We start from the raw sequence: 111,397 nt of genomic DNA on the forward strand, positions 1-111,397 counted from the left end.
GCAGCGTTCCAAGCGATCTGCGTCAGGCAAGACCGGCCTGATCGGCCGGAAAAGACGATGTTGCCCGCGTCGTTCAGAAACTAGATATCCGGTCCGCTGCGGCCATCTTCCGTCGACGGATCGATTTCGTTGCGCAGAGTTTCCAGAGACCGCATGCGGGCCTGGGCGCGGGTTTGGTTTTGCCGCGTTACACCTGCAATCAGAACCTCTGCGATTGCCATCAGGGCGAGTGAAGAGTCCCAGGGAGACGGGACGGCGACACGCGCAGGCAGCACGTAGCTCGCGATCCTGCCAACAGGTGACATCCAGCTGTCTGTCACAAGGGCAACAGTGGCGCCCTGTTTCGCCGCAGCTTCGGCGAACTGGATAATTTCAGCCTGATACCGGCGGATATCGAAAACCACGACAACGTCCTTGGCGCCAATTCCGATAAGCTGATCGAGCCAGTTTCCCTGCTGGCCTGCGACATGGCTGACATTCGGACGGACAATGCGCAAATGGGCCGCCATGTAACGTGCAAGACCATCGGTAAACCTGCCACCGATGAGATGAATGGTTTTGCGTTCGTCCGAGAGGAGGTTGGTCAGGCCTTCCAGTTCGCCTTTGGGCAAGTGATCAAAAGTTTCGCGAATGTTTTCCAAAAGCTGTCCGACATGCGGGTCTGCAGCTTTTTCATCGGACATGCTGGCACTGCGCGCAAGCGGTGAATTGAGCTGGCTCTCAAGCTCGCTGCGGAGTTTTTTTTGAAATTCGGCAAAGCCTGGAAACCCAAGTCTTGCAATGAATCTTAATATGGTCGGAGAACTGACGCTGGCAGCTTCTGCAAACTGCGCGACCGTACCCAGGCCCTGCATCGGATAATTGGCCAGCAATGCATGGGCCGCCTTCTTCTCCGTTGCGGTGAATTCGTCTAGCCGATCGCGAATGTCTTCCAGAAGCGGGCGTTCCATGGGCGTAACCTGTTCACCAAATTTGCCGCCGATTTTCATTTGACAGCGGCGTCAATCTGCGTATCAAATATTACAGAACTTGGCTAAGTCGGCAATCCTGTAATAAACGTTACAAATTTGTGTTGAGCCTTCCGAGGAGTTGGGAATGGGTGCAAGCCCTCAAAGCGGCGGCCTAAAAGATGGTCAGGCAGGAGGGGCAACCCGGGCTGTTGCGGTTGAAAACGCGGAAGGCGCGGGGCCGTTCGTTTTTGTCTGCGATCACGCATCCAATTTCTTCCCGCCGCCCTATGACACCAGTCTTGGCCTGTCGGAAGAGGAAAAGGCAGAACATATCGCGTGGGACCCCGGGGCTCTCGGTGTTGCAAGAAGACTGTCGAAAAGCCTGGACGCTCCTTTGGTCTATACGGCTGTCTCGAGGCTGATCATTGATTGCAATCGGGAGGAAACCCGTGCGGACCTGATCCCCTGCCTCAGCGAAACCACTCAGATTGCAGGCAATCGCGACCTCTCGGCAGATGAAAGGGCCTTCCGGCTCAATCTGGTACATCGCCCCTTTCACAAAGCGATCGACAGGATGCTGGTCCAGCGTCTTGATCGGGGCCTTCCGACCGCGCTTGTCTCCGTGCACTCCTTCACGCCGGTCTACAAAGGAAAGACCAGGCCGTGGGAAATCGGCTTGATTTCGGAAAGCGACCGCAGCCTTGCCGACCCTGTGCTGGAGGCTCTCAGGACCCGGGGTGATCTGACCGTTGGCGACAACCAGCCCTATGCGCCGTCCGACGGCGTCTATTACACCATCCGCCGTCACGGCGAGAGCCGGCAATTGCCGTGTCTGATGATTGAAATCAGAAACGATGAGGTAAAGACGCGCGAGCAGGAAGGCCATTGGGCGGAGATGCTCGGCCCGGTGCTTTCAGGCGCGCTTCAGTCGGGGACGGCGGATATCTCGGGAGGTGCTGATGCTTAAGGCGGCCCGCCTTTACGTCCGGTTTGTCGACGGGTTCAATCGGGGTCTTGGCAGAATCATCATGTGGGGCATCTTCGTGATGGCCGCCATCTTGCTCTGGTCGTCTGTCTCAAAGACTTTCTTCAGTCCCTCATTATGGACACTGGAAGTCGCGCAGTTCGCTATGGTCGCCTATTACGTTCTGGGAGGGCCCTATTCGATACAACTCGGATCGAACGTGCGCATGGACCTTTTCTACGCGGACTGGAGCTTGAAGAAAAAAGCCTGGTTCGATGCCTTCACCGTGTTGCTTCTACTTTTTTACCTCGGGGTTCTTCTCTACGGCGCGCTCAATTCCTTTGCTTATTCGCTGGGGCACTTCACTCAGGAACCATTCGTCTTTTATCGGGACCTGATCGTTGCATTCGTGACAGGTGGTCCGGAAGCTGCAAGTGAAATTCTTGGTTTTGTCGAACGCAGCCCAACGTCGTGGCGACCATATGTCTGGCCAATCAAACTGGTCATGATCATCGGATTTTTTCTTATGCTCCTTCAGGTTTTTGCCGAGTTCCTGAAAGATATTGCCCGTATCAAGGGAGAGACGATCTGATGTCATATGAGATGATCGCTCTTTTGATGTTCTCGTCGATGATGCTGATGCTGCTGACCGGTCAGCGGGTTTTTGGCGCGATTGGCGGCATTGCGTCCATTGCAGCGATAATGCTCTGGGGAACCGGTGGCGGAGACATCCCCTTTTCGGCTGCAATGAAACTGATGAAATGGTATCCGCTGCTGACGCTGCCGATGTTTATTTTCATGGGTTATGTCCTGTCGGAAACCAAGATTGCAGACGATCTTTACAAGATGTTCCATGTCTGGATGGGGCCGATCAACGGGGGGCTCGCCATTGGCACGATTCTGCTGATGGTTTTGATCTCGGCCATGAACGGACTTTCCGTCGCGGGCATGGCAATCGGCGCGACGATCGCGCTGCCGGAGCTCTTGAAACGCAAGTATGACAAACGGATGGTGACCGGCGTGATTCAGGCCGGATCTTCGCTCGGGATACTTGTGCCCCCTTCTGTCGTGCTTGTGCTTTATGCGATGATCGCCCGGGCACCGGTCGGCCAGCTATGGCTCGCCGGCGCCGTGCCGGGCCTGATGATGGCAGCAATGTTCATTGTCTATATTGCGATCAGATGCCGGATACAGCCTGAACTCGGGCCGGCGCTCTCCGAAGACGAACGGGATGTTTCCCGGGGCGAAAAATACCGTTTGCTGCTGGCAGGACTTTTGCCGCTCATCATCTTTGCGATGATGATGGTGCCTTTCGTGATGGGAAAAACCAGCCTGGTCGAGGCGTCGGCTGTCGGCGCTCTCACGGCACTGATCGCGGCGGTTCTCAAGCGCCGGATGACATTGGCCATTCTGGTTCTTTGCTTGAAGAACACCCTCGGTATCTCCTGCATGTTCATGTGGATCATCCTGGCAGCCCTCGGCTTCGGTGCGGTGTTTGATGGTCTGGGTGCCGTCAAGGCCATTGAGAGCCTGTTCACGGAACAGCTTGGCCTGTCGCCCTGGATGATCCTGATCCTGATGCAACTGTCGTTCCTGGTTATGGGAACATTCCTGGACGACACGGCGATGCTGGTGATTGTTGCGCCGCTTTATGTGCCTCTGGTCGGGTCGCTTGACCTCGGCATGCCGCGCGGTGACATTCTGATCTGGTATGGCGTGCTTTATACGATCACGACGCAGATCGCCTATATGACGCCACCCTTCGGTTACAATCTTTTCCTGATGCGGGCGATGGCGCCCAAGAGCATCACGATGCGTGACATCTACGGATCTATCACGCCTTTTGTTCTGGTGATGATCCTGGCACTCGTGATCGTAATGGTTTTCCCGCAAATCGCGCTTTGGCTACCCAACCTGATCTACGGAAAGTAGCGGCGACACGCGAGACAAAAACAATAAAGTCTGGAGGAAACGGACTATGAGCAGCGGTTAAAACCCAGAACCGGAAAACGGTGAACCGCACGGACCGTAAACTGAAAGTAGGGGAACTTGAAATGACCAATAGACGTAATTTTCTCAAGAATGCGGGACTAGGTACCGTTGCTGCCGCCGGTGCAACGACATTGGCCGCGCCCGCCGTGCTTTCCCAGGAACCCATCAAATGGCGTCTGCAGACCTATGCTGGTGGTGCGCTGGGCGAGCATGTGACGAAGCCGATGGTGGACTACGTAAACAACGCCTCGAACGGCGAGTTGCAGATCGAACTATTCTATGCCGATCAGATCGTGCCTACGGGCGAGCTGTTTCAAGCATTGCAGCGTGGCACAATTGACGCCGTACACTCCGATGACGACTCCATGGCCTCACCGACACCCTTGCGCCAGTTCGGCGGGTACTTCCCGTTTGCGACCAAGCATATTCTTGATGTGCCGGTTCTGTTCAATCAGTACGGGCTCGCCGACATCTGGCGTTCAGAATACGAAAAGGTCGGTGTAGCTTGGATTTCCGCCGCTGGTCAGGATCCGTGCAACTTCAACACCAAGAAGGAAATCAAGTCGGTTTCAGATCTTGAGGGGTTGAAGCTCTACACGTTCCCGACAGCTGGCCGCTTCCTGTCGAAATTCGGCGTTGTACCTGTGTCAATACCCTATGAAGATGCCGAAGTTGCTGTGCAAACTGGTGAACTGGACGGGATGGCATGGTCCGGCATCACGGAAGACTACACGGTCGGCTGGGCTGACGTTACGGACTACTTCCTGACAAACAATATTTCCGGTGCCTGGATCGGCTCATGGTTCGTCAACCAGAAGCGTTGGGCAGATCTGCCAGCACATCTCCAGCAACTTGTTCTGGCTGCGACCGAGGCCGGTCATACCTATCGTAACCAGTGGTATTGGGGCGGTGAAGCGCGTCTTCGTGCGAAGGGTGACAAACTACAACTGCGCACCGTTCCGGCTGCCGAATGGGCACAAGTCGAAGATGCTGCCAAGGATTTCTGGAAAGAGATCGCCGCAGAAGGTGAACTTCAAGCCAAGATCATTTCGATCTTCCAGGAATACAATGACGTTATCAACCAGGCAGGTCCTCCCTACAATTTCGGGTGAGATCAGTTCCTGCGGGCTTCGGGGAAGACTTTCTCCGGAGTCCATTCAATGAACTGCAGATAGTACAAGTCCACGAACCAGCGGAAAATAAAAATGCCTGGCAACCTGACCTTTGACACGCTGAAGTCTCTCGTTTCATCCGGGGAGATCGATACGGTACTCACCTGCATTGTCGACATGCAGGGCAGGCTGATGGGCAAGCGATTTCATGCGCAGCATTTTGTCGAAACTGCCTTTGAAGAGACCCATTGCTGCAACTATCTGCTGGCGACCGACATCGAAATGTATACCGTTGAAGGTTATGCAGCGACGAGCTGGTCGGGTGGTTATGGCGACTATGTCATGAAGCCGGATCTGGACAGTTTACGGCTGACGCCATGGCTTGAAGGTACGGTCATGGTGATGTGTGATGTGCTTGATCACCATACGCATGAAGAGGTGCCACATTCGCCGCGCGCAATGCTGAAAAAGGTTGTCGGTCTGTTTGCCGACAAGGGGCTGACGCCGATTGCTGCAACGGAGCTGGAGTTTTTTCTGTTTGAGAAAAGCTTCGACGATATGCGCAAATCCGGCTTTCGCGATCTTGAACCGATCTCCGGTTACAACGAAGACTATCATATCCTGCAGACAACCAAGGAAGAGGACGTCATGCGTCCCTTGCGGAACGGTCTTTATGGCGCAGGGATCCCGGTTGAGAACACCAAAGGTGAAGCTGAGACCGGTCAGGAAGAACTGAACATCAAATACGCTCCGGCCATGGATACGGCCGAGAACCACACAATCGCCAAGCACGCGGTAAAAGAGATTGCCTGGGCCAAGGGCCGCTCGGCGTCTTTTCTGGCAAAGTGGCGCAGCGACAAGGTGGGGTCGTCGTCACACGTACATCAGTCCCTTTTCGACAAGAAAGGCAACAATGTCTTTTGCGATGGCAAGGGCGACTACGGCATGTCCGAAACGATGTGCCACTACCTTGCGGGCCTGATCAAATACGCACCGGACTACACCTATTTTCTGGCCCCTTACATCAATAGCTACAAGCGTTTCCAGAAGGGAACCTTTGCTCCGACAAAGACCGTCTGGTCGGTCGACAACCGCACAGCCGGTTTCCGGCTGTGCGGGGAACACACCAAGGCGCTCAGGGTCGAATGCCGGATCGGTGGGTCCGATCTTAACCCCTATCTGGCACTGGCTGCCCAGCTTGCCGCCGGCCTGCGCGGCATTGAAGAAAAATTGCCGCTCGATCCTCCAACGGCGGGCGATGTCTACGAGGCGAAACGGGCGCGGGAAATCCCTCACACGCTTCGCGATGCGCGTGAGACCATGCGCAAATCAAAGTTTCTGCGCGAGACCTTTTCCGACGCCGTGGTGGATCACTACGCCAGGGCGGCCGAGTGGGAAGTCGAGGAGTTCGACCGCGCCGTGACGGATTACGAAATTGCCCGTGGTTTCGAGCGTGCGTGATGAACTGGCAGCTCTCGATATCGGCCTCCGTTAGAGGACCTGTCAGAGTTTGCGAAGTCGAAAACGCCAAAACAAAGAGCCAGTCACTTTCGAAAAAGCCGCACGGAAAGATGCGGATATGAGAGGTTCAAAATGTCAGATGTGATCAAGCTGATCTCGCCAGTTGACGGGTCGGTCTATGCGGAACGAGCTGCACTTGATGGAACAGCCGTCGAAAAGGTCATTTCGGCGGCACGGTCGGCCCAACCCGGCTGGGCGGCTACACCGATTGCCGAGCGGGTCGCTTACTGCCTGAAAGCACTGGAAGCGCTGAAGGCGATGAATGACGATGTCGTGCCTGAGCTTGCCTGGCAGATGGGGCGTCCAATCCGGTATGGCGGCGAACTGGGCGGCACGATTGAGCGGACCGAATATTGCGCCAAGATTGCCGAAGAGGCGTTGGCCGATATCGAGCGAACGGACAAGCCGGGTTTCAAGAGATATCTGAAGCGTGTGCCTCTCGGGATCGTCATGGTAATCGCACCCTGGAACTACCCGTTCATGACCGCGATCAACACGATCATGCCCGCGCTGATGGCAGGCAATGTGATTGTCCTGAAGCACGCGGCACAAACGCTGCTGGTTGGTGAACGCCTCGCAAAGGCCTTTGAAGCCGCGGGACTGCCCAATGGCGTCTTTCAGAACATTGTTCTTACCCATCAGGGAACCGAGAAACTGCTTGGTTCGGGTCTGATTGATCATGTGAATTTCACCGGATCAGTCGCCGGTGGACGGGCAATTGAAAAAGCACTGGCCGGGACATTCGCGACACTCGGTCTTGAGCTTGGCGGCAAGGACCCGGCCTATGTGCGGGCTGATGCAGATCTTTCCTACGCGGTTGAAAACCTTGTCGATGGTGCGTTCTACAATGCAGGGCAATGCTGCTGCGGTATTGAGCGTGTTTATGTCCACGAAAGCCTCTACGAAAGGTTCGTCGACGGATTTGTGGACCTGACGAGCCAATACAAGCTTGGCAACCCCTTGGACGAGGCGACAACGCTGGGTCCGATGGCACAGGCGCGGTTTGCTGCGTGGGTGCGCGAACAGACACAAGAAGCCCTGCGCAAGGGCGCGAGGTCTCATATCGATGTGTCAAAGTTTTCTGAAGACAAGGACGGTACGCCCTACCTCGCACCGCAAGTCCTGACAGACGTAAACCACCAGATGTCTGTCATGCGGGAAGAGAGCTTTGGTCCCGTCGTCGGCATCATGAAGGTGAAGGATGATGAGGAAGCGCTCCAATTCATGAATGACAGTCCCTATGGCCTGACGGCTTCGATCTGGACTGAAGACGTGCAGGCTGCAGCCAATATCGGCAACCGGATTGAAACCGGCACGGTGTTCATGAACCGCTGCGACTATCTTGACCCGGCGCTTGTCTGGACCGGCGTCAAGGAAACCGGCAAGGGCGCAGCGCTCTCGGAGATCGGTTTTCACAACCTGACCCAGCCGCGCTCCTTCCACTTCCGCGTCGAGCACTGAAGACGCGTAAATGCGAAAGTTCGCCCGGAGCCTTGGCTGGCCAAACCGCTAGCGCAGTCTGCTCCGGTCTGTCCGGAGGCCGAATTTCGGGCACCTGCAAAATGAAATCCGGTCCCTGTGAAACAGGGGCTCAGCAAAGACACAGAGTTTCAAACCAACGAGACGAACATGAGCTCACTTCCTTCCGTTAACTGGTCTTATCCGACCTCCGTACGATTTGGTGCAGGTCGCATCAAGGAGCTGCCAAAGGCGGTTATGGCCGTCGGCATGACCAATCCGTTGCTGGTCACCGATCCGGGGCTTGCCGGTTTGCCGATGGTCGCTGAAGCGATTGCCAACCTGGAAGCTGCAGGCCTCAAGGCGGCCGTCTTTTCCGACGTCAAGCCCAACCCGGTCGACAGCAATATTTCTGCTGGGGTCGCTGCCTTCAAGGCAGGTAACCACGATGGTGTCATTGCGTTTGGCGGCGGCTCCGGGCTTGATGCCGGCAAGCTGATCGCCTTCATGTCAGGTCAGTCCCGCCCGATCTGGGACTTTGAGGATATTGGCGACTGGTGGAAGCGCGCCGAACCTGATGGCATCGCGCCGATTATCGCCGTGCCGACAACCGCGGGTACCGGCTCGGAAGTCGGCCGGGCGGGTGTTGTCACCAATGAGGCAACCCATACGAAAAAGGTTATATTCCACCCGAAAATGCTGCCGGAAATCGTCATTTGTGACCCTGAGCTGACGGTTGGTATGCCGCGCTTCATAACCATTGGCACAGGCATGGATGCATTGGCGCATTGCTTGGAGGCCTATTCGGCCCCGATGTATCACCCGATGTCAGAGGGCATTGCCCTGGAAGGAATGCGGCTGGTTTTTGAATACCTGCCCAAGGTGGCCGCCGACGGATCTGATCTCGAAGCCCGCGGTCATCTGATGAGTGCCGCTGCAATGGGCGCTGTTGCATTTCAAAAAGGTCTTGGTGCGATCCACTCGCTCTCCCATCCGGTTGGCGCGCTTTACGATACGCACCACGGCATGACCAACGCTGTGTTCATGCCTTACGTTTTGCAATTCAACAAATCAGCAATCGAGCACAAGTTCGAGCGCTTGGCCGGGTTCCTCGGTATTGCCGGTGGCTATCAGGGTGTTCTGGATGCTGTCTTGAAACTGCGGGCAGACCTTGACGTGCCGCACACGCTTTCGGGGCTGAACGTCGATGCCAGCAAGCGCGATCTGATCGCGGAGATGGCTATTGTCGATCCAACGGCAGGTGGCAACCCGGTCAAGCTGACCAAAGACGGGGCCCTGGAGATCTTTGACAAGGCTCAGTCGGGCACGGTTTGAGGCCCGACGTCTTCTCAAACCGATTGGCGCGCTTCAAGGCGCGCCTTTTTTGTGTTTATGCCAAGACACGCTAACGAAGAACATCATCTCGTACCTCAAGTCCCCTCCGACTTGCGCCAGGCGTCCGGCGTCGTGCCGGTTGTGCGCAGGAACTCGCGATTGAAGTTCGACTTGGTCGAAAACCCTGACCTGAACATCGCCTCGGTCACAGTGACGTTGTCCTGACGCAGCAAGCGGCAGGCCTCGTCGATGCGGAAGTCGTTGACATAGCGCGAGACGTTCTTGTCGCGAACCTTGTTGATCGCTTGTGAAACCTGACGGGGAGGCAGGCCCGCGGCGCGGGCAAGCCGGGACAGATTCAGGTTTTCATCACGGTATAGGTTCTTTTCACTCATCAGTGTGTCGACGCGGGAAACAATGTCCGTATCAGCGCTTGTGGGGGCAGGCGGTAATTTTTCAACATCTCCTGTCGAAAGTACCTGCGTTTTGCCTGCAGCAAGGGCGGCCAAACCAATAATCAGCAAGCTTAGGATATTGGCATTGCTGACGAGCATGGCGGCATTCGAACCGCCGGAACGCTCGAAATCCAACAGGATGAGCCAGTCAAAGCCTGCGGATGCCAAGAGGCAGGCCGCCGCCCACCAGATCGCCCGATTGGCAAGAGAAGCGCTGTCAAGTCGGGCCAGTTCCAGACTGTCCGGACCGGATCTGGCCAAAATTGCCAAGGCAAGTGCATAGGCAAGAACAAGAACGAGCAGAAAGCTGTCGATGAATTGCGGTGCAAGCAACAAAAGGCAGACTGCGCTGAAGGCCGCCAGCGGCACAGCTGCAAGACGCATTGCATCTGGTTTCATTCGATCGCGAAGACCGCGAAAGCTCTCGTAGGTGAGTGGTGGCAGCATTGCGGCAAGAACAGGCTGGACGAAACGAAGTGCGTCCAGCTGGTAACCCCAGCGCAATCCTAGAACGATCGATTGCAGGCAGCACAAGGCGATAAGCATCAGAAATGCGCGTGTCGTTGAGTGAGTGTCACTCCGGCGGAGCAATACAAACACCAATGCAAGCAGTATCGCATTCACAAAGGGCAGGGGAACGAACAGCACAGCGGATCACCGAAGAAGCGGTAGCGTGAGTCCTATTTCACGATTTGGGAATGACTGAATCGCGAACCAGGACGATTTTGTGATCCTGTTTAGCAAGTGTGAAGCCAATGATCCAATGAACAGTGAGACCGAAAATGCGACTTCTTTCACTTGTCTTTTCCCTGGCTTTGACGACCACCCTGAACACTGGTGCAGCTGCATCCGAAGTTGCTGGCTTCAAGGAAATTCGAATTCATTCCGAGGCCCGAAACAAAGATCTGTCGGTTTTCGTCTGGTATCCTGCAAACGCCGGAGGAGAGGCCGTTCTGGTTGGCGAAGACAGGATTTTCGAAGGTACTCCGGCCTTTGCCGATGCGCCGGTCGCCAATGGGAACCACCCGTTGATCCTTCTTTCTCACGGCTCTGGTGCGACAGCTCAAAAAATGGCCTGGATCGCGACCGCACTGGCAGAGGCAGGCTTTGTTGTTGCAGGTCCAAATCATCCGAGAACGACCAGTGGCGATTCCACCCCGGAAGATACGCCGAAGCTTTGGGAGCGCACCGACGATCTCTCCACGGTCCTGAGTGCGTTGCTTGACGATCCGAAACTTCGAACTGCCATCGATCCTGACAAGGTGGGCGCGCTCGGATTTTCCCTTGGCGGTGCCGCGGTTCTGCAGCTTGCTGGTGCAAGAGCGTTGCTTGATGACTATATCCGCTATTGCGACACCTATCCTGACATGCCGGATTGTCGCTGGTTCGCCGGAGGACGGGCATACGTGGACCAGAAAGAGTATCAGGTCGAGCCTTATGACCTTGGAAATGTCGATCGGGCGCATTTTGAACAGTCAAATCATGACGTCAGGCTTCAAGCGGTGGTCGCCGTTGACCCTGCTCTGGCCACTGCATTTGACCTGGAAAGCCTCCAAGCGGTTAAGCCACCGCTTCACTTTGTCAATCTCGGCACACACGGAACCGTTCCGATTGCCGTCAGATCCGACACATTGGCTTCAAGTGTGTCCCATGGCTCGCTCACACATATAGAGGGGGCAGTCCATTTCAGTTTTCTTCCGGTCTGCAAACGGGATGCCAAAGCTTTCATGAAGGCGATTGGTGAAACCGACGCATTGTGTTCGGACGAAGGGAGCCGTTCACGCTCTGCACTTCACAAGGAGCTTGAGCAAACGATCGTGGACCTCTTTCGCGACAGCTTTTTGACAGCTGAGTGAAACCGGCCATCGCACTTTACCGTCGATTTCAGGCCCGTAAGTCGGAGAGCTTCGCAGGGCCTGCTATTTCGGTGACAAGACCTGACTTGACATCGTAAAGCAGTGCCGACACCACAAGCGTTCCAGGAATTTCAGGCGCATCTCGCAGGCGGGCAATGTCGGTCCGCAAGTCCGTTGGCTGGTCGGTGATGGCATAGCTCGAGACTTCGATGCCGAGTTTCTTTTTCAAAGCGTCCTGAAAGTCGGGGTTGGCAAAGTTCTGTGCCCCGCAATGCGTATGCTGCATCAAAACGACATTGAAAGCCGGGGCATCGTCTTGTGTGAGTTTGGCCACCATCATGGACAGCGCGGCGATCTCTTCGATTACGGATCGCGTGACCCGTCCGCCATTGTTCCGCAGGACGACGGCATCACCGAGTTCCAGGCCGAGCACATGAGCCGGATCGACGCGGGCGTCGATACAGGTCAGGACCAGAGTGTTGAGTTTCGGAAGAACGGGCAATTCCGAAGCTGCGAAGTCCTCGGCGAACAGACGATTGCGTTCATAAAGAACGGAATTCTCGGACATGGTAATTCCCTATTAAACCTGGTGGTTAGACAACACGAGCGAGTTTGGAAGTCGTGTGGTGGACAGTGTGGGTCTGCAGCCACTCGGGCGTGTCCTGGCTGAAACTGGGTGTTGCGATCTGCACATAGTCGCGGGCTGACTGGACACGGCTGAGGTCAAGAGCCGGGGTCAACGCAATTTTCAGAAAACCCGCCATCGCACGTGCGGTGCCGGTCATGCTTTGCCGCAGCTTCGGACGGGAGGCGACCAGCCGCCGGACGATGCTTTCAAAACGTTCCGGGTCGCGCCCGCCAACCAGACGCACATCATCGGTCGGTGCGTTCACAGCGAAACTGCCGCGCCTATATTCCTCAGCATAAATTGCCAGTTGGGAGACCGCAGCTTCCGAATAGTTGGAAGGCGGCAGGGCGCGGAGCGCCTTGGTCATCATCCTTTCGGAAATGTTCTTGTATGTGACCCGACGCTTGAGGGCTTTGCCCATAGCTGCCGCAATCTCGTCAGGGGACAGGAGTTCCGGTCCTGTGGGCCGATAGGATCTGCTTGCGTGGGTCTCCGGATCGGCAAGGGAGCCGACAACAACGCTGGCAATGTCTTCATTCGATGGTGGTGCGTTCTTCTTCTTTCCACCTTCGCCAAGGGGCATGGTGAAGACGCCAAGGTGAGCAGCCATATCGATGACCATCAGGTAGTTGTCGGCGAACCAGCCCGGATTGACGGATGTTACGCTGGTACTGCCAAGCAGACGCACCAGCGCATCTGACAGGTAGACCTCCCTTGTGAAGAGCGATGGATGATCGACTGAGGTCAGCCACTGGCCAAGGGTAACGACGTGTTCGAGCTTCGCTTCATTGGCGGCCACCGTGAAGACAGCATTGAAGTGCAGTCCGTTAGGCGCTGTCGGTGCGCATTGATAGGCGCGTTGGATGCCGTCCATGGCGACGCGCATGTCCGACAGGGCATACTGGTTGCCGACCATTATTTCTGCGCCCGCGCGTTCCAGCATTTCAGCACGCCCGTCGCGCCTTCTCAAAAAGGCACGGACCGGAAACCCTTTTTCAAGCAGCTGCATAGTGACAGGCAGTCCGGTTTTTCCTCCTGCGCTCGTGACGAGGATCTTTGGTTTGAGGGACATGGGCATCCTTTTAGATGATAGTTGTAATCTATATTTATAGATGATAATCGAAATCTAAATTGTCAAGCCCAAGAAAGAACGCAGTCATGCCGAGAATGACAGAAGCCGAAAAGCGCAAATCACACAAAAGGATACTGGATGCAGCGGCGCGTTTGTTTCGGGAACGAGGAACGGAAACCACCAGTGTCGCCGATGTGATGAAGGCCGCTGGTCTCACGCATGGCGGTTTCTACAGGCATTTCAATTCAAAGGATGAACTTGTCGCAGAAGCCTTTAAAAATGCGGTCGACAATGTGCTTGCGGAGATGGAAAGCGCGCTGTCAAAGGCTCAGCTCCAGGCGGCGCGGGACAGCTACATCGAAACTTACCTGTCGCAACGCCACGTCAAGAACCGCGGTGAAGGGTGCCCGCTGGCGGCGCTGGCAGGGGATCTGTCGCGGGGAGCGAGCGATGCGCGGCACGAAGGATTTGACGGGGTGGAACGCGTTTCAGCTTTGTTGAAGGAAGGTGAGGATCAGTCTCAGGGCATTGCCATGCTTGCCCTCATGCTTGGAACAGTGACCCTTGCACGTCTTGCCGACACCGATGCTTCCGCTGACGCGATCCTGGATGCCGGTTCAAAGGGTGTCGAAATATTTCGGTCAAGCTGGTCGGCAAGATAAGGCCGTTCGGCAATAGCAGCTCTTAAAAAAAGAAGCAGGCGTGCCCGAAGGCACGCCCGATGCTTCTGGAGATTTCTGGTGTTTTTCTTTGTCAGCTGTTCTGTTGACGTTCAACCAGTTTGAGCATGGCAACCATGACGATGCCGTAAAGTACGTGGCCGATCAGGGCGACCCAGACGATGCCGCTGAAGTTCAGGAAAAATGGCAGTCCCGCAAGCGATGTGATGCCTCCAATCGCAAACACCCAAAGGCCGAAACCGTAAATCGCGGACGGAATGAACCAGTGTGTATCACCGACAACACGCTGCCACAGCGGTGCGAAAATGAACATCCAGCCAATCGGGTAGCCAATCAGGCCGACAATGTAGAAGTGCACAAAGTAACCGGCGAAAGCGGTATTGGGCAGGCCAAGGCTACCAAGAAGGCTTTGCGCCAGGCCGTGGGGTGACAGCTTTGCAAACCCGAGGGCGGGGCTGATCACCTGTCCCCACAGATCAAAGGCTACAGTTGCAAAAAAGCCAGTGATGAACATCAGGCCAAGTGTGTTGAAGTTGATTGCCGGCAGGGATGCTGACAGGTTCCTTTCTGAAGTGATGGTCGTCATGTTGCGTTCTCTTTCCAGACTGTGAATTTCGGTGCACTCGTTACTTGGGAACGCTGCCGGTAACATTGAAATAAATTCGAACGCCTGTTCCGTGACGAGTTTGTGAGCGGAAGTTTACCTGCGGATATCTGCTTCAATCTCATCAGGGCTGTTGACCGGATTGGGGTTTCGCACCAACGCTGTCGATGCACACCTTTGCAAAGCCAACCCTTTCACCTGGATCTCTTGGTTCATGGACAAGCTGCCCGTCCGTCTCTATGCCGCCTTCGCCGCCGATGAGCGGGGAGGAAATATCGGGGCAGTGGTTTTTGAGGACGAGCCGCTTTGGCCTGACGCCCGCCAAAGAATCGCAAGTGACCTCGGTGCTCCGACGACCGGCTTCGTACGCAAGGTTTCAGACAAAGAGTTTCAGACCAGGTTTCATTCCACACGGTCGGAAATGGACATGTGCGGGCATGTGACACTCGCGGCTTTTGCAGCGTTGCGTGACGATCAGAGGATAGAGCCCGGCACGTTCATTCAGCAGACTTCTGCAGGCAGCATTGTTGTTGATGTCGCCCCAGACGGTTTCGTCACCTTGCGCCAGCCATTGCCGAAATTTGACCTGTGCGAAGTCAGCTTGCAGGACGTCGCGGCATATCTGGGTCTGGAAACTGGCTCTCTCAAACGTGTTTCCACCGCGTCGACCGCACTTCGTCATGTCTTTGTGCAAATCGAAGACCTGGAAACCCTTGCATCCATTCGCCCCGACGAAGCTGCTTTGCGTGCCTATTGCCGAGACTTTGCCATCGACACCATCGGAGTCTGGTGCTCCACCTATAAGGGACTTGGCAAGGTCAAACTTCGTTTGAGAGACCTTTGTCATGGGGTTGGGGATCCGGAGGAAGCTGCCAGTGGCACAACAAACAGTGCGCTTGCGTGCGAATTGGTCCGGTCCAGATACCTGACGCCGGGCGCGTCCGGTCAAGCGGTTGTCGTTGCAGAGCAAGGTGTTGAAATGGGGAGACCGAGCATTGTTCGCACAGTGCTGAACACCTCAAGCGGCGATATTACCGATGTCAGCGTCGGAGGTTATGCAGCGCTGCGAATGCGCGGCGACGTCGTTCTTTGACGAAGGTGCTTTTCGAAGCAAATCGAAAAGAACCGCGAAGCCATATTTCCACTTCGCGGGTCTTTCAAAAAGCAACTTCATGCGCATTTGTTTCAGCGCCGGTCCCCTGGTGAGGCCGTCGCTGGTCCGTGTTTACCGAACAACCTTCAGCCAACCTCAATCGGTGCTGTTACCGGCATTAAATTGCTTCATAGAGCGGTAAGGCCGGCTCCATCTGCTACACGCTTGTCCTTCAGCTCCGGGTGCAGGGTTTTGCCGAGAATATGAGTATCCTTGCCGATTACGTGCTGACCTGAGCCCACGATAAGTGGATCCGGTTCACCAACAATCCTTCTGTCCTTGTCCGGATAGGGGAGCGAATTCAGAAAGTGCTCCATACAGTTAAGCCTTGCACGTTTCTTGTCATCGGATTTGACGATGGACCATGGTGCATCAGCGGTGTCAGTGTAGAAGAACATTGCCTCCTTGGCTTCCGTGTAATCGTCCCATTTGTCGAGGGAAGCCATGTCGATCGGCGATAGTTTCCATTGTTTCAGTGGATCTGTCTTGCGCTGGTTGAACCGGCGACGCTGTTCGGTCTGGGTTACGGAGAACCAGTATTTGTAGAGAAGAATCCCGTCGCGGACGAACATGCGCTCAATTTCCGGGCATTGGCGCATGAATTCCAGATACTGAGACGGCGAGCAAAACCCCATCACCCGTTCAACGCCGGCGCGGTTGTACCAGGATCTGTCGAACAGGATCATTTGACCGGCTGTCGGCAGGTGCTCGATGTAGCGCTGGAAATACCACTGACTCATTTCACTTTCAGTTGGCTTTTGCAGCGCGACAACACTTGCACCACGCGGGTTCAGATGTTCGGTAAAGCGCTTGATCGTGCCTCCTTTGCCTGCGGCATCACGACCTTCGAACAAGATCACCACACGCTGGCCCGTTTCCTGGATCCATTTCTGCGCCTTTAGAAGCTCAGCCTGGAGTTTCGCCTTTCGCTTTTCGTAAGCGGCCCGCCGCATCTTTGTGGCGTAGGGGTATTCCCCCGTTTCAAAGACGTGAGAGATCGCCTCGGAGTTGTGACGCATTTCAGCAAGGTGATGACGAAGCTCAGGGCCAGTGGAATTGGTTCTGGAATTAGCTGCGGGTTGTTTGTTTGGTGCAGCTGGGGGCTGGCGAGGTTTGCTCTTGCTGGCTCCCTTTGTAGCGGTTGAATTGGCGGGTTGTGCAGCGCCGTTTTTGGGAGTGGTTTTCTTAGTCTGCGTTTCTGTCACGTGTGTCTCCTCGTCTGAATGACGGGTTGGTAACACGGAAGATCGTGGCAAGCATTGATGCCAATCAACTCAGAAGTGATGCAGGAATTGGTAATTCGTATTAGGTAAGCTTCTCTGTAAGTTAAGTTTTTGTTTATTGTTTACTAGAGAGATGTTTGTGGTGTTGCCCTGCAGCTAACTGCCCAGAGCGCTGTTGCCACATCCGGACTACGCTTTGAAACAGGTATTCCCGACTTGCCGCATCTGATCTGGGCTTAGTCCATGTCTCCGTGCATCGCGACCATATCGAGCTCTGCAGTGGGTGCTTCTATGGTTCGAAAACTCTCTCTCACACCGTCGTCAGTCAGCTCCCGCTGCACGGCAATCAATGTGTTCTCTGGATGCTCTTCACACAGCTCGGCCATATAGGTCAGCTCTTCTGTTGCGACGCCTCTGGCTGCCTCTACGGAAGGAGCCCCGTAAACGTCGACAAAATGCTGGGCAAGCCTGTCGGCGAGACTGGCAAACTCAGTGTCTTCAACAGGGGTTACAGCCACAAACGTAACCCGTCCGAAGGTTTCCAGTCCGAGCCAGCCATTTGAAAAGGCCTGGCGGGCTTTGCCGGAGAGGTCAGCTTCGGTCCAGTCTGAAAATTCGAATCCCCCCGACAGGCACCATTCACCGGTTCGTGCGGGCGAAAAGAAAACGTTGCGGTCACTGTCGTCGAGATGAATTGCGCGGGCAAGTTTCATGGCTCAGGTCTCCAGCCTACTTGAAAGCGGGATCAGTTTTGTGTCCCCATCGACGCGAAGCAGCAAACCGAAGTGTTCGTCGACGCCGACAAAGGTTCCGGACAGGCCATCGACGTCGATCTGCTCTCCCATATTCTGTGCAAGGGCACGCCAATCGGTGTGGACTGGCTGTGGGCCGTCTTCCAGCCAACGATTGATCCAGTAAAGCGTGTGGCGAACCCAGGCCTCGAGCAGATCCGTAGCGGTGATCTCGGCGCAGCCTTCTTCGGACAGATAGGTCCGGTCAGGCGCGTCTCCCGGGTTCCCATCAGAGCTCGCCATGTTGAGTTCAAGTCCGACAACAAGCCAATCCGGTTCTTCAGCCGGCTGTGCCGTGGACGCCTTGACCCGGAACCGTCCGCATAGGGCACCGTTCACTCTCATGCCGCCATCCCATTGCAGGTGAACGGCGACCTCTGGCGGTGCCAGAGCTCCAAGAGCTGCCTGAAGTCCAAGGCCGCAAACCGGCAGCGCTGTCATGGCCGGCTCCAGCGGCATTTCAGGCGAGAAGATCAGACTTGCCTTAAAGACATTGCCGGTGAGGTTGTAAACAACAGTTCCGGCATCCGTTCCAGCAACGGCCAGAGCAGTTGCGCGTTCAAAGGGATCGATAGCTCCAGGAACGGCTTCGCCCTGAAACAGGGGGGGCAGCTGAACTTCGCTCACGCCTTGCCTCCCTCAACCAGTGTCTTTGCAAGCTGCCGAAATACGGAAGCTTCAGGCGCGTCCGGTGTCTTGACCGCAAGCGGTGTTCCACCGTCTCCGGCAAGGCGAATGTTCAAATGCAACGGTACTTCTGCCAGAAGCGGGACGCCCAGCTTTTCTGCCTCTGCAGCCACGCCTCCATGACCGAAAACGTGTTCCTCGTGACCGCAATTCGAGCAGATATGGGTCGACATGTTTTCGATCATCCCGACAATCGGCACATTCATTTGCTGGAACATGTCGATGCCCTTACGCGCATCCAGCAGTGCCACGTCTTGAGGTGTGGAAACAATGATGGCGCCATCGACAATGAACTTCTGGCTGAGTGTCATCTGGACATCGCCGGTACCGGGCGGCAAGTCGACGATCAGGACATCCAGAGCACCCCATTGAACCTGAGACATCATTTGCTGAAGCGCGCCCATCAGCATCGGGCCGCGCCAGACGACGGCCTTATCGCCGGACGTCATCAATCCGATGGAAATCAGGGTAACCCCATGGTTGCGGAGCGGCAGGATCATCTGGCCGTCAGGCGAAGTCGGTCGTCCGGAGATCCCGAGCATCTTGGGCTGAGAGGGACCATAGACATCCGCGTCGAGCAACCCGACCTTGCGCCCTTCAGCTGCAAGAGCGCAGGCAAGATTTGCAGCGACGGTGGATTTGCCGACACCGCCCTTTCCGGATGCGATAGCAATTACCCTGTCAATTCCCGGAACCCTTTGAGGTCCCGAAGTGCCGGGTGCCTGTGGAATGGGCTTGATCGGTTGGGGTTCTTGCGGAGCCTGTTTGGGCGCTGGTTGTTCAGAATGGGACGTCATCACAATCTGAACGTCGCCACACCCTTCCAGCGCTTTCAGTGCCTGAGTGGCATGAGCCTCAAGCTCTTCCATTTCCACCAAGCGTTTCGGGTCGATCTCCAAGACAAGCCGGACCGAGGTATCACGCACCTGAAGGGAGCGTATCATGCCTGAGGCTGCGATAGCTTCGCCGCTTGCCGGGTCCTTGACGGTCCCGAGCGCGGCCAGAACGGTTTCGCGTGTCAAAGGCACGTCTCGGTTACCCCTCGATCTCACCGGTCACGACATGTTCCATGCCGAGTTCTTCTATTGTCACAACGGCCTTAACCTTGAAAGTCTTTCCGTCGGAGGAATCGGCCTCGCGCACGGCTTTTTCGATCGCCTGCTGCGAGGTCACCCCGACCTGTTTCAGGAATTTTCTCATCGACATGTTGAAATCGTCGCTCATCTTATTCTCCTTCGCAATCTTGAGTGCATTGACGGGCAGCGGATTTCGCACCTAACCTTGGAGCATTAGCCAGCGGCGTGAAGGAGGAGCGCGTGTGCTGCCGTATTTTACTTATGATGTCCTGTGTTCTGGTTCTTCTGGCGGGGACGGACCGGGGGGAGGCCCAATCCCGGTCATTCCGCATGTCGGTCCCGGATACCCTTGTTGCGAGCGGGTTTCTCAAACATCTGCTTCCGCGTTTTTCGCTGAAGAACAGTATCCGTATTGAGCTCGTTGCAGCAGATGCCGAAGCCGAATTGCAGCTGTCGGCCGTGAATATCGGCCGTCCGGTCTTTTCCGGTCTTGGCGAAACGTGGTTTTTGGAAACGCGAGACACAGGCAACGATCTTGTGGTGCGCTTTACCGATTGGCTGGCCAGTGACGTCGGTCGCCGGACCATCGAAACCTTCAAGACAGAGACCGGCGCCGTTTTTGTGGCGGCCGTTGCAGAGGCCGAAGATACCGGACCGATTGAAGTTACCGGAGACATTGTGCAAGGCGAAAAGCTGGCTGTGATCCACTGCGGGCGCTGCCACATGGTCAATGAAGCCACACGGCTGTCGACAATCGGTTCGTCGCCTTCGTTCGCGGTCATGCGCAGTTTCGCCGACTGGCAAGCCCGTTTCGAAGCGTTTTTCGCGCTGAATCCGCACCCGTCCTTCACCATAATCGATGGGGTAACCGAACCTTTTGACGAGGCCAGGCCGCCGCCAATGGTGCCGGTTGAATTGACGCTCACCGACCTGGAGGCGATCCTGGCCTTCGTGACCCAGATACCGCCGGCTGATCTCGGCGCGCCCATCCAGTACCAGTGAGTTTGACTGTCAGGACTCAATGGTCGCGCCGTTTGCTGATGTAGTCGTCCGTGGTGCGCACTGGTGTCCGCTCGCCGTGGGCAAAGGGGTTGTTTTCGGAGTGATACACCGAATTTACCCGGCAATCGTCGCACATCTGGATCAGACGGGCGGCCTTCTCGTTCTGGAACATGGAGTGCTTTCCGGCGAGCTTTTCCGTCAGCCGTTCAACCGTTGAGCGAACGCCGAAGGGCTTGCCGCATTCCACGCAATTGAACGGTTCTTCCTCCTTCAGCACAAGCGGTCTGAGGGCGTCGTCTGTCAAGTTGAGGCGCGGATCGAGCGTCAAGGCGCTCTCCGGGCAGATATTTACGCAGATGCCGCATTGCAGACAGGCATCTTCCTGAAAGCGCAACTGAGGCTGATCCGGGTTTTCCTTCAACGCACCGGAGGGACACAGCGATACGCAGGAAAGGCAGAGGGTGCAACTGTCCACATTCAGCTGGACCGCGCCGTAGGGAGCGCCTGCGGGCAGCTCTATCATCTTGTCGTCCGGATTAAGTGCCTTTGCAGACAATCGGGTGACCTGCCGTCTGGAGCCGATCGGCAGGATCGGCTGAACTTTCAAGGTCTTTGTTTCTGCCTGGCCGAGCGCTTCCTCCAACTGGTCGGGGTCCCTCGGCTCGATGACCTTGATGCTTTCAGCATCGCCGATTGTTTTCGCCAGATCGATCTGGAACGGTATGCCGTCAGTCTCTGTCGTGGGTGACAGCAATATGATGACTTCGGCGAAGCCGCTGCCAAGGGCGCTCAGGATTTCAGCATGTCCGAAACTTGCCAGCGCATCCACTTCCAGGGGCACAACATCGGCAGGAAGGCCAGAACCGTAGCGGGCACTCATTCGAATGAGATCCGCCCCGTGTCCGGCATCATGCACAAGAAGACGAGGCTCAGTCTCTTCTAGTTTGCGCCATGTCGAGGCAAGCGTCTGCACACGCTTGAATGTAAAATCAGCGGATGGGGCGTCATATGAAATTGCGCCTGACGGGCAGACCGACGAACAACTGCCGCACCCGGCGCAGATCAATGCGTCAACGGCAACATGATCGCCAGCAGGTGTGATCGCGCCGGTCGGGCACAGATCGAGGCACCGTGTGCAACCGGTCTTTTCTGCCCGTGAGTGTGCACACAGTTGTTCGTCCAGTTTAACGAATATCGGCTTCTCGAACGTTCCGATCAGCTGAGACGCTTCAAGCAGGGCCTTTGTCACTGCACCGGCACTACCGGGCTCGGCGCGCAGGTATCCTTCGCGTTTCTCTGGTGCTGCAACCATTGGCGCATTTCTGCTGAGATCCAGAACGATGTCGCACTGGGTCCGGCCTCCAGAGCGGGGTTCGCTAAACGTCATCGGACCACGTCCGCCCGGGATACGCTCCTGCAAGGCATCAAAGGACAGGTTGAATTGACCAAGCGCACCGGTAACGCTCTTGATTCGGCCGCGCACGATGTCGAAACGCCGGTCATCGGTCATGGGCGTTTCAGTTTCCGGGGACAGCAAAACGGTGACACTTAAGGTCTCGCAAAGCTGTTCAGCAGCCCTCAGTGCTGCCTCTGATTCGCCAAAAATCAGGCAAGTGCCTTCCGACGTGACGTCCATCACCTTGTCACCGCGGGATGGAATCAGTGCTTCTGCAACCAGGGCCGCCATTTTGGCTGACGCGTTCCGGCTGTCGTTGGTCCAACCGGCCCGGTCTCTTATGTCTACGAAACCGGGATCTTCAGCTTCAAGGTCAGCAGCAAGCTCCTCAAACGCTGGGCGTTCCTGCTGACAAGCGATCAGAACACCGCCCTTTTGAAGCGCGTCCTCCGCAATGGCTGCCTCTTTCCGGCAAAGTTCGGTGTAGACTTTCGAACAGGACACACCTGTCGCTTGTTCAATCCGCTCTGCGTCGACCGTCTGACTCTTCAGACAATCGCACAGCAGCAGTTTCAGTTCTGTCATTGCCTGCGCGTCCTCTCCCCAGGGATCGCCTGCTGCCATTTTTGCATGCGGCATATCAAGCGTTCCAGGTACCATAACAAGGGCGCGTTTCGGCGCACGTCAAGTTCGACTTCTGCCGGGCTTGAAATTTATTCGCATTGCTGCAGCTTAAAGAGGAAAACAAAACAGCCGGATTTAAAGCCGGGGTGTGGGAGGACCGCCGCTCGTGACCGCGGAAAAAACTCAGACAATGCCTGTCGGGGTCGTCGTCAGACGATTGCCCGGCGTTACTCGCTGGCAAAAGTGGTCCTGGCGACCTGTGTCACTCTTGCCCGGCGCTGGCCCTGCCGACTGGAAAGTGCTCAGGCAAGAAGGCGAGGCGGTCGAGTACCATGCGGCCACGCTTCCGCTGGAACTGCACCGCGCTGACACGGAAGCCTATTTGACCGCGCTGTCGGACAAAGTACCTTCCGTCTACGTGGTGCTGCGTCCTGCCGATGAAGTGGAGCGAGATGTGCCTCTTGATGTCATGCTTGTAACGGCATCTGCTTATGAAGGGCAGGACTACGCGGATTCCAGCGAAGTCATGGTTGAAAAGCTCGCGATGCCGGAAGGCCTGGTGGCCTGGATCCGCGATTTCGTCGAGATCCACCACGAGGAAGAGATCTTCATCAAACGCAAACGCGACAAAAAGCGAATCGATTTGCAGGAAAATGGCGTGGGAGACCCACGCATACGTCAGCTGAGTGACGTTTACCGTGCGCCCTTCAGAAAGCCGAAGGACACGCTGCAATGAGCCCGCAAGACGATAGTGGTTCCGACTTCTGGTCCCGGCGCAAGGCCGCAGTAAAAGCTGCAGAAGAGGCGGAGCGCGCGGGCCAGGAGGCTGCTCAGCAGGCGGAAGTACGTGCGGCACTTGAAGAAAAATCCGATGATGAGATCCTGGAGGAACTCGGCCTGCCGGACCCTGACGGTCTTGCCGAGAATGACGACTTTTCAAAATTTCTTTCAGCAGCTGTGCCAGAGCGATTGCGGCGGCGCGCCTTGCGCAGATTGTGGACGTTGAACCCGGTTCTGGCCAACATTGATGGCCTTGTCGACTATGGGGAAGATTTTACCGACGCCGCGACTGTCGTCGAAAACCTCCAAACGGTTTATCAAGTTGGTAAGGGCATGTTCGATAAGTTCGCGGAACTTGCCGAGACGGAACCAGAAGTGACGGAAGGCGCTGGTGGTGAGCAGTCTGAGTCGGTCGACGTCGGTCAGCCGGAGTTGCAGTGCGAAGAAAATATCGCGGCGCAAAACGATTATTTACATGACGGAAAAACATCTTTTCAATTGACGCAAGGTGACTCCGTCGTCCAATCTGGAGAGGAAAGCGTTGTCTCTATTGATTTGCAAGAAACTGGTGCAGGTGAGGCGCAAGAAGAACCTCGATTCACGAGGCGGAAAATGCGGTTCGACTATACCTAGTACTAAAGTCGAAGACTTGGTTATGTAGATTGATTGCGAAACGCACGAGGGAGGAACCTTGCGGATGTCCGCTGTGGTGAAGGAATATGTGATCGATCCAGAAGATCGGGCACGCGCAGAACTATACGATTTCATTGGGCTCTTGCTGGCCAAGCCTGCTGACGCCTCCCTCCTGGCCCAGGTCGCCGGCTTAAAGGGCGACAACACCCCTGTTGGTGAAACGCTCAACACTCTTGCCAAGGTTGCTGGTGTCACTTCCGCCGAGACAGCGGAGCGCGAATACAACATCCTGTTCATCGGTCTTGGCCGCGGTGAATTGTTACCTTATGCGAGCCACTATCTCACCGGTTTCCTGAACGAAAAGCCGCTTGCCAACTTGCGCGCCGACATGGCCAAGCGCGGCATCAAGCGTGCGGAAGACAAGCGAGAGCCGGAAGACAATATTGCCTCCCTGATGGAGATGATGGCCGGCATGATCATGGGCCGTTTCGGTCAGGTAACGTCTGTGTCTGAACAGAAAGAATTCTTCAACGCTCATGTCGAACCATGGGCGATCCACTTTTTCACCGATCTTGAAACATCCGTGAGCTCCGTCTTTTACGGCGCTGTCGGATCGCTCGGGCGGCAATTCATGGAGATTGAAGCCGAAGCCTTCGGTATGCTGCCCAACTAGACTTCATGTTGTCAATTTAGGCGGCAATGCCGCTGCAAGGAGAGGAGGATTGCAACAATGAAACGACCCGAACAGGTGGAGCCCAAAGAAGGGGCCGGCCGCCGGGATTTCCTGAAACTTGCTGCTATTTCAGCACCTGTAGCCGTGGCTGCGACCACTGCTGTGGGTACTGCTGAAGCAGCAGAACCTGACCTCACATCTGAAAAGATGCAGGACACGGCGCACACTCGCGCCTACTTCGACAGCGCCCGGTTCTAACTGGACCCTGTGAATACACCCGGCCGATGGTTGCGTGACGCCCGATGGCCGGTTCACTGACACACCCAGCCGTATCGATTCCGGTACAAGCAAGGTAGGGCAAAATGCTTAGGAAAAAGACCAATGGGGTTGCGCGACGCCCCCAAGGTGCAAGTATCCTCAGAGACGCTGCACATAAATCGGTAGACCGCAGAACCTTCCTCAAAGGCTCCGGTATCGCCGCAGGCGGCCTGGCCGCTATTACCGCCACTGGCGGCACCGTTACCAAAGCTCAGGCACAGTCTTCTGACGCAGCCGTAAATCTGGTGAAATCGGTTTGCACCCACTGTTCAGTCGGTTGCACCGTGATTGCCGAAGTGAAGAACGGCGTCTGGACCGGCCAAGAACCGGGTTGGGACAGCCCGTTCAATCTCGGCGCCCACTGCGCCAAAGGAGCTGCGGTTCGCGAACACGCTCACGGAGAGCGCCGTCTGAAGTATCCTATGAAAAAGGAAGGCGGAGAGTGGAAGCGCATCAGCTGGGACGAGGCGATCAACGAGATCGGCGACCAGATGATGAAAATTCGCGACGAAAGCGGACCGGACAGTGTTTATTGGCTGGGTTCAGCCAAGCACAACAACGAACAGGCTTATCTGTTCCGCAAATTCGCGGCCTACTGGGGCACGAACAATGTCGACCACCAGGCCCGTATCTGTCACTCGACCACGGTTGCCGGCGTAGCAAACACATGGGGCTACGGCGCCATGACCAACAGCTACAACGACATCCATAATTCCAAGGCGATCTTTATCATCGGCGGCAACCCTGCGGAGGCCCACCCGGTCTCGCTGTTGCACCTTCTGCGCGCCAAGGAACAGAACAATGCGCCGGTGATCGTATGTGATCCGCGCTTCACCCGAACGGCTGCTCATGCCGACGAATTTGTACGCTTCCGTCCGGGAACGGACGTTGCCCTTGTCTGGGGCATCCTGTGGCACATCTTCGACAATGGCTGGGAAGACAAAGAGTTCATCCGCACACGTGTGTGGGGTATGGACCAGATCCGTGAAGAGGTGGCCAAGTGGACGCCCGACGAGGTCGAGCGCGTCACAGGTACACCTGGCAGCCAGCTGAAACGGGTGGCCAGAACGCTCGCCAACAATCGTCCGGGCACCGTGATCTGGTGCATGGGTGGTACGCAGCACACCAACGGCAACAACAATACGCGCGCCTACTGCGTGTTGCAGCTTGCTCTTGGCAACATGGGCACAAGCGGTGGCGGAACCAACATCTTCCGCGGCCATGACAACGTTCAGGGCGCAACGGACCTGGGTGTTCTCAGCCACACGTTGCCCGGTTACTACGGACTGAGTGCAGGCGCATGGGGTCACTGGTCCCGTGTCTGGGATGAGGATCTCGATTGGCTGAAAGGTCAGTTTGCCACCACGACAGGTGCTGATGGCAAAGAAAAGAACCTCATGAATCTGACGGGTATTCCGGTCAGCCGCTGGATTGACGGTGTGCTTGAAGATCCGGCCAATACCGATCAGCCCAATGCGGTTCGGGCCATGGTGCTTTGGGGGCATGCCCCGAATTCCCAGACCCGTATGGTCGAAATGAAGAAGGCAATGGAACAGCTGGATACCCTGGTCGTGATCGACCCTTATCCGACCGTTTCTGCTGTGCTGCATGACCGCACGGATGGTGTCTATCTTCTGCCGGCCTGTACCCAATTCGAAACCCGTGGCTCCGTGACCGCGTCAAACCGCTCGCTGCAGTGGCGTGACAAGATTGTCGAGCCTCTGTTCGAAAGCCTGCCTGACGAAGTGATCATGGCAAAGTTCGCGAACAAGTTCGGCTGGGGCGACAGGCTCTTCCGCAACATCGAAATGGATGATCCGGAAACACCGAATGTCGAGAGCATTACCCGCGAGTTCAACAGCGGTTTGTGGACAATCGGCTATACCGGCCAGTCGCCAGAGCGCATCAAGTCGCATATGGCGAACCAGCATACATTCGACCGGACGACGCTTCAGGCAGTCGGCGGCCCGAATGACGGCGAATACTACGGTATGCCGTGGCCCTGCTGGGGCACAGCGGACATGAAACACCCGGGCACACCAAACCTCTACGACATGTCCAAGCCTGTCGCAGAAGGTGGACTGTGCTTCCGTGCACGCTTCGGCGTTGAGCGGGACGGCGACAATCTGCTCGCAGACGGTGTCTCCAATCCGGGTGCGGAAATCCAGGACGGCTATCCCGAGTTCACCATGCAGATGCTGATGGACCTTGGGTGGGACGGCGACCTCACCGACGAAGAACGTGCGTCGATCGAGGGTGTTGCCGGACCGAAGACCAACTGGAAAACCGACCTGTCCGGCGGAATTCAGCGGGTGGCCATCAAGCATGGCTGTGCTCCGTTCGGTAACGCCAAGGCCCGTGCGGTCGTGTGGACGTTCCCGGATCCGGTGCCGCTCCACCGCGAGCCGCTTTACACCAACCGCAGGGATCTGGTGGCAGATTATCCGACCTATGAGGACCGGAAATTCTACCGCCTGCCGACGCTTTATGCGTCCATCCAGAAGCAGGACTTCTCAAAGGACTATCCAATTGTCCTGACGTCCGGCCGACTGGTGGAGTACGAAGGCGGCGGTGACGAAACCCGTTCGAACCCGTGGCTTGCCGAGCTGCAACAGGACATGTTTGTCGAAATCAATCCGCGAGATGCCAACAATCTCGGGGTGCGTGACGGCGCTCAGGTCTGGGTTGAAGGTCCGGAGGGTGGCAAGGTCAAAGTCATGGCAATGGTAACCGAGAGGGTCGGTGAGGGCGTTGCCTTCATGCCGTTCCACTTCGGCGGCCATTTCCAGGGTGAAGATCAGCGCTCCAAGTATCCGAAGGGTGCAGACCCGTATGTCCTTGGCGAGAGCACGAACACGGCTCAGACCTATGGCTACGATTCGGTGACCCAGATGCAGGAGACCAAAGCCACACTCTGCAAGATCTCGGCAGCGTAAGGAGGATATGTAATGCCACTTGGACAAGCGAGGGCTAAGTTCCTTTGTGACGCTGAGCGTTGCATCGAGTGCAATGCCTGTGTGACTGCCTGTAAGAACGAGCATGAGGTGCCCTGGGGTATCAACCGACGCCGCGTCGTGACCATCAATGATGGTAAGCCCGGCGAAAGGTCGATCTCGGTCGCCTGCATGCACTGCTCGGACGCACCCTGCATGGCGGTGTGCCCGGTCGACTGTTTCTACCAGAATGAAGAAGGTGTGGTCCTGCACTCGAAGGACCTTTGCATTGGCTGCGGCTATTGCTTCTACGCCTGTCCGTTCGGTGCACCGCAATTCCCGCAAGCGGGTAATTTCGGATCGCGCGGCAAGATGGACAAGTGCACCTTCTGTGCCGGTGGACCGGAAGAAACACATTCAACCGCGGAATTCTCGAAATACGGCAGCAACCGTATTGCGGAAGGCAAATTGCCGCTCTGCGCGGAAATGTGTTCTACCAAAGCGCTGCTGGCTGGCGACGGCGATGTCGTTTCCGCCATCTACCGCGAGCGTGTTGTCGCACGCGGTTTTGGCTCCGGTGCCTGGGGCTGGGGCAGCGCCTACGGTCGTCAAGGCGGTTGATCGATCTGGTGTCGCCTGCCGGCTTCAATCGGCCGGACAGGCGAGCCGCTGCGATCAACATGAAAAAACTGGACTGGGGCGGCAGCTGTGCCGCCCTGTCTGTCTTCAGTGATGGAAAGTGTGTGAGGTCGGTTATGAAACGCCTGGTGCTGGCATTCGTTGTTCTTTTCGGGCTTCTTTCGCCGAGTGTTGCCCAAGACCAGCAACCGCCTGCAGACCGCAGCGCAACTGGCGGTGCGCAAACGCTGGAAGACATTCTGAAACGGCAACGCGGCGAAAAGATCGACAGCGATTTCAGACGCAACGCGACCGGAGATCCGGATACAGCGGCCGGTATCTCCTCTCAACTGGGTACCCTTGGCGGTGTGTCCGATCCGGAACTCTGGCGTGCGCTCAGGTACGGTTCTGCAGATATCAAGGTTTCGTCGGGTGGTGAGGAAGCCACTGTCCTTATGCAGGATGGTGGAATGCGTTGGCTGGCTTTCCGTGAAGGCCCACTCGCGACTTATGGCTCCTATCTTCTGGGCGCTACCGTTTCGCTTCTGGCTCTCTTTTATCTGCTCCGCGGCCGTATCCGCATCGACGGTGAAAAGACCGGTCAGACGATCACGCGTTTCAAGGCAATTGAGCGGTTTGGACATTGGCTCCTTGCCGGATCGTTCATACTGTTGGCAATCACCGGGCTGATAACGTTATTTGGGCGTTTTGTCGTAATTCCTTTGATCGGCAAGGAAGCTTACGCACCCGTCGCGCTTGCCTCGAAATGGATCCACAACAACGTCGCCTGGGCTTTCATGCTTGGCCTCGTCATGGTGTTCGTGATGTGGGTGGTACACAACATTCCCAACAAGACCGACCTGAAATGGATCGCGGTTGGTGGCGGACTGCTGAAGAAGGGTGTTCACCCACCGGCCAAGAAATTCAATTTCGGCCAGAAGATGATCTTCTGGGGAGTGATCGTCCTTGGCGCCTCTATTTCGGCTTCAGGCATCTCGCTGCTCTTCCCGTTCGAATTTCCAATGTTCGCCAAGACATTTGAGATCCTGAATGCGACTGGACTACCGCAGCTCGTCGGCCTTGGTGTTCTGCCAACGGCGCTTGCACCGCATGAGGAAATGCAGTTCGCGCAACTGTGGCACGCCATCGTCGCATTTCTGATGATGGCGATGATCCTTGCGCATATCTATATCGGATCCGTCGGCATGGAAGGCGCTTACGACGCCATGGGGTCAGGCGAAGTCGAGCTGCAATGGGCGCGCGAACACCACGGACTTTGGGTCAAGGAAGTCGAAGACGCGGAAAAGACAGCCGAGGTCAAGAACGCGGTCCCAGCGGAATAGGCCTTGGACCGGGATGTTTCGCTGTCCATCAATCGTGCGGGATGTGGGTTTTCTCCTCAAACCGACCTTTTTAAGGAGTGCATTTGGGCTGCTTTCCTTGCTGGCCGGGGTGGCGGCAAGTGCTGCCGAGTTTGAAACCCTGAAGGGTCACGGCGGACCAGTGATGGATATTGCCGTTTCGGAAGAGACGGGAACTGTTGCAACAGCAAGTTTCGATAATTCGGTTGCGGTTTGGTCCGAACGTGAACCGCGCTGGCTGGACGGACATGAAGCGGCGGTGAAAGTTGTTGCTTTTGTTGATGCCAAAACTGCGGTTTCAGCAGGTGATGACAACGACCTTCTGGTCTGGAACATTGCAGATGGATCGTCCAGACGCCTGGAAGGACATACTGCCAAGATCATGGGTCTCGCCGTTTCTCCGGACAAGAGGTTCGTGGCCAGCGCCAGCTGGGACACACGCATCGGCATCTGGCCCGTGGTTGGTGGTGAGCCGGTTTATTTGAACGGTCACGCATCGGGTGTGAACGCAGTCGCGTTTTCCGCCGATGGTAAACGGCTTTATTCAGCTTCCGTCGATGGTTCCATTAAACTCTGGGACCTTGAGAAAAGGCAGGAAGCACGGGTCATTGACCGCAACGGTTTCGGTGTCAATGTGTTTGTTGTCGGGGGTGAAAACGGCGGCCGGGAAACCTGGCTTGCCTACGGTTCTCAGGATGGGGTGACCCGGATCGTCGATATCGAAACCGGTGAACGGCTGCGTGAATTCTCGTTTGAGCGGCGGCCTATTCTGGCGATCGATCTCAGCCATGACGGTACTAAGCTCGCGACTGGCGATGGACACGGGTATATCACCGTGGTCGACACGAGATCGTGGGCGATCGAAACGGATTTCAGAGCGGCTCTGAAAGGTCCGATCTGGGCATTGGCCTTTTCCAGGAGCGGTGACGTTCTTCATGCGGGCGGCATTGAAAATATCGTTTATTCCTGGCCTTTGAAGGATCTGTCTTCTGCAGAACCGATGGCGACCAAAACGCCTGATTTCCTTAAGAAACCAGAAGAGATGTCCAACGGTGAGCGACAGTTTGCGCGCAAGTGTTCCATTTGCCATGCACTTGGCGACGAGGGCGAGCGCAAGGCGGGGCCGACCCTCCACAAAGTGTTCGGCCGCCGAGCAGGTACGTTGCCTGGATACTCTTACTCTGCAACTTTGACCGGGTCTGATATCGTCTGGTCAGAAAAGACTATTGATCAATTGTTCCTGGATGGGCCGGACCACTATATTCCAGGGTCCAAGATGCCGATGCAACGTATTGTGCGGCGGGAAGACCGGAGTGATCTGATAGACTATCTCAAAAGGGCCACCTCTGAAGGAGAAGACCAATGAAGGCAATGCTGCTGGCATTTGTTGCAACCGCAGTGATTGCAGTTGGAGCAAGCCTGACCCTGGATCGAATGGGCTATTCAAGCGCTCAACAGGCTACGGGCTCATCAGTGCGCTTGGGCAACTGAGAATTTTTCTGCCGGCTCAGCGTGGCTGAACCGGCAAGATGCGTCTTAGGTTTTCAAGACTAATCATCCCAACGCTCGGTTATGCCCGCTGAACCGGTCGGCGCAGCCGCAAATTTCCCGTCACCAGAACTGCGCCAAGAACAATCAGCCCAAATCCGATGCCTGTGGTCCAGGACAGACTTTCAGAAAGCACGAAAACACCGAGCAGGACGGACGCTACAGGCATGAAGAATGCGAGTAGCGACGCATTTGACGCACCTGCGTTTCGGATTAGCCAGAACATCAGCATGACGGGTGCGGCGGTGTTGAACAACGCAACGACGATCAGGTTGACCAGCTGCGAAGGACCTGGTGACAGTGTCCAGGGAAAATCGATGATCATGCTGAGAGGGACCAGGACAATGGCTGCGACAATCAACTGTCCGCTCGCCAGGACCACCGGCTTCAGTTGACCCGTCGCGCGGGCATAGATGTTTCCTGTTGCATAGCTTAGGGCCGCCAGGACGGTGACGCCCGCGCCTACCAACTGCGTGTCCAGATGAGAAAAGGCGTCAGGTCCGATGGCAAGAACCACACCTGCGAAACCAATTGCGACCCCGAAAAGCCGGCTGCTCGTCAGCTGTTCTTCTTGCAGAAAGACTGGAGCGATCAGAACGCTGAAGACAGGGATAGTTGCGAAGAGAATTCCACCCAGACTGCTTGCAATATGAGTCTGGCCATAGGCGATGGCGATATAGGGAATGATGGCAGTCAGGACACCCAGCACGATGATCGGTTGCCAGGATTTGCCTGGAGATGGCAAGCGTTCACCTGACAGCCGCATGAACAAATAGACGGCAAGTGCAGCAAGGGCCGCTCGCCCGGCTGCAAGCGTTACGGGCGGGATGCTTTCCACCGCGAGCTTGATGAATAAAAACGACGACCAAATAGCGCAGCCGTGAGCAGCAACACCGCCCAAAGACGCGGGGTCATTGTCTGTTTCATGGAATTGTCCTCAAATAGAGAGCTGCTTGATGTCGCACCTTGAGCTTGACCAAGCCGAAATTGTGCCCGTGCGCCTTATGTCTTCTTTGCGCCTGGCATCGGGTGATGCTGCCGCCCGATCATTTCCGTATAGGTGACAAACCGGAACGGGTCGAAGAACTGTATGGCGCTTCTCAACCGGTCACCGGCCTCTTCCTTGAGATCGGAGAGCATTTTTGTCGAGCCGAAACGCTGCTCAGCGGCGATCGCGATCTTGAGCGCAAGTTCGTTGTCACCGTTCGCTATCATCTTTCGGATTGCGGTTGCCGATTGTGCGGCCGTCAGCCCGAGATAATGCTGCAGCATTCTGCCAAATTCTGCGGGTGTGAGAGCATCGAGGCCCTGTGGATCCAGTCCGGTCCTGTCTTCCTGCCAGATACCCACCATCTGATCGACCGTGCGCGTGATCACATTGTCCCGCGCAGCCAGGTATGAGAGGTAATTTTCCGGCTGATGTTGCAGATCGTTCGGGATCAGGTTCAGGCGAATGAGGTCTTTTGCCGAATATCCGTTCTTGACATGGAGGCGCACCATTTCAACCAGCCAGCAATAGTGTTGTCGAAATGCTTTCAGTTGTTCCGGACCGTAAAGGGCCGTCAAGGGATGATGACCATGCAGAATGTGTTTCGGTTTTCTTGAAAGAACTTCATCCATGCTTCTGACAGCGTCATCTGGAAAACCTTCGTTGACCCAGGGTTCGCCGTACCACGGCATGACAATGTCTCCGACGAAGATCGTTTGTAAGTCTGGCAAATGAACGAGCATTGCGTCTTCGGTTTCACCACCAGTGACGGGAACAAGTTCAATCTTCGTCCCGGCAACCTCCACAAAGGTTATGTCGCTAACCGCGACATCCGGAGCATAGATTTCGACCCAGTGATGATCGAAATCCTGTCCGCGAAATTGTCGATAACTGTGATTGCGGGCAACACGATCCACAACGGCCTGATAGTTGTCGCGGCCGTAAAAGATCACGTTGGGGTTCAGGTCACGAAAGTAGCTGTGCCCGCCGATGTGATCCCAATGGGCGTGCGTAATAAACACATGCGTGACCGCAGGCAAGGTCGGGTGTTTCCGGAGCAGAAACTCGTGTGCGGCTTGCAAGGAATGGGGCTGCGTGCCCGCATCCACAGCAATGAGTTCGGTGCCGTCTGTGGAGAGGACAAAGTAGATATCTGAAAAGCCGAAGCCATAAAGCGCGAAGATCGAGCCCGGGATGATCTCCTCCAGAACGGGTCCTGGTGCCATCGTGGCGCCGGCAGCGTTTGTCGACGTGAACCAGCCCATGAACATTGCCTTGGGAGCATAGGTCTCATAGCCGCTGCGGCGCCAGAAGTGGGCAGCTTTTTCCTGATGACCATCCCGCTCGTAAAGCCGCGCAAGCTGCCTATATACCTCGCGATAGAACCCGAAAACCGGTTCCGTCTCCGGTCGCTCAACAAGCCATGTCAGGTCTTCATATGCCTGAGATTTCTTGCCGAAGAAAAAGGGCACTTGCGCATAGATTTGCCCTGCTGCCCATCGCACGATTGGATGCGTGCCGCTTGTGAGACGCCGGCCTTCCTCCAGGTGCTGAAATGTTTTCAAGACCCACGGTATACGCCTGACGAGTGGAATACGATCGGCATGAGTTGCGCGCAAAATGGCATAGGCTGAAAGATAAACTGCACGTACGTCGTCGGCAAACTCCTGCTCATATCTCTGAAGAAGCCTTTCAAAAAACGCGATGCCCTGCGCCTGCTGGTTGGTGTTGAGATAGGCATTGATCATCAGCATGGTGACCCGAGGATCCTGGTTTTTGCCATAGGACAAAAGGGTCTCGAAATAGTGCAGCTGTGAATGAAAACTACGGTCCGGGTCTTCGGCCGTGAGGTCTTCAAACTCCTTCGCCGGCTGCAAATGATCGATCAACGTAGGCCCATTTGCTGCAGTAACTTGACTGAAAGATCCACGCTGTTCGAAGTTTGCGTGGTCGGCGGCCAGGCTGTCGCTGTAACCGTGAGAAAAGACTGTGTCGACCGCACTTTGTTCGGACCTTTGCATGATAACTCCTCTATAAGTGTATATGCACGTATTTAGGTAATCTGGTTTACTGCACATCACTATGCGGTGCCTGCGAGCGCGTGCGGGATTATTCTGAGTAGGTCAGCTTACGACATAGTTGATGTCCGTAAGTTCCTGTTTCAAAGCATGCCAGCGGTCATCACCGAACCGTTTCAGGAACTCTGTTTGTGCCTGTCGCCAATAGGGCGTGGCCTTGGTGACAAGCGTTTCACCGCCCTCGCTGAGGGTGAGCAATCGCACTCTGGCATCATCCGCGGATTGCTCTTCAATCAATCCGTCTTTTTTCAGAATTCGGATGTTTCGGGTCAGGGTCGTTCGATCCATACCAAGCAATTCGGCGAGCCTCGTAATTGAGACCGGAGCATGCTGACGCAGAACAACCAGCAACGTAAATTGCGTGTTCTTCAGACCGGTTGGCTGAAGACGCTGGTCGAAGAACTGCGCAATCAATCTCGTGGTCATTCTGAGGTTCATGCATGCGCAAGCGCTAAAATCGTCTGCCATGGTGGTCTTTCTTAACGTGTATCTACACCCATAAATGTGTATATACACATAAATGTCAAGTAGGTTCTATACCGCGCTAGGAACTTCCGTACACAAGCAGATCAATGCGCCTGCCGTTAGGGCGCGTCTTAAGGAGTGGAAGCCGATTTGGCAGTTCCTATGGATTGACCCAGGAACTGGACAGGGTCTCACCGTTTTCATCGTAGCCGAATTGCGCTCTGATATTGCTTTCACGGCTCAATTTGAACCAGTCAAGCAATGCCACCGAAAAGACGATGACACCAAAACGATCGTGGCCCTGTTGGCTATCGGTATTGCCTAGCAAGATTTCTTTAGTGGTATGAGGTTCCGGCAACTCATCGCCAGGTGGGCCGCCCACATAGGTGTTGCGGGTATGGAAGGGTAGCGCCGACCAGGAAGACACAGCGTAATCGGAGGTTGGTTCAAAGAGAGTGACATGACCTTCGAACCGATACTGGAGACGTGTTTCAGCGCAATATCCAAGAACTGTAGCACTGGGGTTTCCGGTCAGCTCACGCCACTTCGGGCTGCGAATGTCTGTGTGGAATTCGAGAGTGCGTCTCTTGGGATCGACCTTGCGCAGGACCACGATCCGCGCTTTAGGCGTTAGCCGGTGATCTACTGAGCACAGGTCCAAATACCTGAAACTTGAGCCAGGCCGCTGAACATCCGCCTGAAGAGTTTCCCAGACACTCCTTTCAATCTGCGTCAGCGTCATTTCCACTTCTTTGGCTCCTATCACGAGCGGCCCCGATTTCAGTTGAGGTTAAGTTTGGAAACAACGGCTGAGGCAACAGCGAGATCTTGTGCACCCAGGCCTGTCAGGTCAACAATCGACAGCCGTGCGTCCGCAAAATCCAGATCCTGTGCCATGCCGGCCAAGATGTCGCCGAACGATCTATCAGCCGTTTCTTCAACGATACCTGCCCTCACAGCAACCCCAAAGTCACCATGTTGCAGGCATTGTGCATGGCTATCGGTGGCAATGATATCCGCATGGCCGAACAGGTCCGGCGCCAGTTCGGTTTTACCTGGGCTGTCAGCGCCAACGCCTATGACGTGAAGCGGGTATTTGAGATCTGCGGCGTGAAGTACAGCTGAGGTCGATGGGGTTGTCGTCACGACAATTTCGCTGTTTTCGCAAAGTGACTTGGCGTTGGCAGCCGCAGTGACGCTAAAGCCGAGCTGTTCCATATCCTTGATGTAGCCTTCGACCCTGTCTTTGTGCCTTCCCAGCACATGGAGCCGGTTCAGTCCTGTGGTTTCGCGAACAGCCAATGCCTGAAGGCGTGCCTGCGTTCCCGTGCCGACGATGCCAAGGGAACTGCTGGAATCCGCTGCCTTCAGCGATGCGGCCAGGGCACCGGCAGCCGCTGTCCGCATTTGTGTCAGCCAGCCTTCATCTTGAAGAAGTGCGACAGGGCGTCCGGTGGACGAAGACAAGACAAGCACCATGCCGTCATTTGCGGGAAGACCGCGCTCGGGATTGCGGTAAAAGCCTGTTGCGATCTTGATGGTGAAATACGGTCTGTCTTCCGCCTGTGCAGCTTTGGCATGGCAGTCGCCCACAAGAGCACCCGTTCCGTCATGAAACAGGATCTGCATGGGTTCCGGCTGTATGATCCTGCCGTTTGCGACATCGATAAAACTTTGCCTCACGGCCTCAATCGCATCGTGCATGCCGATCGTTGAGCGGATCTGGTCCAGCGTGACTACCTGCACGGCATATCCTCAAATCTGGAAGCCGGCATAGTGCACCCGGAAGTGTTCCCTCATGGCGGTAAGGCCATCTTCAAACACCTTGCCGCGCCCGAATCCGATACGGAAATGACCTTTTGGTACTTCATTGAGGTCAGAAGCATAGATGGACCCTGGCAGCAGAAGAACACCGCTTTCTTCCAGAAGACTGCGGCAGAATAGTTCGACATCTCCCGGGCCGGTATAGCGTGGAAAGGCGACACATCCTCCCTGAGGTCTCTTCCAGTCGATCAGACCAGGAAATTCATCAAGAAGCTTTTCCAGTGCGACCACGTTTTTCTTTATAAGTGCCCGGTTTCGTTCAAGGATCTCGACACGTGCTTTCAAGGCAATGATAGCAAGGACTTCGGAAGGTCCGGAGTTGCAGATAGAAAGATAGTGCTTGTAGCGTTCCACTTTTTGCAGAAGCGTAGCATCCTGTGCCGCGATCCAACCGATCCGAAGACCTGGAAGTCCATAGGCCTTGGACATGACATTGAGTGATATGCCACGCTCATATTGATCTGCGATCTGTGGCATGCGGTCCAATGGATCCAACTCGACCCCGCGATAGACTTCATCGCTCAGGATCCAGATACCATGTGCACGGCAAAGCTCGACAAGGGCCTCCAGTTCCGCAGGGGTGATCAGCATGCCGGTCGGGTTGTGAGGAAAATTCAGGGAGAGCAGCTTTGTATTCGGTCGGATGGCCTCCCGAATGCCATTGAGATCAATCCGCCATCCAGCTGCTGTGTCGCCCTTTAGCAAAGGTACACCAGTGACCTCACAAATAGAGAGCGGAATTGTCTCGGCGCTTTGATAATTCGGTGTTGGTACGATGGCGTGGTCTTCTTTTTCCAGCAGCACCTTTGACACCGCGTAAAGCCCTTCACCGGCGCCAGCAAGGCAAAGAATGTTTTCCGGCGTCATCTGCTCGTATGTTCGTGCAATTTCCGTGCGAAGCGCTGGCGCTCCCCAGGTTTCCGTATAGCCCAGCCAGAGAGTTTCGAATGCCTCGCGATCTTCGGGTGCCGCTAAGGACAAAAGGTCGGAAACCCCCATGCTTTCCAGGTCCGAGGCGGTCATGTGATGCCTTGCCTTAAATTCCCATTCAGAGAAAAAGACTTCCAAACCGAAATCGCGCATGGGTCTTGGATGTGTCATGACTTCAAACTCACCTTCGGACTTTCGTTGCTGGTGACTGTTTTGCCAGTTTGATCAATTCGTAGAGACTGGCACGGGAGATCCCCAGGACTTCGGCGACATATTCCGAAGAGCCGCGGGCTGCGAAGATGTCGGCCTGGACAAGTCGCTCAACAATGACCAGTCGATTGGGGCGGCGGAGCTGGTTGAACGAGAGTTTCAATTCCTTGAGCGTGGAGGCGACGATCGAGTTGGTGACTTCGCGCCAGTCATTTTTGAGCAAGTTGGAACCGGTGTCCAAATGAAGCGAAGTGAGCGCTTCAAGTAAATCGCGCGCGGCTTCCAGTTCTGTCAGACGCAGATTGAGGCACAAGAGAGCGCTCGGCTGTCCATCCTCGTCCCGCAACAACGCTGACACCGAGCGTAGCCTTGCTCCGTCCGAATTCGACTTCAGATAGGGTCCGATCGTATCGTCTGGAAGCAGTTCGGACTGATAGTCCGCTGTCTCGACCAGACTGTCGTCACCTTCCTCTCGCGGCGAAAATCCGTTCTCGATTGCAGAAATTCTGCCTGACTTCAGGTCATGCAAGACGACCTCGACTTGCCCTGGGAAAAGAGCAGAAATCGCCTTGCAGATCGGAGTAAGTGTGTGCAGGTCGATCATTCAATTTTCATACCTAATGTCTGAAATTAGACATTTAGTCTGATATCGAATTTCCGTCAATGCTATCTGCCGTCGGCTCTGCAGTCAGTGTTCTGACATAGGCTCGCGACAGCTTGTGAGCGGCGCGTTCCGCAAAGTGTTCCATCCGTATGTCTTCAACGATTTGAGCGTCGTCCAGCACCAAAATACGGCTCGCCAGATGCCGTAATGGCGCAAGATCATGGCTTACAATCAGCATGGCCAGGCCAGTTTCCCGATGCAGCTTCTGCAACAACTCGATTGCCTGAACCCGCGTCGAAAAATCCAGCGCGGACAGAGGCTCGTCAAGGATCAGAACTTGGGGGTCAGCAGCTATTGCGCGCGCCAGGGCGACGCGCTGGCACTGCCCGCCCGACAGCGCATGTGGCCGACGCCCCTGCATGTCCGGTGTGACGCCCAGATCATTCAGATAAGCCGATGCACTGGATTTGCGCGAATTCGGCGAGCCGATGGAAAAGCCGTTCAACGCCTCCATAACAGCGCCATGTGCGGAAAGGTAAGGGCTCAATGATTGGACCGGATCCTGCCAAAGGTACTGCAATTGTCTGCGTGCTGTTCCTTTGCCTGGGACGATCGAGGCGCCGTTCAGTCTGATGTCGCCAGTTGAAGGCTTTTCAAGACCGACCAGGCATCGAGCCAGCGTCGACTTGCCTGCGCCCGACCGGCCGATCAATCCGACAACCTCACCCTGACCGACGGTCAGACCGATGTTTCGCAATATTGTGCGTCCATAATATCGTTTGGAAAAATCGGAAATGCTTAACAAGGACTTCGCAACCTGTTTGCTGCCTCCGCCAGCAGCCGGGCTGCTGGTGCGCCCGATTGGCCGAGCGTTTTTATAGAACCGTCTTCGACAATCTCGCCCGACTGCATGACCAGAACCCGGTCGGCAACCTCCTGCACGGCATGCAGGTCATGGCTTATAAAGAGCAAGGTTGCGCCGGTCTCGGTGACCGCATCATTCAGCGCGCTCAAAATGTCCAGCTCGGTCAGGATATCCAGACCCGTTGTCGGTTCGTCTGCGATCAGCACCGCAGGACGGAGGATCAGGGCCATCGCGATCAACACTCGCTGTTTCATCCCCCCCGATAGCTGGTAGGGGAACTGCCTCACCACATTAGGAGACAGGGCCAGCTTGTCCATCACCTTTGGGATCACTTCCCTGGCGAGCGCACCGGCGATCCGCGCGGCTTCTTCCAGCTGCGGACCGATGCGCCTTGCGGGCGTCAGTGCAGATGCCGGGCTTTGAAAGATCTGGAAGACATTCCGGCCACGATGACACCGCCAATGACTGGGACGCGCGCCACGCATACTGATGCCGTTCAGGTAGAGGTCGCCCGATGTCATGGACAGCGGTGGACGTAACAGTCCGCAGAGCATGGCGGCTGTCAGAGATTTGCCCGAGCCGCTTGCCCCGATCAAGCCAACACGTTCACCCTTGGCCAGGTCGAAGTTGAGCTTGTTCAAAAGGAACTGGCCCTGCGGTGTCGCGACTGTCAGGTTGCGCAAGGAGATCGCACTCACCACTGATATGGCCTCCGCTTGTCGAGGAGGTCACGCAAACCTTCGCCGACCAGGTTGAACGCAAGAACCGCGCACACAACTGCAAGACCAGGTGCGATCAGCATATGGGGGGCATGCGCAAAAAAAGGTCGTGCCTCGTTCAGCATGGCGCCCCATTCTGGCATGGGCGGCTGCGCGCCAATGCCTAAAAAACTGAGTGAGGACAATGCAAGGAGAACCGACGCAGTCTCCAGCGAGACAATTACGGCAAGCGGCGGCAGTATCTGCGGCAATACATGTCGAAATATGACCCGGCGACGAGACGCGCCGGCGAGATACGACGCTTTTACAAAGTCCCTTTCATTCGCCGACAACACGAGTGCGCGAATAAGTCGTGCATTTGAGGGCCACCAGGCAACGGCAACGCCTATGATCGACGCTTCCAGAGATGCGCCCATGAAGCCGATCACGGCCAATGCGAGCACAAGTGTTGGAAAGGCCATGACAATATCGGCGAGCCGCATCATCACCATATCCGTGCGTCCGCCTGCAAGACCTGAGATCAAACCCCAGGGAAGCGCTATGGCAAGGATCGCTGCCATTGTTTTCAGGGCCGCACCGAGTGAAACCGGAATCGCTGCCAGCAATCGTGACAGTAGATCGCGCCCGAGATGGTCCGTGCCCAGGAGATGTCTTTCGGATGGGCCCGCGAGCCGGGAAAGAAGGTCCATTTTTTCCGGAGGCGGTAAGTTCGATGTCCCGCCTGCCAGAGCCAGAATTGCGAAACCGAACAGCAGGAAAATACCGAAGGTCAATCCGATATGCCCTGGCACGATACTGCGAGTGAAACGGAGCCTTTGATGGACGGAGTTACTCATCTGCAAGCCCGCGTCTGAGCTGGGGGTCGGCGAGTACCAACACAATGTCGGCCAAGAAGGAAGTCACGAAAAAGACCAACCCCATAAGCACGAGATATCCCTGGATGATTGGAAAATCCCGCTGACTGATGGCTTGCAGGATCAACTGGCCAAGTCCGGGCCAGCTGAAGATGCTTTCAACGATCACCGCACCGCCCAAAAGCCAGCCCAGGGTGTTGGCCCAGACAGTGGTCATTGAACCAATGATCCTCGGACCGATATGACCCAACAGGATGCCAAAAGGGCTGACGCCCTTGGCAATCGCCAGGCGAACGTAGTCCTCGCAGGCTTCTGCGCGTACACGCTCATATACGAAACGTCCCATCGCGGCACCGGCACCAATGCTGAGCGTCAATGCTGGGAGGATCAGGTCAATTGCCGAACCGTCACCAACCAGTCTGGACCAGCCGAGATTGAGGACAAAGACGTGAATGAACAGGAGCGCAAGCCAAAACGGGGGAACCGAAACCAGCACAATCGAAAGTGCCCGCACGCAGTTGGCTGTAAACCGGTCGGCCATGACGGCCAGTGTTCCAAGCGCGAGCGAAATGCCCACCGCGCCAACAAGAGAGACCAGTGAGAGCATCAAGGTCGCAGGCATATGATGGCCAATCTCAGCGATCACGCTCCGGCCGGTTGCAACGGAGGTGCCGAAATCGAATTGCAAGGCACGCGCCAGCCAATGCGCATAGCGAATGAAAAATGGTTTATCGAGACCATAAGCGGCCTTGATCGCCGCGATGTCTTCGGGTTTGGGCACAATGCCCATGGCACGCAGCTCCATTTGCACCGGGTCTCCCGGTGCAAGCGCCACGATGGCGAATGCGACAAACGACATGCCCAGCAAGGTGGGCACTGTCACTGCCAGACGCGTAAGCAGAAATCTCAGCATGTCACAAGGGGGCGGCCGACTGACCGCCCTTTCGTGTTTCAATGATTGAAGCTGACATTGCCGTAGCCGATCCAGTCAGCATATTCCGACATCGGCACTGACACGCCCGGGCGGGACAGGGTGAAATTCGGTACCAAAAGGATCGGAATGCTAGAGGTGTGTTCGTCTACGATGGACTTGTAAGCCTGCCGCACCAGTTCAATGGCTTCCTTGCGGCTTGGTGCCACGCGTGAGGCTGTGGCCAGCTCATCCACATTGCCACCAGGCGATGTGACTGCGTAGCCCCAGGGGCTCATGGTCGTGAAGACATTGTAGAGCAGATAGGTGGGGTCGGTGTTGTTGTTGGAAGCAAATTCCAGATACATGTCTGCCTGACCCGGCCCAAAATAGGTGTCGTTATATACGCCGCTGTCGGCCACTTCGACGATTTCGGTATCGACACCAATGGCGGCAAACATCTGCTCCAGCATTTCCGGCATTGGTTTTACCGTTGAAACGTTGGGATAGGCAGCAACCATGCGAAGTTTGAGCTTGCGTCCGTCTTTTTCGCGAACACCATCATCGCCCACAACCCAGCCAGCTTCGTCAAGCATCTTACCGGCCTTTGACGGGTCATATGTAAAGCCATTGGCATGATCGTCTCCGAGATCAAACATCCATCCGGGCAGGATCGTCTTCGCAGCCTGGCCGCGTCCGCCATAAAGCACCTGAGCTATTGTTTCGCGGTCGATCGCCATAGCCAAAGCCTGACGAACACTGATATCGGTCGTGATGTCGAAAGGCGCTTTGCCAAGCATGTTGAACATGAGCGCCGCATAGCGGATCGGACGGCTTTCGTTCAGAACGACAGAGCCGTCCTGCGGCATTGACAACATCATTTGAGGTGTGACTTCGCCAATGACATCCACTTCGCCATTTTGCAACGCCAGCAGGCGGGCATTGTCATCGCCGATGAAAAGATAGGTGATCTTGTCAATCTTGGGTGCTTCCCCCCAGTAGTTGAGGTTCCGGGTGACCGTGATTTGTTTCTTCGGCTCGTAACTTTCCAAAATGTAGGGGCCGGTCCCGACCGGATATTCGGCCATCGCGTCGGTCGGCAGAAACAGCGATGCTCCCCGATGCGTCATGTTCTCGATCACCAGAGCTGATTCCACTTCGGAGCGGAACGAGATCAGATAGTCATCCAGCTTTTTGAAGCTGTTCTGATCAAGTTGCAGAAAATCGGATTTGTTCTGGTCGTACAGCTTGAGAGAAGCGATTGCGCTGTCGGCGTTGAACGGTGTGCCATCTGAAAACGTAACGCCGTCTTGCAGCGTCACCGTATAAGTGCCGTCGTTGTAATCCCAAGACTTGAACAGGAGCGGAGAGGGATTGAAATTTGCGTCCGGCTTGACCGCAGTTTCGGCAATCTGGGCTGCGGGCCGCCGTGTGGTGAAAGTGAACTTATCGGGCTTGACGCTGTAGCGGTCTGCTTTGACCGCGACCGTCAAATGTGTTTCAGCAACGGCATGCGTCGTGGCAGGCAGCGCGAGCAACCCCAGCGCGGCGAAGGAGGCCAAGATCTTGGATTTGGACATTGAAGTGTTCCATCTGAGTTGATTTTCAAAGTGTGAAATCAGCTCGCCGGGGGTGGCCCCCGGATTAGATGGGATTGCTGTGTCAACCGCCTGAGGGCAATGTTGGAGACGCTGAATAACGTGGTCGGGCCTGTGTCCACCAGTCCCAATGACACTGGTGGCGCGCCGTTAAGCAAAGCGGCGATTTGCGTGGCGAAGAAATCGCAGTCGACATCCGACTGTTCAACCGGAGTGCCGTCTGCCGACAAGGTGACGGTTTTCACGCCAGTGCCGGTGCAAATCTCGATCGTGATGGTGTCGCCATCGAACGAGAGCATGGTTCCTGGCGCACGCGCGACAGATGCAAAAAGCAACGAGAACGCAATCAACGTTCCCAAAATCGCCTTTGGCATCAGTCTCATTGGCATCTGTCTCCTAAACACCCGGCGACCTTTAACATAGCAAGAATTGCGACACTATACCCATTGTCCCTTAGGTTGAAGCGGTTAAGATCGGACCATGCTGCTTGCTCTTTCAAACTCAGTCTATCGTAGTCTCCTGCTGGCGCAGGTTTTGTCTGTTCTGGGCTCCGGCCTGGCGACAATTGCTCTTGGATTGTTGGCTTACGATCTTGCGGGCGCAAATGCCGGGGCGGTGCTGGGGACGGCACTCGCGCTCAAGATGGTCGCTTATGTCGGATTGGCACCGGTCGCTGCAGCCTTGGCGGAAAAACTTCCCCGCAAGCCTTTTCTGATCTCACTGGATTGCGCGCGTGCAGCGCTTGTGTTGACGCTGCCATTTGTCACACAGATCTGGCAGGTCTACGTTCTGATTTTCGCTTTTCAGGCTATGTCGGCCGCCTTTACACCTAGTTTTCAAGCGCTGATTCCTGATGTCCTGAAAGATGAAAAGGCGTATACGCAGGCGCTTTCCCTGTCGCGGTTGACTTACGATATTGAAGCCCTGGTCAGTCCGATGCTGGCGGGCCTTCTTTTGACTGCAGTCACATTTCACAGCCTCTTTGCCGGTACTGCTCTGGGGTTTGCAGCGTCAGCGTTGCTGGTGGCCGGAGCATCCCTGCCTGCAAGAGCTGCAAGCGCCAACGCAGCGCCATTTGTCAAGCGGGTTACGCGTGGTCTTTGGATCTATCTTGCCACGCCGCGGCTTCGCGGAATGCTGGCGCTCTATATTGCGGTCGCTTCAGCGACCTCCATGGTGATCGTCAACACTGTTGTGGTGGTCAAATCCGAATTCGGCTTCGGCGACGGCATGGTTGCGATCTTCTTTGCAGCGAGTGGCACCGGTTCGATGCTTGTCGCTGTGCTGTTGCCACGGCTCCTGGAGCATCAAGCACCGCGGCCGATTATGCTCGCTGGTGCGCTCCTGCTCAGCGTCGCCTTGATGCTTTCTGCAATCGGGTCCGAACCCGTCACAGCACTCTTGTTGTGGTTCGTGCTGGGAGCAGGCGCGTCAATGATCCAGACACCGTCGGGTCTTGTCATAACCCGCTCCTGTCACGATCAGGATCGTCCGGCGGTTTTCGCTGCACAATTTGCTCTGTCGCATTCGACCTGGTTGATAGCCTATCCATTGGCCGGCTTTGTCGGCGCATGGCAGGGTCTTTCCGCAGCGTTTGCTCTTATGGCGGCATTGTCTGTTTTTTCATTCGGGCTAGCGATGGCGCTTTGGCCGGCACGCGACCCGAGCGATCTGGAGCACGAACATGACGAACTGGAGCATAGCCACGACTTGCAGGACGGCCTGCATCACGAGCCTGGCATGGCGGTTTCCGGGGCCTTGCATCGCCATCGGCGCATAAGACACAAGCACGTTTTCATAATTGACGACCATCATCCAATCTGGCCGCGAGGATAGTGCGTGGAACGAACCTATCCTGCGCCAGGGATCAAATGACACACGTGCTTGAGCCTTACTGTTCGCCATTGGCACATCCAAGCTGCAGGCCAAGGTTACAGTGAGCCTTCAACCGTTCCGTTTCGTCTGCTGACCAGCCTTCCGGTGCCGTTACCTCTACCCAGGGGGCAACATAGTCTTGTGCATAGTAAGCGTGGCCATGACCCGGAGGGGCTCCGAAGGACAGGGCCATGTCCAGTGCGAGCTGAAATTGTGTGACGATCGGAATGAAGGTCAGGTGATCCGATACATCTTCGGCCGGAGGGTCATTCATCCAGGGTGGTGCGCGCCAAAGGGAAAGCGGATCATAAAACACGATGGGATCGCTGGAATATTGCAGGAAGACGATGCGCATTCCGTTCCAGTCGGCTTCAGCTTTGGAGGCATCCGCGTAGTGGGAGGCATATCTGACAACAGACCCATCGCCGATGATTGGCAGAACCCAGGGACTGCCTGGTTGACGCGATGTCTGGACGTAGTGCCAAAGATCGGACGGAAACGGAGGACCTGCCCAAAAGGCCCCATCAATCGGATCATCGATAAGACGAAAAAGATTGGTCGCATACATGGATGACCAGGCGCCGAGGCTGAGACCGTGAGCATAGAGCCTGGGGCGCTGATCTTCGGGGAGTGTTTTCCAGTAGCTATGAACCACTTCCAGGAGTGCCGTGGCCTGATCGAGCCCGGTGCGCGTTTCGAGGATCAACGCAAGGGGTGACTGCAAATAGGAGTATTGCGCGCTGACAGTCGCTATGTCGCCATGGTGCATGTATTCCACCGGGTCATGAGACCCTGGATCCATCCAGCCTGTGCCTGTGGGGCTGGTGACGATCAGCACCTTGCGGTCAAATGCCTTGAGCCTCTTGAGTTCCGCGAGTGCAAGCTCCGCGCGCTCTTCCGGGGTTTCGCCATCGGCCCTGCCGACATAGACCCTGATGGGGTCCAGGGCAGGTTTTCCGGTAAAGGCTGAAATAGCGTCAGCATCCGGCCCGCTGGTGACGAAATCCCGGCCTGGCTGGCCCATAGCCGCCCAGTCGACCAAGGATGCAGCAGACCCTGCCTGGTTCGGTCTGTCTGGTGGGGGCGGTGCCGTATCGAAGAGGTTCTGCGCAGTTTCATAGCTTTCATCAAGCCCGCTGACGACAACATCAAGAATGCCGTCACGGGTGCCAATGAACAGGATCACGACAACAGTGACTGCACCGAGTACATTGGCGCGCCGTGGTGGCATAAAACGGTAGAAACGGCCTCTGATCCATCGAAAAAGTGTCGCAATGATTGCACCAATGACATAGGCCCCCGCAAAGGTCAGTGCGGCGGAGATCAGAATTGTCGCCACGTGCTGTGCTTCGGCCGGCTCCAGCCCCATCTTGCTCCGAAGACCGTTTTGCCATTCCAGGCTGAACGTCAAGATCCAGGCGGTGAGACCAACGGCGACAATAATCAGCACACTGTTGCGCAGACGTGCGAATTGCCGGGGCAGTCGTGGCATATCCGCTGCCCACCAGATCAGGCCAATTGTTTTTCCGAGCAGGTATCCAAGGGCGATAACAATGCCGCCGAGAATGCCCTGGACAAGGGCATCGCGGGGGATGAGCGACGGGGTCAACGAAGCGGCAAAAAACAGCAAGCCGAGCATCAGGCACGGAATTGACAATCCGGTTACCAGTGAGCGAATCCAATGCACCGCACTTATCCTCGCGCGTTCGTTGTCGGACCAGGCAAACCCGCACACCAGCCTCGCTTACCCAATGATCGCACCGGCTCTTGGCCGGTGCAGCTATCGGGATGATTGAAGCTGTCGCGTCCGTTCGCGAAGTCTAGCTCAGGTTGCGCAAAATGTAAGGGGTGTGTCGCGGTTCGGGCCTGTCAGCTCGAACCTTCGTTGGCATTGGGAAAAAACAGCTGCTGACCGTCAATCTCGAAGTCGGCGATTGATTGCTGACCCTCGCGGGACAGGAGCCAGTTGATGAAGACTTGCCCCAATTCCGCTTTCACATGAGGGTGTTTTTTTGGATTTACCAGGATGACACCATACTGATTGAACAGCCTGGCATCTCCTTCAACGGCAATCCCGTGATCGCCTTTGTTGCCAAAGGCAATCCAGGTCGCACGATCAGTCAGCACATAGGCGTTCATTCCGGTGCCGGTGTTCAGTGTTGCGCCCATTCCAGACCCGGTCTCACGATACCAGCTTCCTGAATCTTCAGAAGGATCGATCCCGGCAGCTTTCCAAAGCCTGAGTTCGGCCTTGTGGGTCCCGCTGTCATCGCCTCTTGAAGCAAAAAGTGACTTGCTTTCGGCAATCTTTGCAAGTGCGGTCACCACGTCTCGGGACCCGGCAATCCCGGCCGGATCGTCACTTGGGCCGACAATGACAAAGTCGTTGTACATCACGTCAGCGCGGGCAACACCGAAACCGTCTGCCACGAACTTTTCTTCAGAAGGTTTTGAATGCACCAGCAGGACATCACCGTCGCCATTGGCCGCGTTCTTGATGGCTTGGCCCGTGCCGACCGCGACAACCCGGACTTCAATGCCGGTCTTTTCCTGAAATTTTGGCAGAAGCTGATCGAAAAGTCCCGAGTTCTGTGTCGACGTCGTTGATTGCACGATGATGAATTTCTCGTCGCCTGCAGCCGGCAAAGTCGCAAGCATTCCAACAATCATTGTTGCCAGGACGCCCTGAAAGATCCTTCTAATCACGTTCTTCTCCCGGATTTGTCCGACATGGTTTCGATGTTGGCGCCAAGATAGATGCGCCCGTCGCGCCAGGCGCGGACGGGTTCGCTTTTCGGTGCGCTCAGGACCTGTTGAACGTCGCCGGTTTCGGCTATTTTGCCGTCCTGAAGGAAAACCAGATCTTCACCGATGCGTTTGGCCTGGCCGGCGTCATGGGTGACCATAACAATTGTCACGCCACTGGAATTGGCCTCCAAAACCAGCTGCTCGATGGCGGCAGTCGAAGCCGGATCTAGGTTCGCTGTGGGCTCATCCAGGAATAACAGGTCGGGTTCGCAGGCAAGAGCGCGCACGACTGCCAGGCGCTGCTGTTCACCACCCGACAGTACCCTGGCAGGCCGCTTTGCCAAATGGCTGAGGCCTGCAACTGCCAAAGCTTGTTCGATCTTTTCTGATCTGTTGCGGCCTCTCAGTCCTCGGACGGAGAGGGCAAACTTGAGATTGGCGAAGACAGATCTGCGCAAGAGCACAGGGCGCTGGAACACCATCGCCTGCGAGCGCCTTGCTTCCGCCGTGAGCCTGGCGCCGTTCCACAGAACGTTGCCGGTTTCTGGTCGCAGCAATCCGTGCATGAGCCGCAAGAGAAGGCTTTTTCCAGCCCCGTTAGGACCCATGATCAAAGTGCGCGAGCCCGGCCGTACCTCAAGGCTGACATCCCAGAGCAGTCGAGCCCCTCCAGCTGAAAAACTCAAGCCTTTCGTTTCCAGAAGCGGCTGTTGCAGGCAAGGGGGCGCAATGCTGCCGGCTGCGGAATGAAACTCCAGGTCACGCATAGGCAGCCCTCACGGCGGAAGCGCGCAAGGCCATAACACATGCGTTCACGGCAAAGGCAATCACAAGTAGAATGACACCAAGCGCCAAGGCGAGCTGCAGGTTGCCGCGCGATGTTTCCAGCGCAATCGTCGTCGTCATTACACGGGTGACGTGGTTGATGTTTCCGCCGACAATGATCACTGCACCCACTTCCGCCACCGCCCGGCCAAAGCCTGCCAGCGCAACCGTCATCAGGCTGTAGCGCGCATCCCAAAGCATTGCGGTCAGGCGATCGAAAGCGCCAACACCCATTGAAGCGAATTGCTCCGCATATTCGCGGTTGAGATCTTCAACGACCTGCCGGGTAAGCGCGGCAACAATCGGTGTTACCAGGATCATTTGAGCAATGATCATTGCAGTTGGTGTATAGAGCAATCTGAGGGGAGCCAGAGGTCCGGAGGCCGAAAGCATCAGGTAGACCATCAGTCCGACGACCACAGGAGGCAACCCCATGAGCGCATTGAGAAAGACGGCGATCAGCGTGCGTCCGGGGAAATTGAATGTGCCGACGGCAGCCCCGAGCGGCAGGCCGATCAGGCATGAAAAGAAGACAGCCGTAAGAGTGACCCGTATCGACAGGCCGATTATCTCCATCAGGTCCGGATCAAGTGCGAAAACAAGGCCGACTGCCCCTGCAAGCGCACCCCAGAAACTGTCCATTCTTGTGTTATTCCTCCCGGTCTATGGGAAAAAATAACGTAAAATGCATAAAAATCCAACTCAAAGTCCGCTTGAGTTGAAAAAATATGCCACTTGAGCATTGAAAATTCCCCGCTCAGAGGTTGATCGACGCCCCGGCAGGGACTTTCGGGGTGAAAATGTGCGTCGAAGACACCTGGGGGTCTGATATCGCAACAGCCGCTGCTTTTCATGTTGCGGCAGCAACACTGCCCGGCTCGATCATGATTGCGTGTGATCTGTCGAGTTAGGTCACTCTACGTCTTGACCCGGAAGCGCCAAGCCGCAACAACGGTCGACTTGCACCGGCGCAAGGACCGGGGTTCGGCGTTTGGCCAAATGCAGACGCCCTGGGTGATCCTGTTCTTTCCCTTGCCGCATAATTGAAATCTGGCCGAAGGAGGCCACACCATGAAGACCTCTATTTCTCAAAAAGACTGGACAGATCGTGCCGCCAAAGTGTTGCCGGCGGCCGGGTTCGGCAACTTCGAACCTGGCATCGTTATTCGCGAAGCCAAGGGATCGCGTGTCTGGGACGAGGACGGTGCTGAATTCATCGATTATCTGATTGGCTCAGGTCCAATGTTGCTTGGTCACGGACATCCTGAAGTGCTGGAGGCGGTCGAAGAACAACTCGCAAAGGGCCTGACCTTCTTCACCAACAACGCACGCGGCATTGAATTGGCCGAAGTGCTGGTAGACGCCGTGCCGTGTGCGGACCAGATCCGATATGTGTCGACCGGTGGAGAGGCCGATATGTACGCCATGAGGCTTGCCCGGGCTCACACGGGGCGGGACAAGATCCTGAAGTTTGAAGGCGGTTATCACGGCATGTCGGCGGAGGCGCTGATGAGCCTGTCGCCGAAAACTCTGGTCAATTTTCCGCAGGCTGTATCCGATACGGCTGGAACACCGGAAAGCGTGCGCGACGACATGCTGATCGCGCCGTTCAACGATGCGGAGTTTGCCCGGCAGTTGATTGCAGAGCATGCTGACGACATTGCCTGTGTGATCGTTGAACCTTTGCAACGGCTTATCCCGCCGGAGCCGGGCTTTCTGGAAACGCTTCGCGAAGAAACCGAAAAGCACGGTATCATTTTGGTATTCGATGAGGTTGTCACCGGATTCCGGCTTGCTTATGGCGGCGCTCAGGAAGCTTATGGGGTTGTTCCGGACCTCTGCACGCTAGGCAAGGTGATCGGCGGTGGCTTCCCCCTGGCAGCTGTTGCCGGGAAGAAGGAAATCATGGACCATTTCGACAGATCAATTGTCGGCGACAAGGCGTTCACCTTCCAGATTGGCACGCTCAGTGGCAATCCGGTTGCAAGTGTCGCCGGACTGAAGACACTGGAAATTCTTAAACGTCCAGGGGCCTATGAGATCCTCAAGCAGCATGGTGAGCGATTGATGACTGCGCTTGCCAATGCGCTGGACGGACAGGGTGTTGCGCATCAAATCGTTGGCGACCCTGTGCTGTTCGACGTAGTATTCACCGATGCGCCGGTAAAGAATTACCGTGACGTTCTGAAAGGCGATGCAATGAAGGCGAAAGTCTTCAATCAAAGCATGCGGTCAAGCGGAATTCTAAAGCCGGACAGCAAACTCTATACGCATCTGGCCTTGACGGAAGCCGATCTGGTTCAGACAGAGGCGGCGATGGAGACTGCGGCACGAGCACTGGTGGCCTAACCTGATTCAGCATAGTATCCGGCCTTGCACATCGACCGTTCGTCTCAAGCTGACTTGGCTGCGTGCGTGGCCGTATAAGTCCGGACCTGAGAAAGGCCGTCGAAAGCACGGAGCCCGGCGAGATGTCCAAACGCTGCATCAGTACCGTCTTTGGTTTTGTCCTGCTTGCAGCCTTTGGTGTTTTCTGTGTCTTGCCAACAAGTTCGACTGCGGCCACGCAGGAGGATGCTGACGCGTCAGTGGAAGATCTCGTCGAACTGAGAAACAAGATCGGCCAGATGATAATGGTCGGCTTTCTGGGAGACAGTCCAAAGGCCGACGGATTTCAGAAGGTCAGGCAGCAACTTCAATCAGGTACCATTGGCGGTGTCCTCTATCTTGGTCGAAATCTTCGAAATCAGGAAACCGTTCGTCGGATGAATGGCGAGCTTCGAGCAGCAAGTCCTTCCCGTTTGCCAGTGCTGATCGCCATTGATCAGGAAGGGGGTGTTGTCCAGCGCCTCAAACGCCACCACGGATTTCCGCACACATTGTCTGCAAAACAGATAGCGAGGCAGTCAAGTCTGGCCGATGTCGCCGAAATTTATGGTGTGCTTGCCGGTGGGCTTGCTGAATGGGGTTTCACCCTTAACCTCGGCCCCGTTGTGGATGTGGATGTCAATCCGCGCAATCCGATCATTGGTCGCCTTGGCCGTTCCTATTCCCGTGATCCGGAGCGCGTTGCTGCCTATGGCGGAGCATTTGTCGAGGCGCACCGCAAGCATGGTGTCCTGACAGCGTTGAAGCATTTTCCGGGCCACGGCTCGAGCAGACGGGACAGTCACAAGGGAGCGGTTGATGTTTCACGAAGCTGGTCGGAAAAGGAAATTGAGCCGTTTCGCAAGCTGATCGTTGAGGACCGTGCAGACATCATCATGACTGCCCATGTCATAAATCGAAAACTGCAAGGGAAGGGCGAAAGAGGTCCGGTTTCGCTTTCGAAAGGCGTCTTGTCCAGGGTCTTGCGTGAAGACCTCGGATTTGGCGGTGTCATCATGTCGGACGATTTGCAAATGGATGCTATTCGCCGAAACCATTCCTTGAAAGATGCCATCGTCAAGGCAGTTGCCGCAGGAACGGATATTATTCTGTTTGCCAACGACAAACGACCGGACCCGAACATCCCCGCAAAAGTGGCTGACATTCTGGTCGAGGCATCAGCAAAAGATCCGGAATTGGCCCAAATGATCGCTGCTGCCCATGACAGAATTGTTGCCCTTAAAGCCCGGCTCGGCAGCGTGCCCAAAGTAGCGCTCGCGTCCTCCGGCGATCTTGAGGCGTGGCTTTCGGAAATTGCACCGGACCCGGACCGCTGTACTTTGGAATACGTTCAGTAAAGCCAGCGCGGAAGCCAGGTTGCAATGATCGGGAAGAGCCAGAGGATCGCGACGGCAACAATCTGCAATGCGATGAACGGAACCACACCGCGATAAATCTGACCCGTCGTGATCTCCTTTGGTGCCGCACCGCGCAGATAGAAGAGCGAAAAACCGAAGGGTGGTGTCAGGAACGAGGTTTGCAGATTGATCGCGATCAGCACGGTCAACCAGATCGGGTCAATCCCCATCAGGATGAGAGGCGGGATCAGAACCGGCAACAGGATCACCGAGATTTCGACGAAATCCAGAAAGAAACCGAGCACGAACACAAAGAGCATCGCGAAAATCAGTGCGCCGGTTGGGCCCCCCGGCATTTCATTCAGCAGTGCATGAACGCGATCCTCGCCGCCCAGGCCGACAAAGACGAGCGAGAAGAAACTTGCCATCAAGATAGTGGCAAAAATCATCGACGTGACGGTTAATGTCGACAGGAGCGAGGCTTTCAAAAGCCCGTCTGAAAATGCAGCCTTCAGAATGCGCAAGACAACGCCGAGGGCAAAGAGCGCCAATCCTGCATAGAGTGCGGCAAGCACATACCCGCCGATGGACGTGTCGGACCGTTGCAGACGGACGGGAAGCAGCGAGGCGGCAACAGCAAGGACAAGCAACGCCCCGGTTGCCATTACGATCAGTCTTACTGAAATGCGAAGTCTGCGACCTGCAAGAAGGATAGCGCCGATGGCGCCAACGGACGCTGCTTCGTTCGGGGACGCGATGCCGCCGAGAATGGATCCGAGCACGGCGACGATAAGCAGGATCGGTGGAACCACAGCTCCTGCGATTTCGGCTGAGGAAGGCGGGGCGACATGTTCCTTCATGGCCGGAGCGTCCTTGGGAAAAAGGGCGGCCCGGCCGATAATGTAGGCACAATAGACAGCAACCAACAGCAGGCCCGGCACCATGGCAGCAGCAAAGGTCTGACCGACAGAGATCGTCTCGATGGTGAATTTGCCTTGCGCGTATTGTGCCTGTTGGAACGCATTCGACATAACATCCGCAAGGATGATCAGCAGTGTCGAGGGTGGAATGATCTGTCCAAGCGTTCCGGCTGTGCAGACCATGCCGGAAGCCAGTTTCGGGTCATAGCCGTTGCGCAGCATGGTCGGCAGCGCGATCAGTCCCATGGCGACAACGGTTGCACCAACAATGCCGGTGGAGGCTGCCAGCAATGCCCCAACCAGAACGACCGAGACGCCGAGACCGCCGTTCATCTTGCCGAAAAGCCGCCCCATGGTTTCCAGCAGGTCCTCTGCGATGCGGCTCTTTTCCAGGATGACACCCATCAGCACGAACAGCGGGATTGCAGTCAGTACCGGATTGGTCAGAACGCCGAAGAAGCGCTGGCCCATCGCGCCCATCAGCTGAATGTTGAAGTCGCCGAGAAACCAGCCGAGCAATGCGAAACCAGTGGCAACGCCTGCTATTGTGAACGCCACCGGATAACCGAGCAGGATGAAGGCGATCAGGGCGCCGAACATGATCAGATCGAGCGGCAGGCTCATGCGTTTGCACCCTTCAGCTTTTGAAGATCGCGCAAAAACGCGGCCAATCCCTGAATGAGGAGCAAGATGCAGTAAGCGGGAATGAGCGATTTCAGCAGGAAGGAGGCAGGTATCCCGCCGACGGATATCGCACCCTCCAGAATGGCCCAACTTCCGCGCACAGTCGGCCAGGAGAACCAGATCAGGACGATCAGGGCCGGGGCCAGCAGAAAGAGATGACCGAACAGATCAATCCAGGCCTGACGGCGTTCATCGAGCTTGGCGTAGAAGATGTCGACCCGCACATGCGCATTGACGAGAAAGGTATAGCCGGCCCCAAGCATGAAAATGGAGGCATGGAAATAGAGCACACCTTCGTCCAGAAAAATGTAGCTGAAGCCGAAGACGTATCGCAGCAGAACGATGACGAACTGTAAAAGCAGCATGCCGAGCGCGGCCCAGCATAATATGTGGCCGATGACAGAATTGACGCGCTCAAGCGTCCCCGCCAGTTTGTCCATCGCGGTCGACCTGCCTCTTTCATTTGGTTGGGGTCTTGCTTTTCCAAGCTTGAATTAGGACGCGAAGTCTCACCGATTGTCACCCTTCATTTTTGAAACAACGGGCATGTTGTTCTCAAAGACGGGCCTTTGAAAATGAACCGGTCACGCCGGCGGGAAAGAGTGCTCTTTTCCGCCGATGTGCTTATTGCCACGTCAGTCGTAGCTGTAGTCCATGACGCGGGCGTTCATCTGGCCGTTATCTGCATAGGGCATGTAGTCGCGCATCAGTTTGCGATAGTCCAGGAAGCTTTCGGTGATCCGAACAACAAGCTCATCGTCGCTTGCGCGCAGGTCAGCAATCACTTCACCAGCTGCATTCCCCATCGCGACGATCACCTCGTCCGGCAATTTGCGCACCATCACGCCGTGATCATTGACCAACTGGGTCAACGCTTGCGCATGCTTGGTATTGTATTCCGTCAGGACGTCGTTGTAGAGGCTGGCGCACGCACGGGCGACGGCTTCCTTCAGGTCGTCTGGCAGCTCGTTGTAAGCATCCAGATTGACGGCACATTCTTCTGCAGATGAGGGCTCGCCGACACCCGGCCAGTAGTAGTTCTTGGCAATCTGGTAGTATCCAAGAGCACTGTCCGTCCATGGTCCGATAAATTCACCGGCATCAAGAGCGCCGGATTGCAGCGCCTGGAACATTGCGGGGCCGCTCATCGCCTGAACAGCCATTCCCATCTTGGAGCACATCTCGGAGGCCAATCCCGTGGAGCGGAATTTCAAACCCTTCAGATCGTCAACGCTGTTGATTTCAGTGCGGTACCAGCCAGCCCATTGCGGTCCGGAGTTTCCGCACAGGAACGGTTTCAGATTGAACCGTGCATAAATCTCGTCATAGAGGGATTGGCCGCCACCATGGATCAGCCAGCCAGCCTGTTCCGGAGCCGTCAGGCCGAAGGGCTGTGAACCGAACAAAAGGATGCCTTTGGATTTTGAACCCCAATAGGCCGGAACCGCGTGGTAAAGTTCAGCTGTTCCCTGACCGACAGCGTCGAACACTCCGTTGCCTGGAACGATCTCACCGGCAGCAAAAAGTTTGACCTCGATCTTGCCGCTGGAAAGGGCCGTAATGCGGTCCGCCAGCATCTGTGCAGCGACGCCCGGACCTGGAAGGTTTTTGGGCCATGCAGTGACCATGCGCCATTGGCGAACGTCTTGCGCAATTGCGGGTGCCGCCAGGGTCGAGGCCGCAACGGCGGCGGTGCCCGTAGCGCCTGCTTTCAGAAAATCACGTCTTTTCATCGTATTATCCCTCGTTCACAGGTAATGGTTCGGAGCCTCCAGCCGTGCGTTTTATGATCCCAGAATAGCCGGTAGGTTAAGCCCCTGTTCTTTCGCGCAATCGAGCGCGATCTCGTAGCCGGCGTCGGCGTGACGCATCACGCCTGTTGCCGGGTCATTCCAGAGCACCCTTTCGATGCGTCGGTCCGCATCCTCGGTGCCGTCGCAGCAGATCACCATGCCGGAGTGCTGCGAGAATCCCATTCCAACGCCGCCGCCGTGATGAAGCGACACCCAGGTCGCCCCCGATGCCGTGTTGAGCAAGGCGTTGAGAAGTGGCCAATCCGAAACGGCGTCCGAACCATCCTTCATGGCCTCGGTTTCCCGGTTCGGGGATGCCACCGAACCGCTGTCCAGATGATCCCTGCCGATGACCACCGGAGCTTTCAGTTCGCCGGTGCGGACCATTTCGTTGAAGGCAAGGCCCAGTCTGTGACGCTGGCCAAGTCCAACCCAGCAAATGCGGGCAGGAAGTCCCTGGAACGCTATGCGTTCTCTTGCCATGTCGAGCCAGTTGTGCAGATGCGGATCGTCCGGGATCAGTTCCTTCACCTTGGCGTCGGTCTTGTAGATGTCCTCCGGGTCTCCGGAGAGGGCACACCAGCGAAAGGGGCCGATGCCGCGGCAGAAAAGCGGCCGGATATAAGCCGGCACGAAGCCTGGAAAGGCAAAGGCATTTTCCAGGCCCTCTTCAAGCGCCACTTGTCGAATGTTGTTGCCGTAGTCGAGTGTCGGAACCCCGGCATTCCAGAAGTCGACCATTGCTGCGACGTGCACTTTCATGGAGGCGCGAGCCGCTCTTTCCACTGCCTTTGGATCGGATTCGGCTTTCGCCCGCCATTCGGCGACCGTCCAGCCCTGTGGCAGGTAGCCATTGACCGGGTCGTGCGCGGAAGTCTGGTCGGTGACGATATCCGGTTTGACACCGCGCCTGACCAGTTCGGCAAAGACATCCGCAGCATTGGCGATCAAGGCGACCGATTTGGCTTCGCCCGCCTTTGTCCAACGGGTAATCAAGTCCAAAGCCTCGTCCAGAGAGTGCGTCTTTTCATCGACATACCCTGTGCGCAGGCGGAAGTCGGCGCTCTTTTCGTCGCACTCGACGGCAAGGCAACATGCTCCGGCCATGACCGCTGCAAGCGGCTGGGCACCGCCCATGCCGCCAAGGCCGCCGGTCAGGATCCAACGTCCTGTTAGGTCGCCCTCATAGTGCTGCCTACCGGCCTCCATGAAGGTTTCATAGGTGCCCTGAACAATTCCTTGCGTGCCGATATAGATCCACGACCCAGCAGTCATCTGGCCGTACATGGCCAGGCCCTTCTTGTCGAGCTCGTGAAAGTGATCCCAATTGGCCCAATTGGGCACAAGGTTGGAATTCGCGATCAGGACGCGGGGCGCATCCTTATGGGTCTTGAAAACGCCAACCGGTTTGCCGGATTGCACCAAGAGCGTTTCGTCGTCATTCAGGCTCTTTAATCCCGCGACGATACGATCAAAATCCTCCCAGGTTCGCGCTGCCCTGCCGATGCCGCCATAGACCACCAGTTCATGAGGATTTTCAGCCACGTCCGGGTGAAGGTTGTTCATCAGCATGCGTAGCGGCGCTTCGGTCAGCCATGACTTTGCATTCAGATCTGTGCCGGTCGGAGGGTAGACGTCGCGGGCGTTGTGGCGACGATCGATCATTGTTCGCTCCCAGGTATTTCGGATTTTTTGTTGAGGGTCGGTGCGACGTTTTCAAGTGCACTCAGTATTCTCTTCAAAGGGCCTCGCAGCCGATCTGCCTTCTCTTCATCAAAGGCAAAGGGCAGGTCTTCACTTGCCAGGTGCGTCCTTTGGGCGAGTTCCATCTGTATGGCGTGGACGCCGTCGCCTGGATGCCCGTAGTAGCGGGTGGTCCAGCCACCCTTGAAACGGCCATTGAGGACGGAGGTGTATCCTTCGGCGGTTTCAGTGTGGCTGACGACGGCTGCCTCGACAGCCTGGGCACAGGTGGAACCATTGTTTGTGCCGGTGTTGAAGTCGGGCAGTCTCCCGTCAAAGAGAAACGGAACGACAGACCGGATCGAATGGCAGTCAAAAAGAATGGCGACACCGTGCAAGGCCTTCACCCGATTGATTTCGGCTTCAAGGGCTGCGTGGTAAGGGGCATGCCAGGCAAGTCGTCGGGCTTCGATCTCTGCCGCGTCCGGTTCTTGGCCCTTGTCATAAATGGGACGTCCGTCGAAATCGGTCGTCGGGCAAAGACTTGTCGTATTTTGCCCCGGATAGAGAGAGACGCCTGTCGGATCCCGATTGGCGTCGATGACATAGCGGTGAAAACCCGCTTTCACCATGGTTGCGCTTGAAAGAAGCCCTTCGTACAGGCGATCGACATGCCAGTCCGTGTCGGCGAGCTGCAGTCCGGTCTTGTTCAGGCGAACTCGGATGTCGTCCGGCACGAAAGTACCGGCGTGGGGTACACCCAGCACAATGGGACCGTCGCCACGGATGACCTCAACCGGCTGCATGGGTATCTCCAAGGCTGATCAGGTGACCTGGTGCAAGAACGGATGCGAGCGCGCGCGACCGCACAAGTTCAGCGGCAGTTTCAAGGTCGGGTGCCATATAACGGTCGGCGTGAAGGGGCGGAACATCTTCCCGAAGCCTTGCAAGGACGGATTGCAAAGCTGCACTTGTCTTGAGAGGCGCCCGGTGTTCAACGCCTTCTGCCGCGCAAAGCAATTCCACGCCAAGTATCTGTGCCAGGTTTGTATTCATGCGTGCAAGCCGCATTGCACCGTGAGCGGCCATCGAGACATGGTCTTCCTGGTTGGCGCTGGTCGGCGTTGAATCCGTTGAACATGGGTTCGCCAGATGTTTGTTCTCGCTCATCAAGGCGGCAGTGGTGACTTCGGCGATCATCATCCCGGAGTTCAGGCCCGGGTCTTTTGCGAGAAACGGAGGAAGATCGAAGGAAAGGCTGGGGTCGACCATCAGGGCGACGCGGCGCTGGGCGATGGCGCCCAGTTCGGCAATCGCCAGCGCGATCTGGTCGGCGGCAAAGGCGACCGGTTCTGCATGAAAGTTTCCTCCGGACACAATCCGATCCGCATCGATCAACACCAGCGGGTTGTCCGTCGCTGCATTGGCTTCAATCTCAAGAGTTCTTCCTGCCATGCGCAAGAGATCGACGCACGCACCGGCAACCTGAGGCTGGCAGCGGATGCAATAGGGGTCCTGAACACGCTGGTCGCCTTCGCGATGACTGTCACGTATTTCAGAGCCTTCCATGATCGTGCGCATGGAGTGCGCGACCTCGATCTGACCGCGATGACCGCGCAGTTGATGGATCTCCGGCAGGAGGGGCGCTGTCGATCCCATGATGGCATCGGTGGACAGGCTGGCGGTCAGGAGTGTTGCCTCGGCGAGCCGCCAGGCCTCGAAGAGCCCGGACAAGGCACAGGCCGTTGAAAACTGAGTGCCGTTGATCAGGCCAAGGCCTTCTTTGGGGCCGAGTACGACTGGTGTCAGTCCGGCGCTTTCAAGCGCTTCACCGCCTGGCATCCTGTTGCCCGAATAGACAGCCTCGCCTTCGCCAATCAGAACTGCGGTCATGTGGGCAAGCGGGGCAAGGTCGCCGGATGCACCGACGGACCCCTGAGACGGGATGACGGGAGTTATGCCTTTTTCAAGGCAATCCTCAATCAGTCCAAGCACTTCGAAACGCACACCCGAAGCGCCGCGCCCCAGCGACAACAGTTTCAAAACCATCATCAAGCGGGTGGTCGCACGGTCAAGCGCGTCACCAACTCCGCAGCAATGGGACAGGATCAGGTTGCGTTGCAGCGTTGCGGTGTCTTCCGGCGCAATCTTGACGCTGGCCAATTTGCCGAAACCGGTGTTGACGCCATAAACGGCGTCACTGCCCGTGGCGGCCTTGGCGATCCGCCCGGCGGCTTCATCGATTGCCGGTTTGGCACTTCGGTCGACGAGCACCGCTGTTTCATCCCTGAAAACCGCTTCCAGGTCAGATAGCGTCACGTTGCCGGGGGTCAGGGTAAGAGTGCTCATTCAGAGCCTCCGAAAATGCGTTTCTGGAGTGAATTGAAGCCGATCCGGTAAGAAAGCTCGGCCGGATGGTCGACATCCCAGATAGCAAGATCAGCGCGCATGCCTGCCTTGAGGCAACCCTGGTCTTCAAGGTTCAGCGCTCTGGCGGCTTCACGTGTGACACCGGCAAGAGCTTCTTCCGGTGTCATGCGGAACAGTGTACAGCCCATGTTCATTGTGGTCAGCAACGAGGCGAGAGGCGAAGACCCCGGATTGCAATCCGTTGCCAGGGCGATCGGCACGCCAGCCTGGCGCAACAATTCAAGCGGAGGCAATTGCGTTTCGCGTAATGTATAGAAGGCCCCTGGCAAAAGCACGGCAACCGAGCCACTTGTTCCGAGCGCCTGAACGCCCGCTTCATCCAAAAATTCCAGATGATCGGCCGAGAGTGCGCCATAGGATGCGGCAAGTGCCGTTCCACCGAGATTGGAAAGCTGCTCGGCGTGAAGTTTGACCGGAAGACCGAGCTCCTTGGCCTTGTTGAAAACTCTTGCAATCTGCTCGGGAGAAAAGGCAATGCTTTCGCAAAAGCCGTCGACGGCGTCTACGAGGTTTTCCGACTTAGCCTCTTCCAGCGTGGGCAGGCAAATCTCTTCCAGATACGCGTCAGACCGCTCTTTGTATTCAGCCGGTATGGCATGTGCACCAAGAAAACTGGTGCGTATGTGGATCGGTCTTTTTTTGGAAATGCTGCGAGCTGTCCGCAGCATGCGCAGTTCCGTTTCGCGGTCGAGACCGTAACCCGACTTGACTTCGATTGCCGTTACGCCTTCGCGGATCAGCGCGTCAACCCGCGTCAGGGCAGATGCAAGAAGTTCTTCTTCGCTTGCTTCCCTGGTTGCCGACACGGTTGAAACAATGCCGCCGCCCGCGCGCGCGATTTCCTCGTAGCTTGCACCTTGAAGCCGCATTTCAAATTCGCGTGCGCGGTTGCCGCCGAATACGACATGTGTGTGGCAGTCGATGAGCCCGGGAGTGACCAACCGGCCATCAAGATCTTCCGAAGGAAGCTCTCTGTCATCTGTCGATAGGTCCTGATCGCGGCCAGCAAATGCGAGCCGGTCTCCATCGATCACCAGAGCACCCTGTTCGACAAGTCCATAGGCCGCACCGTTGGCGGTAAAGGTCGCGAGCTTGGCGTTGGTCAGAAGGCGTCTGGACAAGGCCCATCCTCGGCTTGATTAGATTGTGCTATTCGATAATATGCATGCACATATTAAGGTGTCAACGAAGGAAAGCGACATGGCGACCAACTCGGCAACAGAAGTTTTTGCAGAGCAGGCGCTGCTGCCGTCCGGTTGGTCAGAAAATGTTGTGGTGAGCCTTGGTGAGGACGGAAAAATCAAGGACGTGGTGACTGGTGCAAACCCGATCGGACTACGGGTTGCAGTCCTTTTACCGGCACCCGTAAACCTCCACAGTCATGCCTTCCAGCGGGCCATGGCGGGAATGAGTGAACGGCGTGGAACAGAACAGCGCGACAGTTTCTGGACCTGGCGCCAGATCATGTTTCGTTTTCTTGATGCATTGACGCCTGACGATGTCGAAGCGATTGCGGCCTTTGTCCAGATGGAAATGCTGGAAGCAGGATATGCCGCCGTCGGAGAATTCCATTATTTGCATCATCAGCGGGGAGGTGTCCCATACGACAATCCGGCCGAGCTTTCAGACAGGATTATCTCGGCCGCCGCAAACACTGGTATTGGTCTGACACATTTGCCTGTGCTTTATCAGCATGGCGGCTGTGATCGCCGCGCGCTCGCCGCGGGCCAGATCCGTTTTGGAAATGATCTTCAAAGCTTCGAGAAGCTTTATGAAAAAGCCGCAAAGTCACTCAAGGCATTGCCGGGTGATGCAGCAATCGGCATTGCGCCGCATTCCTTGAGAGCCGTAGACGAAGACGGTTTGCAGGCGGTTGTAAATCTGGCAGGTGACAAGCCGCTTCACATGCATCTGGCTGAGCAAGTTCCAGAAGTGGAAGAGGTCCTCGCGGCCAAGGGAGCGCGCCCGGTGGAATGGTTGCTGAAAAACCATGATGTCGAACCGAACTGGTGTCTGATCCACTGTACTCAGATGACACAGGAAGAGACGAGCGCTCTGGCATCGACCGGTGCTATCGCAGGGCTTTGCCCCATTACGGAGTCCAGCCTCGGCGACGGTATCTTCGATGGTGTCCGGTATTTGGCGCAGGGTGGCCGCTTTGGGTTCGGTTCAGATTCCAACCTCCGGATTTCCCTTTCGGAAGAGCTGCGGACGTTCGAATACTCTCAACGTTTGAGAGACCAGAGCCGGGCAACAGTTGCAACAGCAGAAATGTCGACTGGGCGGGTGCTCTATGAGGGGGCGGCCGAAGGCGGTGCTCAGGCGGCAGGTCGAAACGCAGGCTCAATCGCGGTGGGAAGGCTTGCGGATCTTGTCGCACTCAACGGGAATGCCATCGATCTTGACGGACGCAAGGGCGACGAGATCCTGGATACTTTTGTCTTTGCAGGTGACGATCGTATGGTTTCGGAGGTCTGGTCGGCCGGACGGCATGTTGTTTCGAGTGGAAAGCATGTAAAAGGCGAGGCCATCCGCACAAAATTCCGGGCCACAATGGCTGCGTTGCGCGATCGACTATAACTGGAATGACGACTTGACGTTGAGCGAAACAAATTCCTGGACTGGCATTCGCAAGGAGCTGTTGCGACGCATTCATAGCCGGATCTGGCAGCCGGGCGAGCAGATCCCGCATGAGGCAGACCTTGCAGAGGAATTTGGCTGTGCCCGGACAACGGTCAACCGAGCGCTGAGAGACCTTGCAGAAAGCGGCCTTGTTGTGCGAAAGCGGCGTGCGGGAACACGTGTCGCGCTCAACCCGCCTCAACGGGCGACCCTGACAATTCCGATCATTCGGGAGGAAGTCGAGGCAACGGGCAGGACGTACCGCCACAGTCTTCTGGAACGCGACTTTCGCCCCCTGCCACCCATGTTGCATGGCGCGTTTCAGGCAACGCTTGGAGAAGATGTTCTCTACCTGAAAACGCTGCATTTTGCCGATGACAGGCCTTATTCCTATGAAGAACGCTATATCAATCTGAACGCAGCGCCAGAGGCACGGGATACGGCTTTTGACGAGGTTAGTGCGAACGAGTGGCTGGTCCACAATGCACCCTATAGCCACGGCGACATTTCCTTTTTTGCAGTCAATGCGGACAAGACCCTGTCGCGCAAACTGGATGCCGGCACAGGGACGGCCCTTTTTGCGATGGAGCGCATCACGTGGGCCGGAAATATGCCGATTACCCATGTTCGCCTGATTTTCGCCCCCGGCTATAGGATGCGGACGGAGATCTGACGCCGGCAGCGTCACCTCATGGCAACCGGCAGGGTAAAGGACCATGAGGCTCGGGACCCTGGGATGGGTGGAAACGGTGCTGCGCGCTGCACGGCTTTCACGACGGCAGTGTCGAAAGGTTTCGAGCCCGAAGATTTCGCAAGTTGAATGCCGGTGACAGCGCCGTTCTTTTGAACGGTAAATCGAACCACGGCGTCACTTTGGGCCCTTCTGCCACCACGCGGTGCCCGCACAGACCTCAAAAGTTTCCGATGCACCTTGGCCGGGTAGTTGGTCGTATCCGCATTGCCAGCTGACTTGGCCTTGCCCTTTCGCTGCGATCCGCCTTTTTGAGCCGTGCGACTGGAACTGCCGCCTGCACCATTTCGGCTGGCGGTTTGCGGTTTCTGTGCTTGTTTTTCCGGTTTCTTAGAGATTGTCTTGACCACCTCGCGGTTCGTCGGTCTCGGTTTGACACGTGGACTGGGTGTTGCCTCGGATCGTTCAACAATTGGCGCATTCTCCGCCTCGATTGCAGTCTGTTTTTTGGCGGGCATAGGGTCAATTGCCACGCTTTGGGTATTTGCTGCTTGTGGAAGGACTTGAATTGGCCGTGCCTGGCTCGGTTCCAAGGGGATGTGCGGGGCAGGGGTGATCTTTGATACCTGTTTGGTGTCTCGGGCGGGCGTTTGGGTTTGACTGCTGACAGTCTTCGCAATTTCCACGGGGGTGAGCGCGCGCGATGTGACGGCCAGGGCTTTTGCCTGAGAGGTTGGAAGACTGACGGCTGTCTGAGGGCTTGGAACAACAACGGCCGGAACGATCGGATCAACCGGTGTTGTGACTTTGCTCTTCGATGGGGTGCGTGACTCAACCCTCGCAGTCTTGTTTTTTGCGCTCTTGACCGGGTGTCGGGTCGCTGTTGCGTCGACCGGCACGGTAATCGCGAGTTGTTCGACTGAGCCGGAGACAATCGTGTTGAAGGCAGCTTCACCCAGCACTGCATGCTGTAGGGCGCCGCCACCCGCATGCTCGAGAACCTGAGCATCTTTCATAGTGAGAGCAGCGGCGATCACGTGGACTACAAGCGACAAAAAGACAGCGATAAAAAACGGTCGGTGAATTGATTTCATTTGTCGACGGTCCGGGTGACGACGACAACGGTGTCAGCGCTCGCGCTATAAAGGGCTTTGACGTGCTGGAGCAGCTTTCCTGCCTCCAGGTTTTTGTCTGCCGCCAGTTTGACCTGTTTTGGCTCTCCATCGCGCCCCGTCAAATGGTTTGCAAGATAATCTTCAACGGTCACAGGTGTTTCACGATAAACCAGCGTTCCATCCGCGCGCGCGTACAGGGCGTCCGGGGGCGGCAAGGGATCCGAGCCCCTCGTATCCGACAGGACGACGTCAGGATCTTGCGGCGGTGTCAACTGTCCCGCGACCAGGAAGAAGATCAGCATCAAGAACACGATGTTGATAAGGGAAATCGTGGTTTCCAAGGGACGCTTGGGCGGGTTTCGCCGAACTCTGATCATTCTGGACCTGCAACTATTATTGCGAGCCCTTGAATATTGTTGAGCTGACCCATGACGGTCACGAGTTGCTGCGTTGTGGTTTGGCCGCGCACAAGCACCAGCAAACTGTCGATTTCGCGTGACTGCAGTGCCTGTGCCTTTGCCCGAAGTTCAGTCTCTGCTATCTCGCTGCCGTTGAGCCGCAGTCTTTCCTGGTCAAGAACGAGCAGAGCTTGCGGAACTGCGCCTTGACCTCCGCTTCCTGCCGGACCTCCAATTTTTACCTGACCGAAACTTGTGAAGGTGGAGGACAGCATGAAGAACAGCAAAAGCAGGAAAATGACGTCGACCAGGGGTGTCAGGGAGATTGGTATTGGTTTGCGGACTGGGCGATCAAGGTGCATAGGCAAGCTGTTGTCCGGGATGAATGCCGGCTTTGTTGCTGGTCGTCTTTTGTTTCAAAAGCACTGAAGATGTCAGTGTTTCTGTGGCGACACGTTCGGCTTCCAGCCGCGCTTCAAGCCAGGTAACGACCAGAGACACCGGCATGGCGACGCCGAGGCCAGCTGCCGTTGTCATCAAAGCAACCCAGATGCCACCTGCAAGTGCGGAAGGATCCACGTTGTTTCCTGCAGATTGGAGTGCTTGGAATGCGTCGATCATGCCAAGAACCGTCCCGAAAAGACCAATCAGCGGGGCGATCTGAGCAATTGCTTCCAGCGCTCTGACTCCTTTTGAGAAATGATGCAGATCTCCCATGGCCAGTACGCTGACCTGTTCTTCAATATCCGTTTTTTCGGTCCGGCGTCCGAGGAGCGTCAAAGTGGTTCGTAGTGCTTTTTCAGCCGCGCTTTTCGGTTGAGCAACGCAGGCTGCCGCATCGGCAAATCGGCCTTGCTGCCACAAAGAGGCGGCCTCACGTGCGTTCCGGGCGTTTCCGATCCGGCATAGCTGAAACTCTGCGATCTTTACGATGATCAACGCCAGGGCGACCACGGAAAGGCCGGCAATGACGGTAACAACAGGACCGCCTAGTGCGAGCAGCGCAGAAATATGATTGTACAGATCATAAAGCATGTGTGAGCTCCTACTGGATGAGAGAGACGCCTGTCCGGCTCTGAAGCGAAAGCGGTGCTGTGCAATGTCCGGAGGCAATTTCCGTGCTGCAGCCCGCTGGTCCGTTGATCAGCAACTTGCCTGTCCCCTCACAGGTCAGGTTCGACAGCTCGAATTGACGGACGATGGTCTTGGCCTTTGGAAGAGCTCCGAAATCAAAAACGGACATTTGGTTGATGACATTGTCTTTTCCGAAAACAACGATTTCATAGGAAGCAACATCAAGGTCCTGACCGCTCTGGTTTTCCATGACGAAGGACAGCCGGCAGGTGTTGCCGCTGACCTCTATCTTGTTAAGTTCAAGAGCGATGTGAGGTGCTTTTTCCTGTGACTGGGCGGGAGCCGCACCCGTCATCAGAAGTACAGTTGCAAATGCTGCTACCGTCTGGATGAACCTCAAAATCTTTACTCCTGCACAATTTTGTTTTGAGTCCCGCCGCCCATGAGGGCGGGCGGCGAGACTGCTCCGTGCCGTTACCAGCTGAACTGTTTGTTCATTGTCAGCTTGAAAGTTCGGCCTCGACCCGGGTCTCCTGCCAGATTGTTCTGGTAGTCCTTGTCGAAGATATTCTCGATTGCAGCACGCAGCTCGTAGCCCTCAAGCAGGCCTTCCCGGGGTTTCCAGTTCGCAAAGACATCGTGGACGCCGTAGCCCGGGAACGGACCCGTTGTCGCTCCGCTGTCGATGCCCGCGGCGAAGAGGCCGCGCCAACCAAACTCGACATCATAGGCAGGAACGCGCCCACCGATCGTCATGGCAAGCGTATCGGCCGGGATCGAATCCAGTGTGCTGCCCGTCTCCTGATCAACACCCCTGACGAGGCTGTAGGCCAACGTGCTGAAGACATATCTGGAATTATAGGCCGCCTCGACCTCAAGCCCCCAGATTTCGGCTTCGTCGATATTGACGTAATAGGGTACAGAGGTGTTTTGGCCGGTATTCGGGTTTGTCGAGATAAGGTCCTTCAGGTCGTTGTAAAAAGCGGTCGACTTGATCTGCAATCCGTCCTGATCCTGAAAGACATCGAAGAACGATAACGATGCCCCGGCCTCGACCGCATTCGATTGCTCTTTTTCAAGGTTGAGGCTCGCATTGCGGCCACCCGGATAGGTACGTGTCGCACCTGAGCTTGAGAACATCTCGTCAAGTGTCGGCACGCGTTCCGTATGGGCGACGGAGCCGAAAATCGAGAATGTGTCGTTAAACCGGTAAAGTGCAGCAAGCTTGGGAGAGAATGCGACTTCATTCTGTTCAGAAGCACCTGAGATGGACCCGTCTGGTGACAAGTTGACAAAATCAACTCTTGCTCCCGGAATAATGGTCAGCCTTTCATTCCAGATGAATTCGTCTTGGACGAAGAAGCCGAATTTTGTGTCCGTTCCCTCAGGGTGAAAGCCTATCGCGCCACTTTCAGCGTCAGCAACACGCTGCTGATGTGAAAGTTGTGTGCCGAATGTCAGGAAATTCTCAAAACCGTTGCCTGAATGCTCGATCGTGTTTTCGATCTTGCCCTGCCAGGTGCGATATCCATATTCGCTGTCTTCAAATAGCTGGGAAGGGATTGTTGAAGTTGCATTTTCCTGATCAACGGTCGTGTCAGAGAATGACAGGTTGATGTCCAGATCGAGAAACGGATTGTCAGACGCTGGATTGTTGTATCGGAATACGACTGTCTGATCGGTGATGTCGCGATCGACTTCGCCAAACCCAAGCGTTCCGGTTTGCGAATACTCTGTATCGTCCGCGGAGCTCTGCCAGCGCTGATATGACAGGCGAACGGATTGTTCCTTGGCGTCTCCGAAATAATGCGTGACCTTGGCAAGTCCGGAATAGGCGTCAAATGCCGAGCCATCGATGAGGTCACCGTCTCCTGTCTGATAATCGTCGGATCGCCGGAAGTTGCCGTTCAAAAGCACTTCCGTGTTTTCGGCGATACGTCCGGCGAAGGTGCCGGATGTCAGGAGACCGTCGCCGTTGGAATCGTACATGCCTTTCACATTGACGGCGACTGTTTCTCCTGTTTCCAGGAAATCGCTTGCGTCTTTGGTTGTGAAATTGATCACGCCTCCCAATGCACCCGAGCCGTAGAGCGTTGAAGATGCCGGACCGCGCAGAATTTCAACCTGCTTGTAAAGTTCAGGGTCGGAGAAGAACGAGCCGACACGATATTGTTCGAAGAACTTGGTGGCTCCATCCACGGTCACGATGATCTTGGACTCGTCAGAAGCGCTGAGATCTCCGATGCCGCGTATATTGAAGGATTGACCACCTATCCGGTCGCTGCCCACAACCGTAACCCCTGGAACCTCTCGAAAAAGATCTCCGACCGTCATCGCCTGTTCGTCGTCGATCGCTTCCTGATCAAGCACGGTTACAGCTTGCGGCGTGTCGATTGCGACCTTGTCGACACCTGATCCAACCACGATGCGTTGCAGCTTTGTGACGATATTGCCTGTCTCCGGATCGGTGACAATCGTGACAGGTACTTCCGTTGTGACGTCCTGAGCGGCGGCCAAGCCACTTAATGTCAATACCCAAAGAGCAACTCCACCCATTAGCCGGGTGTGATTGATGTTGCTAAGCCCCATTAAATTTCTCCAAGAGTGCGCGTTAACGCGTCCATTTCGCCGCCTCTCAAACAGCGTATTAAACATGAGTCAATGACTCAGGTATTGCGGTCAATATGAAACATGAGTATAGGAGTCAAGTATAAGATTGCAGGCGCTTCGAAATTGTCGTCGTTTAGAATGGTTCCAGATTGCTGCTTTTTTTCAGTGAGTTATCGGAAGCGCCTATTCGACGAAACGCCTAGGCGCCTGCTGCCATCAACTCCAAAATCAACAAAGGCAAGGCCATGAATGCCGTTTTGGAAACTGTTGAAACCAAGCCAACTGCCGATCAGATCAGATGGGCACGCGAGCAAAATCCGAAGATGCGTGATCGGGACCTGGCTGATCACATCGGCATCTCGGAGGCCGAACTGGTCGCAAGTCTTGTCGGTCATGGAACGCATCGGGTCGCGCCCGATTTTGATGTCCTATTTCCCGGATTGAAGCAGCTGGGAGAAGTCATGGCTCTCACACGAAACGAAAGCGCCGTTCATGAGAAAATCGGTCCGTTCGACAAATTTATAAACGGCAAGCGTGCCGCACTTATGTTGGGTGAGCAGATCGATACTCGAATGTTTCCGTCAAACTGGGTTCACGGATTTGCAGTGGAGCGCAGTGATGGAAAAGATGTTCGCCGCTCCTTGCAGTTTTTTGACGCCCACGGAGACGCGGTCCAAAAAATTCACGCCCGACCGTCAACCGACCTTGAGGCCTGGGATCGGCTTGTGACGGCACTCCTTCTTGAAAACCAGTCGCCGGGTCTGCTTCCAGAAGTTCGACAAGCCGAACCGTTTTGCCGAAAGCAGCCTTCGGAGGATGTCGTCAGCGTGTTGCGGGACCGCTGGCAGGCCATGACGGATCCCCATCAGTTCCACGGTATTCTGCGGGATCTGGACCTCGACCGTCTTAGCGCTTTCGAGCTTGTGGGGGAGGCATGGGCTTGGCCGCTTGATCGAGGTTCTGTGCCGGCGCTCTTGCGGCTTGCTGCCTCTGAAGCCATTCCGATCATGTGTTTCGTCGGCAATCGCGGATGCATCCAGATTCACTCTGGCCGCATCAATATGGTCATCGACAAGGGGCCATGGATCAACGTTATGGATCCGACCTTTCACCTCCATCTCAGAACAGACCACATTCACGAAATATGGGCCGTCAGAAAACCCGCGGATATCGGACACGTGACATCTGTCGAGGCTTTCGACAGGGAAGGCCGGCAGGTCATCCAATTCTTCGGTGTGCGCGGGGAAGGCAATGCGGAGCGCTCGGATTGGCGAGGTCTTGCTGAAAATCTCCCAAGGTCAGACCGGTCACTTACCCTGGGAGCAGCGGAATGAAAAAGCACTCGCTTTCAAAACTGTGCAGCTATGTCGCAGCAGTCGCCTTGACCGTCATGGCGCTGTTCGCACCGAGCAAACATATTTTCGCAGATAGTGCCTCAAGCGGCAATGCAAGCCGCGTTGTGTCGGTCGGTGGGTCGGTGACAGAGGTTGTCTATGCGCTTGGAGAACAGAACCGACTGATCGCCAGGGATACAACAAGCGTGTTTCCGGATCAGGTGAACGACTTGCCGAATGTCGGGTACATCCGGGCATTGTCACCGGAAGGAGTTCTGTCTGTCGATCCTGACCTGATCCTGATGCTGGAAGGCAGTGGACCACCAGAGGCGGTTGAAGTGCTCAAATCAAGCGGTGTCTCGATTGCGACGATACCGGAGGAGTTTACCGCCGCTGGCATCGTCGGCAAGGTTCAGGCTGTTGGCAAAGCGCTTGGTGTTCCGGAAAAAGCGGACGCCTTGTCCCTGAAAATTGCTGCCGATCTTGAAGCTGCACAAGAAAACGCTTCGGGCAAAGCTTCAGGAATGCGCGTTCTGTTCATTCTGTCGACCCGAGGTGGCCGGATCATGGCCGGTGGTGTGAATACGGAAGCCGATGGCATTCTTTCGTTGGTGGGGGCTGAGAATGCGGTCTCCGACTTTGCGGGCTATAAGCAATTGAGCGATGAGGCAATCGTCAGTGCCGCACCGGATGTTGTTCTGATGATGACGCGGGCAGGAGACCACGAGGCAAGTCCGGAAGAGCTTTTTGGGCATCCTGCCTTGGCCCAAACACCAGCAGCAACGCATAATCGGCTTATCAGGATGAGGGGGCAATACCTGCTTGGCTTTGGCCCACGAACCGCAGATGCGATCAGAGAGCTGTCGCAAAAGCTGGCAGACTACCGAGATTGAGCGTGGCAATGAATGACGCAATTGCCCGGCGCAGAATTCTGGCAAAGCCCCGCTCATTCATCTCGATGGGCTTCAAGGCCGGTGACCGGGAGCCGCTGGCAAGGGCTGCAACGCTTCTGCTCGCGGCGGCGACCCTTGGTGTGATGGTGGCAAGTCTGGCGATCGGTCCGATTGCCGTTCCGATCCTGGACATGCTCCCCAAAATGTCAGTTGCCCTGTTGAGTGCTGATCGCGGGATTCCGGAGGGCATTTCTCCACGGGACTGGATTGTGGTCATGGATATCCGCTTGCCGCGTGTTCTTCTGGGGGCTCTAGTTGGCGCTGCACTAGCGGTATCCGGTGCGGTCATGCAAGGGCTCTTTCGCAACCCGCTGGCGGACCCTGGCATTGTTGGCGTATCGGCAGGGGCAGGGTTCGGTGCGGCATTGTTCATCGTTCTTGGCGGGTCCGTCCTGTCACCGGTCATGACCCTTCTGGGGATCTATGCACTGCCTCTTGCAGCATTTGCCGGAGGCTTGATGACAACACTTTTGCTTTATCGCATCGGCACCCGACGCGGGGTCACGTCGGTTGCGACGCTGCTGCTCGCCGGTATCGCTCTCGGCGCGCTGACGGGCGCTATGACGGGCCTGCTCGTTTACGTGGCCGATGACCAGCAGCTCCGAGACTTGCAGTTCTGGGGCCTGGGGTCTCTTGCCGGTTCGAACTGGAACAAACTTGCGTCCGCGGCCCCCATAATCCTGGCGATGCTGGTCTGTGTTCCATTCCTGGCCAGAGGTCTCAATGCGCTTATCCTTGGAGAAGCAGCAGCAGGACATATCGGGATCCGGGTTCAGAGGCTTAAAAATGCGAGTATCCTCATGGTGGCCGGTGCCACAGGCGCATCAGTTGCCGTCAGTGGTGGCATCGGCTTTGTTGGTATTGTTGTGCCTCACCTTCTCAGGCTTACCATTGGTCCGGACCACCGTTACCTGCTGCCGGCCTCGGCCTTTTTGGGTGCGGCACTACTGATTGCCGCCGACACGCTCGCCCGCACCATCGTCGCTCCTGCGGAATTGCCGATCGGCATCATCACGGCTTTTGCCGGCGCCCCGTTCTTTTTGTGGATCTTGTTGCGCAAACGCGGACTGATGGGTTTTTCATGAAAGTTTGCGTATGACACTCTTGAACCGTTCCACCGATCCTGAGAAGGAAACACTGCTTCTGATTTCGGGCGTGGGCGTGAACGCAGGCCGGATTGAAATCGTCAAAGAGGTCTCGTTTAGCGCAGTGGCAGGCGAAGTTCTCGCCATTATTGGCCCAAGTGGGTCCGGAAAGACCACCTTGATGAGAGCGATGACGGGAGAAAGCGCTTATCGCGGGTCGATCAAGCTTGCAGGACGGCAGGTCCGCGAATTGGACCCCGGCGCCCAAGCTGATCTTCGGGGTGTACTGCCCCAGAATTCTCAGATCTCGTTTCCTCTCAACGTCACAGAAGTCGTCAGCCTCGGGTTTCTCTGCCATCGGCCAGAGCGTGTTGACCGCGGCCCGCGGGTGAGAGAAGCCCTTGCCAAGGTCGGATTGAACGGCTTTGAAGGACGGATCTATCAGGACCTGTCAGGTGGAGAACAGCAACGTGTCCAACTCGCGAGAGTCTTGGTTCAGGTGTGGGACCCCGTCCCGATGGACGGCCCTGCGCACTGGCTGTTTCTGGACGAGCCTGTGTCCAGCCTCGACATAAAACACCAGTATCAAATCATGCAATTGGCCAGGGACTATGCAGACAGCGGTGGCGGCGTTGTCACCGTCATGCACGACCTGAATCTAACCCTCGCGTTTGCAGACAAGGTTCTTGTAATGAAAGACGGATATGGCCTTGCCTTCGGACGTCGAGAAGAGGTCATGACAGCGGAGCTTTTGTCGACCGCATACGATTTTCCGTTAAAGATGACTGCAAACGAAAATGGTGAGGACCCTCTGGTCACACCTGAACGCTTCCGATCGCGCCCGTGACTGGCGGAACCCACTGATTGATATCAGCCTGCCGGCATCTGCCGCCCGGGACTTGCTTTGCCCGAACCACCTTCGATGTAATTCAGAAGTGTGCCGGCAACACCGATTGCTGCAATCTGAGCGACGGCTTCTGCAAACGCACTCAAAAAGCTGGCGTTCTTGCCAAGAGGACCAAACAGGTCGGGCATTTCGAATGGTTCTCCGCCCTGTTTGAACACTCTTACGGCCCAGCTTGTCAGCAGAACTGAATTGCCGTCTTGCAGCTCGATTTTATTGCCGGTTTCATCTTCACCGAGGCAATACCGGCACCAAAGGGCGGTTTCCAGGGCAAGCCCGTCAACGGACTGTTTCTTGTCGAGGCGTTCCTGGATCGTCGGCAGGATGAATTTCGGCTGCCGGTTGGAACCGTCGAAACAAAGCCTGGGGATCGTATCGCCAACCGCCGGGTTCGAAAACCGGGTCATCACGGTTTCCAGGTAGGACTGAAAACTGACCCCTTGAATAGGAGGAACGGTCGGGATTACTTCCTCCTCCTCAAGTTTGCGCAAATAATTTCGGATCAGCGGATCATTCATCGCGTCGTGGACAAAATAGTGGCCAAGCAATGCTGCCGGGTAGGCTATGGCCGCGTGACCTCCGTTCAATATCCGGAGTTTCATGAGCTCATAGGGAGCGACATCCTCAACGAATTCGACGCCGACTTTTTCCAGCGGCGGCCGGCCGCCGGGAAATTTGTCTTCCAGGACCCACTGCCGGAAGGGCTCGCAGACAACAGGGGCGGCATCTTCAAGATCGAAAGTCTCTGTAACTAGGCGACGTTCGCGATCACCTGTCGCCGGAGTAATGCAATCGACCATTCCGCTTGGAAACGCGACGTTGGCTCTGATCCAGGTACTTGTTTCCGCAGAAAGCGCGTCAGCGAAGCCAACAACCGCCTGTTCTGTCACATGGCCGTTTTCCGGAAGGTTGTCGCAGCTCATAACCGTGAAGGGCGCAAGTCCGATATCCCTGCGTTTCAAGAGCGCCGCGACAAGAATGCCGAAGACTGTTTTCGGATTGGCGGGGTCATGAAGATCGGCCAGAATTTCTGGATGCCCGGCATCGAAACCACCGGTATTCGGGTCAACGAAATACCCGCCTTCAGTGATTGTCAGAGACACGATACGTATGGCTGGATCGGTTAGGCGCGCAATGAGCGCTACAGGATCTACTTCGACAAAGTCGACCATCGCTCCGCATACCCGGGCATTCAATCCTTCCGGTTCCAGTTCGACTATTGTCGTCAGCCAATCCTGTTCAGCGAGCCGGGCACGCATGACTTCGTCATAAGGTTTCAAGCCCGCACCGACGATTGCCCAGTCGTGGCCTTCGCCGAGCTGAAAGAGATTGTCCAGGTAAACAGCTTGATGAGCTCGGTGGAAATTGCCAACGCCGACATGGAGAATGCCTGCCGTGAGATCGGCCCGGTCATATGTCGGACGGCCGATCCTCGCCGGCAGGGATGAGAGCACAGTGTTGTTCAGTTTTTGTGTCATTGGTCAGCTCATCCAGTTGCCGCCATCGACGTTGTAGGTTTGAGCGACGATGTAGTCAGCATCAGGTGTTGCCAGGAAAACCGCCATCCCGGTGAGGTCGTCTGCCGTGCCCATGCGGCCGAAAGGCACTGCGGCACCCACGGAAGCTTTCTTTTCGCCCGGCTTCAGTCCTTCATGTTTTGCAAAGAGGGCATCGACACCGTCCCAGTGCTCTCCGTCCACGACGCCTGGAGCGATCGCGTTGACGTTGATGCCGTGGCGGATGAGATCGAGGCCCGCGGATTGGGTCAGACTGATCACGGCAGCCTTGGTGGCGCAATAAATGCCCACGAGCGGTTCACCGCGCCGGCCGGCCTGACTTGCCATATTGATGATCTTGCCGCCCTTGCCACGCCTGATCATGGATTTGGCGGCGGCTTGCAGTGTGAAGAGTGTTCCTGCGACATTGATGCCGAAGAGCCGGTCGTAGCTTTCTCTTGTAATCTCGACAATCGGTGCCAGATCGAAGAGGGCGGCGTTGTTGACCAGAATGTCGAGGCCGCCGGTTTTCTCCTCAATCGACGAAATGGCGGCGTCAATGGAAGACTGGTCAGTGATGTCGAGTTCGACCGCATAGGCGTTCGGTCCGATATCACGAGCCGCCGCCTCAGCTCCGGCCAGATTGATGTCGCCGATGGCGACAGTCGCACCTTCCGCGACGTAGCGTTCGGCAAATGACTTGCCGATGCCACGCGCGGCGCCCGTAATCAGCGCAGATTTTCCATCAAGTCGTGTCATGCCATTCTCAGGCCCTGATTGTCGAAGCGATGGATCTTCTCAGGATCGGGCGTCAGATGAACGATATCACCGTGCCGCAATGCGACTTCGCCGGAAGAGCGCACTGTCAGTGGCTCATCAAGACCTTCAATATCGACATAAAGGAAAGTGTCTGAACCCAGATGCTCCGATACTCCGACCTTGCCTTGCCATTTGCCTTCAGTTGCCGAGACACTGAGATGTTCCGGACGAACGCCGATGGTGGTCGCGTCGAATTCCGCAGCATAGCCACCCATCAGAAAGTTCATCTTCGGGGACCCGATAAAGCCCGCCACGAACTTGTTCTTGGGGGTGTGATAAAGGTCCAGCGGCGATCCGACCTGTTCGATGACACCTGCCTGCAACACGACGATCTTGTCTGCCATGGTCATGGCCTCGACCTGATCGTGGGTCACATAGATCATCGTGGTTTCAAGCGACTGGTGAAGTTCCGATATCTCAAGCCTCATGTTGACACGCAGCGCGGCGTCGAGGTTTGAAAGCGGTTCGTCGAAGAGAAACGCTGCGGGCTCACGGACGATTGCCCGACCGATTGCCACACGTTGTCTCTGGCCGCCGGACAGCTGGCCCGGACGGCGCTCCAGATAGTCCGTCAGGTTAAGAACCTTGGCTGCGGCCTCGACCTTTGCGTCCTGGGCGGCCTTGTCGAGGCCGGCCATGCGAAGCGGAAAGGCGATGTTCTTGCGCACCGACATATGAGGGTAGAGTGCATAGGACTGGAACACCATCGCAAGTCCCCGTTTGGCAGGCGGAACCTCTGTTGCATCCCTGCCATCGATGTTGATTTCGCCCGATGTCGTGTCCTCCAGTCCGGCGATCAGCCTGAGGAGAGTTGACTTGCCGCAGCCTGAAGGCCCTACGAAGACGACGAACTCGCCATCGTTGATCTGAAGGTCTAACGGAGGGATCACCTGGACATCGCCGAAGCTTTTGGTGATTTGGTTGAGAGTTATCTGGCCCATCTTGGGAACTCCTATTTAACCGCGCCGAAGGTGAGACCGCGAACCAGCTGTTTCTGGCTGAACCATCCGAGGATCAGGATGGGTGCGATCGCCATGGTCGAAGCTGCGCTCAGCTTGGCGTAGAAAAGACCTTCCGGGCTGGAATAGCTGGCAATGAAGGCGGTGAGGGGCGCTGCTTTTGCGGCGGTCAGGTTCAAGGTCCAGAACGCTTCGTTCCAGGCCAGGATGAAGTTGAGCAGCATCGTGGAGGCAATTCCGGGAATGGCCATCGGCGTGAGGATGTAGAGAATTTCCTCTTTCAGCGATGCGCCATCCATCCGCGCAGCTTCCAGGATTTCGCCCGGGATCTCCTTGAAGTAGGTGTAGAGCATCCAGACGATGATCGGCAGGTTGATCAGCATCATCACGATGGTCAAACCTGTTCGTGTATCGAGAAGACCCAGCTGGATGAACAGGAGATAGATCGGATAAAGTACACCGACCGCCGGAAGCATCTTGGTCGACAGCATCCACATCAGGATGTCCTTGGTGCGCTTGGACGGCACGAAGGCCATCGACCATGCCGCCGGAATGGCGATCATAAGGCCGAGTACGGTCGAACCGCCGGCTATGATCACCGAGTTCCAGAGAAAGCGCATGTAGTCTGATCTTTCCTGGACGACCGCATAGTTTTCCAGCGTCCAGTCGAAGAAAAGGAACAGCGGTGGGTCGTTGATCGCCTGAGCCTCTGTCTTGAAGCTGGTCAGGATGGTCCAGAGGATCGGGAAGAAGATCAGAAACCCGATTGCCCATGCGACGGCAGTGTTGATCGTCTTGCGGCGGGTAGTGACAGAGCGTGCCATGTTTTTCCCTCCTCAGGTGTCCAGGTTTTTGCCGACGATGCGCATCAGGAAGATGGCAACGATGTTGGCAAGGATGATTGCGTAGACACCACCGGCAGATCCGAGGCCGACATTCTGACTTTCCAGAACACGCTGGAAGATCAGGTAGGTCAGTGTGCGGGTGCCGAAGGCGCCGCTTGTGGTCACGAAAATCTCTGCAAAGATCGCCAGCAGGAAGATCGTCTGGATCAACACGACGATTGTGATGGCACGTGACAGGTGCGGCAGGACAATGAAAGCGAAACGCGACAGGGGCGGTGCCCCGTCCATTTCGGCTGCCTCAAGCTGCTCACTGTCGAGCGACTGGATTGCTGTCAACAGGATCAGAGTGGCAAAGGGCAGCCATTGCCAGGACACGATCAGGATAATCGAAAACAGCGACAGGTCGCTCAGCCATTCAATCGGCTGTGCGCCAAAGGCCTTCCACAGATGAGCGAACAGGCCGTTCACCGGATCCATGAACATGTTTTTCCAAACGAGTGCCGAAACGGTCGGCATCACGAAAAATGGTGCAATCACGAGAATGCGGACGATGCCCTGGCCCCACATGGGTTGATCCAGAAGCATGGAGAGCAGGACCCCGAAAAAAATCGTGATGATCAGGACGCCGCCGACAATGATGAGTGTCGTTTGAACACTCGGCCAAAAGGCACTGGAAGAGACGAAACGGACATAGTTGTCGAAACCGGTCCAACCAAGGTCTCCGCCGCGGAGCGGAAGGTATCTCTTGAACGAAAATACCAGGGTCATGGTGAGCGGAATAAGCATCCAGCCGAGAAGCAGAATGACTGCAGGAGCCATCATAATGCGAGCGGCGGAGCGGGAGTGCTGGGTAGCCATGGACACACCTTCTCTGTTGACGGCAGAAGTTTACCGTGACGAGCGGGGCTATGGGGAGCAGGTGGGTGGTATAAAAAGGGAGGGCGGAAGTGCTCCGCCCTCGCAGTCGGGGGAGGAAACCCTTAGTAGCCGGCGGCTTCCATTTCCTCAGCCGTGTTCGCTTGAGCTTTTGCAAGCGCTTCATCAACGGTCTGCTGACCGGCAACCATTGCGGAGAATTCCTGACCGGCTGCAGTGCCGATACCAGCCCATTCCGGGATAGCGACATACTGAATGCCGACATAAGGAACCGGTTTGACAGTCGGGCTGTCAGGATTGGCCGCATTGATGCTTTCAAGCGTCATCTTGGCGAACGGGACCTTCTGGTACTCCGGGTTCTCGTAGAGCGATGTACGCGCTCCAGGAGGTACATTGGCCCAGCCTTCCTTGGAAGCAACGAGCTCGATGTATTCCTTTGAGGTTGCCCATTCGATGAACTGCTTGGCAGCTGCCTCTTTCTGGGTGCCTGCCGGAATGGCGAGTGCCCAGGCCCAGAGCCAGTTCGAACGTTTATCAACGCCTTCCTTGTTCGGCGCGAGAGCGAAGCCGACCTTGTCAGCAACCGTGGAGTCGTTCGGATTAGTCACGAACGATGCCGCAACAGTCGCGTCGATCCACATGCCGCACTTGCCCTGCTGGAACAGAGCCAGGTTCTCGTTGAAGCCGTTGGTGGACGCACCCGGAGGGCCGTAGCTGTTCAGAAGGTTGTTATAGAAGCTGACAGCCTCTTTCCACTCAGGCGTGTCGAGCTGCGGCTTCCAGTTTTCATCGAACCAGCGTGCACCGAAGGAATTGGCAACGGTGGTGATGAACGCCATGTTCTCACCCCAGCCGGCTTTGCCGCGCAGGCAGATGCCGTAGACTTCGTTGTCCTTGTCCGTCATGGCCTTGGCAGCGGCTTCGACGTCGCCCCATGTCGGAGCATCCGGTATCGTGACACCGGCTTTTTCCAACAGGTCCGTGCGATACATGATCATGGACGACTCGCCGTAAAACGGTGCCGCATAAAGGCTGCCGCTATGGCTCAGTCCGGCACGCATTGCGGGCAGGATATCGTCTTTGTCATATTCGGCAGGCAGGTCGTCGAGCGAGACAAGCCACTCATTTGCCGCCCAGATCGGGGTCTCGTACATGCCGATGGTCAAGACATCGAACTGACCGCCCTTTGCGGCGATGTCCTGAGTGACGCGCTGGCGCAGGACATTCTCTTCAAGCGTGACCCACTCGACCGTATGACCGGTCTTTGCCGTGAAGTCTTCTGTCAGACCCTGCATACGTATCATGTCGCCATTGTTCACGGTCGCGATCGTAATCGTTTCCGCAAAGGCGCTGGTTGTTGTGATCAAAGTAAGTGCTGTGACCGCACGTAATGCGTTCTTCAAATACATCCTATGTCCTCCCTGGCTTGGATGTTGGCCAAACCTTGAGGCAATAATTACCCGGCGTCAAGAAAAAATTTGCGCGCGTAAAATTTTAGGCGGACGCGCGTAACACCAAACGTGCCGCGAACAGGGTTTCCTGGCGGTCGTTAAAGGTGCCGCCGGCTTCGATCAGGTCATTTAATGTCGCAAAGGCGTGGTTCGCCACGGAATCGTAGTCATGCGCTGCCGTCGTCAGCGAAGGGCAGGTGAACTTGGAGAAAGGGTGATCGTCATGCGATGCGACCCGCATTGCGCAGCCTTCCCCGCGTCCAACCCGGAAACCTTTTTCGTAACAGGCAGATAGAAGGCCGATTGCCAGGCGGTCATTGCTGCAAAGGATCGTGTCGGTTGGAAATCCGTGCACCTCCAGAATCCGGAGTGCGCCTTGGCGGCCAATCTCTTCAAACGCCCATCCTTCGCCTTCAACTTTGACCACATGAGGCTCAAAACCGAGCCTGTCCATCATTTCAAGGTAGGCGGCTCGACGCTTGTTTGCGTTCGGGTTTGCGGGCGTGGTCATCTCGAAAAAGCAGGGAGGCTCGCCCGACCGTGTCAGGTACTCAACAGTCTGCGACACGAAACTGAAATTGTCCGAGCCGACAAACGCCTCGCCAATCCCTTCAATATTACTGTCGAACAGAACGGTGGGGACGTCCTTGCAGAACTTTTCAATATAGCTGTGGTCCGACGCTCGGCCGAGCGGCGCAAGCAGCACTCCTGCCGGTTTCAGGGAGCGCAGGCTTCCGAGTATGTCATTCTCAAGACTTTGTTGACCGTGAGAGCTGAACAGGGTGGGCCAATAGCCGGCGTCAATGCAGCGCCGTTCAATGTTTCGAGCTATTTCGGCGAAAAAGGGATCGGCAAGATAAGGAACAACAATCCCGATATTCTTGGTCAGCCGGCGGTTCTGATTGATGGCAAAGATGTTGGGGCGGAAATCATAGCGTTCAAGCGCTTGCTCTATCCGTTCACGCGTTGACTGGCGCACGCTGTCAGGATCATTGAAGTATTTTGAAACAGTTGGTCTGGAGATCCCGCTGACGGAGGCAAACTCCTCCATGTTCCTGATTTTTCGATCCGTCATTTGTTGCCTTGACGCTCCGCCCATTATCGGTTCTGGTCAGGTTCTTACCGCTAACGGAGCGGCAAAAACTTTCCGCGAGTAAAATTTTATATTTACAATAGGAACTTTGTCGTGGCCGGGTCAAGAAACTAGGTCGTCAAAAATAGCCGTCTATCCCATCAAATTCTCATGATTGCAGGGAAAACCGGCCGCACTATCAGATGTTTACGTCACATCGCCGGAAGAGACTGGTTGAAGGCAGGTGTCTCTGCATTCGAGGTGCAAACTGAGTTTGGGGACAATCGCCTTGTCAGCCGAACCAGCGCTTCAGCCAGCGCCGGAAGCCGCTTGTGGCCTCGTTGGCACGTTGTTGGGCATTTGCCTTGGCCTGTTCAGCGTTCTCTCCGACATCATCCATAAAATCATCGATCCCTTCGACAACAGGATCAATGCGCTTTTTCTTGAAAACGCTCATGGTGCGGAGCACGAGCAGCGCGAGCGCTGACAGCACGAGGATAAAGATGATGCTGAACCAGGGCACCAGGAGAACGTCCGGACCTTCCACCTCTTCGATATCGATTGCGTTCGGAAAGATCGTGAACAGTTCAATGCGCCAGCCGTAATGCGTGACGGCGATCCAGACCTCGCCCTCTTTCTTGGCCAGGTCCTGCGCTTGCGCGGTGATGTTGCTGGAATCGAACTTGAAATAGGGCGGCCAGCCCCAGTCGGTGTCCTCGTTGCGGTAAACGCGAGGTTTGCCGTCCGGCCAAACCGTGTTGATGAAGCGAACATCCCTGGTCCAGTTTGAGTTGGTGCCCGCATCGGGGGCGGCCCAGAACCAGGACGAAGAGCCGATGTCCATTCGTTTTACATCCGTGCCGACGATCCGCACGATATCGCGGCCCGGCAAAGTGTAGTGGGCGAATACCACGATGATCAGCACCAGCGGGATGCCAATGATCCATTTAAGATACTTGATCAATCGTCGTCGTCCTCGTCGTCATCATCGTCACGGGTCTTGGGTATGGCTCCCCAGGGGCCCATGTTTTGACCGAAACCGAAATCCAGGTGATCTTCTTGCATTCCCGGTTCTGCTCCGAACAGTTCTTGGCGCGTGCCGGCCTTGTCAACCATATATTCTTCGGCAAGAAATTGTGCGACGAAGGTCTTTTTGGGTTCGCTCCAGGTTCGGTACTGGTCGTAGAACGCATCCTTGTGACAGATGAATAGTTGTCTGAAATCGAGTGGTGTCAATTCAGCCAAGAGCCTGTTGACCACCAGCTTGTCCTGGTGATCGCTTGACCTGAAAAGATAAAAGAAGGCCGGATCGTCCGGATCTGGCCAGCTGACTTTTCTGCCGGCGGCCATCCGGCGCACGGTGCTTTCCAATGCATGGTAAGCCTCTGGCAGTTCGGCATGGTACTTTCGCTTGAGGTTGCGCAGGTCTCGCCGTGAGATTTCCGAAAGGTCTTCACCAAGCGATGCGGCCAGGTCGATTGTGATGAAATCGAGTTTCTGGTTGAGGATGTCAATTGCATCGGCACCCAAAACGTCGTGGATGGCCTCGATCAAACCGTTCCTTGTCAGGTAGGTTGCGATCGCCTTGCGGTCCCGAAGTGTCAGCACATACTTGACCGGCAGATCGGAAACGATGTCCACATTTTTGGACGCAACGCACGCGGTACGTTTCACGTCGCGGAAAACATAAAGCCCGCCATAGTGCGAGGTGTGGAAGTTCCCTTCGTCAAAACTTTGCGGTTCCAGCTTCAGCGGTGTGCGGATGATGTCGCCCGTGTGTTTGGACAATTCGATCATCTGGGCAATCAGCACATCGTCCCACCAACCATCCGGCTCGCTCATGAACGCATGGATCTTTGACGAGAGTTCGTCGCTGGCCGCAACATGCGCGCCGACAGTGTCAGCTTCGATTTCGATCTGGCGAATGTCAAAAAGATCCAGCGGCGAGCGGATCGTATATACCGTGTTCAGCAGCTCACCCACCACCGCATCGTGCAATGTCAGCGCAAACAGCTGCTCTTCATTCCGGTCGATGTAACGCCGCAAAATGGTGCGGGAGAAGGAAAAGTGGGCGTTGAGCAAGGGCGCTGTCTTTTGGGCGGTCGACAAGAAGATGAACAGCCGGTTGCACCCGTGCGGATTGAGATAGTTCGGATCATCCAGCTCGTCACCGATCTCCGGCGAAAAACCGGAGATGTCGATATGGAACTCCTCCAGTTTTGTGGTTTTTCCGGTCAGATGCTCCAGGGCACGGTTGTACCGGCGCACCATGGATGGCGACGTTACCTCCACGAGATTGCCGAACATCAGCCCATGTCTGACCAGACGCATCATAGGCGAGACGTCTCCAGGAAGCGCTTCTTGGCTTCTTCCATACGCTGCATGTCTCTCACAGCGTTTTCGATTGCGGCCTCGTCCGACTTGTCTGCGTAACGGAACTCGCTGTCGGCGTAGCGATTGATCTCCTGGATAACCATTTCGATCGTGATCGGTTGCGCCAGCTCCGCGATCATGGACTTCTTGGTCTCATAGTCCTTGAACAGAAATAGGTCCGGGTTCTCCATCCATTCGTCCGGCAATTCGAAGTCCATCGCGCGCACCTTGACGGCGTCGGTGATGTTCTTGATCGCACGACCCGTGAAACGCTCGTCTGCTTCTTGAATGGCTTTCAGGTATGTGCCCAGTTTGGCAATGGTATCCAGCGCCCCGATGTCGGAACTGATCTTCTGAAACACGTTCAGCAACGCGTCTTCCTGCGGCTGCGAATGGCTGTCATAGGACGCCGCCACGGCTTTCTTGATTGCCTGGGCTTCAAAGAGGTCGTGGTTGCCTACGGGGATCGTGTGGTTCTTGCCCATCAACAGATGCAAGATGTCGATATAGTCTTCACGGCTCTGTGGTCCGTCGACCAGAAAGCGGGCACCGGCACGCTGACGCAAGGCATCGTCGACATTTTCCGGATAGTTGGAAAACATCCCGAATGTACAGTTGCCGCGCACAACCGTATTAGCGCCGGCAAAGCTTTCCATCAAAACTGCCGTTATCTCCAGCTGACCGGCAGATGACTGCCGGTCGCCACGCTTGCCCGCAAGTTGGTCGATGTCGTCAATCGTGCCGAAGCCGATCACATTCGGGTCGGTCACGTTACGAATGAAAGCCTTGGCGTTCTGGGCCGACTTGCCCTGGTAACTGTCGATGCTTTCCGTTGACAGGTTCTCGTAGCGGAACGGATATCCGGCCACCACACAATATTCATTGACCATGCCGGCCATCATCTGAATGAGCGTGGTTTTACCGGTGCCCGGTTTGCCGTCGCCCATGAACGTGAAGATGAAACCTCCGAGCTCGGCAAACGGGTTCAGTTTGCGCTCAAAGTCATAAGCCATCAGCATCTTTGAGAGCTTCATCGCCTGGTATTTTGCAATGTGATTGCCGACGACTTCTTCGGGTTTCTTGAAGGCCATCGTCAATGTCGTCGTGCGGGCCCGCGCCGACGGCGTGAAGCCGGTAATCTCAAAATCGTCGGCCTCAACCCGATAACGGTCATCTGAGAAGGGCTTCAAAGACGTATTGCCCTCCGCGCGCAGAGTCACCTTTTCCATCAACTGTTCGCAGAACGAGGTGATCAGAGCCACGAGTTGATTATCGGTTTCAACTCCTGCTGAGGCGATTTCCTGGTCGAGCTCCCAGAGGACGCCGTGTAGAGCGAGTTGATCGTTGTCGATCAGGATTTCTTCAACTTCGCCGCACTGGATGTCGGTTTCCCCGCTCTCAGCAGCAAGGCCGGAAAGAAGAAAGTCCGTCATATTTGCGAAGACGTGGAGTGAAATCAGAGACGAGGCGGAAAGCAGTTCCTGAAAGCGCACCTTGTGAGAAGCGTCGAGTGTACCGGCTAGATTGGAGCGTTTGAGGTCTGCAAGGCCTGTCTGTTCGGAGAACTGGTCTGAGGTTACATGCGCCACGGAAAGCGCACGGCGAAGGGCGCGCAAGATGCTTGCCTGCGTCGGCGTCGTCAGAACATCGTCGTCGCTGTCAAGGATGCGCGCCGTCAGCTGGACACCTTCAGGGCGTGCTGTTGACCGGGTGACCAGGCCCGGAGTGGTCGAGCGAAACCGGCGCCGGCGACCCAACCCGGGCGAGCGTTCAGGCACCATGTCTGGTTCGCGTCTTGCGGCAATGCGCGGGGTGTGGTCGAACCCTTCAAGCAAGGCTTCCGCAATCTTGTATTTTTCGCGGATCTTGTCTTCTTTCAGTTCCATGAGGTCGTTGGTCAGGGTCACGCGAAAAACCTACCTGTAGCTAAGAATTTTGCCATTCGGACTGACGGCATATTTGCGGATAGGGGCGAACCCAGGTGGGTCGAGTTCTTCCAGCACCTGGTACGGACGTTGAGGCAAGATCAGAGATCGCTGCTGCTGTGTGTGGCCTGCAGTGCCCGTGTCTTCCTGGGCAGTCGCTGCAAGCGGATCCAGCTGAAAAATCTGGCGTTCGACGGTAGAGAAAAAGCCGCCGGGTTCATATTCGATATTGGCAGCCAGCAACGTTTCCGTAGTCCAGGCAAGTGCCCAGTCTTCACCCGGTTTTTGCCCGGCCTGTGCCAGAACTTCACGCAAGGGGCCAGATTGTTGAGTGAAGGTGTGGCTGTACATCGGGCCAACGAAAAAACGTCTCAGGCGTTTCGGGTGTATATCGTCGAAGTCGCGGTCGAAGCCACGTGCAATGGTCAGCAGCTTCAAGGACGCGGCTGATTGGGCCATGAGATGACTTTGGACGCGGGGCCATCGACGCTCGTCCTTGGCCAGCGGTCGCCTACCGGTGTCTTCAAGGTCTAGAATATAGATCAGCGGGATATTCTGCTGACTGTCATAAACTGCCCAGTGCAGCCGGTATCGACGCCGTTTGTCGCTCAGATTTCCGGACCATGCGATCCTGGGATCATTGCGCGCCCAAAACAGTTGGCCATTGGCCAGTTCATCATAATACTGACGTTCGGAGGCTGCGAATTGCAGGTTTACCGGAACAGTATTCTCCTGAAGGATATGGTTGACCATCGCCAGTTTCAGGTCGCGCATTGTCGGCAACGATCTTAGATGGTTTTGCGCCTGCATGGCATCATTGGCCATTTGCAGAAGCTCCTGGTAGACCGGAAAGCCGCTGTCCTGACGATCGATACTCAGAAGATGAGGTAACTTGTCAGAAACCCGTCCGGCCAGCAGGTACTTATAGGAAAGCGCCGTGAAGGTTCCTGACAGCCTGTCTAGATAGGCCTGCAGGATCGGGACTTCGCTTGCCAGGGCCGTGTTCTCGGACACAACACTGTCTGCCACGCCCTTCAAGTGCGAGATGATGCGCTCAAACTTGGCGAAGTAGCGCCGCGTTTCATGCGCTTCTTCCAATGTCCTGTGATCAAGGGTCAGGTCCAAGGCTCAGCCCTCAAGACCTAGGCGCCATAGGCGTTTTTGTCGTGCTTGTCGACGATCTGCTGGAACCGGCGAGCAAACCGTTCGTCCGATTTTGCCTTTTCCTCCAGAACTTTGCGGGCAAACACCATGTGATCCTCGTGTGCTTCCATCATGTCCGCCATACGCTGGTTTGTGGCAGATCCGATGGCGGCCATGGCAGATTGCGCTTCCTTGTCGGTCGCAACGCCGATCTCGTTGATCTTGTGGGCGATGTCCTGCTGCTGAGCGGTCTTCAGGGACTTAACAAGGGCATCATAAAGAACCACGCGCTGTTTGGTGTCCGTCTGCAGCTTGTTGATCAGGACCATCTGGGTTGCGGCCTGGTTCTGCAGGCTGTCGACCCAGGTTTTGCCTTTTTCGATATAGCGTTCAAGCGTCTGGCTTTCTGCCAGCTTGACCTGTTCTTCCTGAGCAAGGCGATTGTACTCAGCATTTTTTTCCGCAAGCTGACTCTCCAGTTTGGTGCGTTCTGCGGCATCGGTTTCGACGGAGATCTTGTTTTCAAGGGAAATGATGTCCGGGTCCATGGCCAGGATCTTCGCCTTGATGTCTTCGAGCGTTCCAACCGTTTCTTCGCGTTTTGAGAGTGTTTCGCTCAAATTGGTTTCAACGCGCTTGCTGTGTTCGTTCAAGGTGTTGAGCTGTTCCTGCAGCAGCTGTCCGATAACGTTGGACTTGGTGATCAAATCCTGCAGCTTGTCGTCGATGCTGGCGCTGCGCATCCGTTCCTGACGAATGCTGTCAGACCGTGCCTTGGAAAAGATCCCGATGAAGCTTTCCCAACCGGTCTTGGACCGCATGGCGTCGAAGTCCTTGGAGAAGGTCGCCGTCACATCGTCAAGCCCCATAATGAGTTCGGCAATGTTGGCGCCCATCAGTTCGGTGTGCGCGTGCACGTCATCCAGTGTGGCGTTTTCGATGTCGATGGAAATGTCCTGGCCGGCATCGAGTTTCGTGCGCGCCGTTTCAATTTTTGAGGTCAGTTCGTCAATCTTCTGACGGGCCGCCGCCACTTCTGTTTTAGACTTTTCAATCTGCGCGTTGAAATCCGCCATTTGACCATTCCCGAAATTGATAATTTTTACGTCTTCTATTTAACAACTCTCCATGGAAATACAATTACAAGGCGCTATCTCCCGCCGGTTAACCCGATTGCAAATCCGGTTGCTGGGTTTGCGTTGTCGTTCTGACTGAATCGCTTTATTGCAGAGTGACTTTCGCAGGCATTGATAAGTGTTATGGCTCGTCCAACAGCGATGGATACACGTCAAGTGACTGAGACAACTTCGGTAATTCAGCCGGGAAAGCTGTTGATATGGCAAAACTGATTGACGTATGTCAGTTCGTTGCGCGACATTGATCTCCTGAAGGAGGAGTGATGGTCAAGCCGACAGTGCATGATATCGCGCGCGAAGCCGGCGTTAGTCTGTCGACGGTCGACCGGGTTCTCAACGGCCGTGCTGACGTGCGGCCAAAAAATGCCGAACGGGTCAAGGCGGCTGTCAGAAAACTCGGATATGTGCGGGATACCAACGCGGCCAATCTTGCCAAGCAAAGGCGATATAGATTTGCATTCGTATTGCCGGAAGGCCCCAATCATCTGGTTGAAACCATTGTGGCTGCCATTCACGAGGCGACATGGGCGCAGGTTGCAGACCGAACCGAATTCCGCATCCTGTCCGTCAATGCCGCGGACCCGCATGCTGTCGTCGACAATCTGAATGCACTCGATCTGTCATCACTCGACGGTGTTGCGATCATGGTTCCCGAAACCCCGCAGGTCCGCGACGCGATTGCGCATATCAAGAGCGCCGGCATCTATGTTGTGGCGCTTGTCTCCGATTTGCCGAATTCGGGATGCGACTATTTTGCCGGTATAGACAACTTTTCAGCTGGCAAAACCGCCGGTGCACTCCTTGGAAAGTTCCTGCGAAACGAAACTGGCAGCATTCTCGTCGTCACCAATTCAATGGTCGCTCGTGACAGTATCGAGCGCCGTTTCGGGCTTGATGAAGTGCTTTCGGGCGAGTTCCCCCATCTCAAGACACTGCCGACAATCGAGTTTCATGATGACGCGGAGCGTATCCGGGAGACATTGGGTCATGCCGTGCGTTCCAATCCCGACCTCAAAGCGGTCTATTCGATGGGGTCCGGCAATGCGGCCATGCTGGATGCTCTGAGGACTCAATCCGGGTTGAGCGATCTGATCGCAATTGCGCATGACTTGACCGCCGTGACGCGTCAAGCGCTTCTCGACGGTGAGCTTGACGCGATTATCGCCCAGAATGTCGGTCATCTCGTCCGCAGTGCGATCCGTGTCCTGCGGGCCAAATGCGATGGCGCCGACATCTATGAAGCGCAGGAGAGAATCCGCATCGAGATCATCATGCGCGAGAATCTCTATTGATTTTTGAATTTTGATCTGCCGACTTTTTTCGGTTTAGGTGAAATATTTCAATGCACTAAATCAAATCTCGGGACGGATTCTGGTCATTCTTGAGTCGAAAAGAAAGACGTATGTCAGTTTTTGTGTTGACCAGACATACGTATGTCAATTACCGTCGGCGCGCACTTGGAGGAGTGCGTTGCCCCGGCAGGTGCCGGCGCACCACCAATTCGGGAGGATTACATCCATGAAAACTGCGAAGTTATTCGCGGCGACCGCATTTGCCGCCATGAGCGGGCTTTCTGTCTCCAACGCACAGGCTGCCGAGTTGACGCTTTGCTGGGCCGCTTGGGATCCGGCGAACGCTCTCGTCGAGCTGTCGAAGGAATTCGAAGCGGAGTCCGGCCACACAATGAAGTTCGAGTTTGTGCCCTGGCCGAACTTTGCCGACCGGATGCTCAATGAATTGAATTCGGGTGGCAAGCTTTGCGACCTGCTGATCGGCGACAGCCAATGGATCGGCGGGGGTGCGGAAAACGGCCATTACGTCAAGTTGAACGAGTTCTTCGACAAGGAAAGCATCAGCATGGACGATTTTGCTCCGGCAACCGTCTATGCCTATTCAACGTGGCCCAAAGGCACGCCGAATTACTACGCGCTTCCTGCTATGGGCGACGCCAACGGCTGGTTCTATCGCAAGGACTGGTTTGCCCTTCCTGAAATTCAGGAAGCTTTCAAGGCGCAGCATGGGCGTGATCTGGCGCCTCCGAAGACACAGGCAGAACTTCTTGAGATTGCCCAGTTCTTCCAGGGCCGCGAGATCGACGGTCAGACACGCTACGGCGCTGCGATCTTCACCGAACGTGGGTCCGAAGGCATCACCATGGGCGCAACAAGTGCCATGTATCCTTTCGGCTTCAAATATGAAATGACCCCCGGCAAGTACGACATGGAAGGTGCGGTCAATTCGCCCGAAGCTGTTGCCGGGCTTGAGTTCTACAAAGAACTCTACAAGACCGGAACGCCTCCGGGTTACACCGACAGCTACATGGAACAGTCGCTTGACGCCTTCAAATCCGGTCAGGTGGCAATCGCCATGAACTGGTTTGCCTTCTTCCCCGGTCTCTACGCAGATCCGGACATCGGCGGCGACAAGATCGGTTTCTTCGTGAACCCGGGGCAAAACAAGGAAGCCTCGACGCTAGGCGGGCAGGGCATCTCCGTTGTGGCCTATTCGGAGAACCAGGATGCGGCACTTGAATACATCAAGTGGTTTGCTCAGCCATCCGTTCAGAAGAAATGGTGGGATCTTGGCGGCTATTCCTGTCATGTGAGCGTTCTGAACGATCCGGGTTTTGCCGACAGTGCCCCCTTTGCGTCCGACTTCCTTCTCGCCATGGATGGCGTCATGGATTTCTGGCAGGAACCGGCCTATGCCGAGTTGTTGCTGGCCATGCAGAAACGTCTTCATGACTACGTCGTCGCCGACCAGGGAACGGCCAAGGAAGCTCTCGACAAACTGATCGGGGACTGGACCGAAACCTTCGAAGATGAGGGCAAGCTCTAAGCGAGCGAGAACCGCAGGCAGCCGCGTCCAAGGTGGCTGCCTGTCATTGAAAGTCTGGCCCGAGCGGGCTGACCGAATGCGCGCCCGGCCCGCAAGGGAAGCTCCGGTGCGTCCAACGCATCCTGCACAGGTTAGCCTCTTTCATTCTATGGACCTTAAGAAGGGCGTCTTATGTCCGACACTCCCATCGACCGCATAGCCAAGGCGACGCCTCCAGGCGTCGCCGGCAAAATCAAAGGGCTTTCCGACCGCGCGATAGCGTGGCTGTTTGTTGCCCCGACGATCTTCCTGCTGCTTGCGGTGAATATTTTTCCGTTGATCTGGACGATCAACCTGAGCTTCACGAATTTTCGCGCCAACAGGCCAAACAGGGAAGTCGATTACATCGGGCTGCGCAACTACGAGCGCATCCTGACGGATGGCGACATCTGGCTGACGATGCAGGCAACGGCTCACTTCCTGTTCTGGACGATTTTCCTTCAGGTTCTGATCGGCTTCACCCTTGCCTGGCTGATCAATCGCAAGTTCAAGGGGAACGATCTCTGGACGACGCTGATCGTCCTGCCGATGATGCTGTCTCCGGCAGTGGTCGGCAATTTCTGGACGTTTCTCTATCAGCCGCAGATCGGCCTGTTCAACTACGGAATCTCCTTTCTCACCGGCGTCGATCCTTCCTCTTTCCAGATGATCGGCGATGTCGCTCTCGCGCCCTGGGCAATTGTGATTGTCGACACCTGGATGTGGACGCCTTTCGTCATGCTCATTTGTCTGGCGGGGCTCCGGTCGATACCTGACTATATCTATGAAGCAGCGGAAATTGACCGCGCCAGCCGTTGGCGCCAATTCTGGACGATCACCGTTCCAATGGTGCTGCCGTTCCTGATGCTGGCTGTGCTCTTCCGCGGCATCGAGAACTTCAAGATGTTCGATCTTGTCGTCCAGCTGACAGGTGGCGGCCCCGGTTCGGTCACGGAACTCACCTCCATCAACCTGAAGCGCGAAGCCTTCGAGAAATGGCGAACTGGATATGCGTCCGCCTACGCGATCATCCTGTTCGTGACTGTGTTCGGTCTGGCTTCGATCTACGTGAAGGCGCTTAACAAGGTGAAAGAAAGATGAGCAGCTATTCCATCACAGAACCGTCTGCGCGACAGAAGTGGGTGGCCGGCTCTCTTGTCATTGCTTACGCGGTAATCACGCTTCTGCCGCTTGTCTGGATCCTGACAACAGGCTTCAAGTCGCCGAACGACGCCATTGCCTATCCACCGAAAGTGGTCTTCGAGCCTTCCCTGGAAGGGTACGTGAACCTTTTCACGACGCGAACACGCGTCACGCCGGAACAGTTGGAAGCGCTTCCGCCACCTGCGACCTGGTACGAGGAAATCGTGCGGGACCGTGACATGGTGATTGCCGGTCCGTCCCGCTACGGCGAACGCTTCCTCAATTCCGTGATCATCGGCTTCGGGTCCACTTTTCTGTCGGTTTTCCTGGGAACGCTTGCCGCCTATGCCTTCTCGCGTTTCAAGGTGCCGTTGAAGGATGATCTCCTGTTTTTCATCCTGTCGACCCGGATGATGCCGCCAATTGCGGTCGCCATTCCCATCTTCCTGATGTTCCGCACCCTGGGGCTCTCCGACACGCATCTCGGCATGATCCTGCTCTATACGGCCGTGAATATTTCTCTGGCCGTCTGGCTGCTCAAGGGCTTCATCGACGAAATTCCGAGAGAATACGAGGAAGCGGCGCTGATCGACGGCTACACGCGGTTCCAGGCCTTTTACAAAGTGGTGTTGCCACAGGCGGCAACCGGGATCGCATCAACAGCCATCTTCTGTCTGATCTTTTCCTGGAATGAATATGCCTTTGCGGTTCTGCTGACATCGGGCACGGCCCAGACAGCCCCTCCATTCATCCCGACCATTATCGGTGTCGGCGGCCAGGACTGGCCGGCGGTCGCAGCTGGGGCAACGCTGTTTCTGGTTCCGGTCATGGTTTTCACGGTTCTTCTCCGCAAGCATCTCCTGCGCGGCATAACCTTCGGAGCGGTACGCAAATGAGTGAATTTGTCAGCGGTTTGGCCCGCTTTCGCCGCGGGTCGTGGGAAATGCTCGCATCCATCCTGATCGCGGTCGGCGTGATCATGCTGATGCAACCGCTTTTCCTCTGGGCCTACACCTATTCCTTCATAGTCACGCTGACCGGAACGGTGATGTTCATCGTTGTCAGCCATTTTCCGGAGTAACCGTCATGGCTGAAATCGTGATCAGGAACCTCAGAAAGGAATTCGGCGACTTCACGGCCGTGCAGTCTTCTTCCTTCAAGATCGAGGACGGCGAGTTCTTCATGCTGCTAGGCCCTTCCGGCTGCGGCAAGACAACGACCCTGCGCATGATCGCCGGGCTGGAACTGCCAACCTCGGGCGAGATCTATATCGATGGGGAGGAAGTTGGGCAGAAACCGGCGAGCAAACGGGACATCGCCTTTGTCTTCCAGATGTTTGCGCTCTATCCGCACATGAATGTGCGCAAAAACATCAGCTATCCATTGATCAGTCAGGGCATGCCCAAGAGCCAAGTGAAAGAGAAGGTCGGCGAAGTCTCCAGGATCCTGGGGATCGAGGACATTCTCGACCGCCCGGTTGGCGGCCTTTCCGGTGGCGATCGCCAGCGTGTGGCGTTGGGCCGGGCGATTGTCCGCGATCCCAAGGCGTTCATGATGGACGAGCCGCTTGGGGCTCTTGATGCGGAATTTCGCGAACGGATGGCAGAAGAGCTGCGTGCACTGCACGACAGGATGAACGCCACCACGGTTTACGTAACGCATGATCAGCTGGAAGCCATGCAAATGGGTGACAAGATTGTCGTCATGAATCATGGCGTGATCGAGCAATTCGGCACGCCACAGGACATCTACGACAAGCCTGCCTCCATGTTCGTTGCGGATTTCATAGGGTCGCCCTCGATGAATTTCCTGCGTTTCCACGGTGAGGTTCATGCAGGCTCTTCGTCGGTGCAGATGCATCATGAGGATCTGGCTTTTCCGATGCTTCAAGAGCCTTTTGAGGGCGACATGGTCTTCGGTATCCGGCCTGAGCACATATCCTTGACGGACAATGCCGGTTTCCGCAGCGAGGTTCTTGCAGCTGAGTATCTCGGCACAACACAAATCGTGACGCTTAGATCGGCCAGCGGAGAACTGAAAGCCCGGATACCGTCCGACAAAAAAGTGCGTGCAGGTGAACATGTCGGGCTGGACTTCAACGGGTCCACGGTAACCCTGTTCGACAACCAGTCGGGTCGCGCATTGAGGTCCTCACTGAACGAAGGAGTGCTGGCCCATGGCTGAGGTTAAACTTGCCAATCTGTCAAAGGCATTCGGTGACACGCAGGCCGTTCACGATGTCACGATGACGATCGCAAACGGGGCTTTTGTGACCCTGCTTGGACCGACCGGAGCCGGAAAGACCACAATCCTGCGTCTGATCGCGGGTCTGGAGCAGCCCGATCAGGGCGACATCATGATCGGTGGTCGTTCCGTGGCCAGCGACACGCCGGCACAGCGCAATGTCGCCATGGTTTTTCAGCAGTATTCGCTGTATCCGCATCTCAGCGTGCGTGACAATCTGGCGTTTCCGCTCCGCTCGCCCTTGTTGAAGACGCCCAAAGAGGAAGTCGACAGGAAAGTTGCGGAAGTGGCGGATGTCCTGAAGATTTCCCACAAGCTCAACAACAAGGCGACCAATCTGTCCGGCGGCGAAATGCAGCGCGTATCGATAGGTCGCGCCCTTGTGCGCTCGCCATCCATCTATCTTATGGATGAGCCGCTGAGTTCGCTCGATGCCAAGCTGAGATCGGACCTCAGGATAGAACTGAAGCGCATTCAGGAAAGCCTTGGTGCCACGATGCTCTATGTGACGCACGATCAGATCGAGGCGATGACCATGGCAACCCATGTCGGGGTGCTCGATGAAGGACGCCTCGTCCAGTTTGGAACGCCGCGGGAAATCTACGAAGACCCGGTCAATCTTTATGTCGCCGGACGTTTGGGACAACCGCGGATCAATGTGTTGCCAGCCGACATGTTCGCCGGAGCGCCGTCGGGTGCCAAAACCATCGGGCTTCGTCCGGAGCACATCGCGCAAGGTGAGGGAAAACCATCGCAGATCAGGCGCGTTGAGCATCTCGGCGACCAGACACGCCTGCATTTGTCGCTTGAAGGGCATGAGATCGTCACGTTGTCGGAGAACCGCGCGACATATGAAGCCGGCGACACGCTTGCCATCCAGCCACGCAATCCACTGTTTTTTGACGCCAGCGGCGCCAGAATTGCCTGAGGAGACGGGACATGAAGCAGTTTATCAACACCAAGGAAACGCTCGTCACTGAAGCGATTGACGGGACGCTCAGAACCGCTGGCGGACGACTGGCCCGACTGGATGGCTATCCTCATATCAAGGTTGTCGTGCGCACCGACTGGGACAAGTCGAAAGTGGCGCTTGTCTCCGGTGGTGGTTCTGGTCACGAACCCAGCCATGCGGGATTTGTAGGCCAGGGCATGTTGACGGCCGCTGTCTGCGGCGAGGTCTTTGCGTCTCCCTCGGTCGACGCGGTGCTGGCAGGAATTCTGGCCGTGACGGGCAAGGCCGGTTGTCTGCTCATCGTGAAAAACTATACGGGAGACCGCCTCAACTTCGGTCTCGCAGTTGAACGTGCGCGCGCATTCGGTCTGAAGGTCAATATGGTCATTGTTGATGATGACGTGGCCTTGCCGGATCTGCCCCAGGCCAGGGGCGTTGCCGGCACATTGTTCGTGCACAAGATTGCAGGGGCTCTGGCCGATCAGGGCGCTGACCTGGATACGATCACGGCTGCCGCGGAGCAGGCCATAAGGGGCGCTATTTCCATTGGCATGTCACTCGACACGTGCACAATTCCGGGGTCGCCGAAGGAAGACAGGATTGCTCTCGGTAAAGCCGAACTCGGCCTGGGCATCCACGGCGAAGCCGGCATCGAACAGGTAGAGTATTCCAACGCCAAGGCTGCCATGGCCATGGTGGTTGAACGACTGGCGCCGAGCCTTGCGCCCGGACCACATGTTGCGATCCTGAACAATCTTGGCAGTACGACACCTCTTGAAATGTCGGTGCTTCTTGAAGAGATGACGGCGTCTCGGATTGGCAGTCAGATACGCTGGGTAATCGGCCCGGCGGCGATGATGACTTCACTTGATATGCATGGATTTTCCGTCTCGCTGTTGCCGGTCGGAAAGGCCGAGGAAGCGTTGCTGCAAGCACCTGTGGCGCCATGGGCGTGGCCGGGATGCCTAGCTCTTGGCCCTGTTTCCGTGCGGCCACTGCCGGACGGGTTGTCCCCGATCCAGCCGTTACCGTCGAAAAACCCGGAAACCCGAGCATTCATCGAGCGGTGCTGCAACATCCTGATTGCCGCCGAAGAGGACCTGAATGCACTCGACGCAAAATCGGGTGACGGCGACACCGGAAGCACGCTGGCAACAGCCGCCCGCGCCTTGATCCAGGCCCTGGATCGGCTGCCGCTTGCCGACCTGACCCAGCTTTATCGTGCGGTGGGACTGGAGCTTAGCCAGACCATGGGCGGGTCGTCCGGGGTGTTGCTCGCGATTTTCTTTGCGGCTGCAGGCGATGCGTCTTCCAGTGGCCATGGCGCAATCGGCGCTTTGAAGGCGGGGCTTGACCGTATCATGCAAGTCGGTGGAGCTGGGCCGGGTGATCGCACGATGATCGACGCCTTGATGCCGGCTCTGAATGCCCTTGAGAACGGTATCGGGGCCGCCGCTGCAGACGCGCGACAGGGAGCTGATGCCACAGCGCGGATTACACGAGCCAGGGCAGGGCGGGCGTCTTATATATCAGAGGCAAATCTGTCGGGTCACAATGATCCCGGCGCTGAAGCGGTTGCGCGTCTGCTCGAGCAATTGGCCGAAGCACCGGCTTTGACTTCCCAGTCGGCTTGATGTCCGACCCCTTCCGGCCGGTGCCGGCAACGGTTGCCGGCCGGACTTTTCGTCTTTCTGTTCCTGGCGGCAAAAAGTCGCCATCTCCTTCTTGCGTGCCCGCCCCGTCAGACCTGTGTGGACCCGAGCAATTCGGTCTTCTGTCGACATAAGCCAATCAGGGTCTTGCCAATGCGCTCAATTCATCACAAACTCCGGCAAATTTGTCAGGTAGCTGTGATGTTTTATGAGGCATATCGATCAGATCCGTGATCCTGCAAAGCGTCCGCTTTTCCAGACCCGCGCGCGTGCGCTGGGCTTTTGGTGTTTTAGTCTTGAAAAAAGTTATGAAGTATAACTATTATAGTTCATCACTTGATCGGATAGGAGGAATCCGGTCTTGTTTTTTGAAGTTGATCGAACAGGGAGGACATAATGATCAACTTGCATAAGAAGTTTGCAAGGCTGGCCGTGGCGGCCACAGTTTCCGCTATTGCCCTTGCGGGCACGGCGTCCAGTACGGTTGCGCAGGAAGTTACACTTCGCCTGCATCAGTTTCTGCCGGCGCAAGCGAACGTTCCCAAAAACGTGCTTGACCCTTGGGCCGACAAGATTGAGGCTGAGTCCGACGGTCGTATCAAGATCGAGCGCTATCCGGCCATGCAGCTGGGCGGCAAGCCGCCGGAGTTGATCAACCAGGTGATCGACGGTGCCGTCGACATTGTCTGGACGGTGGCTGGGTATACGCCGGGCCGCTTCCCACGCGCGGAAGTGTTCGAGCTTCCGTTCACCATGACCGATGCTGAGTCGATGTCCAGGGCCTACTGGAAGCTGGCTGATGAAACCATGATGGATGAGGACTTCAAGCTGTTCAAACCGCTTGGTCTTTGGGTCCACGGCCCGGGTGTCATCCATTCCAGCAAGCCAATCACCACACTTGACGATCTGAACGGGGTCAAGCTGCGTGCACCGACACGCGTGACGAACAAGTTGTTCTCCAATCTTGGAGCAACACCTGTCGGCATGCCTGTCCCGGCGATTCCGGAAGCGCTCAGTAAAGGCGTGATCGACGCGTCCGTTATTCCCTGGGAAGTTGTCGGTGCGCTCAAGGTGAATGAACTTGTCGGAAATCACACCGAGTTCCCAGGTGATGCGCTCTACACCACGTCTTTCATCTTTGCGATGAACAAAGACAGATACGACGCGCTGCCGGATGACCTGAAAGCCATTATTGATGCGAATTCCGGTGAAGATTTCTCTGCGTTTGCTGGTAAGCAGATGCAGACAGATGATGCCGGACCGCGTGCTGCTGCCGTGGAGCGTGGCAACAACATCATCACGCAAACGCCAGACCAGATTGCCGAGTGGCGCGCAGCCGCGCAAGGCACTATCGACGAGTGGATTGCCGAGATGGATGCCAAAGGCATTGACGGCAAAGCGCTGAAGGATCGTGCGGCCGAATTGATGGCCAACTGACGAAAACCTTGCAAACGCCCCCGGACGCCTGTGTTCCGGGGGCTCTTTTCCCACAGGACACGGATACATGCTGTCTCAATTGGTGGAGCGTCTGGCGCGCTTCATGGCGATCCTTGGCGGATTGGTGCTGACCGGGCTCATTGCCCTGACTTGCGTCAGTGTTCTCGGCAGAGGTCTAAACACGCTAGGACATTCCGGCTTCCTGACTTCGCTATCAGAGAGTGGCGCCAAAGCCTTGATCGCGACCGGCGTCGGCCCCGTTCAGGGTGACTTCGAGCTCTTGGAAGCAGGTATCAGTTTCACGATTTTCGCCTTCCTGCCGATTTGCCAGTTACGGCGCGGCCACGCGACTGTCGATGTGTTCTCAACCGGGTTTCCGCATTGGCTGAACAGGTTCTTGGAGACCTTCTGGGAAGTTCTGTTGAGCGCTTTGATCCTGTTGATCACCTGGCGGCTCTTTGTCGGCATGCAGGACAAGATGCGTTACGAAGAAACCACCTTCATTTTGCAATTCCCGGTCTGGTGGGCATTTGCCTTCAGCTTCGGTGCTGCTTTTGTCGCCTCGGTGGTGGCGGTCTATTGCGCCGTTGCACGGATGACTGAACTCGTCACGGGCCGCAGGCTCTCATCAGATGCTGAGGGGGAAGTCCATTGAGCCTTCTGGAACTCGGTTATCTGTCCTTTCCCATTCTGTTGGTCCTGATTTTCCTGCGGGCCCCTATTGGCCTAGCGATGATGATTTGCGGGCTCGGTGGGCTCTGGCTTGCGACCGGAACGCCGAATGTCTTTCTGTCCAAGCTGAAGAGTGAAACCTACTCGACCTTTTCCAGCTATTCGCTGACGATCATTCCAATGTTCCTGCTCATGGGACAATTCGCTACGCATTCGGGAATGTCGTCGTCGCTGTTCAAGGCTGCAGAGAGCTGGCTGGGGCATCGCAAGGGCGGTGTCGCAATGGCCGCGGTTGGTGCCTGCGCCGGCTTTGGCGCAATCTGTGGCTCCTCGCTTGCCACTGCAGCTACCATGAGCCGGGTGGCACTCCCGGAACTGCGTCGCTACGGCTATTCCGGCGGCTTCTCCACCGCCACATTGGCCGCCGGCGGCACGCTCGGCATTTTGATCCCGCCATCAGTGATCCTGGTGATCTATGCGATCCTGACAGAGCAGAACATTGCCAAGCTGTTTCTGGCCGCCTTCATTCCAGGCATTCTGGCGGCAATCGGCTACATGATCACCATTTCTATCTATGTTCGGCTCAATCCGGCGGCAGCCGGAACCCGTGAGCCTGTTCCCTATGCAGAGCGCATGCGCGCCATGCTCGAAGTCTGGCCGGTCCTCCTCGTTTTCGGACTGGTTGTCGGAGGCATTTATCTTGGCTGGTTCACACCAACGGAAGGCGCGGCCGTCGGTGCGGCGGGCACTGGTGTTTTGGCTCTCTTGTCCGGCAATCTTACCTGGAAGATGTTCATCGACAGCATGATCCAGACCGCCATGAGCACCGCGATGATATTCTTCATCATTCTCGGGGCCGGCTTCTACAATGGTTTCCTGGCGCTTAGTCAATTGCCGCAAGAACTCAGCGGCTGGGTTGTCGGTCAGGGCTTCAGCCCATGGATGGTGCTGACGCTGGTGCTGTTGTTCTATCTGGCTTTTGGCTGCCTGATGGACAGTTTGTCGATGATCCTTTTGACCATTCCGATCTTTTTTCCCGTGATCAGCGCGCTTGATTTCGGAATGAGCCCGGAGCATGTCGCGATCTGGTTCGGGATCATTGTACTGATTGTTGTCGAGGTGGGTCTGATCACGCCGCCGGTCGGCATGAACCTCTTCATTATCAATGCCATGGATCGGTCCACGCCGATGAAGGAAACCTACAAGGCCGTCTTGTGGTTTGTAACGTCGGACATTGTCCGGGTCATTATCCTGGTGCTGTTCCCCTCCATCACCCTGTTCCTTCTGGGCGGCTAGGCCGCCCGGCCATTGGAGATGTCGGAGTGTGAAAATAGATATGGAACATAACAATGATAGCTCACACTGAATCGGAGCAGGTGAGATGCGGATAGAGCAAACCGTCGTGCTTGTGAATGAAGGTGGCAACGGCCTTGTCGCTGCCACCGTCCGCCGCGCCTGGGACAGCCGGAAGAAATTGCACTGATGGCAGAACATATCGTCACCAACCCGTTTCTCAATGGAACGACCATCCGGCTTGAGGGCGCGGTGCGCCTGCCGCCGCATTGAGGACATTCTGATGAACGATCCGATCTTGAACATTGTGGTAAACGGCGACGTCGCCACCTTGACGATGAACCGCCCTGACAAGCGCAACGCCATGTGCGACGACCTGCTTGAAGCAATCGAGAGCTTCTTCTCAAACCCGCCGAAAACCGTGAAGGCGGTGGTCATATCGGGGACTGCCGGTCACTTCTGCTCCGGACTGGATTTGAGCGAACATGTCGCTCGAGACGCGGAAGGCACCATGCACCATTCCCGCGGGTGGCACACGGTGATGGACAGGATCCAGTTTGGGGGATTGCCGGTTGTCTCCGCGATGTTCGGGGCTGTTATCGGGGGCGGCCTGGAACTGGCATGCGCAACGCATGTCCGTGTTGCTGAAACATCCACCTTCTTTCAGCTTCCGGAAGGGCGCCGCGGCATATTCGTGGGCGGAGGAGCTTCGGTTCGTGTCGGACGGATACTGGGCGCCGATCGCATGACCGAAATGATGCTTACGGGCCGGAAATACGACGCTGGCGAGGGACTGTCTCTGGGTCTGACCCACTATGTTGTCGATCCGGGTGAAGCCCTGGCGAAAGCACAGGATCTTGCCCGCAAAATCGCGTCGAATGCGCCACTGTCGAATTACATCATGATCCAGGCGCTGTCGCGCATTTCCGACATGTCAAAGGCTGATGGCCTTTTTACCGAAAGCCTGTGTGCCGCACTCACGCAGACAAGCCCGGATGCAACTGAGGGCTTGGCCGCCTTTATCGAAAAACGCAGTCCGAAATTCAGGTGATGTCATGAAAAAACCAGCTGCCGATATCGAAACAGAAGACACAGTTGTCCACGTCAACGACAGGACGTTGCGATCTTTTCACGGTTATCAGATGAAGCGAACCTTCAATGTCATCCAATCGGACCTTAGCCGAACCCTGAAACCGCTTGAACTGAGAATGCTCACCTATACGGCGCTGGTTCTGATTGTGGATAATCCGGGGCTCCGCCAGTCGCAACTGGCAGTAGCCATGGATATCGAACGGCCCAATCTGGTGGTGATTGTCGATGAGCTGGAGCGCAGAGGTCTGGTCTTGAGAGATCGATTGCCCAACGACCGGCGGGCTTATGCGCTCAAGGCAACGGCAGCCGGGCATGACCTGTGCAAGCAAGCGCTTTCAGTCGTAGCAGCGCATGAAACCGCGCTTCTTAAAGGCCTCGGTCCGGATGAGAAGGCAGTTGCCCTCAAAGTTCTTCAGGTGATCGAGGCAAACCGTCAGCGTGATCGCTGACGCGTGTGCCTGCAGGAAAAGTCATGAAACGCACGACAGATTTCCAGTCGCATTCGGTCAGCCGGGAAAATCGTCCGGACGGGTCCATTCTGCTGCGTTCCAACCATCAGCTCAGTTCCAGCGTTGAGCGGACAGGCGACTGGCTGCATCAATGGGCAGAAGAAGCTCCCGGGCGTGTGTTCCTGGCGGAACGCAATGGAGCCGGTTGGCGTGAAGAGACTTACGAAACCACACTGGCAAAGGTGCGCTCGGTCGGCGCTGCGCTTCTTGCCCGTGGTATGGACCGGCAAACGCCAATTCTCGTCATGTCCGGAAACAGTGTCGATCATGGTATCCTGGCACTCGCCGCCCAGTATGTCGGTGTGCCGCTGGTTCCGGTAGCTGAACAGTATTCACTGGTCCATGGGGCACACGGCCGCTTGCGGGATGTCATTCATCTGATCAAACCGAAACTTGCCTATGTGATCGATCAGGACCAGTTCCAAGAAGCGCTGAGCCTTCAGGAACTCTCCGGCGTTGAAATTGTTGCCAGCCGCCCGTCGACCCGTGCAGGCGTAGAAAAGGTCACGAAATTTGCTGACCTTCTCAAAGGGGACGGGGCCGTTGATGTTGATGCGGCTTTTGCCGACGTCACGGCCGATACGGTTGGAAAAATCCTGATGACCAGCGGCTCGACCTCGAGCCCGAAAGGGGTGCTGACAACCCATCGCATGATGTGCGTCAACCAGGCTCAGCTGGCGGACGCCTTGCCGTTCCTGCGCAAGCGTCCTCCGATCATCGTGGACTGGCTGCCCTGGAACCACGTTTTTGGCGGATCCCACAACTTCAACATGATGCTGGCCAATGGCGGCAGTTTCTATATCGATGACGGCAAGCCCGTGAAAGGGCTCTTCGAGAGGACGCTGGAGAACCTTCATCTGATAACCGGCACACTTGCCTTCAATGTTCCGTTGGGTTTCGGCATGTTGCTCGATGCGCTGCGGAAAGACAAAGGCTTCCGGCACCGCTTTTTTCAAGATCTGGATCTGATTTTCTACGCAGGCGCTTCGCTGCCACAGGACGTGTGGTCCGGACTGGAGCAGATGGCTTTGAACGAAAAGGGCGAAGTGCCGCTAATGACGTCGTCCTGGGGACTGACCGAAACAGCACCATCTGCAATGATGCAGCAGGAACCCGCTCCGTGTTCAGGGATTGTCGGGGTGCCTGTCAATGGCGTTACCTTGAAGCTTCTGCCTGATGAGGACATGCGCTGCGAAGTCCGGATCAAAGGGCCAAGCGTCATGCCCGGTTATTTCAGGGACCCTGACAGGACCAAAGTTGCTTTCGACGAAGAAGGATATTTCATCACCGGTGATGCGATGGTCTTTCTGGACGCTGAAGATCCCGACAGAGGGATGCGTTTCGACGGGCGGATTTCCGAAGACTTCAAATTGCAGTCGGGAACCTGGGTCCGCGCTGCACAGCTGAAGCTCGACATGCTGTCCGAACTTGCCCCGCTGGCGGCCGACCTGGTCGTGACCGGTGCGGATCGCACCGAGATCGGTGTGATGATTTTTCCGAACTTGTCCGAATTGACCCAAGCGGGGTTTCAGTTGTCGGAGGAACGCGGTGCTTATCGGTGCGACCTGTTGCAAGGAGAAATTCACCGGCGGCTTGCGGAGCGCGCGCGGACTATCAGCGGCAGTTCAGCAAGGGTGTCGCGTGCAATTGTTTTATCCGCACCCCCATCGGGGGCGGAAGGTGAAATGACCGCCAAGGGCAATTTGAATATCCGCAGGGTTCTGACCCGCCGCGCAACGTTGCTTGAGCGGCTTTATTCCGACGATGACCCCGCGACGGTGAGGCTATAGGGAAGGCACGAGATGGTCGATATCAGCAAGGTCCGCGCAATCGATATTCACACACATGCCGAAGAGCCCTGTGGTTGCCATACCGATGACGGCTATGACGACCTTCAGGCAACCATGGCTGAGTATTTCCGGGCACCATGGAAGCATCCGCCCACCGTGCCGGAAACGGCGGCGCATTATCGCGCGCAAAATATCGCTGCGGTTATTTTCCCCGTCGATGCGGAACGCGAGACCGGATATCGCCGCTACAAGAATGAAGAAGTTGCCGAGATCGCTGCAGACAATGATGACGTCCTGATTCCTTTTGCGTCCATCGATCCACACAAGGGCCGGATGGGTGCGCGGGAAGCACGCCGACTGATCCGCGATTTCAGTATCAAGGGCTTCAAGTTTCACCCGACCATGCAAGGGTTTTTTCCCAATGATCGGATGGCTTATGAGCTTTATGAGGCCATAGCGGAAGCCGGCGGCATCGCCTTGTTCCACACAGGCCAGACGGGCGTTGGCAGCGGCATGCGGGGAGGCAATGGCATGCGGCTGAAATACTCCAATCCGATGTATATGGACGACGTCGCGGTTGATTTTCCGGACATGAAAATCATTCTCGCACATCCGTCCTTTCCCTGGCAGGAAGAAGCGTTGGCGGTCGCCCAGCACAAACCCAATGTCTATATTGATCTGTCCGGATGGTCGCCGAAATACTTTCCCGAAATTCTGGTCAAGTATTGCAACTCGATCCTGAAGAAGAAGGTTTTGTTCGGCTCGGACTGGCCGATGATAACGCCTGAACGTTGGCTGTCCGATTTCGAAAAGATCGCCATCAAGGATGAATTGCGTCCCGACATCATCAAAGGCAATGCAGCCCGCCTCCTAGGCCTTGCCTGACCGGGGTCTGGTGCGTTTTTCGACCGCTATTTGGTCCGATTTGTTTCGGCGTTGCTGTGCTGGCGTGCTTGATTGGCGAGCACGCAGGGGTATTACTTTCGATTGCCGGGTCATGAGACTCAGCTTCCCTCGGCGCAGGCTCGCGCTCAAAACAAGACAGGGTTCGCCGGTATGCATCCCCTCAACCTGGACCAATTGAGAGCGTTTCTGGCGGTTGTCCGGCACGGCGGTGTCAACAAGGCAGCGCAGACCCTGAGCCTGACACAGCCGGCTGTCACCACCCGGCTCAAACGACTGGAAGAAGGGCTTGGAACAGAACTCTTCGAACGCTCACCCGGCCGACTGAAACTGACCAAGCGGGGCGAGATGCTTCAAACCTATGCCGAGCAGTTTGAAAGACTGTCCGACAAGGTGGAAGAGACCGTCGTTGCCAAGGATGGCATCAACCGGCATTTGCGTATTGGAGCGTCTGAAACGATTGCCCAGTGCTGGTTGCCGGATCTCGTTTCGGAGCTGCATTCTGAATTTCCAAATCTTGTCGTCGAGATCAATGTCGATATCTCGGTGAACCTGCGCGCCGGGCTTCTTGATCGCGAAATTGACCTTGCGCTACTGCTCGGTCCCGTTTCGGAATATTCCGTCGACAATGTCGAATTGCCGGGCTTTGATCTGGCCTGGTACGCACCCGTCGGAACCATCGCCGACGGAAAGGCCGGTGAGGCTTTGATCCGGGAAAAACCGGTGATCACCTATGCGCGTCATACACGTCCTTATCGGGAACTGAAAACAGCACTTTTTGAGCGGATTGCGCCTGACGTTCGCATGTTTCCATCATCTTCGTTGTCTGCCTGCTTCAGGCTGGTTGAGGCCGGGCTTGGGGTTGCCGCTTTGCCAAGGGTAATGGGTCAACCTTATGTCGACCAGGGGCGCATCGCGGAATTTGATCCCGGCTGGGTGCCCGAGGCCCTTTCGTTTTCGGCAAGTTATCTCGGGGATCCGCGCAGTCACTTGGTGGCAGCCGCTGCTCAAAAGGCATTGCTGGTCGCGCTTGCTTATGATGGGTATAAAAATACTTTATAAAAAATGCTAAAAAGATTGAATTTGAATTTATAGATCAACTGCGGGAGCCTCCTTGGCGAAAGGAGGCCCATGGTGTCGAGTTACGAAATCCTGCGGAAAGAGCCAGCTGAAACCGTGCGCCGGTACATCCGGAGCGGCGGCTATGCCTCCCACACGGCTGGACTTGGCAAGAACCTGCTTCAAGCCAACCTTGCGATCATGCCGGAAGACTTTGCGCTCGACTTCATGCGGTTCTGTCAGCGCAATCCCAAGCCGTGTCCGCTGATCGGCGTCTCCGACACCGGCAACCCGATGATGTTCACACTCGGACATCACATCGACATTCGAACGGATGTCCCGGCTTACAACATCTACCGAAATGGGCTGCTGTCGAGCACGGTCGCTGACCTAACGTCGCTTTGGAGCGACACGCTGGTTGCATTTGCTATCGGCTGCTCATTCACGTTCGAACACGCGTTGATCGAAGAGGGTATCGATCTCTGGCACATTTCCAACAACACCACGGTTCCCATGTTCAGGACATCACTAAACACCGTGCCTGCAGGGCGTTTTCAGGGTCCGATGGTTGTGTCGATGCGGATGATACCGGATCAGAGGGTCTCAAATGCCATTGAAATCTCGGCCCGGTATCCCCTGGCGCACGGTTCACCTGTCCATATTGGTGATCCGGCCCTGATCGGCATCAACGATATAGGTACACCCGACTGGGGCGATCCGGTGCCGATCCAGACCGGACATACACCCGTGTTTTGGGCCTGCGGCGTCACTCCGCAAGCCGTTATTCAAGACGCTGCGCTGCCGATCTGCATCACTCACAAGCCTGGCCACATGTTGATCACCGATATTCCGAACGACGCTGAAAATCCAATTATAGCAACAACAACAATGTAGACTTCCAACCTTCACGGAGAGGACCCATGAAAAGACTTCTGATTTCCCTCATGTCGAGCGCCGCCATTGCAACCCCGGTGATGGCGGAAAGCCTGTCCGTTGTCGGCAGCTGGTCCAGCTTGCCGTTGCATAAGGAATATGAGGCGCCGTTCTGGCAGACCACATTGCCTGAAGCTTCAGGCGGCAACCTTCAGACAACGGTGACCACTCATAATCAGATGAACCTCGGGGTCGGTGAAGTCTTTCGTCTGCTGGGGCAGGGCGTTTTCGATGTCGGCATGACCGTCGGCGATTACGCTGTGGCCGATGCACCGGAACTTGAAGGTCTTGATGTTCCGCTGGTCGCCATGTCCGCGGACAAGGCGGAAGCGGCCGTGAAAGCGGCGCGGCCGATGGTCGACGAAATTTTCGCACAACGCTTCAATTCCAAGGTGTTGGCCATTGCGCCTTATCCGCCGCAGGTCGTTTTCTGTAATGCTGAAGTCGGGTCGCTCGATGATCTGAAAGGATTGAAGATCCGTGCCTCGGGACGCATGACGGCCAAATTCCTGGAAGCCCTGGGAGCGGAGGGTATTACGGTTTCCTTTTCCGAAGTGCCTGGAGCGCTGCAAAAGGGTGTCGTCGACTGTGCCGTAACCGGTGCTGGTTCGGGCTATAGCGCGGGCTGGTGGGAAGTGACGACCCACCTGCTTCCGATACCCCTTGGAGGTTGGGATCCGGTAGTAACGGCGATCAACATGGACAAGTGGCAGTCTCTCGATGCCGACACACAAGCGCTTATCGAAAAGGAAATTGCCGAGAATTTCGAAGCGCCTGCTTGGTCAACCGCGGAAGGTGCGCTCGCCAACGATATCGCTTGCCTGACGGGCAAGGGCGAATGCGCTTCAGGCGACAGCCGCAATCTGGTGCTGGTTGAGGCAAGTGACGGCGACATAGAGAAAGCACGAGAAATCCTCCAGTCAGAAGTTTTGCCGGAATGGGCCGAACGGGCGGGTGGTGACTGGGCTGCGCGCTGGAACGAAAGTGTTGGCGCTGTTGTCGGCGTGACCATCAAGATCAACTAAGGCCGGAGTGAACAGGTGGCGGAAACGGCATTTAATTTGTTGAAACGGGCCAACCGGCTGGTCGCGATTTCGGTCGGCGTTCTGTTTCTCCTCTGCGCGGGACTCGTCCTTGCCGATATCCTGCTCCGCCGCCTAGGTGCGTCCTTGGGTGGAACCGACGAAATCTCAGGCTATGTCATGGCGATTGGCACAGCCTGGGGCATGGCCTTTGGGCTGGTTGAACTGTCACATGTCAGGATTGACTTTCTGAGGCGCGCCATCGGCGTCCCGAAGTGGCGAATGATACTGGACCTGGTGTCGTTGCTGGCTTTGGCCGGGACGATCACAATCGTGGCGCTGCAGTGTTGGCCAGTGGTGGAGACCACGCTGCGCAATGGGTCTCGAGCCAACACACCGCTCGAAACGCCCCTGGCGCTGGTACAGGTGCCCTGGTTCGCAGGCTGGATCTGGTTTGCGTTGACCGCCTGGCTGACCTTTCTCTGCGCGCTTGTGCTGGTCTATCAGGGCAATTTTTCACGATCGGAACAGGTTATGGGCGTCTTTCCGGAAAGTGAGGCGGTCTGATGCTTGCGTTTGTTTCAATCGGGCTTCTGGCTCTCCTGTCCCTTTCCATTCCGGTTGGAATTGTTCTTTTTCTTCTGGGCTTCGGCATAGACCAATTTTTTACACCTTTTCCGCTGATGCGCGGGCTGGGCTCGATGGTCTGGTCGACTTCGGAAAACGCGGCTCTGATCGCCATTCCGTTCTTTGTGCTGTTAGGGGAGATCCTGGTCAGAACCGGAATCGCCGCAAGGACCTATTCTGCGCTTGACCGTTGGGTGTCCTGGCTTCCGGGAGGTCTGGTACATGCCAATGTGGCGACTGCGACCATGTTCTCCGCAACATCCGGATCGTCTGTTGCAACAGCTGCGACAGTGGCAACAGTGGCCATGCCACAGGCGGACCGTCTTGGTTATGATCCGAAACTGTTTTCCGGCGCGATAGCTGCCGGGGGCACTCTTGGTATCATGATCCCGCCATCGATCAATCTGATTGTCTATGGGTTCCTGACACAGACTTCGATCCCTCAGCTCTTCCTTGCGGGGCTTTTGCCCGGCATTTTGCTGGCGCTCGGTTTCATCGTTGTCACCGCACTTGTGTGCATGGTTCAGCCGAAGCTTGGCGGCGCGCGCAGGACATTTCCTCTGATCGAAATGCTGAAAGGACTTGCCGACCTTCTGCCGATCATCTTTCTGTTTTCGGCCATAATCGGATCCATCTACAAAGGCTGGGCAACTCCGACGGAAGCAGCTTCGGTCGGTGTCGCCGGGGCGCTGGCAATTGCCTTGCTCTTTGGCGGTCTCAATATCCGCATGATAGGTGCCGCTCTGATCGGGACCGTAAAGGTTACGGCAATGATCATGCTGGTTGTGATCGGGGCTTCCTTCCTGAATTTCACGCTGTCAGCCGCTGGCCTGTCTCAGGAGTTACGCGGATTTCTGGAAGGCCTCGGCTTCAACCCGCTCTGGACGCTGCTTGTGATTGTGCTGATGTATGTCGTGCTCGGGTTTTTCATCGAAACTCTGTCACTGATGGTGATCACAATCCCGATTGTCGTGCCGATTGTCACCGCGCTTGGCTATGATCCGGTCTGGTTCGGAATTCTCATGATCGTGCTGATCGAAATGGCTCTGATCACACCGCCGGTTGGCCTCAATCTCTTCGTTGTTCAGGGCGCGCGGCGCGGTGGCTCAATTGCCGAGGTCATGATCGGTGCAATCCCCTATGTGTTGGCCATGCTGGCAATGGTCATCGCCCTGATCGCACTTCCGGATCTTGCGCTTTACCTGCCAAGGGCGATGAATTAATGGCGTCTGAGGCGCTCCGAGCCGGGCCGAGGCGTCTCCGCAAATGAATGTACGCTGTGAAAATCACTTGTCTTGCCCGGTCTTTCCTCCAATGATGTTCCCAGGTGTCATTCAAGCTGAACCTTGAAGCGGAACAAAATACTCATGCGTTTGCCGCAAGTCCCAGACAGGTTCCGGCTGCTTTTGCGGCTGCGGACGACCTTCGGACATTGCATGCTGCTGATATTGGCGGTGTGCACGGCCACGGCGACACTCGTCTATGCCTCGACCGATCCTTTTGCGGAGCGCCGTATGGCGTTGGTGGTTGGCATTTCCAGCTATCAGAACGCGCCTGATCTTTACAACACGACCAGGGACGGCCGGCTGATCGCCGATACGTTGAACGAGCTGAACTTCAGGGTGGCGGAGCATTTCGATATCGGACTGGCCGAATTCAAGGAGTTGCTGGAAAGGTTTTCGTTCGAAGCGGAAACAGCAGATGTCGCTCTTGTCTATTTCGCCGGACACGGAGTTGAAGTCGGTGGGCGCAATTTTCTTGTACCGTCGGATGCAGATTCGGCAAATCGACAGAGGGTAGCCGATACGTCTGTCTCACTGGATGAAATTCTGCAGGCGGTCGACAAGGCGCGCCAGCTCAGGATCGTGATCCTGGACTCCTGCCGTAACGATCCCTTCGCCGAAGGGGATATGACGGAAACACTGACAGTCAATGCCAGTGCGAGGCAGGGGCTTGCGCCGGCCTCGCCCGAGCGCGGTACGCTTGTTGCCTATGCGGCTGAAGCGGGCAAGGTTGCGTTGGATGGTGCAGGCGACAACAGTCCTTTCGCCCTCGCGCTTGCGCAAACCTTGAAGGTTCAGGATCTGGAAATCGGTCTGGCTTTTCGGCAGGTTCGCGATAGCGTTCTCAAGGCAACGGCCAATGCGCAGGAACCGCATACATACGGTTCCTTGTCCGGCAAACCCTATTTTCTGGCGGGCAGCAGCCAGGAAGTGAATGCACTTGCGGCCTCTGCGCGCCGGGATGCATGGGGGCGATTGGAAGTTGATCAGGAAGAGCAGCTGCAGGTCGCTGCACGCGAGGGTGACAGCAGGGCGCTCAAGGGCCTTGCCTATATGCGTTTGAATCCCAATGAAGATCGCTATGATCCGAGCAGGGCGGCCGCCTTGTTGGAGACAGCCGCAGAAGCCGGTGATCCCGAAGCGATGTTTGAACTCGCACGCATGTACGAACGTGGGATTGGCGTTGAGCAGGATGTTGACAAGGCATTGAAATTGTTTCGCAAGTCTGCCGATGAGGATTTCGCAGACGCCATCAATGATCTCGGTTTTCTCTATTATCAGGGCGGTCTGGGCGTAACGCGGGATCCGAAAAAGGCTATTGAATTGTTCGGACGGGCAGCCGACCGTCGGCACCCTGAAGCCATGTTCAATTATGCCGCGTTGATCGATGACGGAGTTGTGGACGGCAAACAGCCAGATGATGCGGCAGAGTTCCTGTACAGAGCTCTCAGGTCCGGCAATGAAGAAGTGCTCAACCAGCTTTCGGAAAACCCGAAGATGTTCAAGACCGCAACGCGCCGGTCCCTGCAGCGCAAACTGTCGGAGCGCGCTTTCTACAGCGGTTCGATAGATGGCCAGTTCGGACCGCAAACCAAGCGCAGTCTGCGTAAGGCTTATGGATTGTCAGAATAAGTTGCAGCCGTTGAACGGCTTTGACCATCTGCTATCTGCGACTTGCCTCAGGCCTTTGGTCAATTGGTGAAAATTGCCGCAGGGTTATCTTTTTGCTATCGTGTATTTGGATTCTTCGTTTTAGTAAAAGATGATTACTGTTTTTGACGGCGCTCAATGCAGTCACTGGCAAAGGGCAATATTTCAGCCTGTAGATGTTTGACCCGCGGTCATCTGTTTTGTGTACTGCGAAGCGACCAGTTAACTGCCTTGTTCTTTATATTTATGACTTGAGTTTAGATAGCTCAGACCATTTGGAAGTTTGTTAAGACAATTCTCAGGGGGTGAAAATGATTGATAAACAATGCCTGAATGGCGTGATTGCCTGTCTGCTGGCAGGACAGTTCGCGGCAATGTCGGTTCTACCGGCAGGCGCTGCCGTGTCGCCACACGATGCAATCCATGAAGGGGTCAGCGCTGAGCCGCAGGGCGACTACATTCTGCTCGCCCAGTACGATGATTCCTATTCGGACTCGTCACCGGAAGATCGGACAAGTTACACCGGCGACAATGAGCGGGACCCGAGACTTGCCGCGTCGGGCGGTTACAGCGATACCGTTACGCGCGGTGTTGCCAGGTTGATTGTCGATGGCAACAAGGAATGTGAGAACGATACACGTCCCGAATACCGCCTCGACTGCCTGGCGGTGAATTTCGGCAAAATTGCATCTACCATCGAGCGGCGTCCCAATTATCAGCAAGCCGGGCAGGAGCTTAGAAGATTGTCCCGGAAGCTGAAGGCGATCCGGACGAAATATGCGGACCCGGCGGCTCCGAAAGTCACCAAGAAGCGGCAAACCTATCGGGCTGTTTCAAAAGCAAGTCTGGCGCAGGCGAACCGGGAAGCGTCAGCTGCGATCGACGAGACGGTCACAAAACTGCTGCGATCGGCCGGGAATTCGGAAAAGCGGAAGACACACTACGCACAGATCGCGACGGCGGTTGGCTCAACAAAGAGGTTGTTGCGGTCCTGATCGACAGGCGGCTGCATGGCCATCTGATTTCGGCTCAAGACGCCGTGGTCATTCAATGAGAGCCTGTCATCTCGTCTAAACAAAAAATGCGGGCGCTTTTTGTAACGCCCGCATTTTTTTGTCAGGTTGCTTTTTGACAGGTGACCGGAGCCTTAGACCGTACCGCCGAGTGAGCCTTCGAGTTGGGCGAGTTCCTGTCCGCCTGCCATCATTTCCTGTAGTTCTTCTGCCTT

At 56.1% G+C, this 111,397-nt stretch carries 105 protein-coding genes (1 of these 105 running past the window's edge); 52 read left to right on the top strand and 53 right to left on the bottom strand.

Annotation, left to right across the window (positions count from 1 at the left end):
* Positions 1 to 41: the end of a helix-turn-helix domain-containing protein gene (locus Q0835_RS22820; RefSeq protein WP_298964582.1), read on the top strand. The gene continues 862 nt to the left of window position 1, outside the view; the window shows 41 of its 903 coding nt (coding positions 863-903); its start codon lies off the left edge, out of view; the stop codon is at positions 39 to 41.
* Between the two features lie 39 nt (positions 42 to 80).
* Here the strand turns inward: Q0835_RS22820 and Q0835_RS22825 are convergent, their stop codons facing one another.
* Positions 81 to 950 (bottom strand): MurR/RpiR family transcriptional regulator, encoded by an 870-nt coding sequence (locus Q0835_RS22825; RefSeq protein WP_298964585.1) that lies wholly within the window; start codon positions 948 to 950, stop codon positions 81 to 83.
* A gap of 145 nt (positions 951 to 1,095) precedes the next feature.
* Here Q0835_RS22825 and Q0835_RS22830 point away from each other — a divergent pair, with 145 nt between their 5' ends.
* From Q0835_RS22830 to Q0835_RS22860, 7 genes are all read left to right on the top strand, one after another.
* Positions 1,096 to 1,917 (top strand): N-formylglutamate amidohydrolase, encoded by an 822-nt coding sequence (locus Q0835_RS22830; protein WP_298964588.1) that lies wholly within the window; start codon positions 1,096 to 1,098, stop codon positions 1,915 to 1,917.
* On the top strand, positions 1,910 to 2,506 hold the full coding sequence (locus Q0835_RS22835) for a TRAP transporter small permease subunit (RefSeq protein ID WP_152500110.1): 597 nt from the start codon (positions 1,910 to 1,912) through the stop codon (positions 2,504 to 2,506). Before Q0835_RS22830 ends, Q0835_RS22835 begins: the two co-directional genes overlap by 8 nt.
* Positions 2,506 to 3,846: a TRAP transporter large permease subunit gene (locus Q0835_RS22840; protein ID WP_152500111.1), complete on the top strand. Its 1,341-nt coding sequence runs from the start codon at positions 2,506 to 2,508 to the stop codon at positions 3,844 to 3,846. Before Q0835_RS22835 ends, Q0835_RS22840 begins: the two co-directional genes overlap by 1 nt.
* Positions 3,847 to 3,968: 122 nt before the next feature.
* Complete coding sequence (locus Q0835_RS22845) at positions 3,969 to 5,018, top strand: TRAP transporter substrate-binding protein (protein ID WP_298964594.1); 1,050 nt, start codon at positions 3,969 to 3,971, stop codon at positions 5,016 to 5,018.
* A 93-nt stretch (positions 5,019 to 5,111) separates the two neighbouring features.
* A complete protein-coding gene (locus tag Q0835_RS22850; protein WP_298964597.1) occupies positions 5,112 to 6,479 on the top strand; it encodes a glutamine synthetase family protein in 1,368 nt (455 codons plus the stop codon).
* A 132-nt stretch (positions 6,480 to 6,611) separates the two neighbouring features.
* The gene (locus Q0835_RS22855; RefSeq protein WP_298964600.1) at positions 6,612 to 8,000 is read left to right on the top strand and encodes an aldehyde dehydrogenase family protein; all 1,389 of its coding nucleotides are present in this window, start codon (positions 6,612 to 6,614) and stop codon (positions 7,998 to 8,000) included.
* Between the two features lie 168 nt (positions 8,001 to 8,168).
* Entirely contained in the window at positions 8,169 to 9,332 is a 1,164-nt protein-coding gene (locus tag Q0835_RS22860) for an iron-containing alcohol dehydrogenase (protein ID WP_298964601.1), read from the top strand.
* Positions 9,333 to 9,427: 95 nt separating this feature from the next.
* Here Q0835_RS22860 and Q0835_RS22865 read toward each other — a convergent pair whose 3' ends face one another.
* Positions 9,428 to 10,435 (bottom strand): AraC family transcriptional regulator, encoded by a 1,008-nt coding sequence (locus Q0835_RS22865; RefSeq protein WP_298964603.1) that lies wholly within the window; start codon positions 10,433 to 10,435, stop codon positions 9,428 to 9,430.
* 134 nt (positions 10,436 to 10,569) lie between these two features.
* Between Q0835_RS22865 and Q0835_RS22870 the strand changes: the two genes are divergently transcribed.
* Positions 10,570 to 11,643, top strand: a complete 1,074-nt coding sequence (locus tag Q0835_RS22870) for a dienelactone hydrolase family protein (RefSeq protein WP_298964606.1) — start codon at positions 10,570 to 10,572, stop codon at positions 11,641 to 11,643.
* A 28-nt stretch (positions 11,644 to 11,671) separates the two neighbouring features.
* On the opposite strand, the gene Q0835_RS22875 is transcribed toward Q0835_RS22870, so the two are convergent.
* Entirely contained in the window at positions 11,672 to 12,211 is a 540-nt protein-coding gene (locus Q0835_RS22875; RefSeq protein ID WP_298964608.1) for a carbonic anhydrase, read from the bottom strand.
* A gap of 25 nt (positions 12,212 to 12,236) precedes the next feature.
* Positions 12,237 to 13,343, bottom strand: coding sequence for an NmrA family NAD(P)-binding protein (locus Q0835_RS22880; protein WP_298964611.1), 1,107 nt, complete (start codon positions 13,341 to 13,343; stop codon positions 12,237 to 12,239).
* An 86-nt stretch (positions 13,344 to 13,429) separates the two neighbouring features.
* Here Q0835_RS22880 and Q0835_RS22885 point away from each other — a divergent pair, with 86 nt between their 5' ends.
* Positions 13,430 to 14,005: a TetR/AcrR family transcriptional regulator gene (locus tag Q0835_RS22885; protein ID WP_298964615.1), complete on the top strand. Its 576-nt coding sequence runs from the start codon at positions 13,430 to 13,432 to the stop codon at positions 14,003 to 14,005.
* A gap of 91 nt (positions 14,006 to 14,096) precedes the next feature.
* Here the strand turns inward: Q0835_RS22885 and Q0835_RS22890 are convergent, their stop codons facing one another.
* Positions 14,097 to 14,609, bottom strand: coding sequence for a hypothetical protein (locus Q0835_RS22890; protein WP_298964618.1), 513 nt, complete (start codon positions 14,607 to 14,609; stop codon positions 14,097 to 14,099).
* 232 nt (positions 14,610 to 14,841) lie between these two features.
* On the opposite strand from Q0835_RS22890, the gene Q0835_RS22895 reads away from it, so the two are divergent.
* Entirely contained in the window at positions 14,842 to 15,720 is an 879-nt protein-coding gene (locus Q0835_RS22895; protein WP_298822271.1) for a PhzF family phenazine biosynthesis isomerase, read from the top strand.
* 188 nt (positions 15,721 to 15,908) lie between these two features.
* Here the strand turns inward: Q0835_RS22895 and ppk2 are convergent, their stop codons facing one another.
* From ppk2 to Q0835_RS22920, 5 genes are all read right to left on the bottom strand, one after another.
* Positions 15,909 to 16,985 carry a polyphosphate kinase 2 gene (gene ppk2, locus Q0835_RS22900; protein ID WP_298964621.1) on the bottom strand — a complete coding sequence of 359 codons (1,077 nt, stop codon included), beginning with the start codon at positions 16,983 to 16,985 and terminating at the stop codon, positions 15,909 to 15,911.
* A 254-nt stretch (positions 16,986 to 17,239) separates the two neighbouring features.
* Complete coding sequence (locus tag Q0835_RS22905) at positions 17,240 to 17,716, bottom strand: DUF6505 family protein (RefSeq protein WP_298964623.1); 477 nt, start codon at positions 17,714 to 17,716, stop codon at positions 17,240 to 17,242.
* A gap of 3 nt (positions 17,717 to 17,719) precedes the next feature.
* Positions 17,720 to 18,421, bottom strand: a complete 702-nt coding sequence (locus Q0835_RS22910; RefSeq protein ID WP_298964626.1) for a biotin/lipoate--protein ligase family protein — start codon at positions 18,419 to 18,421, stop codon at positions 17,720 to 17,722.
* Complete coding sequence (locus Q0835_RS22915) at positions 18,418 to 19,509, bottom strand: Mrp/NBP35 family ATP-binding protein (RefSeq protein WP_298964628.1); 1,092 nt, start codon at positions 19,507 to 19,509, stop codon at positions 18,418 to 18,420. Before Q0835_RS22915 ends, Q0835_RS22910 begins: the two co-directional genes overlap by 4 nt.
* A 7-nt stretch (positions 19,510 to 19,516) precedes the next feature.
* Complete coding sequence (locus Q0835_RS22920; protein WP_152500125.1) at positions 19,517 to 19,705, bottom strand: DUF6494 family protein; 189 nt, start codon at positions 19,703 to 19,705, stop codon at positions 19,517 to 19,519.
* 182 nt (positions 19,706 to 19,887) lie between these two features.
* On the opposite strand from Q0835_RS22920, the gene Q0835_RS22925 reads away from it, so the two are divergent.
* A complete protein-coding gene (locus Q0835_RS22925; protein WP_298964630.1) occupies positions 19,888 to 20,559 on the top strand; it encodes a hypothetical protein in 672 nt (223 codons plus the stop codon).
* Positions 20,560 to 20,575: 16 nt separating this feature from the next.
* On the opposite strand, the gene Q0835_RS22930 is transcribed toward Q0835_RS22925, so the two are convergent.
* A complete protein-coding gene (locus Q0835_RS22930; RefSeq protein ID WP_298964632.1) occupies positions 20,576 to 22,594 on the bottom strand; it encodes a 4Fe-4S binding protein in 2,019 nt (672 codons plus the stop codon).
* Positions 22,595 to 22,745: 151 nt separating this feature from the next.
* Between Q0835_RS22930 and Q0835_RS22935 the strand changes: the two genes are divergently transcribed.
* The 9 genes from Q0835_RS22935 to Q0835_RS22975 all read left to right on the top strand — a co-directional run bounded on the left by Q0835_RS22935 (position 22,746) and on the right by Q0835_RS22975 (position 31,386).
* A complete protein-coding gene (locus tag Q0835_RS22935; RefSeq protein WP_298964634.1) occupies positions 22,746 to 23,315 on the top strand; it encodes a DUF3305 domain-containing protein in 570 nt (189 codons plus the stop codon).
* The gene (locus tag Q0835_RS22940; protein WP_298964636.1) at positions 23,312 to 23,992 is read left to right on the top strand and encodes a DUF3306 domain-containing protein; all 681 of its coding nucleotides are present in this window, start codon (positions 23,312 to 23,314) and stop codon (positions 23,990 to 23,992) included. The genes Q0835_RS22935 and Q0835_RS22940 overlap by 4 nt, the downstream gene beginning before the upstream one ends.
* Before the next feature lie 64 nt (positions 23,993 to 24,056).
* On the top strand, positions 24,057 to 24,665 hold the full coding sequence (locus Q0835_RS22945) for a molecular chaperone TorD family protein (protein ID WP_298822038.1): 609 nt from the start codon (positions 24,057 to 24,059) through the stop codon (positions 24,663 to 24,665).
* Positions 24,666 to 24,722: 57 nt separating this feature from the next.
* Positions 24,723 to 24,923, top strand: a complete 201-nt coding sequence (locus tag Q0835_RS22950; protein ID WP_298822037.1) for a twin-arginine translocation pathway signal protein — start codon at positions 24,723 to 24,725, stop codon at positions 24,921 to 24,923.
* Between the two features lie 104 nt (positions 24,924 to 25,027).
* Positions 25,028 to 27,919: a formate dehydrogenase subunit alpha gene (locus tag Q0835_RS22955; protein ID WP_298822036.1), complete on the top strand. Its 2,892-nt coding sequence runs from the start codon at positions 25,028 to 25,030 to the stop codon at positions 27,917 to 27,919.
* 12 nt (positions 27,920 to 27,931) lie between these two features.
* Positions 27,932 to 28,537: a formate dehydrogenase FDH3 subunit beta gene (fdh3B, locus tag Q0835_RS22960; RefSeq protein ID WP_152500131.1), complete on the top strand. Its 606-nt coding sequence runs from the start codon at positions 27,932 to 27,934 to the stop codon at positions 28,535 to 28,537.
* 59 nt (positions 28,538 to 28,596) lie between these two features.
* Positions 28,597 to 29,877: a formate dehydrogenase subunit gamma gene (locus Q0835_RS22965; protein WP_298964640.1), complete on the top strand. Its 1,281-nt coding sequence runs from the start codon at positions 28,597 to 28,599 to the stop codon at positions 29,875 to 29,877.
* Between the two features lie 13 nt (positions 29,878 to 29,890).
* Complete coding sequence (locus Q0835_RS22970) at positions 29,891 to 31,261, top strand: c-type cytochrome (RefSeq protein ID WP_298964641.1); 1,371 nt, start codon at positions 29,891 to 29,893, stop codon at positions 31,259 to 31,261.
* A complete protein-coding gene (locus Q0835_RS22975; RefSeq protein ID WP_256366677.1) occupies positions 31,258 to 31,386 on the top strand; it encodes a hypothetical protein in 129 nt (42 codons plus the stop codon). The genes Q0835_RS22970 and Q0835_RS22975 overlap by 4 nt, the downstream gene beginning before the upstream one ends.
* A 79-nt stretch (positions 31,387 to 31,465) precedes the next feature.
* Here Q0835_RS22975 and Q0835_RS22980 read toward each other — a convergent pair whose 3' ends face one another.
* From Q0835_RS22980 to Q0835_RS23040, 13 genes are all read right to left on the bottom strand, one after another.
* Complete coding sequence (locus tag Q0835_RS22980; protein ID WP_298964643.1) at positions 31,466 to 32,344, bottom strand: EamA family transporter; 879 nt, start codon at positions 32,342 to 32,344, stop codon at positions 31,466 to 31,468.
* A gap of 101 nt (positions 32,345 to 32,445) precedes the next feature.
* Positions 32,446 to 34,452 (bottom strand): MBL fold metallo-hydrolase, encoded by a 2,007-nt coding sequence (locus Q0835_RS22985; RefSeq protein WP_298964645.1) that lies wholly within the window; start codon positions 34,450 to 34,452, stop codon positions 32,446 to 32,448.
* A gap of 102 nt (positions 34,453 to 34,554) precedes the next feature.
* Positions 34,555 to 34,935 carry a MarR family winged helix-turn-helix transcriptional regulator gene (locus tag Q0835_RS22990; protein ID WP_298822031.1) on the bottom strand — a complete coding sequence of 127 codons (381 nt, stop codon included), beginning with the start codon at positions 34,933 to 34,935 and terminating at the stop codon, positions 34,555 to 34,557.
* A gap of 199 nt (positions 34,936 to 35,134) precedes the next feature.
* Positions 35,135 to 35,716, bottom strand: coding sequence for a pyridoxamine 5'-phosphate oxidase family protein (locus tag Q0835_RS22995; RefSeq protein ID WP_298964647.1), 582 nt, complete (start codon positions 35,714 to 35,716; stop codon positions 35,135 to 35,137).
* A gap of 38 nt (positions 35,717 to 35,754) precedes the next feature.
* Entirely contained in the window at positions 35,755 to 36,720 is a 966-nt protein-coding gene (locus Q0835_RS23000) for a hypothetical protein (RefSeq protein WP_298964649.1), read from the bottom strand.
* A 9-nt stretch (positions 36,721 to 36,729) separates the two neighbouring features.
* Entirely contained in the window at positions 36,730 to 37,899 is a 1,170-nt protein-coding gene (locus tag Q0835_RS23005; RefSeq protein ID WP_298964651.1) for an aminotransferase class I/II-fold pyridoxal phosphate-dependent enzyme, read from the bottom strand.
* 10 nt (positions 37,900 to 37,909) lie between these two features.
* Positions 37,910 to 38,542 (bottom strand): PAS domain-containing protein, encoded by a 633-nt coding sequence (locus Q0835_RS23010; RefSeq protein WP_298964653.1) that lies wholly within the window; start codon positions 38,540 to 38,542, stop codon positions 37,910 to 37,912.
* Positions 38,543 to 38,576: 34 nt separating this feature from the next.
* Complete coding sequence (locus Q0835_RS23015; protein ID WP_298964656.1) at positions 38,577 to 39,299, bottom strand: ATP-binding cassette domain-containing protein; 723 nt, start codon at positions 39,297 to 39,299, stop codon at positions 38,577 to 38,579.
* Positions 39,300 to 39,340: 41 nt separating this feature from the next.
* Positions 39,341 to 40,105, bottom strand: coding sequence for a dipeptide/oligopeptide/nickel ABC transporter ATP-binding protein (locus Q0835_RS23020; RefSeq protein ID WP_298964658.1), 765 nt, complete (start codon positions 40,103 to 40,105; stop codon positions 39,341 to 39,343).
* A complete protein-coding gene (locus tag Q0835_RS23025; protein WP_298964660.1) occupies positions 40,102 to 40,962 on the bottom strand; it encodes an ABC transporter permease subunit in 861 nt (286 codons plus the stop codon). The genes Q0835_RS23020 and Q0835_RS23025 overlap by 4 nt, the downstream gene beginning before the upstream one ends.
* A complete protein-coding gene (locus tag Q0835_RS23030; protein ID WP_298964661.1) occupies positions 40,955 to 41,893 on the bottom strand; it encodes an ABC transporter permease in 939 nt (312 codons plus the stop codon). Before Q0835_RS23030 ends, Q0835_RS23025 begins: the two co-directional genes overlap by 8 nt.
* Positions 41,894 to 41,931: 38 nt before the next feature.
* A complete protein-coding gene (locus Q0835_RS23035; RefSeq protein WP_298964663.1) occupies positions 41,932 to 43,470 on the bottom strand; it encodes an ABC transporter substrate-binding protein in 1,539 nt (512 codons plus the stop codon).
* A gap of 38 nt (positions 43,471 to 43,508) precedes the next feature.
* Complete coding sequence (locus tag Q0835_RS23040) at positions 43,509 to 43,871, bottom strand: hypothetical protein (RefSeq protein ID WP_298822020.1); 363 nt, start codon at positions 43,869 to 43,871, stop codon at positions 43,509 to 43,511.
* A gap of 97 nt (positions 43,872 to 43,968) precedes the next feature.
* On the opposite strand from Q0835_RS23040, the gene Q0835_RS23045 reads away from it, so the two are divergent.
* Positions 43,969 to 45,324 (top strand): MFS transporter, encoded by a 1,356-nt coding sequence (locus Q0835_RS23045; RefSeq protein ID WP_298964665.1) that lies wholly within the window; start codon positions 43,969 to 43,971, stop codon positions 45,322 to 45,324.
* Between the two features lie 55 nt (positions 45,325 to 45,379).
* Here the strand turns inward: Q0835_RS23045 and Q0835_RS23050 are convergent, their stop codons facing one another.
* The 4 genes from Q0835_RS23050 to Q0835_RS23065 form a co-directional block, all read right to left on the bottom strand.
* A complete protein-coding gene (locus Q0835_RS23050; protein ID WP_298822018.1) occupies positions 45,380 to 47,050 on the bottom strand; it encodes an alpha/beta-hydrolase family protein in 1,671 nt (556 codons plus the stop codon).
* Positions 47,051 to 47,232: 182 nt separating this feature from the next.
* Complete coding sequence (locus Q0835_RS23055) at positions 47,233 to 48,033, bottom strand: extracellular solute-binding protein (protein WP_298964761.1); 801 nt, start codon at positions 48,031 to 48,033, stop codon at positions 47,233 to 47,235.
* Positions 48,034 to 48,065: 32 nt separating this feature from the next.
* Positions 48,066 to 48,878: an ATP-binding cassette domain-containing protein gene (locus Q0835_RS23060; RefSeq protein ID WP_298964667.1), complete on the bottom strand. Its 813-nt coding sequence runs from the start codon at positions 48,876 to 48,878 to the stop codon at positions 48,066 to 48,068.
* A complete protein-coding gene (locus Q0835_RS23065) occupies positions 48,871 to 49,578 on the bottom strand; it encodes an ABC transporter permease (RefSeq protein WP_298822016.1) in 708 nt (235 codons plus the stop codon). Before Q0835_RS23065 ends, Q0835_RS23060 begins: the two co-directional genes overlap by 8 nt.
* Positions 49,579 to 50,007: 429 nt before the next feature.
* Between Q0835_RS23065 and Q0835_RS23070 the strand changes: the two genes are divergently transcribed.
* Positions 50,008 to 51,285 (top strand): aminotransferase class III-fold pyridoxal phosphate-dependent enzyme, encoded by a 1,278-nt coding sequence (locus Q0835_RS23070; protein WP_298964669.1) that lies wholly within the window; start codon positions 50,008 to 50,010, stop codon positions 51,283 to 51,285.
* A 122-nt stretch (positions 51,286 to 51,407) separates the two neighbouring features.
* Positions 51,408 to 52,661, top strand: a complete 1,254-nt coding sequence (locus tag Q0835_RS23075) for a glycoside hydrolase family 3 N-terminal domain-containing protein (protein ID WP_298964672.1) — start codon at positions 51,408 to 51,410, stop codon at positions 52,659 to 52,661.
* Here Q0835_RS23075 and Q0835_RS23080 read toward each other — a convergent pair.
* The 7 genes from Q0835_RS23080 to hutI all read right to left on the bottom strand — a co-directional run bounded on the left by Q0835_RS23080 (position 52,655) and on the right by hutI (position 61,292).
* On the bottom strand, positions 52,655 to 54,205 hold the full coding sequence (locus Q0835_RS23080; protein ID WP_298964675.1) for a TRAP transporter large permease subunit: 1,551 nt from the start codon (positions 54,203 to 54,205) through the stop codon (positions 52,655 to 52,657). The genes Q0835_RS23075 and Q0835_RS23080 overlap by 7 nt on opposite strands.
* A complete protein-coding gene (locus Q0835_RS23085) occupies positions 54,202 to 54,705 on the bottom strand; it encodes a TRAP transporter small permease subunit (RefSeq protein ID WP_298822012.1) in 504 nt (167 codons plus the stop codon). Before Q0835_RS23085 ends, Q0835_RS23080 begins: the two co-directional genes overlap by 4 nt.
* Positions 54,706 to 54,900: 195 nt before the next feature.
* On the bottom strand, positions 54,901 to 55,998 hold the full coding sequence (locus tag Q0835_RS23090) for a TRAP transporter substrate-binding protein (RefSeq protein ID WP_298822011.1): 1,098 nt from the start codon (positions 55,996 to 55,998) through the stop codon (positions 54,901 to 54,903).
* Positions 55,999 to 56,049: 51 nt separating this feature from the next.
* On the bottom strand, positions 56,050 to 57,723 hold the full coding sequence (hutU, locus tag Q0835_RS23095; protein WP_298964678.1) for a urocanate hydratase: 1,674 nt from the start codon (positions 57,721 to 57,723) through the stop codon (positions 56,050 to 56,052).
* Positions 57,720 to 58,547 carry an N-formylglutamate deformylase gene (hutG, locus tag Q0835_RS23100; protein ID WP_298964681.1) on the bottom strand — a complete coding sequence of 276 codons (828 nt, stop codon included), beginning with the start codon at positions 58,545 to 58,547 and terminating at the stop codon, positions 57,720 to 57,722. The genes hutU and hutG overlap by 4 nt, the downstream gene beginning before the upstream one ends.
* Positions 58,534 to 60,090: a histidine ammonia-lyase gene (hutH, locus tag Q0835_RS23105; RefSeq protein ID WP_298964684.1), complete on the bottom strand. Its 1,557-nt coding sequence runs from the start codon at positions 60,088 to 60,090 to the stop codon at positions 58,534 to 58,536. Before hutH ends, hutG begins: the two co-directional genes overlap by 14 nt.
* Positions 60,087 to 61,292 (bottom strand): imidazolonepropionase, encoded by a 1,206-nt coding sequence (gene hutI, locus Q0835_RS23110; protein ID WP_298964687.1) that lies wholly within the window; start codon positions 61,290 to 61,292, stop codon positions 60,087 to 60,089. The genes hutH and hutI overlap by 4 nt, the downstream gene beginning before the upstream one ends.
* Before the next feature lie 79 nt (positions 61,293 to 61,371).
* Between hutI and Q0835_RS23115 the strand changes: the two genes are divergently transcribed.
* Positions 61,372 to 62,751 (top strand): formimidoylglutamate deiminase, encoded by a 1,380-nt coding sequence (locus Q0835_RS23115; protein WP_298964689.1) that lies wholly within the window; start codon positions 61,372 to 61,374, stop codon positions 62,749 to 62,751.
* A 13-nt stretch (positions 62,752 to 62,764) separates the two neighbouring features.
* Complete coding sequence (locus Q0835_RS23120) at positions 62,765 to 63,466, top strand: UTRA domain-containing protein (protein WP_298822004.1); 702 nt, start codon at positions 62,765 to 62,767, stop codon at positions 63,464 to 63,466.
* A gap of 11 nt (positions 63,467 to 63,477) precedes the next feature.
* Here Q0835_RS23120 and Q0835_RS23125 read toward each other — a convergent pair whose 3' ends face one another.
* The 6 genes from Q0835_RS23125 to Q0835_RS23150 all read right to left on the bottom strand — a co-directional run bounded on the left by Q0835_RS23125 (position 63,478) and on the right by Q0835_RS23150 (position 68,660).
* Positions 63,478 to 64,578 carry a TonB family protein gene (locus tag Q0835_RS23125; RefSeq protein WP_298964692.1) on the bottom strand — a complete coding sequence of 367 codons (1,101 nt, stop codon included), beginning with the start codon at positions 64,576 to 64,578 and terminating at the stop codon, positions 63,478 to 63,480.
* Positions 64,575 to 64,976, bottom strand: a complete 402-nt coding sequence (locus Q0835_RS23130) for a biopolymer transporter ExbD (protein WP_298822001.1) — start codon at positions 64,974 to 64,976, stop codon at positions 64,575 to 64,577. Before Q0835_RS23130 ends, Q0835_RS23125 begins: the two co-directional genes overlap by 4 nt.
* Entirely contained in the window at positions 64,973 to 65,359 is a 387-nt protein-coding gene (locus tag Q0835_RS23135; RefSeq protein ID WP_298964694.1) for a biopolymer transporter ExbD, read from the bottom strand. Before Q0835_RS23135 ends, Q0835_RS23130 begins: the two co-directional genes overlap by 4 nt.
* Complete coding sequence (locus Q0835_RS23140) at positions 65,349 to 66,032, bottom strand: MotA/TolQ/ExbB proton channel family protein (RefSeq protein ID WP_298964696.1); 684 nt, start codon at positions 66,030 to 66,032, stop codon at positions 65,349 to 65,351. Before Q0835_RS23140 ends, Q0835_RS23135 begins: the two co-directional genes overlap by 11 nt.
* Positions 66,033 to 66,042: 10 nt before the next feature.
* On the bottom strand, positions 66,043 to 66,471 hold the full coding sequence (locus tag Q0835_RS23145) for a hypothetical protein (protein WP_298964698.1): 429 nt from the start codon (positions 66,469 to 66,471) through the stop codon (positions 66,043 to 66,045).
* Positions 66,472 to 66,545: 74 nt separating this feature from the next.
* Positions 66,546 to 68,660, bottom strand: a complete 2,115-nt coding sequence (locus Q0835_RS23150) for a TonB-dependent receptor (protein ID WP_298964701.1) — start codon at positions 68,658 to 68,660, stop codon at positions 66,546 to 66,548.
* Positions 68,661 to 68,926: 266 nt separating this feature from the next.
* On the opposite strand from Q0835_RS23150, the gene Q0835_RS23155 reads away from it, so the two are divergent.
* From Q0835_RS23155 to Q0835_RS23170, 4 genes are all read left to right on the top strand, one after another.
* Entirely contained in the window at positions 68,927 to 70,015 is a 1,089-nt protein-coding gene (locus Q0835_RS23155) for a ChuX/HutX family heme-like substrate-binding protein (RefSeq protein WP_298964704.1), read from the top strand.
* Entirely contained in the window at positions 70,012 to 70,908 is an 897-nt protein-coding gene (locus Q0835_RS23160; protein WP_298964706.1) for an ABC transporter substrate-binding protein, read from the top strand. The genes Q0835_RS23155 and Q0835_RS23160 overlap by 4 nt, the downstream gene beginning before the upstream one ends.
* A 65-nt stretch (positions 70,909 to 70,973) precedes the next feature.
* Positions 70,974 to 72,053: an iron ABC transporter permease gene (locus tag Q0835_RS23165; RefSeq protein ID WP_298964763.1), complete on the top strand. Its 1,080-nt coding sequence runs from the start codon at positions 70,974 to 70,976 to the stop codon at positions 72,051 to 72,053.
* 10 nt (positions 72,054 to 72,063) lie between these two features.
* A complete protein-coding gene (locus tag Q0835_RS23170; protein WP_298964708.1) occupies positions 72,064 to 72,900 on the top strand; it encodes a heme ABC transporter ATP-binding protein in 837 nt (278 codons plus the stop codon).
* Positions 72,901 to 72,923: 23 nt separating this feature from the next.
* Here the strand turns inward: Q0835_RS23170 and Q0835_RS23175 are convergent, their stop codons facing one another.
* From Q0835_RS23175 to Q0835_RS23230, 12 genes are all read right to left on the bottom strand, one after another.
* Complete coding sequence (locus tag Q0835_RS23175) at positions 72,924 to 74,435, bottom strand: mannitol dehydrogenase family protein (protein WP_298821993.1); 1,512 nt, start codon at positions 74,433 to 74,435, stop codon at positions 72,924 to 72,926.
* 3 nt (positions 74,436 to 74,438) lie between these two features.
* A complete protein-coding gene (locus Q0835_RS23180) occupies positions 74,439 to 75,212 on the bottom strand; it encodes an L-iditol 2-dehydrogenase (RefSeq protein WP_298821992.1) in 774 nt (257 codons plus the stop codon).
* The gene (locus tag Q0835_RS23185; protein WP_298821991.1) at positions 75,209 to 76,213 is read right to left on the bottom strand and encodes an ABC transporter ATP-binding protein; all 1,005 of its coding nucleotides are present in this window, start codon (positions 76,211 to 76,213) and stop codon (positions 75,209 to 75,211) included. Before Q0835_RS23185 ends, Q0835_RS23180 begins: the two co-directional genes overlap by 4 nt.
* 11 nt (positions 76,214 to 76,224) lie before the next feature.
* A complete protein-coding gene (locus Q0835_RS23190) occupies positions 76,225 to 77,055 on the bottom strand; it encodes a carbohydrate ABC transporter permease (protein ID WP_265683222.1) in 831 nt (276 codons plus the stop codon).
* 12 nt (positions 77,056 to 77,067) lie between these two features.
* Complete coding sequence (locus Q0835_RS23195) at positions 77,068 to 77,934, bottom strand: sugar ABC transporter permease (RefSeq protein ID WP_298821990.1); 867 nt, start codon at positions 77,932 to 77,934, stop codon at positions 77,068 to 77,070.
* A 122-nt stretch (positions 77,935 to 78,056) separates the two neighbouring features.
* Positions 78,057 to 79,361, bottom strand: a complete 1,305-nt coding sequence (locus tag Q0835_RS23200; protein WP_298821989.1) for a sugar ABC transporter substrate-binding protein — start codon at positions 79,359 to 79,361, stop codon at positions 78,057 to 78,059.
* An 85-nt stretch (positions 79,362 to 79,446) separates the two neighbouring features.
* Positions 79,447 to 80,478, bottom strand: a complete 1,032-nt coding sequence (locus tag Q0835_RS23205; protein WP_298821988.1) for a LacI family DNA-binding transcriptional regulator — start codon at positions 80,476 to 80,478, stop codon at positions 79,447 to 79,449.
* Positions 80,479 to 80,767: 289 nt separating this feature from the next.
* Positions 80,768 to 81,439, bottom strand: a complete 672-nt coding sequence (locus tag Q0835_RS23210) for a DUF1523 family protein (RefSeq protein WP_298964710.1) — start codon at positions 81,437 to 81,439, stop codon at positions 80,768 to 80,770.
* Positions 81,436 to 82,809: a DUF6638 family protein gene (locus tag Q0835_RS23215; protein ID WP_298964712.1), complete on the bottom strand. Its 1,374-nt coding sequence runs from the start codon at positions 82,807 to 82,809 to the stop codon at positions 81,436 to 81,438. Before Q0835_RS23215 ends, Q0835_RS23210 begins: the two co-directional genes overlap by 4 nt.
* Positions 82,806 to 84,755: an ATP-binding protein gene (locus tag Q0835_RS23220; RefSeq protein ID WP_298964715.1), complete on the bottom strand. Its 1,950-nt coding sequence runs from the start codon at positions 84,753 to 84,755 to the stop codon at positions 82,806 to 82,808. Before Q0835_RS23220 ends, Q0835_RS23215 begins: the two co-directional genes overlap by 4 nt.
* Positions 84,756 to 84,764: 9 nt before the next feature.
* Positions 84,765 to 85,898, bottom strand: a complete 1,134-nt coding sequence (locus tag Q0835_RS23225) for a hypothetical protein (RefSeq protein WP_298964718.1) — start codon at positions 85,896 to 85,898, stop codon at positions 84,765 to 84,767.
* A gap of 17 nt (positions 85,899 to 85,915) precedes the next feature.
* Entirely contained in the window at positions 85,916 to 86,992 is a 1,077-nt protein-coding gene (locus Q0835_RS23230; protein WP_298821983.1) for a hypothetical protein, read from the bottom strand.
* Positions 86,993 to 87,315: 323 nt separating this feature from the next.
* Here Q0835_RS23230 and Q0835_RS23235 point away from each other — a divergent pair, with 323 nt between their 5' ends.
* From Q0835_RS23235 to Q0835_RS23345, 22 genes are all read left to right on the top strand, one after another.
* A complete protein-coding gene (locus Q0835_RS23235; RefSeq protein WP_298964721.1) occupies positions 87,316 to 88,344 on the top strand; it encodes a LacI family DNA-binding transcriptional regulator in 1,029 nt (342 codons plus the stop codon).
* Between the two features lie 226 nt (positions 88,345 to 88,570).
* A complete protein-coding gene (locus Q0835_RS23240; RefSeq protein ID WP_298821981.1) occupies positions 88,571 to 89,890 on the top strand; it encodes an extracellular solute-binding protein in 1,320 nt (439 codons plus the stop codon).
* 171 nt (positions 89,891 to 90,061) lie between these two features.
* Positions 90,062 to 91,009 (top strand): sugar ABC transporter permease, encoded by a 948-nt coding sequence (locus Q0835_RS23245; RefSeq protein WP_152500185.1) that lies wholly within the window; start codon positions 90,062 to 90,064, stop codon positions 91,007 to 91,009.
* The gene (locus tag Q0835_RS23250) at positions 91,006 to 91,947 is read left to right on the top strand and encodes a carbohydrate ABC transporter permease (protein ID WP_152500186.1); all 942 of its coding nucleotides are present in this window, start codon (positions 91,006 to 91,008) and stop codon (positions 91,945 to 91,947) included. The genes Q0835_RS23245 and Q0835_RS23250 overlap by 4 nt, the downstream gene beginning before the upstream one ends.
* Positions 91,944 to 92,132, top strand: a complete 189-nt coding sequence (locus Q0835_RS23255) for a hypothetical protein (protein WP_152500187.1) — start codon at positions 91,944 to 91,946, stop codon at positions 92,130 to 92,132. The genes Q0835_RS23250 and Q0835_RS23255 overlap by 4 nt, the downstream gene beginning before the upstream one ends.
* 5 nt (positions 92,133 to 92,137) lie before the next feature.
* Positions 92,138 to 93,235, top strand: coding sequence for an ABC transporter ATP-binding protein (locus Q0835_RS23260; protein WP_298964724.1), 1,098 nt, complete (start codon positions 92,138 to 92,140; stop codon positions 93,233 to 93,235).
* The gene (locus Q0835_RS23265) at positions 93,228 to 94,223 is read left to right on the top strand and encodes an ABC transporter ATP-binding protein (protein WP_298964725.1); all 996 of its coding nucleotides are present in this window, start codon (positions 93,228 to 93,230) and stop codon (positions 94,221 to 94,223) included. The genes Q0835_RS23260 and Q0835_RS23265 overlap by 8 nt, the downstream gene beginning before the upstream one ends.
* Positions 94,224 to 94,234: 11 nt before the next feature.
* On the top strand, positions 94,235 to 95,881 hold the full coding sequence (locus Q0835_RS23270) for a dihydroxyacetone kinase subunit DhaK (RefSeq protein WP_298964727.1): 1,647 nt from the start codon (positions 94,235 to 94,237) through the stop codon (positions 95,879 to 95,881).
* Positions 95,882 to 96,295: 414 nt separating this feature from the next.
* Positions 96,296 to 97,336: a TRAP transporter substrate-binding protein gene (locus Q0835_RS23275; protein ID WP_298964729.1), complete on the top strand. Its 1,041-nt coding sequence runs from the start codon at positions 96,296 to 96,298 to the stop codon at positions 97,334 to 97,336.
* 67 nt (positions 97,337 to 97,403) lie between these two features.
* A complete protein-coding gene (locus Q0835_RS23280) occupies positions 97,404 to 97,991 on the top strand; it encodes a TRAP transporter small permease subunit (RefSeq protein WP_298964732.1) in 588 nt (195 codons plus the stop codon).
* Positions 97,988 to 99,304, top strand: coding sequence for a TRAP transporter large permease (locus Q0835_RS23285; protein WP_298821975.1), 1,317 nt, complete (start codon positions 97,988 to 97,990; stop codon positions 99,302 to 99,304). Before Q0835_RS23280 ends, Q0835_RS23285 begins: the two co-directional genes overlap by 4 nt.
* A gap of 280 nt (positions 99,305 to 99,584) precedes the next feature.
* The gene (locus Q0835_RS23295; protein WP_298964735.1) at positions 99,585 to 100,352 is read left to right on the top strand and encodes a crotonase/enoyl-CoA hydratase family protein; all 768 of its coding nucleotides are present in this window, start codon (positions 99,585 to 99,587) and stop codon (positions 100,350 to 100,352) included.
* Between the two features lie 4 nt (positions 100,353 to 100,356).
* A complete protein-coding gene (locus Q0835_RS23300; RefSeq protein WP_298964737.1) occupies positions 100,357 to 100,842 on the top strand; it encodes a MarR family transcriptional regulator in 486 nt (161 codons plus the stop codon).
* A 23-nt stretch (positions 100,843 to 100,865) separates the two neighbouring features.
* Positions 100,866 to 102,692: a feruloyl-CoA synthase gene (locus Q0835_RS23305; RefSeq protein ID WP_298964740.1), complete on the top strand. Its 1,827-nt coding sequence runs from the start codon at positions 100,866 to 100,868 to the stop codon at positions 102,690 to 102,692.
* A 12-nt stretch (positions 102,693 to 102,704) separates the two neighbouring features.
* A complete protein-coding gene (locus tag Q0835_RS23310; protein WP_298964743.1) occupies positions 102,705 to 103,577 on the top strand; it encodes an amidohydrolase family protein in 873 nt (290 codons plus the stop codon).
* Positions 103,578 to 103,649: 72 nt separating this feature from the next.
* Positions 103,650 to 104,657 (top strand): LysR family transcriptional regulator, encoded by a 1,008-nt coding sequence (locus Q0835_RS23315; RefSeq protein WP_298964748.1) that lies wholly within the window; start codon positions 103,650 to 103,652, stop codon positions 104,655 to 104,657.
* Between the two features lie 69 nt (positions 104,658 to 104,726).
* Positions 104,727 to 105,548 (top strand): putative hydro-lyase, encoded by an 822-nt coding sequence (locus Q0835_RS23320; protein ID WP_298964751.1) that lies wholly within the window; start codon positions 104,727 to 104,729, stop codon positions 105,546 to 105,548.
* A 26-nt stretch (positions 105,549 to 105,574) separates the two neighbouring features.
* Positions 105,575 to 106,612 (top strand): TRAP transporter substrate-binding protein, encoded by a 1,038-nt coding sequence (locus Q0835_RS23325; RefSeq protein ID WP_298964754.1) that lies wholly within the window; start codon positions 105,575 to 105,577, stop codon positions 106,610 to 106,612.
* A 15-nt stretch (positions 106,613 to 106,627) separates the two neighbouring features.
* Positions 106,628 to 107,176 carry a TRAP transporter small permease subunit gene (locus Q0835_RS23330; RefSeq protein ID WP_298964756.1) on the top strand — a complete coding sequence of 183 codons (549 nt, stop codon included), beginning with the start codon at positions 106,628 to 106,630 and terminating at the stop codon, positions 107,174 to 107,176.
* Positions 107,176 to 108,459 (top strand): TRAP transporter large permease, encoded by a 1,284-nt coding sequence (locus Q0835_RS23335; RefSeq protein WP_298964757.1) that lies wholly within the window; start codon positions 107,176 to 107,178, stop codon positions 108,457 to 108,459. Before Q0835_RS23330 ends, Q0835_RS23335 begins: the two co-directional genes overlap by 1 nt.
* Positions 108,460 to 108,672: 213 nt before the next feature.
* The gene (locus Q0835_RS23340; RefSeq protein WP_298821965.1) at positions 108,673 to 110,151 is read left to right on the top strand and encodes a caspase family protein; all 1,479 of its coding nucleotides are present in this window, start codon (positions 108,673 to 108,675) and stop codon (positions 110,149 to 110,151) included.
* A gap of 329 nt (positions 110,152 to 110,480) precedes the next feature.
* Positions 110,481 to 111,164 carry a hypothetical protein gene (locus Q0835_RS23345; RefSeq protein WP_298964758.1) on the top strand — a complete coding sequence of 228 codons (684 nt, stop codon included), beginning with the start codon at positions 110,481 to 110,483 and terminating at the stop codon, positions 111,162 to 111,164.
* The last annotated feature ends 233 nt before the right edge of the window (positions 111,165 to 111,397 follow it).

Origin of the sequence: uncultured Roseibium sp. (genome assembly GCF_947499295.1) — a bacterium.
Lineage (GTDB): Bacteria > Pseudomonadota > Alphaproteobacteria > Rhizobiales > Stappiaceae > Roseibium.

Coding starts and splice junctions, on each gene's coding strand:
- Q0835_RS23200 (WP_298821989.1), bottom strand. CDS start 79,361: ATGTATTTGAAGAACGCATTACGTGCGGTCACAGCACTTACTTTGATC.
- Q0835_RS23340 (WP_298821965.1), top strand. CDS start 108,673: ATGCTGCTGATATTGGCGGTGTGCACGGCCACGGCGACACTCGTCTAT.
- Q0835_RS23090 (WP_298822011.1), bottom strand. CDS start 55,998: ATGAAAAGACGTGATTTTCTGAAAGCAGGCGCTACGGGCACCGCCGCC.
- Q0835_RS23160 (WP_298964706.1), top strand. CDS start 70,012: ATGAAAAAGCACTCGCTTTCAAAACTGTGCAGCTATGTCGCAGCAGTC.
- hutU (WP_298964678.1), bottom strand. CDS start 57,723: ATGATCGATCGTCGCCACAACGCCCGCGACGTCTACCCTCCGACCGGC.
- Q0835_RS22950 (WP_298822037.1), top strand. CDS start 24,723: ATGAAACGACCCGAACAGGTGGAGCCCAAAGAAGGGGCCGGCCGCCGG.
- Q0835_RS23345 (WP_298964758.1), top strand. CDS start 110,481: ATGATTGATAAACAATGCCTGAATGGCGTGATTGCCTGTCTGCTGGCA.
- Q0835_RS23115 (WP_298964689.1), top strand. CDS start 61,372: ATGGCGACCAACTCGGCAACAGAAGTTTTTGCAGAGCAGGCGCTGCTG.
- Q0835_RS23260 (WP_298964724.1), top strand. CDS start 92,138: ATGGCTGAAATCGTGATCAGGAACCTCAGAAAGGAATTCGGCGACTTC.
- Q0835_RS22855 (WP_298964600.1), top strand. CDS start 6,612: ATGTCAGATGTGATCAAGCTGATCTCGCCAGTTGACGGGTCGGTCTAT.
- Q0835_RS23180 (WP_298821992.1), bottom strand. CDS start 75,212: ATGACACGACTTGATGGAAAATCTGCGCTGATTACGGGCGCCGCGCGT.
- Q0835_RS23165 (WP_298964763.1), top strand. CDS start 70,974: ATGGGCTTCAAGGCCGGTGACCGGGAGCCGCTGGCAAGGGCTGCAACG.
- Q0835_RS22890 (WP_298964618.1), bottom strand. CDS start 14,609: ATGACGACCATCACTTCAGAAAGGAACCTGTCAGCATCCCTGCCGGCA.
- Q0835_RS23295 (WP_298964735.1), top strand. CDS start 99,585: ATGAACGATCCGATCTTGAACATTGTGGTAAACGGCGACGTCGCCACC.
- Q0835_RS23030 (WP_298964661.1), bottom strand. CDS start 41,893: ATGCTGAGATTTCTGCTTACGCGTCTGGCAGTGACAGTGCCCACCTTG.
- Q0835_RS23265 (WP_298964725.1), top strand. CDS start 93,228: ATGGCTGAGGTTAAACTTGCCAATCTGTCAAAGGCATTCGGTGACACG.
- hutG (WP_298964681.1), bottom strand. CDS start 58,547: ATGCAGCCGGTTGAGGTCATCCGTGGCGACGGTCCCATTGTGCTGGGT.
- Q0835_RS23325 (WP_298964754.1), top strand. CDS start 105,575: ATGAAAAGACTTCTGATTTCCCTCATGTCGAGCGCCGCCATTGCAACC.
- Q0835_RS22875 (WP_298964608.1), bottom strand. CDS start 12,211: ATGTCCGAGAATTCCGTTCTTTATGAACGCAATCGTCTGTTCGCCGAG.
- Q0835_RS22975 (WP_256366677.1), top strand. CDS start 31,258: ATGAAGGCAATGCTGCTGGCATTTGTTGCAACCGCAGTGATTGCAGTT.
- Q0835_RS22860 (WP_298964601.1), top strand. CDS start 8,169: ATGAGCTCACTTCCTTCCGTTAACTGGTCTTATCCGACCTCCGTACGA.
- Q0835_RS22940 (WP_298964636.1), top strand. CDS start 23,312: ATGAGCCCGCAAGACGATAGTGGTTCCGACTTCTGGTCCCGGCGCAAG.
- Q0835_RS23240 (WP_298821981.1), top strand. CDS start 88,571: ATGAAAACTGCGAAGTTATTCGCGGCGACCGCATTTGCCGCCATGAGC.
- Q0835_RS23320 (WP_298964751.1), top strand. CDS start 104,727: ATGGTGTCGAGTTACGAAATCCTGCGGAAAGAGCCAGCTGAAACCGTG.
- fdh3B (WP_152500131.1), top strand. CDS start 27,932: ATGCCACTTGGACAAGCGAGGGCTAAGTTCCTTTGTGACGCTGAGCGT.
- Q0835_RS22895 (WP_298822271.1), top strand. CDS start 14,842: ATGGACAAGCTGCCCGTCCGTCTCTATGCCGCCTTCGCCGCCGATGAG.
- Q0835_RS23205 (WP_298821988.1), bottom strand. CDS start 80,478: ATGACGGATCGAAAAATCAGGAACATGGAGGAGTTTGCCTCCGTCAGC.
- Q0835_RS22825 (WP_298964585.1), bottom strand. CDS start 950: ATGGAACGCCCGCTTCTGGAAGACATTCGCGATCGGCTAGACGAATTC.
- Q0835_RS22835 (WP_152500110.1), top strand. CDS start 1,910: ATGCTTAAGGCGGCCCGCCTTTACGTCCGGTTTGTCGACGGGTTCAAT.
- Q0835_RS23055 (WP_298964761.1), bottom strand. CDS start 48,033: ATGATTGTTGGAATGCTTGCGACTTTGCCGGCTGCAGGCGACGAGAAA.
- Q0835_RS23060 (WP_298964667.1), bottom strand. CDS start 48,878: ATGCGTGACCTGGAGTTTCATTCCGCAGCCGGCAGCATTGCGCCCCCT.
- Q0835_RS23040 (WP_298822020.1), bottom strand. CDS start 43,871: ATGAGACTGATGCCAAAGGCGATTTTGGGAACGTTGATTGCGTTCTCG.
- Q0835_RS22870 (WP_298964606.1), top strand. CDS start 10,570: ATGCGACTTCTTTCACTTGTCTTTTCCCTGGCTTTGACGACCACCCTG.
- Q0835_RS23215 (WP_298964712.1), bottom strand. CDS start 82,809: ATGATGCGTCTGGTCAGACATGGGCTGATGTTCGGCAATCTCGTGGAG.
- Q0835_RS23150 (WP_298964701.1), bottom strand. CDS start 68,660: ATGGGGCTTAGCAACATCAATCACACCCGGCTAATGGGTGGAGTTGCT.
- Q0835_RS23035 (WP_298964663.1), bottom strand. CDS start 43,470: ATGTCCAAATCCAAGATCTTGGCCTCCTTCGCCGCGCTGGGGTTGCTC.
- Q0835_RS23080 (WP_298964675.1), bottom strand. CDS start 54,205: ATGAGCCTGCCGCTCGATCTGATCATGTTCGGCGCCCTGATCGCCTTC.
- Q0835_RS22840 (WP_152500111.1), top strand. CDS start 2,506: ATGTCATATGAGATGATCGCTCTTTTGATGTTCTCGTCGATGATGCTG.
- Q0835_RS22990 (WP_298822031.1), bottom strand. CDS start 34,935: ATGACCACGAGATTGATTGCGCAGTTCTTCGACCAGCGTCTTCAGCCA.
- Q0835_RS23135 (WP_298964694.1), bottom strand. CDS start 65,359: ATGCACCTTGATCGCCCAGTCCGCAAACCAATACCAATCTCCCTGACA.
- Q0835_RS22885 (WP_298964615.1), top strand. CDS start 13,430: ATGCCGAGAATGACAGAAGCCGAAAAGCGCAAATCACACAAAAGGATA.
- Q0835_RS23300 (WP_298964737.1), top strand. CDS start 100,357: ATGAAAAAACCAGCTGCCGATATCGAAACAGAAGACACAGTTGTCCAC.
- Q0835_RS23010 (WP_298964653.1), bottom strand. CDS start 38,542: ATGATCGACCTGCACACACTTACTCCGATCTGCAAGGCGATTTCTGCT.
- Q0835_RS22830 (WP_298964588.1), top strand. CDS start 1,096: ATGGGTGCAAGCCCTCAAAGCGGCGGCCTAAAAGATGGTCAGGCAGGA.
- Q0835_RS22880 (WP_298964611.1), bottom strand. CDS start 13,343: ATGTCCCTCAAACCAAAGATCCTCGTCACGAGCGCAGGAGGAAAAACC.
- Q0835_RS23175 (WP_298821993.1), bottom strand. CDS start 74,435: ATGACACAAAAACTGAACAACACTGTGCTCTCATCCCTGCCGGCGAGG.
- Q0835_RS22965 (WP_298964640.1), top strand. CDS start 28,597: ATGAAAAAACTGGACTGGGGCGGCAGCTGTGCCGCCCTGTCTGTCTTC.
- Q0835_RS23335 (WP_298964757.1), top strand. CDS start 107,176: ATGCTTGCGTTTGTTTCAATCGGGCTTCTGGCTCTCCTGTCCCTTTCC.
- Q0835_RS23070 (WP_298964669.1), top strand. CDS start 50,008: ATGAAGACCTCTATTTCTCAAAAAGACTGGACAGATCGTGCCGCCAAA.
- Q0835_RS23305 (WP_298964740.1), top strand. CDS start 100,866: ATGAAACGCACGACAGATTTCCAGTCGCATTCGGTCAGCCGGGAAAAT.
- Q0835_RS22970 (WP_298964641.1), top strand. CDS start 29,891: ATGTTTCGCTGTCCATCAATCGTGCGGGATGTGGGTTTTCTCCTCAAA.
- Q0835_RS22925 (WP_298964630.1), top strand. CDS start 19,888: ATGTCGGTCCCGGATACCCTTGTTGCGAGCGGGTTTCTCAAACATCTG.
- Q0835_RS22930 (WP_298964632.1), bottom strand. CDS start 22,594: ATGCCGCATGCAAAAATGGCAGCAGGCGATCCCTGGGGAGAGGACGCG.
- Q0835_RS22985 (WP_298964645.1), bottom strand. CDS start 34,452: ATGCAAAGGTCCGAACAAAGTGCGGTCGACACAGTCTTTTCTCACGGT.
- Q0835_RS23065 (WP_298822016.1), bottom strand. CDS start 49,578: ATGGACAGTTTCTGGGGTGCGCTTGCAGGGGCAGTCGGCCTTGTTTTC.
- Q0835_RS23140 (WP_298964696.1), bottom strand. CDS start 66,032: ATGCTTTATGATCTGTACAATCATATTTCTGCGCTGCTCGCACTAGGC.
- Q0835_RS23075 (WP_298964672.1), top strand. CDS start 51,408: ATGTCCAAACGCTGCATCAGTACCGTCTTTGGTTTTGTCCTGCTTGCA.
- Q0835_RS22905 (WP_298964623.1), bottom strand. CDS start 17,716: ATGAAACTTGCCCGCGCAATTCATCTCGACGACAGTGACCGCAACGTT.
- Q0835_RS23185 (WP_298821991.1), bottom strand. CDS start 76,213: ATGGGCCAGATAACTCTCAACCAAATCACCAAAAGCTTCGGCGATGTC.
- Q0835_RS22945 (WP_298822038.1), top strand. CDS start 24,057: ATGTCCGCTGTGGTGAAGGAATATGTGATCGATCCAGAAGATCGGGCA.
- hutH (WP_298964684.1), bottom strand. CDS start 60,090: ATGAGCACTCTTACCCTGACCCCCGGCAACGTGACGCTATCTGACCTG.
- Q0835_RS23170 (WP_298964708.1), top strand. CDS start 72,064: ATGACACTCTTGAACCGTTCCACCGATCCTGAGAAGGAAACACTGCTT.
- Q0835_RS23280 (WP_298964732.1), top strand. CDS start 97,404: ATGCTGTCTCAATTGGTGGAGCGTCTGGCGCGCTTCATGGCGATCCTT.
- Q0835_RS22845 (WP_298964594.1), top strand. CDS start 3,969: ATGACCAATAGACGTAATTTTCTCAAGAATGCGGGACTAGGTACCGTT.
- Q0835_RS23195 (WP_298821990.1), bottom strand. CDS start 77,934: ATGGCTACCCAGCACTCCCGCTCCGCCGCTCGCATTATGATGGCTCCT.
- Q0835_RS22955 (WP_298822036.1), top strand. CDS start 25,028: ATGCTTAGGAAAAAGACCAATGGGGTTGCGCGACGCCCCCAAGGTGCA.
- Q0835_RS23125 (WP_298964692.1), bottom strand. CDS start 64,578: ATGAAATCAATTCACCGACCGTTTTTTATCGCTGTCTTTTTGTCGCTT.
- Q0835_RS23155 (WP_298964704.1), top strand. CDS start 68,927: ATGAATGCCGTTTTGGAAACTGTTGAAACCAAGCCAACTGCCGATCAG.
- Q0835_RS23255 (WP_152500187.1), top strand. CDS start 91,944: ATGAGTGAATTTGTCAGCGGTTTGGCCCGCTTTCGCCGCGGGTCGTGG.
- Q0835_RS23025 (WP_298964660.1), bottom strand. CDS start 40,962: ATGAGTAACTCCGTCCATCAAAGGCTCCGTTTCACTCGCAGTATCGTG.
- Q0835_RS23310 (WP_298964743.1), top strand. CDS start 102,705: ATGGTCGATATCAGCAAGGTCCGCGCAATCGATATTCACACACATGCC.
- Q0835_RS23250 (WP_152500186.1), top strand. CDS start 91,006: ATGAGCAGCTATTCCATCACAGAACCGTCTGCGCGACAGAAGTGGGTG.
- Q0835_RS22850 (WP_298964597.1), top strand. CDS start 5,112: ATGCCTGGCAACCTGACCTTTGACACGCTGAAGTCTCTCGTTTCATCC.
- Q0835_RS23270 (WP_298964727.1), top strand. CDS start 94,235: ATGAAGCAGTTTATCAACACCAAGGAAACGCTCGTCACTGAAGCGATT.
- Q0835_RS22920 (WP_152500125.1), bottom strand. CDS start 19,705: ATGAGCGACGATTTCAACATGTCGATGAGAAAATTCCTGAAACAGGTC.
- Q0835_RS23130 (WP_298822001.1), bottom strand. CDS start 64,976: ATGATCAGAGTTCGGCGAAACCCGCCCAAGCGTCCCTTGGAAACCACG.
- Q0835_RS23045 (WP_298964665.1), top strand. CDS start 43,969: ATGCTGCTTGCTCTTTCAAACTCAGTCTATCGTAGTCTCCTGCTGGCG.
- Q0835_RS23245 (WP_152500185.1), top strand. CDS start 90,062: ATGTCCGACACTCCCATCGACCGCATAGCCAAGGCGACGCCTCCAGGC.
- Q0835_RS22995 (WP_298964647.1), bottom strand. CDS start 35,716: ATGACGCTGACGCAGATTGAAAGGAGTGTCTGGGAAACTCTTCAGGCG.
- Q0835_RS23230 (WP_298821983.1), bottom strand. CDS start 86,992: ATGGCGGATTTCAACGCGCAGATTGAAAAGTCTAAAACAGAAGTGGCG.
- Q0835_RS23275 (WP_298964729.1), top strand. CDS start 96,296: ATGATCAACTTGCATAAGAAGTTTGCAAGGCTGGCCGTGGCGGCCACA.
- Q0835_RS23085 (WP_298822012.1), bottom strand. CDS start 54,705: ATGGACAAACTGGCGGGGACGCTTGAGCGCGTCAATTCTGTCATCGGC.
- Q0835_RS23005 (WP_298964651.1), bottom strand. CDS start 37,899: ATGACACATCCAAGACCCATGCGCGATTTCGGTTTGGAAGTCTTTTTC.
- Q0835_RS23235 (WP_298964721.1), top strand. CDS start 87,316: ATGGTCAAGCCGACAGTGCATGATATCGCGCGCGAAGCCGGCGTTAGT.
- Q0835_RS23190 (WP_265683222.1), bottom strand. CDS start 77,055: ATGGCACGCTCTGTCACTACCCGCCGCAAGACGATCAACACTGCCGTC.